Origin of the sequence: Acidocella aminolytica 101 = DSM 11237, from assembly GCF_900129125.1 — a bacterium.
GTDB classification, from domain to species: Bacteria; Pseudomonadota; Alphaproteobacteria; order Acetobacterales; family Acetobacteraceae; genus Acidocella; species Acidocella aminolytica.
This window is the reverse complement of sequence record NZ_FQVJ01000015.1, coordinates 1-84,959: the sequence shown is the minus strand read 5'-3', so window position 1 is coordinate 84,959 and position 84,959 is coordinate 1. Positions and strand designations below refer to the sequence as shown.

Sequence of the window (84,959 nt, the reverse complement as noted above, 5' to 3'; positions counted from 1 at the left end):
CGCCGTCCGTTCCGGCGTCGCCTCCTGTGAGGAAAAACCGCAAAACCGCCGGAATGACGCGCGATCATCCAAGGCTTCCGACAGTTTCACATCCGAGAGATCATACCAAACCGCCAGCAACATCGCCTTAAACAAGGCCAGAGGCGGCCAGGCTGCTTCACCTTTCGACGCGCCGTAAATGTCATCCAGTATGGCTTCAAGTGGTGCCCAATCAATCAAGCCCGAGAGCTGGTCCAGGGACGATCTACCACACCCGCTATCAGGAAAATGCAATGCTTCCTGTCCAATCCGGCGACGCGGCATCTCAACCTCCAATTCGTCACCATAAAGAATCAGATAAATCCGAGCCGTTGCAACCCTACCCGCGCACAGGTCTCATAATCATCGCCTCATACGATCACAGTTAGGGAGAATGACGCGGCGAGGAATCCACGCCTCTTGTTTTGAGTTTGAAATATCCAACTCAAGAAAAGGCAGAATTCAATCCACCACTCACCGCAACAAATCCGCCAGCGCCAACGCGACCACCTTCGTCGCCCGATGTAAATCCGCCAGCGGCAAGCGTTCATCCGCGCGGTGGGCATTAGCCTCCTCAATGCTGCGCGGCCCGGCGCCATACAGCACAATCGGCACACCGGCGGCGGCGTAATGCCGCGCATCAGTATAAAGCGGCACACCCATGGTGCCGATTTGTTCGCCAAAAATCTCCGTCCCGCGCCGGGTCAGCGCCTCGGCGAGCCTTTCCGCCCCCGCCAAGGGTGTCAACGGCAAGGCCAGCAGCACGCACTTCATCTCCACCTCGGCCCCAGGCGTCAGTTGCACTGCCTGAGCAATCAACCCGCGCAGTTCCGCCTCCACCGTCTCGGGGTTTTCGTCCGGGGTAATGCGCCGATCCAGCCGCAGCGTCACCTTATCCGGCACCACATTGGTGTTAATCCCGCCAGAAATCAGCCCTACCGTCAGCCCTGGCGCGCCAATGCCCGGAATCTTGGAAACCTGCTCTTGCAACCGGCCCCGTTCCGCATAGAGCGCATTCAGCACACATGTCGCGGCCTGCAACGCATCAATACCCGTCTCCGGCTTCGCGGCATGGGCGGACCGGCCCAGCACCGTAACCTCCAGATGCAAACAGCCATTATGCGCCATCACCACATTATATGAAAACCCGGCGGCGATGGCGTAATTCGGCTTTGTCAGCCCTTCTGAAAGCAGCCAGCCTGGCCCAATCTCTCCGCCCGTTTCCTCATCGTAAGTGATGTGCAGTTCCACCGTCCCCGCCAAGGGCAAGCCGCTTTCCTTCAGCGCCTTCAACGCAAACGCGTAAGAGCAAATATCGGATTTCGACACCGCCACCCCGCGTCCATACATCCAGCCCTCCCGGATCTCCGCGCCGTAAGGGTCGGCACTCCACCCCTCACCGGGCGGCACCACATCGCCATGGGCATTCAGCGCGATGGTCGGACCAGGGCCAAAACCATGACGCACAATGAGGTTGGTGCAGCTCATCATACCATGCGCCGCCACCAAGGCATTCGGCACCTTATGCCGTTCCACGTGGAACCCCAGCCCTTCCAGCAGCTCCGCCGTCAACTTAGCATGGGCGGCACAATGTCCTGGTGGATTGTCGGAGGGCTGGCGCACCAGCCGGGCCAGAAACTCCTCCCGCGTTGCCTCATGGGTGTCGATCAAATCAATCAACGTCATCAGTTGCGCCCCTGTGCTATCAGCGCCAGTATGCGAGTGTGACCAGCTTTCGCCAATATCCCGGAGCTTGGCTTGATTACTGCAGCTGACCCTTTTCTGAGCTTATTCGAACATTCCCCCTGGGTTGTGGAGCGTGCCTTCTCCGCCGCACCCTTTGCCGACAAAGCCGCGCTGCACGCCGCTCTGATGCAGGTCGTGGAAGACGCCACTCCCGCCGAGCAGCTTGCCCTGATTCGCGCCCACCCAGAGCTCGGCGCCCGGGAGGTGCCGTTGACTGAAGCCTCCCAGGCGGAACAGCAAGGGGCCGGATTACGCGCCCTCACCCCGGAGGAATTCGCCCGCTTCACCGCGCTGAACACCGCCTACCGGGAAAAATTCGGCTTTCCCTTCATCGTTTGCGTACGGCTGCAACCGGGCAAGGCGGCGATATTGGACCAATTCGCCAAACGGTTGGACAACGACGCTGATATGGAACAAGCTCAGGCCCTCCGCGAAATCGGCAGCATTACCTGGCTGCGTTTACAGGACATAAACCCATGAAAGGCCTCACCACCCACGTTCTGGACATTGTGAACGGCACCGGCGCCAAAGGCATGCAAGTGGATGTTCATGCCCCCGGCAATAAAAACTATTCCGTCACGCTCGATGCAACCGGCCGCGCCACCTTGCTGGAGGATCTGGAAGCCGGTGCCTATGAGCTGCGCTTCCACGCCGCCAGCTACCGCCGCGCGGCGGAATTTTACGATATCATCCCCATCCGCATCCTGGTTCACGAACCAGAGCGTCACTACCACGTCCCTTTAATCCTGAGCGCCTATGGCTACTCCACCTATCGAGGCGGCTAACACACCCGCGTTCCCGCGTGACCTCACCGGCTATGCCGGGCATCCGCCACACGTCTCCTGGCCCGGCGGCGCCCGGCTCGCGCTCAGCTTCGTGCTGAATTACGAGGAAGGCGCAGAAAACTCCGTCCTGCATGGCGATGAAGGAGCGGAGACTTTCCTCTCTGAAATCGTCAACGCCCCGCAAGTTAGCGGTATGCGCCATCACAGCATGGAAAGCCTGTACGATTACGGCAGCCGCGCCGGGTTCTGGCGGGTCCGTAAGTTGTTTGAGGAGCACGGCCTGCCGCTCACCGTCTATGGCGTGGCCATGGCCATGCAGCGCAATCCGGCGGGTGTGGAGGCAATGCTGAAATCCGGCTGGGAGATTGCCAGCCACGGCTATCGCTGGATCAATTACCAATATGTGCCGGAGGAGGTGGAACGCGAGCACATGCAGCGCGCCATCGAGATCATCACCTCCCTAACCGGCCATCGCCCGCTCGGCTGGTACACCGGCCGCACCAGCCCCAACACCGCCCGGCTGGTGGTGGAGGAAGGCGGGTTTGTGTACGATGCTGATTCCTACGCCGACGACCTGCCTTATTACGACACCACCTGGGGCAAACCGCAGCTCATTTTACCCTACACGCTCGACACCAACGACATGCGCTTTGCCGCCGTGCAAGGCTTTAATACCGGCGCGCATTTTGTCTCCTATGTAAAAGACGCCATCGACGCCTTGCGGCGGGAAGGTGAAACCTGCCCCAAAATGCTCTCCATCGGCCTGCATTGCCGCATCATCGGTCGCCCGGCGCGCATCGGCGCGTTACGCACAATCCTGGATTACGTCGCGGGCCTGCCGGATGTGTGGGTCGCCAAACGTATCGACATCGCCCGCACCTGGATGCAGCAGGTTCCCCCGCCGGAAGCATAATTTACCTTTCCGATTTGACATAAATCTTGGCAGCCCCCCGCCGCACGGGTTAGCTGCCCCCATGAGTGAACGGATTGACCCGCGTTTGATGCGCGAAGGACGGCGCGCCAGAGGTGCGCTTTATGGCAGCATCGCATTGGGGCTTATCTCCGCCTGGGTGGTTATTGGCCAGTCAGTGCTGCTGGCGAAGCTGGTGACCACCATCTCCTTCCACCACATCAACTTGCAACCACTTATGCCTTGGGTTGCCGGGCTGGCTGGGCTGTTTCTGGTCCGCGCCCTGCTGACCTACGGCGCGGAGGTGCTGGCCAGCCGCGCCTGCCTGGCCATTAAAACCGGGCTGCGCGCCGCGATGCTGGAAAAGCTTTTCGCCCGTGGCCCAGCCGGGGAGGCCGCCAGCGCCGAAGCCGCCACCACCATGCTGGACGGTGTGGAAACACTGGACCCTTATTTCGCCCGCTACCTGCCGCAAATGTATCTCTGCGTAGCGGTGCCACTGGCCATTTTGGCGCTGGTTTTTCCGCTGGACTGGATCAGCGGGCTCGTCCTGCTCGTCGCCGGGCCTTTGATTCCGTTGTTCATGGTGTTTGTCGGCTACCGGGCGGAGGCGATCAATCAGCGCCAATGGGAAAAACTGCTCCAGCTCGGCACGCATTTTCTGGATGTGCTGCAAGGTCTCACTACGCTGAAGCTGTTTGGCCGAGCGCGGGATGAAATCGCCATCATCGCCCGCATCTCCGATGATTACCGGCGCACCACCATGGAGGGGCTGCGTATCGCCTTCCTCACCAGCGCGGTGCTGGAATTCTTTGCCTCACTGGCCATTGCGCTGGTGGCGGTGATGTTCGGCGCACGGCTGATTCACGGGCATTTCAATTTTTATCCGGCGTTTCTGGTGCTGCTGCTGGCGCCGGAATTCTTTGTGCCACTGCGCGGGCTTTCTGTACATTATCACGCCCGCATGAGCGCCATTGCAAGCGCTAAGCAAATTTTTGAAATCCTAGACGCGCCCGTTCCCCAGCACGGCACCTCCCCGCTGGCGCCCGCGGAGCAGTTCGACCTTCTTTGCGAGAATCTCAGTTTTTCCTACGCCGGGCATAATGTGATCGAAAATTTCAGCGCGCATTTCCCGGCAGGCAAAACCACCGTCATTGTCGGCACCAGCGGGGCAGGTAAAACCACACTCTCCCGCCTGCTGCTGGGCTTTCTGCACCCTACCGTCGGGCGCATTCTGGTGAACGGGCAGAACCTCGCGGATGTCGCACCGGAAAGCTGGTGGCGTGCGCTGGCCTGGGTGCCACAAATGCCGCGCTTGTTCCATGGCAGCATTGGCGACAATCTGGCGCTAGGCCAGCCACAAGCCGACTATGCCGCCCTGCGCGGCGCCGCCGCGCGGGCGCACGCTTATAACTTCATCAAATCCATGCCCGGCAAATTCGGCGCGCAAGTGGGGGAAGGCGGCGCTAACCTGTCCGGCGGGGAGATCCAACGCCTCGCCCTCGCCCGCGCCTATCTGCGTGAGGCCAAATTGCTGATCCTGGACGAAGCCACCGCCAGCCTAGACGCCACCACAGAAGCCGCCATTCTCGACGCCATGGCGATGATGAAAACCGGCTGCACCGCCATCATCATCGCCCATCGCCTCGCGGTGGCGGAGCGCGCGGACCAGATTCTGGTGATGGAAGAGGGCCGGCTGGTGCAGTCCGGCACGCATGAGCACCTAATGTCCGAACCTGGCCCCTATCGCACCATGGTCACCACTCAGCGGGAGGCAGCTTATGTCTGACATCTGGCGTCTTGTCCGCCTGCTCTCCCCTCGGCGCGGCTGGATGCTCGCCGGGTTGGGGATGGCCACCGTCACGTTGCTGGCCAATTTCGGGCTGCTTGCGCTCTCCGGCTGGTTTCTGGCCGCCACGGCACTCACCGGACTGGCGGGAATCGCGGCGCAAAATACCTTTAACTTCTTCACCCCCTCGGCCATGGTTCGGTTTTTCGCCACGCTGCGGGTGCTGTCGCGTTATACGGAGCGGCTGGTCACGCATGAGGCCACATTCCGGCTGCTGGCGGACCTGCGGGTCTGGTTCTACACACGGCTGGAACCGCTGGCCCCCGCCGCCTTGCAGACCCAACGCGCGGCGGACCTGCTGAACCGCATCGTCGCGGATATCGATACGCTGAATCTGTTCTACCTACGCGTCTTCGTGCCGGTGCTCACCGCAATCGCCGCCGGGCTGCTTATGGCGGCGTTCTTTGCGTTCTTCTCCTGGCCCGCGGCCCTGGCGCTGATTCTGGGGCTGGCCCTCAACGGCATGCTGGCCCCGGTGCTCACCAACCGGTTGGGCGCCAAACCGGGGGTGGAGATCACCCGGCTCACCGCCGCCCTGCGCACAGAATATGTCGAAGCCCTGCAAGGCATGGGCGAGCTGCTGGTGTTCGGCGCCGCCCCCGCCATGCAGGCCCGCGCGGCGGTGCTGAATGAGGAGCTGGCCACCGCCCAGGCGCAAATGGGCCGCGTGGCTGGGCTGGGCTTGGCGCTTTCCGGCCTTGCCGCCAATGCCACACTGCTGGCGGTGCTAGTGTTCGGGGCCAGGCGGTTTGAGGCGGGCGGGATCGGCGCCGCCCAGGTGCCCATGCTGGTGCTAGGCGCCATGGCAGCGTTTGAGGCCACGGCCCCCTTGCCCGGCGCCCTGCAATATCTTGGGCAAATCAAAGAGGCCGCGCGGCGCATCTTTGCCCTGGCCGATCAGCCGCCGCCCATCGCCCCCCAGGAAGCCGCCGCCCCAAAGCCGGCAGGGTACGGGCTAAGCCTGGACAACATCACGCTGCGCTACGCGCCGGACTCCCCCGCCGTGCTGAACGGGCTCTGCCTCACCGTGCCGGAAGGCCAGCATATCGGCATTGTCGGCGCCACCGGGGCGGGCAAATCCACGCTCATCAACCTGCTTTTGCGGTTTCATGAATTCCAGGGCGGCGTCGCGCGCTTTGGCGGACAGGATCTGCGCGCCTTTGGCAGCGCGGACATGGCCCGACACATCACCGTGATCTCCCAGCGCAGCTATCTGTTTCACACCACCATCCGGGACAATCTGCTGCTCGCCAACGGCGCGGCGGACGAGGCAGCCCTCTGGCACGCGCTGGATGTTGCGCAGCTCTCAGACTTCGTCCGGTCTCTGCCGCGCGGGCTGGACTGCTTGGTGGGCGAAGCCGGGTCGCGGCTCTCCGGCGGGCAGGCGCGGCGCATCGCCTTGGCTCGCGCGGTGCTCAAACCCGCCCCCTGGCTGATTCTGGACGAGCCGACTGAAGGGCTGGACACAGAGACCGAACGCGCCTTCCTGGCCGACCTCGCCCCTATCCTGAAAGGCCGGACGGTGTTCTACATCACCCACCGCCCCGCCGGGCTGAAGCTGATGGACGAGGTTTACACATTACGCGACGGCCAAGCCTTTAAAGCCGCGTAAACCTGCTCCTTTTTGATACGCTCGCGCATGGTGCCCTTTGCCGCCATGCACAAACAACCGCCCAGATATCCGCCGATACTTAAGCTTTACCCAAGGGGTGGCGGCGAAATTTGATAAAGATCAAGCCAATGCCAACCATTAGCACCTATAGGCAGAGTGCTTAGGTAATAGAGGTTTCCACAAATCTGGAGAGAGCGGTCATGCCGTTAATCGATCCGAGCGTCGTCGACCTGTCGCGTTTACAATTCGCGTTGACGGCCCTCTACCACTTCCTGTTCGTGCCGTTGACACTCGGCATGACCTTTCTGCTGGCGGCGATGGAGACGGTTTACGTCATCACCGGCAAGCAAATTTACAAAGACATGACCCAGTTCTGGGGCAAACTCTTTGCAATCAACTTCGCCATTGGCGTGGCCACGGGCCTCACCATGGAGTTCGAGTTCGGTACCAACTGGTCCATGTACTCGCATTTCGTGGGCGACGTGTTCGGCACCCCGTTGGCCATTGAAGGGCTGATGGCCTTCTTCATGGAGTCCACCTTCATCGGTCTGATGTTCTTCGGCTGGGATCGTCTCTCCAAGCCGGGCCATCTGGCGGTGACATATCTGACCGCCCTGGGGTCCAATCTCTCGGCTCTATGGATTCTGATCGCCAACGGTTTCATGCAGAACCCGCAGGGTGCATCCTTCAACCCCGACACGATGCGCATGGAGTTCAACTCCTTCCTGAAACTGGTGTTCAGTCAGGATGCGCAGGCAAAGTTCGTGCACACCTCCATCGCGGGGTTTGTCACCGGTGCTCTGTTCGTGATGGGTATTTCCGCGTTCTACATCCTGCGCAAGCAACATCGTGAATTCGCCGCGCGGTCCTTCCGTATGGCGGCTTTGTTCGGTGTCATCTCCTCTCTGGCGGTGGTCACGCTGGGCGACGCGCTGGGGCGGCTGGATTATCTGGTGCAGCCCACCAAGATCGCGGCCATCGAAGGGCTGTGGCAGGATAGCGCCGCGGGTGGTTCCGCTGCGTCAGCCCCCTGGCTGCTCTTTGCCCTGCCGGATCAGGCCACCCAGAGCAACCGCGCTGAAATCGGCATTCCCTATGTGCTGGGCCCGCTTGTTGCGCACTCCTTCAACACCAACATCCCCGGCCTGATCACGCTTGAAAAAGAAGCCGGTCCGCGGATTGAGAAAGGCATTACGGCGCTGACCGCGCTGAAGGCTTATGGTCAAGACCATGACGCCAGCGCCCTCTCTACCTTCAAGGCGAATGAGAAGGATATGGGCTATGGCTTCCTGGCGCAGCGTTACGCGCCCGACCAGGACCTGAATCTGATCACCCCGGCCAACCAGAGTGAAGTGATCGCCAAAGCGGAGAAGGACACCATCCCCAACGTGTTCGTCACCTTCTGGTCGTTCCGCATCATGATGTTCCTGGGCTTCTACTTCGTGGCGCTCTTCGCCTTCGCTGCCTATTTCAGCCTGAAGAACCAGCTTGAGCGGAACCGTTGGCTGCTGAAGCTGAGCATGTGGTCCATCCCGCTGCCGATTTTGGCGTGCGAGTTCGGCTGGATCACCGCCGAGGCCGGCCGTCAACCCTGGTCCGTGTTCGGCTATCTGCCGACCTTCCAGGCGGCGTCCAGCCATGGCCTCGGGTACATGGTGTTCTCGCTCATCGGCTTCGCACTGCTCTACAGCGCCTTCATCGCCGCCGAGCTGTATCTGATGTTCAAGTTCGCCCGCCTGGGTCCGCAACCGCACCACAAGGAAGCGCCCGAGGCCGCTGCCACGGCGCCGATGTTCGCCGCCCCGGCCGAATAATTAGGAGCGATGTGATATGGAACTTTATGTTGTTCTGAAAGTCGTCTGGGCGCTGCTGCTGGGGGTTCTTCTCTCCGGCCTCGCCGTCATGGTCGGCATGGATATGGGTGTGGGCACCTTGCTGCGATTTGTCGGCAAGACCGATCTTGAACGCCGCACGGCGTTGAACATCATCGGCCCGCATTGGGATGGCAACCAAGTGTGGTTCATCCTGGGCGGCGGCGCCATCTTCGCCGCCTTCCCCACCCTGTATGCCACGTCGTTCTCGGTGTTCTATGTGGTCATGATCCTGCTGCTGTTCAGCATGATCATGCGCCCCGTGGCATTCGAGTACCGCTCCAAGGTCAATGCCGGCAAATGGCGCGGCGTATGGGATTGGGCTTTCCTGATCTCCGGTGCCGTCCCGATGATCGTGTATGGCGCCGCCTTCGGCAACGTGATGCAGGGTGTCGGCTTCCATTACGGCTGGGACGGGCAATATTACCAGGATGAATCCTTCATCTGGTATCTGCTCAACCCCTTCGCGCTGATGTGCGGCGTGATGTCCCTGGCGCTCTCCGTCCAGCAGGGTGGGACCATGCTGATGCTGCGCGGTGAAGAGCCGATCTTCAGCCGGGCCCGCAAGGCGGCCATCGGCGGCGGCCTCGTTGGCGGCCTGCTGTTCATCGCTGGCGGGTTCTGGATCGCCCATCTCAACGGCTATGCCTTCACCACGCCCGTCACCCCCGGCGCGCCCGCCACCCCGCTGGAAGGCCCCGCCGTGGTGCAAATGACCGGCGCTTGGCTACACAACTATGCCGCTTATCCCATCCTGTGGGTGCTGCCCCTACTGGGTCTGGTTGGCATGTTTGGCGCAGCGCTGCTAAACTTGGCCCGCAAGCCCGTCATCGCTTGGTGGCTGGGCGCCATCGGCTGGATCGGCGCGATCTTCACGACAGGGGCGAGCATGTTCCCCTTCCTGATGCCCTCCACCACCAACCCGAGCCAGAGCCTGACGGTGTGGAACGCCTCCGGCAGCGAATATAATCTCGGCTGGATGCTGTTCTTCGCCCTGGTCTTTACCCCCATCATCATCTGCTACACCTCCTGGTGTTTCTATGTGATGCGCGGCAAGGTGAAGGCCGAACACGTGGCCCATGACGAGCATAGCTATTAAGGAGCAACGCAATGGGTAAGCTTTTCACCTTTGTCGGCCTTGGCATGGTGCTCGTCCTGGCGCTGGTGCTGGCCGTTGTCGCCGGGGATTACGGCCCCTGGTACTTCGCCTGGATGGTGGGCACGGTCATGATCGTGCTGATCGCCGGCTGCGGGGCTGTGCTGTTCGACAGCCAGCATGAAAAAGGAAAAGGAGAGATCTGATGCCTCACGATCTTGAAAGCATTATTATCTTTATCCCTTTTGTTTATCTGGGACTCTGCTACATAGCCTACTTATATACCCGGAAGAAGTTCCCCTAAACCCTCACGGAACCTAACGGGTTGCAAGCCGCGCCGGAGATTTCCACCCTCCGGCGCGGTTTTTCTTTTAAAAGTACACTAACGGAACAAAAATTCAGGGGGAGCCTTGCATAAAGGCACCCCCTTTTAAAACAGCTAGAGATTTTAAGCGCTTTTTACACGTTGAAGCGGAACAGCATCACATCGCCATCCTTCACGATGTATTCCTTGCCTTCCACACGCAGCTTGCCGGTTTCACGCGCCCCGGCCTCGCCCTTATTCGCGATATAATCGTCATAGCCGATGGTTTCCGCCGCGATGAATCCGCGCTCGAAATCACCATGAATCACACCCGCCGCGCCCGGCGCCTTGGTACCTTTCACAATCGTCCAGGCCCGCGTTTCCTTCGGCCCTACAGTGAAATAGGTGATCAGCCCCAGCAGCCCGTACCCGGCGCGGATAATGCGGTCCAGCCCGGAATCCTCCAGCCCCAAATCCGCCAGGAACCCGGCGCGGTCTTCTTCCGGCAGCTGGCTCACCTCCGCCTCAATGGCGGCGGAGATAATCACATACGCCGCCCCCTGGGTAGCGGCCATCTCGGCCACGCGAGCAGATTGCGCGTTGCCCGTGGCGGCGGCGGCTTCTTCCACGTTGCACACATACAGCACCGGCTTGGAGGTAAGCAGGTTCAAGCGCTTCACCGCCTCCTCCTCACCTTTGGGGATCGCCGCGCGCACCGGTTTACCGTCTTCCAGCGCCTTGATCAGCGGCTCAATCAGCTCCAGCTCGGCGGCGGCCTGCTTGTCGTTGCTCTTGGCTTTTTTCTGCAGGAGCGGCACGCGCTTGGTCAGGCTTTCCAAATCCGCCAGCATCAGCTCGGTTTCCACCGTCTCCGCATCGCGGATCGGGTCCACCGAGCCTTCCACATGGGTCACGTCGTCATCCTCGAAGCAGCGCAGCACATGCACAATGGCATCCACTTCGCGGATATTGGCGAGAAATTGGTTGCCCAGCCCCTCTCCCTTGGAGGCACCGCGCACCAGCCCGGCAATGTCCACAAACTCCAGGCTAGTCGGCACAAGCTTCTGGCTCTTGCCGATCTCGGCCAGCGCCTGCATCCGCTTATCCGGCACCGCCACCCGGCCGGTATTCGGCTCGATGGTGCAGAACGGATAATTCGCCGCCTGCGCCGCCACCGTGGCGGTGAGCGCGTTGAACAGAGTGGATTTGCCGACATTCGGAAGCCCCACAATCCCGCAATTAAACCCCATTATTTCTGCTCCCCGCTCACCCGCGCGACGCGGGTCATGAAATCTTCCGGCTTGCCATCGGCCAGCAAGGCGGCGCTGTCCGCCACCGCGTCCAGCAACGGCTCCAGCCAGTCCTTGTCCGCTTTGGAAAAATCCCCCAGCACATGGCCGGTTACCCGCGCCTTGTCACCAGGATGGCCAATCCCCAGCCGCACCCGCCAGTAATCCGGCGTGGAAAGATGCCGGTCCGTGCTGCGCAGCCCATTATGGCCGGCATTGCCGCGACCTTTTTTCACGCGGACCTTGCCCGGCGCCAGATCAAGCTCGTCATGGAATAAAGTGATGTCCGCTGGCGCGATCTTGTAAAAAAACGCGGCTTCCCGCACCGCCTCGCCGGACAAATTCATATAGGTCATCGGTTTCAACAACAGAATTTTCTGTGTCCCGATGCGCCCCTCGGCGGTCAAGCCTTTAAAGCGGACCTTCCAAGGGGAAAAACCATGGCGGGCGGCAATCGCTTCCACAGCCATGAAGCCAATATTATGACGCTGCCGCGCCATGCCCGGTTCCGGGTTTCCAAGTCCAACCCAAAGCAGCATGGCGCGGCGCGATCAGTCGTTACTTCTTCTTGCCACCCTTGGCCGGCGCCGCCGCGGCGGCGGCGGCGGCCTCAGCGGCAACCTGCTCGGCGGAGACCAGCGGCGGGGCAATGGTCGCGATCACGAAGTCGCGGCCCGTGATCACCGGCTTGCAGTTCTCGCTGCCCTTCAGGTCGTGCCAGCGCACGTTGTCGTTAATGTCGAGCGTGTTGAGGTCAATCTCGAACTTCTCGGGGATGTGGTCAGCATCCACGATCACCTCAACCTTGTGGCGCACAACATTCAGCACGCCGCCGCGCTTCAGGCCCGGGGAGGTGCCCTCGTTCAGGAAGTGCACGGCCACCGCAACCTTCACCGGCTCACCGGCGACCAGGCGCTGGAAGTCCACGTGCTCCGGCTGGTCGGTAACGGGGTGAAAAGACACGTCGCGCATCAGCGCACGGGTCTTGGTGCCAGCCACGTCAATCTCATAGAGACGCGAGCGCCAACCGCCGCGCTTCAGCTCCTTCATCACGGTACGCGGGTCCAACGCGATCAGCGCGGGCTCCTGACGGGCACCATAAATCACGGCGGGCACTTTGCCCTCACGCCTCGTCGCCCGCGCCACCCCCTTGCCGGCACGCGAACGAGCAGAGGCCTCAATCAATTCAAATTCGGCCATTTTTAGCTCCATACAAACAACAAAAGCCGGCCTCCAGGGGTGCCGGCGGGCGGGGTTTATCCGGTTTTTTGCCCTCTTTCAACCAAGGCGTCCCGGCGCTAGGCTGCTATGCATGAAAATCGCCCTTTACCAAGGCCCTGGCTGCCTGAATGATGTCCAAGCTGGCTTCGCTCACCTGCACGCACAAGCCCACAAGGCCAAGGCGCACGGGGCGGATCTGCTGATCCTGCCGGAGATGTATCTCTCGGGCTATAATATCGGCGCCGCCGCCGCATTTGCCCAGGCCCTTCCACCATCCGACTTGGCCCCGGCACAAGAAACCGCGAAGGCGCTGAACATCGCTCTGGTGTTCGGCTACCCGGAGCGTGTGGGGGACAATGTCTCCAACGCTGCGGTACTGATCGGCCCGGATGGGGAAATTTTGCTGAATTACCGCAAAACCCACCTGTTCGGAGACCTTGACCGGCAGATGTTCAAACACACCGGCACGGATTTCCCGGTGGTGAGCTTTAATGGCGTCAAAATCGGGCTGCTGATCTGCTACGATATCGAATTCCCTGAACCCGCCCGGTGCTTGGCCCTGGCCGGGGCGGATATAATCCTGATCCCCACCGCGCAGATGGCACCTTACGAGCAGGTGGCGCGCCACGTTATCCCCACCCGGGCTTATGAAAACCAGGTTTATATCGCCTATGCCAACCATTCCGGCGCGGAGAACGGGCTGGGTTATATCGGGCTGTCCAGCATTTGCGGCCCCGACGGCGCGGTGCTGGCCTTGGCGGGCACGGGGGAGGAGATGCTCTTCGCGGACACCGACCCCGCCCACCATGAGGCCGTGCGCCAAGCTGATCCGTTCTTTAAAGACCGTCGCCCGGAACTTTACCGCCCGCTCTCCGCATAATGGCCATCTTTCTGCTTGTCCCCGGCGCCTGGCATGGCGCCTGGTGCTGGGAAAGCGTGACGACACGCCTTGAAAAAGCCGGCCACAGCGTGCTGACGCCGGACCTAGATGATGTGCCGCCCGGCGCCAATCCCTTGCCGCTCTGGGCACGGCAGATTGCCACGCTGGCACACGCGGCCCCGGAACCGGTCATACTCGTTGGCCATAGCCGGGGTGGGCTCGTGATTTCAGAGGCTGCCGCGTTGGCCCCGCAAGCAATCCGCCAGTTGGTCTATCTCACCGCTTTTTTGCTTCCAGCCGGGCAGAATATGCAAAGCACCTTCACCCGGCCCGAGGCCGGGGGCGAGCCGGATTATCTCCGCCCCGCGCGCGGGCGATGCCTGACTGTCGCTGCGGAGGCAACCATGTCCCGCTTCTACCCCCTGGCCGACCCGGAGACAGCAAAACAGGCCGCCGCGCGGCTGCACCCGGAGCCTCTGGGAACCTTTTCCGCCGCCGCAACCGTTACACCAGCGCAGCTAGGCCGCGTGCCCCGGGCCTACATTGAATGCACGCAGGACCGCGTGGTGCCGCTTGCCCTGCAACGGGTCATGCAAACCGCCCTGCCCTGCGCGCCGGTTCTGAGCCTGCCCGCGGACCATTCGCCGTTTTTCTCAATGCCGGAAAAACTGGCGGAAACGCTGGCGGCTTTAGCCCCCGCGCCCGCTACCGCCGCTCCCACACCGTCTCCTCATTCTCCTGCCAGGCGGCCCGGTGCAGCAGGGGAGTGTCGTCGGTAAAGGCCGGTTTGCCAATGCACAGATAAGCCGAGAACTCCCAGCGTTCCGGCACCTTGAACAGCCGCTCCATCACACGGGGCATCAAAATTGAAACTGCCCCTACACCCAGATTCTCCGCCCGCGCCGCCAGCCAGAGCGCGAAGATCGCCATAGCGGTGGATTGCTGCAAGGTCAGGTCCATGGTGGCGCGGCCCAGCCTGTGCCCGGCCTCGGGGTCTGTATCGGTAAACACCGCGAGTTGCACAGGGGCCGCATCCAGCCCGGCCAGCTTCAGCTTGGCATACGCCTCGGCCTGGGGCCCCGCATAATGCGCGGCGGCGTCCTGGTTGCAGCGCTCAAACTCCGCGCGCACCGCGCCGCGCAAGTCCGTGCTTTCCACCCGCAACACCCGCCAGGGCCGGGCATTACCGACAGAAGGTGCGTGGTCCATCGCCAAACGCAGCCGCTCCAGCACCGTTTCGGGTACCGGGTCAGTCAGGAAATGCCGTACATCCCGCCGCCAGAGCATAATCTCGGCCAGGGTCGCGGCCTGTCGCGGGCCAAACTCCATTATTGCCCCGCCATGGCGGCACCCAGCCGCGACCATTCGGCCGCCGTGCCGGGCATCCCTAGCCGGATCCATGTGCCGGAATAGGGAAAGATACGCGACCAGATATGATGCGCCGCCAGCTTCGCCTGCGCGGCGGCGGCATCCGGCGCGTCATAGAGCCGGAACAGGCAGGTGCCGCCAACAACGCTCCAGCCCGCCTGGGCGGCCAGCTCATCCATGCGGGCAATCTCGGCCATCAGCCGGGCCGTGCTGGCCTTGGCCCATTGCGTATCCGCCAGCGCCGCGGCGCCAATCTCCAGCGCCGGGCCGCAAACTGGCCAGGGGCCCGCAAGCTGGGACAAAGCGGTGATATCCGCCTCGCTTCCCAGCGCGAAGCCAAGGCGCATCCCCGCCAGACCATAAAACTTGCCGAAGGAGCGCAGCACCACCAGACCAGCCCGCCCAGCTGCCGGCGTCAAGGAGAGGTCCGGGTACGGGTCACCAAAACTCTCATCCACCACCAACCGCCCGACCTGGGGCAGCAGCGCCAGAAGCGATTGCGGGTCGTGATAACGCCCATCCGGGTTATTCGGATTCACGATAACCGCGAGGTCCGCTCCAGCCGTGTCCGCCGCCGTGGCGGCTTCCTCCACCTGCCAGCCTAGAGCGCGCAGGGCGGCGGCGTGTTCGTTATAAGTCGGGGACATGATCCGTGCCTTACCCGGCTTGGAAAGCAGCGGGATAAGCTGGATGGCCGCCTGCGCTCCCGCCAGAGGCAGCACCGCGCCCTGGGTGTTGTAGGAGGCGCGCGCGGTTGCGATGAGCCGGGCAGTGGCGCTGGCGGTGGGCAAGGCCGTCCAGGCATCCGGGGAAATGTCCGGCACCTTGTAAGGCTGGCGGTTGATGCCGGTGGACAGGTCAACCCAGCCCGCCCGGGTGCCGCCATATTGGGCTACCGCCCAGTCCAGATTTCCACCATGGTCGCGTTTCATTTCAAGCCCCACAATAAGCTGGTTAGCCCCAGAAGCGCGGCCGACAGAATCAGCATCCGCCGGTAAAGGGCTAGCCCCGCATGAATATCCTCCGCCCCTGGGTCGCGGCCGGCGGCGTTGATCCAGGGTTCGTTGGCTACCTCGTTGCCGTAAATGCGCGGGCCGGACAAGCGCAGGCCAAGCGCCCCTGCCATGGCCGCCTCGGGCCAGCCGCCATTGGGGGAGCGGTGGCGCCGAGCATCGCGCCAAGCGGTTTGCAGAGCCGCTTTCTTGCGGTCCGTCGCCAAGGCGAACAGCAAGGCAGTGAGGCGCGCGGGAATGAGATTGGCGAGGTCATCAATCCGGGCGGCGGCCCAGCCGAAGGCGCGGTAGCGGGGTGAGCGGTGGCCGAGCATGGAATCCAGCGTGTTGATGGCCTTGTAGGCGGCGATCCCCGGCAGGCCAAACAACGCGCCCCAGAAAAGCGGGGCGATGATGCCGTCTGAGGCGTTTTCAGCCAGACTTTCCAACGCGGCGCGGGCGATGCCCGATGCGTCCAGCAGGGCCGGGTCACGCCCGACGATTTTGGCGACCTCCCGCCGCGCCGCGGACAGATCGCCCTTGAGGAGCGGCTTGCCCACCGCCGCCACATGGCTGTGCAAGCTGCGCGCGGCGATGAGCGGCCAGGCCAGGAGGGCAGTGAGCACCGGCCAGGCCATGCTCTGCAGCACGGCGGCGGCGGCGGTGCAAAGCGCGATCACCAGCAGCCCCGCGACAAACCCCTTGAGGCGCCGGGCAAGGGGGCGGCCGTGGTTCCAGCGTTGGTCAAGCTTTGAGATCAGCGCCCCGCACCAGGTGACCGGATGGCCGATGCCTCGGTAAAACGCATCAGGCCAGCCAATAAGCGCGTCCAGCGCCAAGGCCAGCAACATGGCGACGGGATGCGGGCTCATGGCGCGGCCAGAGCAAGGTTGGTGAAGCCGATGGACCATTGCCCTCCCGGCAACAGCGTGACCCGCGTGGCGGAGAGCGGGGCGATTTCAAAGCCTAGGGCGGAGGCAGGTACGCCCAGCGCCAGCCCGAGCGCAGCGCGGATCACCCCCGCGTGAGTGATGAGAATGGCCGGGCCGTGAGTGGCGATCTCTTGCAGGGCCGGGGCCGCGCGGGCCGTGAGGGCAAGGAAGCTTTCGCCCCCCGGCGGGCAATGCGCGGCCAAAGCGACGCGGCTGAGGGGGCCTAGATCCGGCAAGCTTTCAGCCTGCTGCCCCTCCCACGCGCCGAAATCCTGCTCGCGCAGGCGTGGGTCGGCATCGGCCGGGCGGGTGGGGAACAAAGCCTGGGCGGTCTGGCGGCAGCGTTGCAAGGGGCTGGTGAGCAGCCGGGCCGGGCCTGGGCAGAACAATGCAAGGCGCTGGCGGGCCGCTGCCAACTGTTCGGGCGCCAACGGCTCAGCTGGGACATCCAGCCGCCCGGCAAGGCGCCCCTGGGCGGCGGATGACGCGTGGCGGATGAGCAGGAGGCAGGACATGCTGTGGCGTGAAGCAGGCGGCAGCGGGCTTTTCAAGCCCGCCGAATGATGTTTGGTATCAGCCCGGCATGATGATTCTCGTCACAGGCGGCGCGCGCTCCGGCAAAAGTGCGTATGCTGAAAGCCGGGCTTTGGCGCTGCCGGGCACGCCTTGCTATATCGCCACCGCCGAAGCGGGGGATGAAGAAATGACAGCGCGAATCGCCGCGCACCGGGCCCGGCGCGGGCCACCCTGGCGGGAGATTGAAGCGCCGCTGGATCTGGCGGGCGCGCTGGCGGCCAGCGATGGCGAAGGCCCCCGGCTGGTGGACTGCCTGACGCTATGGCTCTCAAACCTGATGTTCGCGGAACAGGACCTGGACGCAGCGGCGGCCCGCCTGGGCGAGGCGGTGCGGGGCCAGCAATCGCCGGTGATTTTCGTGACCAATGAGGTCGGCATGGGCATTGTGCCGGAAAACAGGCTGGCGCGGCGGTTCCGGGATGCGGCGGGGCGACTGAACCAGTGCGTTGCGCAGGTGGCGGATGAGGTGCAGCTGGTTGTTTCCGGCTATCCGCTGCGGGTGAAGTGATTTTTGAAGGACTGGACTGAAGATGGATGTTTCCCTTTTTCCGGCGGTGTCTTTTGCCGAATTGCGGGGGCGGCTGGCTGCGCTGCCCGGCTTTGACGCAATGGCGGCGACCGCCGCGCGGGGACGGCAGGAACAATTGACCAAGCCGCCAGGCTCGCTCGGGCGGTTGGAGGACGTGGCGGTGTTCATGGCCGGGTGGCGCGGCACTGCGCGGCCGGAGATCAACACGGCGCAGGCGCTGGTGTTCGCGGGGAATCATGGCGTGTGCGCGCAAGGTGTGAACCCGTATCCGCAAGAGGTCACCGTGCAAATGGTGGCGAATTTTGAGGCGGGGGGCGCGGCAGTGAACCAGCTGTGCCGGGCGAGCGGGGCAGCGCTTTCCGTGCTGGCGCTGGCGCTGGACCGCCCGACGGGGGACTTCACTCAAGGCCCGGCGATGAGCGAGGCCGAGGTGTTGGCAGCAATGGTCCAGGGCGCTGACGCCGTGGACAAGAACGCGGATATTCTGCTGCTGGGCGAGATGGGCATTGGCAATTCCACCGTGGCGGCGGCGCTGGCGACGGCCCTGTTTGGCGGCAACGCAACGGATTGGGCCGGACCCGGCACGGGCGCGGACAAAGACGGGATGAGCCGGAAGATTCAAGCGATTGAGGCCGGGGTGGCGCTGCACCAAGCGGTGCGCGGCGACGGGCTGGCGGTGCTGGCAGCCTTTGGCGGGCGCGAGCAGGCGGCGATTTGCGGGGCAATTCTGGCGGCGCGGGCCAACCGGATTCCGGTGCTGCTGGACGGGTTTATCTGCACCGCCGCCGCCGCCGTGCTGGAGACGCTGGGCGGTGACGCGCTGGCGCATTGCCTGGCCGGGCATGTGAGCGCAGAGCCAGGGCACCGGCGCCTGCTGGAAAGGCTGGAGAAAACGCCGCTACTGGCGCTGGAGATGCGGCTGGGCGAAGGCAGCGGCGCCGCCGTGGCGCTGGGCGTGGTGCGCGCGGCGCTGGCGGCGCATAATGGCATGTCCACCTTTACCGAGGCGGGTGTTTCAGGCGCATGAGCCTGCGCCGCCGCGTGGATGAGATGCGGCTCGCTTTTATGCTGCTGAGCCGCTTGCCGATAGGGCGGATGGAGACTGCGCCGCCTCTGGGCGCCTGCGTCTGGGCTTACCCCGTGGCGGGGGCGGTGATGGGCGCGCTGGCGGGGCTGGCGTTCCAACTGGCGGCCTGGGCCGAGCTGCCGCCGCTGGTGGCGGGGCTGGCGGCCATGGGCGCCAGTATGTTGCTGACCGGGGCTATGCATGAAGACGGCCTGGCGGACATGGCTGACGGATTTGGCGGCGGGCAAGGCAAGGCGCGCAAGCTAGAGATTATGCGCGACAGCCGGATTGGCAGCTATGGCGTGGTGGTGCTGGTGCTGGTGCTGGGCGCGCGGGCTGCGTGCCTGGCCGCCCTGCCCGCGCCCGGCATGGTGCTGCGGCTGGCAGTTGTGGGGGCGGTGAGCCGGGCCTTTTTGCCCGTGCTGATGCTAGCCTTGCCACCGGCCAGGGTGGATGGGCTGGGCCAGGCAGCGGGTGTGCACGTCCGGGCCGGGCCCGTGACAATGGGGGTGGTTTTGGCCGGATTGATGGCGATGGGGCTGGGGCATAGCAGGCTGCTGGCCATAATGGCCGGGGTGACGCTGGCGGTTGGCTGGTTGGCCAAACGGCAGATTGGCGGGTTTACCGGCGATGTTCTGGGCGGTGCGCAAAGTCTGTGTGAAGTGGCGGGGCTTTGCGTTCTGGCCGCGCATGGTCCTTCCAGGCTGATTTAAACTCCTGCCTGGGATAGAAAGTTTTTCAACGTCGCGAGAGCATTGAGGATGGAGCCGGTATGATACGGGCGCGGTTAGCCCAACACGTTCCGCAAGGCTCCAAGACGGGAAAGGGTGCGGATGGTACGGCTTTGGTTCGAGACGGCCAGCCCCATGACCAGGGCTTCCAGGGCGATCAGCGTGGTGCCGTGCAAGGCGATACGCTCCGTGCGGCCGCGCCGGGCGGCAATGATGGCGTTGGAGGTGCGGGCCAGCTTGCTGTTGGGGGAGTCCGTGACCAACACTATGGGCACCCCGGCAATCGCGGCCTCTGAGGCGACGAGCAGCACTTCTTTATAAGGCTTGCCGTAAGAGAGAATCAGCAGGCGATCTTGCTCGGACAGATCCAGCAGTTCATCCGCCAGCCCTAGCCCACCCTGGCCGATGACTTTGGCGGGCTGGCCGTGGCGGCCCATTAATAAACGAAGATACTCCGCCAGCGGGCGGGAGGGACCAGCCGCATAAATGACAATGCGTCCCGCCCCTTGCAGTAGCGCGACAGCTTTGTGAATCTGCTCACGCGCGCGCGGTTCCTGCATTGTGGCCAGGGATTCCACGTGCGTATCGATCACGACATCCGCGGCGGTGGAGCCCTTGCCGCCAATATCGTCCAGGGTCTGGCGCATGTGATGCAAGGGCGCGGAGGATTTGCCTATGCCCGAGGCGATGGATTGCCGCAAATCTGCCAGGCCCTGAAAACCAAGCGCCTGAACGGTGCGGATGACCGTGGCATCAGACGTACCAATCATGGCCGCGAGCTCCGCGGCGGAATGGGCCAGCAACGCCACGCGGTTGCGGTTGAGGTAATGCGCGACCCGCAGCATGGTGGGCGGCATACCGGCCTCCTGGGCGAGCAGTTGTGCCGCCAAACGGTCTTCTGGGACCGGAGTGTCTTTGCTGGGAGCGGCGGATTTGCCGGTCTTCTTTGGGGATTTCATGAAATCGTCAATTCTGTAGTGCTTGCGGGCGCTCTCTTGTTTAGGTAGCAGTTGCTACAAAATGTTATACACTTTTCCGTTTCCTTACAACAATAGAGGCGCCACCATTAAGTGCATGAAGTTTCGGCGGCAACGCTGGCAACTGGCTGCAGCGCCGGGGATGATAGTTCATGCTGCTTGATGTTTCGGGTCTGACGGGGTTGCCGGGCGGACCGTACCATTTCACCCTCGCGGCGGGTGAATGTGTTGTGATTTCAGGCGCATCCGGGATCGGGAAAAGTCTGCTGCTGCGGATGGTCGCGGATCTTGATGAAAACCACGGCGATGTTTCACTACACGGCGTCTCACGCGCGTCCATGCCCGCGCCGCATTGGCGCCGGCAGGTGATTTATAATCCGGCGGAACCGGGTTGGTGGGCGGAACAAGTCCGCCCGCATATGCGCCCGGCCGAGGCCGCCTTAGCGCTACTGCCGCGACTTGGCCTGCAGGAAAAACTGCTGGATGCACCAGTGAGTCAGCTTTCCACCGGGGAACGGCAGCGCATGGCGCTAATTCGCGCCGTGATCCGCGAGCCCCGGGTTTTGTTGCTGGATGAGCCCTCCTCCGCGCTGGATGAGGCTTCGACTCTACGCATGGAAGCGCTGCTGGCGCAGTTGACCACGACCGGAATGGGGCTGGTAGTGGTCACGCATAACGAAGCGCAGGCGCGACGGATTGCGCATCGGCGGTATGTGATGACATCCGGCTGTCTGGCGGAGATCATCGTATGAATCCTGTGAATTTGTCGCCCGCCAGCCTTGGTATTACCTCGTCGCTGATTTTACTCTGCGCGGCTTTGTCTTTGATATTGTCGCTCCAGGTGCACCGGGCGCTGCTGATCGCGGCGGTGCGGATGGTGGTGCAGCTTTTGCTGGTTGGCTTTGTGCTGCGGCTAATTTTTGAAAGCTCAAATGTCTGGCTGACACTACTGGCGGCCGCCGCCATGGCCGCCGCCGCCAGCTATGAGGTGGGGGCTCGGCAGGAATATCGCTTGCCGCGCGCATGGCAACTATTGACGGCAGGCAGTGCGATTGTGCCTTCCACGCTAATTGTCACCGTGCTGGCTTTGACAACCGCGCTGCGGCCATCGCCCTGGTACGATGCGCGTGAGGCCCTGCCTTTGGCCGGCATTCTGCTGGGTAATGTAATGAATGCGGTGAGCCTATCGCTGAATAGTTTTTTCGGCATGGTGCGGCGGGAGCGTGCTTCCATCGAGGCGCGGCTGGCGCTGGGTGAAGGCCGGTATGTCGCGTTACAGGGGGCGGCGGTGCGGTCTATCCGCATGGCTTTGATCCCGACAATTAATGTAATGAGCGCGGCAGGGATTATCACGCTGCCCGGTATCATGACCGGCCAGTTGCTCGCGGGCATGGACCCGATCGCCGCCGCAAAATATCAGATTCTGCTGATGTTTTTGATTGTTGGCGGGAATTGCCTGGGAGCTTTCGCGGCGGTGTACGTTGCGATTTTCCGCCTCACGGACAAGCGTGAAAGGCTTCGCGCAGACCGGCTGGAAAGCCGTGCCAAATAAAATTTTCCGCGCCGTGAATGTCGCGGTTCTGTCATAAAATAATCACGAAGTAGTAAAACAGACCGGAAAAGTTTTTTGGTAGTACCCGCTACACAAATCAACAGGAAGGTACTTACCATGTCTGGTCTCTGGGGATTCCGCGCGCGAACAGCGCTGCGCGGCATGTGTTCCATGCGCAGTCTGTATGTCGGGCTCGCCGGATTCATGATTGCACCGGCCGCGTTGGCGCAAAGCGCCAGCACGCCGGTCAATCTTGATCTTGGTTCGGTTCTGGCCACGGGCACCAATAATCCCACCAATCTGATCAACACACCTGGTACGGCACCGTATGAGGCACCCTCCACGACGCCACTGCATTCAGGCCAGCCGACCTCGGTTGTGTCGAAGCATACGGTCGATAACCTGCTCACCGGTACGTCCAGCTACGCGGATGCCGCGCGCCTGACGCCGTCTGTCAGCAACATCAACCCGAACGGCCCGGGCCTTTCGGAAACGACGGGCCCCACTATCCGTGGTTTCCAGGATGGCCAGTACAACGTCACCTTCGATGGTATTCCCTTTGGTGACTCTAACGACTTTACACACCACTCCACCTCCTTCTTCGCCAGCTCCATGATCGGGCAGACTATTGTTGACCGTGGTCCGGGCCAGGCGGAAACGGTGGGCGATGCGACTTTCGGCGGCACAATCTCCCTGCGGACGATCAACCCCTCGCCGCAGCGCAAGCTGACCATCAACAGCTCCTATGGCAGCTATAACACTTCGGACAACAGCATCCGTGTAGATACCGGCGCGATCCCGGCTCTGAACGGTGCATCCGGCGTGTTCATGGTGGAGCACATGCAGAGCGACGGCGCGTTGACAAATGCAACCCAGCAGCGCACGAACTTTTTTGGCAAGGTGGTGATTCCGCTGAGCACCAGCACCACGCTGACCTTGATGTCCGACTATAACCAGCTTTATCAGAACCAGCCGATGGGCGCGACGCTTTCGCAAATGTCAGCGCTGGGCTGGAACTATGCTTACAGCAGCGACCCGAATTCACAGGCTTACTGGCGCTATAATAATGACCATATCACCACCGATATGGAATATGCCGATCTGCAATCTGCTCTTGGCGACGGCTTCCTGTATGACGGCAAGATCTACACCTACGGCTATTATCACCATGGCATGAATGGTGACGACCCGAACGACACCACCGCCGATGGCGTGACGCAGGCCGTGGCCTCCGGCGCGGTCCCGAATGAGGTGGTGCTAACGCCGGGCGGTACGGCAGTGCCGGGTATTCCAGGCCAGACGATGATGATGGATTACCGCTCCGTCGGCACCATTCAGCGTTTGCAAAAAGATTTCAACTGGGGTGACCTGAAGACAGGGTTCTGGTTCGACCATCAGGTGAACACCCGCCAGCAGGCTGAAGTTTCGCTCACCAACGGCAATGTTCCGAATTATGACCCGCTGGATGCGAATGGCGGCCAAGTCACCCCGACCAATAATAACGGCGCCATCGACCGTCTGCAGTATAACCAGCTGTACACCTTCCAGCCTTACGGCCAGGTAGATTGGCATGTGACCCGCAAGCTGACGTTGTCCGGCGGCTTGAAGTGGGCTTATTTCCGCCGCGCCATGGATGCGCCAGTGAACCAGAAGACCGAGACGGCTACTGGGTACACCAAAAACTACCAGAAGCTGCTGCCGTCCTTCGACGCCAAATACGCGTTCACGCCGAATCTCTCCGCATATTTCCAGGCGGCTGAAGGGTTCCTGGCGCCGAACCTCAATACTTTCTACACCACCGCGCTGAACAGCGAGAGCGTGCAGCCGGAAAGCACGATCAACTTCCAGACCGGCTTTGCCTACCAGACCCGTCATTGGTCCGTTGGCGGTGACATCTACAATATTCACTTCCAGAACTATATCGACCACAAAAAGGTTACTGTTAATAATACAAAAGAGACCATCTATTATAATAACGGGGGCGTGATTTATCGCGGTATTGAGGGTGAACTGGCTTATACGTTCAATAACGGCGTGACGCTGTTCGGGAATGCTGGCTACAACCAAGCCTTCCAGACCTCTACCAACATCAAGATCACCAACGCGCCGCAAGGCACCGCCAATCTGGGTGCGATTTACAATCATAACGGCATCTACGCCGCGGTTCTCGATCAGTGGACCGGCGGGCAGTATAGCGGCAATAATGGCGTGAACATCGCAAACGGGCAGAAAGAAGGTAGCGCGGCTTCCGGTACCTCGCCCGGCGGTTGGTACGACCCGTATAATGTTGTGAACATCACGCTGGCTTACACCTTCAACCATGACAATCCCAACAAGGAGCCGATCAAGGTTAAGCTGAACCTGAACAACGTGACCAACCAGAAGCAGATCATCTTTGATAACGGCACCAATAATGCTGGCGACTTGCTTTACTACCGCCTGACCGGCTTCGCGGCATTTGCATCAGTGAGCGTGCCTATCGGATTTGGTTCCTGACATTTGCATGACCTGGAAGGACCGCCGTGCGGGCGGACCTTCCTTTGTTTTTGACTCGAATTTGTCACACTTCATCGCACGGACTTTGGTGTAACGCGGCGCAAACGAGGAGTATGTAACGTGTCCGTCAAATATATCGTCTACCTAGCCAATTATTCCGATGGCATTCTTTATGTCATGGCTGTTTTGTTGCTCCTCGCTCTGGCTGTCATCATCGATCGTTTCTGGACCCTGCGCCGCACGATTCTGCGCGGGCACTCCATCATCCAGGCGACATCTGAAATGGCCACGCTGCGCCAGGGTGAATTCATCGCTTTGGCCAAGCTGGCGAAAAACCTGCCCGAGGCCGGGCTGCTAGATACCGCCATGCGGCATCAGGGCATGGTAAATTCAGAAACCATGGCCAACCGCCTCGAAGAAACCGTAATGCTGATTGCGCCCGCCCTGGACCGCCGCCTTTGGCTGCTGGACACAGTAATTACGCTGGCGCCGCTGATGGGGCTGTTTGGTACCATTATCGGCATGTTCCACGCGTTCAGCATTTTGGCGACTCCGGGCCATGCGCCGTCTGAAGTGACGGGCGGCGTGGCGGATGCGCTAGTGGCCACGGCGTTTGGTTTGTTCATTGCCATGCTGGGCCTGGCTGGGTTCAACGCGCTATCCAATCAGGTGCGTCTGATTGTGCATCAGTTGGAATCGCTGAAGACCATGATCGTCAACCGTACCGATGGCGCTCCCGTGGTGCCCGCCACGAAGACCGGCGCCGCGCCGGTTTCCGCCAAGCTCGCCACCGCCTGAGCCCGACAGATCATGCGTTATTTTGAACGCCGCAAGGCGCGCATCGAAATCATTCCGATGATCGACGTGATGCTGTTTTTGCTTGTGTTTTTCATTATCCTCACGATGCGGATGATCCCCGACGCGGGGGTGACCATGCAGCTTCCCAACGCGTCTCAGGCGGCGCAACTGCCGCACCCAAAATTTCTGGTCAACGTGCTGCCTGATGGCACCATCAAAGTGAAGGGTAAGGTGATGACGCCGGATGCGCTGACGTCTCTGTTTGCCAATGACGGCGCGCCGGACAAGACCGATGTAACCATCGCCGCTGACAAGGCCACCGCGTTTCAACATTTCATGACCGTGATCGACGCGGCGAAGAAGGCCGGTGTGACCAATATCGGCATTGCTGCGCAACCCAGCGCGGCCAGCCAGTAACGGACAGATGCGATGAGCCTCGCCGGAAGCTGGGACAACCCAGCGCAAAATAAAAGCCGTTTCATGCTGGCCGTTGGCGCTAGTCTCGTGCTGGAACTGGTGGCCATCGGGATGCTGCTGCCCGCCTTCCAGCACGAAAAGCCCCCGGCGTTGAAACAATCCGTGGTGAAAATCTCGATCCAGGCCGCCCCTCAGGCACCCAAACCGCCGCCGCCCGCACCAAAGCCGCCACCGCCGCAGCCGGTCACACCGCCACCACCGCCTACGCCGGTGCCGCCACCGCCGCCAAAGCCCGTGCCCGCTCCGTCTTTGCCAAAGCCACCACCGCCGCCGGTGCCGCGCCGGCCGGTCGAGCATGTGGTGCACCATGTTGTGCCGCCCCGGCCCGCACCGCCGCCGCACAAACCGGCACCTCCGCAGCCGCTAACCCCCCCAGCGCCGGCGCTGCCGCCCGCCCCCTCTCTGGGGCAGGTGGATAAATTCCGGCTGGAAATGCGGAATGCGGTACAGGGCGTCGCCAACCAAGTTTACCCCGCCGCCGCACAAATGGCACATGAGGCGGGCACACCGGAAGTGACGTTTGTATACCTCAACGGCCAAGTCACGGATATCAAGCTGGCGCGCTCCAGCGGGTACCCGATGCTGGACCATGCCGCCATGCGGGCGGCACGCATCGCCCATTATCCGCCGCCGCCGCCTGGCTTCGCGGGGCGGCGTTATGAGGTCACCGTGGCGGTGGTGTTCGAAATGGCCGCCCCAAGCATCGACGCCGACTGATCGCCGGGCATAACCCAGGAACAGGAAGAGCATTCAATATGCGTAAGCTTATCGCGGGTATTTTTGCGGCGATTATCGTGGTGGTGGGGGCCATGCTGCTTTGGCCAAGCGCTGCCCCTGGCCTAGTGCTTTATACCGGGCTGGATTACGGCCCCGCCGTGGCTGCCGCCTTTACCAAAAAAACCGGCGTCAAGGTGAATGTGGTCCGGCTTTCAACCGGCAGCCTGCTGGCGCGGATTGTGGCACAGGGGCAGCATCCTGACTGGGATCTGGCCTGGTTTGACGGCGCAACCGCCGCTGCCTCACTGGATCAGGCGCATCTGCTGGAGCACGGCCTGCCGGCCCCGGCGAAACTAACCAAGCTGGGTGAAAGCTTGGTCAGCCCGGACGGGTCTTATATTCCCACCGGGTTGACGCTGGCGGGGGTGTTCATCTCCGACCCGTCACGGCTGGCCAACCCGCCCACGACGTGGAGCGACCTGCTCACACCTGCATATAAGGGGCAGGTGGGTATGAACGACCCCTCAATCTCCGGTCCCACCTACCCGATGCTGGCCGGGATGCTCGACAATGCGGGCGGCTGGCCGCAGGGGCAAAGCTATGTTCTGGGGCTGAAGGCCAACGGGCTGCATATGTTCGCCAAAAACGACGCCACGCTGGCGGCGCTGAAATCCCAGGCCATCAGCCTGGCCATCGTACAGTCCTCAGCGGCTGTGTTCTATGCGGCGCATCATCCGGGCTATCATGTTACCATCCCCAGCCCGGCTTATACCCTGCCGAACGTGATGGTAGAGGCCGCCGGGCTGTCCGCCCGTCGCAAGCAGGAGGCCGCGCGCTTCATGGCCTTTGCCATGCAGCCGGACATTCAGGCCCTGCGCCAAGCCAAGGGCGATGCGGATGGCTATTACTGGCCGATCACTGAAGGCGCCCCGGCCCCGCTGCCCGGTCTGCCGGACCTTGCCACGCTGAACACCATGAAGTTGAACCCGGTTAGCTGGGGAAAGCTAGAGGACCGAATCAATGGCTGGTTTGCAAAGGTGATGAGCGGCGAATGAAAGCGCCGCGAGCCGCGTTGCTGCTGCTTCTGGCGCTACTGCTGGTTTATCCGCTGGCCCGGCTGCTGGTACTGCCGCTGACGGGGGGCGCAGGTGGCAGTTTGGCGACGGGCTGGCGGCCCTGGCTGGATTCCACCGGTTTCGCGCTGGCAACAGGACTGATTGCCGCCCCGCTGGGGGCATGGCTGGCGCAGGTGCTGGAAACCAGATCAGGCGTCGCCGTGCGGGCGCTGGGGCTGGGGCTATGGCTGTTGTTCTTCATGCCCGGCTATGTGCTCACCACCGGCTGGCTGGTGGTGCTCAGCCATCCAGTGTTGCGTAACGGGGTGTTCGGCCATCTGTTTTTGGGCCCGGCGGGGCTGCTGTTTTTGTATTTCCTGAAGGCCCTGCCCTTTTCCGTGTTCGTGGCGCGGGCCACTTTTGCTGGGGCCAGCGCCACGTTGCACGAGGCCGCCATGGTGCTGCGCCTGCCGATGTGGCGGCGGATGGGGTTGAACCTGCGTCTGGCCATGCCCGCCATGGCAGCGGCCTTTACCATCGCCGCGATCGAGACGATGCAGGAATTCGGGATTCCCGCGACGCTCGGCGTGACCGGCAAAATCCCTGTTCTGACCTACAGCATCTACCAACGCCTCAACACGACCCCGACGGATTTCGCGGGCGCGGCGCAGCTTTGCTGGTGGTTGATCGCCAGTGCCGCGCTGCTAGCGGTGGTACAGATTTACGTGCAGCGGCGTTATCAGGCGGTGCTGGTGCATGGCAAAGCACGCCGGGCGCCGCGAACGCGTCCGGTTGGCGCGGTGCGGCAGGTGCTCAGCCTGGGGGCGTGTCTGCTTTGGGTAGTGGGGCTAGCGGCACCGTTGCTGGCATTGGCCAGCGTGGCGGTAAGCGGCAATCTCGGCGTCATCGACCTGTCCGCCATTCCGCGTTCCTTGGGGTATGGCGTGCTGGCCGCGACCATCACATTGGTGATCGCGGTTGCGGTGCTGAAGCTGCAGCGCGGCCAGCATCCGCTTTTCAGCGGCATTATTCATGCAGGGCTCACCGCCAATATGGCCGTGCCAGGGCTGGTGCTGGGCGCTGGCTACGTGGTGGCCTTCAACAATAACATCCTGCCGCTTTACGGCACGGTGCTGCTGCTATTGCTCGCGTATGCGGCGGGAACCCTGCCGATGGCCATACGGCTGCTCGGCGGGGCGATGGCGCAGCTAGACAGCAAGCTGGACGAGGCGGCACGGATTTTCGGCCTGCCCTTGCAGACACGGCTGATCGATATCGAGGCCGCCTTGCTAATCCGTCCCGCGCTGCATGGCTGGCTGCTGGTGGTGGGAACGGTGATGTTCGAACTGCCGGTCTCGGAGCTGCTCTATGTGCCGGGCCAAGTGCCTCTGGGCGTGGCGATTGTGTCTGCTGACATGACTGCGCGCTATAACGAGGCGGCGCTACTGGCGCTCTTGTCCATGGGGGTGCTGGCGCTTCTGGCGGCGGGGTTAAATCTGGCCTTGTATCTGAGCCATGCACCGCGCCTTACCGGTCAGGAGGCCGCATGACGTTTTGCCTTGACATTAAAGGCGCCGGGCGGTGCCTGGGCGGGCGCGAAATCCTGCGCGGGATTGATCTGACACTGCCCGAGGGTGAGTTTCTGGTGCTGGCCGGGGAATCTGGCTCCGGCAAGACCACGCTGCTGCGGCTGATTGCGGGGCTAGACCGAGCGGATGCCGGGCGGATCAGCCTCAACGGCGCGCTGGTGGATGATGCGGGCCGGGTGTTTCTGCCCGCTGAACAGCGCGGGCTGGGCATGGTATTTCAAGATTTCGCGCTCTGGCCGCATTTGAGTTGCCTCGAGAACGTAACCCTGGCGCTGCCCCCCGGCACGCCAAAACGTAACGAGGCCGCGATGGCGTTGCTGACCCGGCTGCGGGTAGAAGGGGTGGCCAACCGCCGCCCGGCCCAACTTTCTGGCGGGCAGCAGCAGCGCGTGGGCATTGCCCGTGCCTTGGCCTGCCGCCCCAGGCTGTTATTGCTGGACGAGCCGTTTTCCAGCCTGGACCTGGAAAGCCGCGAGCTGCTGCGCGAAGAATTGCGCGAGAGCGTGCGCGAGGCCGGGATTTCCGCCGTGCTGGTCAGCCATGACCCTGAAGATTGCTGGAAACTGGCGGATCAGGTAGCGGTGCTGGAACATGGGGTGATCCGGCAGCAAGGCACGCCCATGTCTTTGTGGCAGAGGCCGTCTTCGCCATATATTGCCCGCTTCACCGGCGCATTGGGGGGCATCCGCGTGCCGGTAGTCTCGCACGGCGAGGCCGCCGCCGTGGAGATTGGCGGGCATTTCCTCAGCCCGCCCGGCGCGGCGCCGCGCGGGGAGATGGCACGGCTGTTCTGGCGGGGCGATGCCATACGCCCAACACCGACCGGGCAAGGAGGCATTGCGGCGGAAGCAGTGAAAGTCTCTTTCGAGGCTGGACGGTTTCACATACGCTGGCAGCTAGCCGGGCAGGAGCTGCATCTGAGCGGCTATAGCGACCGCCCGGTGCAGCCCGGGCCACATAACATCACCGTCGATCCGCAAGGGTTGTTCTGGTTCGACGTCAAAGGGGGGTGCAGCCGTGACTGGGATACTGATAGCAACGTTTCTCACCGCTGCGGTGGAATGGGTCGAGGCTTACACCATCATTCTGGCGGTGGCGCTTTCCATCGGCTGGGGAAAGGCTTTGCAGGCCGCCGGCGCGGCGGTCGTGGTTCTGGCCACCCTCACGGCGGGGGCAAGTTTTCTGCTGACCCGCATTCATGACTTGGTTATTCTGCAATTCATCATCGGGGTATTTCTGACGCTGTTTGGCGTGCGCTGGCTGGGCAAGGCTGTGGCACGCGGCGCGGGGCTGAAAAAGCTGCACGACGAGACAGCGGAGTTTGCCGCCCTGCAGGCCCGCGCGGATATTCACGACGTCCGTGCCGCATGGCTCATCGCCTTTAACGGCATGTTGCTGGAAGGGTTGGAGGTCTGGCTGATTGTGGTGACTCTGGGGGTGCAAACCGGGCATCTCACCAGTGCCGCCGGAGCGGCCTTAGCCGCGCTGGCCGTGGTGGCCGGGGCGGGTTTCTCGCTGCGCCGCCCGCTTTCGAAAGTGCCTGAGAACAGCATTAAATTCACGGTCAGCGCGGCGCTGTTGAGCTTTGGCACTTACTGGATTCTGGAGGCGCTAGGTTATCATTGGCCGTTGGGCGATGCCGCGCTGCTGGCGTTGTTCGGCCTTTACGTGATGGGCGGGCTGGGACTTATTCGGCTCTACAACCCCAGACAAGCCGCCATGAAGGTGATCTGATGCAAGGCTTCTTCAAGACCTTATTCGGGGACAAGCGGACGCTGGCCGTGGCGGGCCTATCTATCCTGGTAACACTGGGGGTGCTGCACTCGCCCGCCGCCTCAATGGCCGGGCTGGCGTTGCCGCTGTGCCTCGTGGCCGGCGCAGCTTATCTCGCCAAACATTAGCCGGACGGCTCAGGCCGCGGGCAATGTGAGCCGCACCGTTAGTCCGGCCTTGCCCTCGGCCAAGCTGAGGCGCCCGCCGTGCAGCGCCACGATGGCCTGCGCCAAAGGCAGCCCCAGACCGTGGCCAGGGCGCTGGCGGGCGGTGTCGAGCCGGACGAAGCGTTGCAGAATCCGGCCTTGCGCCCCGTTGGGAAGGCCACACCCGTCATCTTCAATGCAAAGCTCCACCCATCCGCTTTTCATCCCGGCATGAAGCGCGGCGTTGGCAGCCCCCTTGGCGTGCAAGGTGATATTGTCGAGCAGATTGACGAACAGCTGGGCCAGCAGCTCACGGTCGCCATGCACATTCAGCGCCGGAGCGATATTGGCCTGGAAAGTGATACCATGCTCGGCCAGCACCGGCTCGTAACTTTCCGCCAGCAAGGTCAGCAGGGCTGAGAGATCAACCAGGGTAAAATGCGCCCGCCGCGCACCGGATTCGACCTCCGCCAGACGCAGCATCGCCGCGAAAATCCCCAGCGCTTGGTCGAGCTGGGCGACGGCCTCGTCACACACCGCCGCCAGGGCCGGGTCCGTGAAGCGGGCGCGAGAGAGTTCCAGATGTTCGCGCAGCCGCGCCAAGGGTGAACGCAGATCGTGGCTGATATCGTTGGTGACCTGCCGGAGATTCTCCATCAGCTCCTGAAGCCGCTGGAGCATCTGGTTCATCTCCGCAGCCAGACGATCGAATTCATCATGCGAGCTTCTGAGAGGGATGCGGCGGGAAAGATCACCTTCCATAATGTCATGCAGCGTGGTGGCGAACTGGTCCACTCGCCTGAGCGTGCCGCGCGCCGCCAGCAGGCTGATCAGCAGCCCAAGCGCCAGAATGGTGCCGAACACCGCCAGGAATGACTGGGCAATGAGGCTTTTCAGGGTCAGCAGGGCGCTGGCATCGGCAGCGATGAACAGGCGCTCCCCATTCGAGAAGCGCAAGGCAGTACCGCGAATGGCCAGAACATGGGGCGGCAGGGGCAGGCCCGGCTGGCGGTTGAGCGTTTTGGGGCCGCTCCAGCGGCTGGCCACGGCGGAGGAAAGATGGAAATTCCCCGCCTGCCAGCGCCCATTCGGCGCCAGGGCAGCGTAAAACAGCCCACTGCCCTCGGCCAGTGTGGCCTGCACGTTCCAGGCAATGCCTTTATGGTTGCGGTGAATATCGCCCAGAATATCCGTCTGCGCGGCGGTCACGCGTTCATCGATCTGGTCGCGCCAGCCTACCTCAACGGCATGATGCACAATGCCGAATACCAGCAGCGCTCCAGCCAGGGAGACCAGAACGCCCAACAGCGTGAGGCGGAAACCGGAGATACGCCAGAGCGATCGGGCCGCGCCTTCAAACCACATCCAGCTTGTACCCGGCGCCGCGATAAGTGTGGATCAGCGGTGCGGCGAACCCCTGGTCAATCTTGGCGCGCAGGCGGCTGATCTGGGCCTCCACGATGCTGGTTTGCGGAGTGAAGTGAAAGCCCCAGACATCCTCCAGCAGCATCGTCTTGGTCACCACCTGGCCGCGATGCCGCAGCAAATATTCGAGCACCTCATATTCGCGGGGTTTCAGTTCGATTTTTTGCCCCGCGCGCCAGACGGTGCGGGTGGTGCGGTCCAACTCCAGGTCCCCCACGCGCAGCTTAACCTGCGGCGGCGGCACGCGCGCCCGGCGGGTCAGGGCAGACAACCGGGCGGATAGCTCGGCAAGGGCGTAGGGTTTAACCATATAATCATCACCCCCGGCGCGCAGCCCGTCCAGCCTGTCATCCAGACCGCCCAGCGCGGTGAGAAACAAAGCCGGGGTATGCACGCCAGCCCCTCGCAGGGTCCGCAACACGCCCAACCCGTCCAGCCCGGGGAGCATACGGTCGATAATCAGCACGTCGAAATTACCCGCCGCGGCAGCCAGAAGCCCGGCCCGGCCATCCACCGCCACCTCAACCTCATGCCCCTCCGGCGCCAGACCGGCGCGCAGATTGGCGGCGGCCTTGGGATCATCCTCGATCAACAGAACCCTCATGCGCGCAGCCTGACCTGTCCTACCGCGCGCGTCAAAAGCCGAAGATTAAATTCCTGCAAAGTCTGAGTCACGGGCTGGGCAAACCAGCCACCGTAAAGCCTGGGCCATGAGGCGTGTTTTTCTTGCACTAACAAGCTCCCTGCTGACCGGTATGCTAGCGGGGTGTGCCGGGTATCATCCGGCCCCGCTGCCTGAAGCGCCGGACCTGCGGGGCAGTCTGGCGGCGTTGAACCGCACGCTGCCGGACGGCAAGGCGTTGAACGTAGCCGCACCTCTCAGCCTGCAAGACGTCGCCGCGCTGGCGGTGCTCAACAACCCGGATCTGGCCGCCGCACGGGCGCAGCACCAGCTTGGCGAGGCGGATTTGCTGGCGGCGGGGAGACCGCCGGACCCGTCAATCTCCGGCGGGTTCGCGGCACTGCTGAGCGGCCCAGGGGCGATGCCCGCCTTAACTGGCGGCTTCACCCAGGACCTTGGCGCGCTGATCACCGGCCCGGCCGACCGCGCCGCCGCGCGCGCCGGGCTGAAGCAGATCGATGAAGGGATTCTCTGGCAGGAATGGCAGGTGGCTGCGAAGGCGGAGCAGCTGGCCATCAACATCAGGGCAGCGCAGGCCACACTGGCCAGCCTGCGGCGGGATGAAACACTGCTGGGTGGGGTGAGTGAATCCGTCCAGCAGCAGATCGCGGCGCACAATCTCACGAGCAATGAAGGCGTGACTGCGTTGAGTGCCCTGGCCAGCGTGCAGAGCGCGGCCGCCAGCATCGCCCAGACCGCACAGCAGGAGGCGGACGCGCTGGACGCGCTGCTGGGCCTGCGTCCGCACACGCCGGTGCCGCTTGCCACGCCGCATCTGGCGCCGCCCGCGCCAAAGGCCGTGCAAGCCGCGCTGGCCAGCCTGCCCACGCGGCGACCGGACCTGCTGGCCTTGCGCTTTGGCTATGAACAAGCGGACGCCAAGCTGCGCGCCGCGATTCTGGCGCAGTTCCTGCCTATCAGCATCGGCGGTTCGGGTGGACGGGATACGTCGGATGTCTGGTCCTTCGGGCCGCAATTCAGCCTGACCCTGCCGCTATTCAACCGCAACCGCCGGGCCATTAAAGCAGCCGATGCCACGCGTGGCGCGCTGCGTGCGCAATATCAGGCCGCGTTGGACAATGCCGAGGGCGCAGCTGCCGCCCTGCCCCGCCAGATTACGTTGCTGCAAAGCGCGTCTCAGGCCGCCCAAGAGCAGGCGGCGCAAGCGCGTGCCATGGCACGCGGCGCGGCGCGAGCTTATGGCGCGGGGCAGCTTTCCGGCCCGGCCTATGCCAATCTCGCGGCCCTAGCGGGGGAGCGGCAACGCAATGCCATCACCCTGCATGCGCAACTGCAAAATGCTGAACTTTCTCTGGCCACGCTGCTGGGCTTCGGCCTGCCGCAAGATGGCGTTTTGGAGCATCCCGCATCATGAAACCGATCTTCCCTATCGGGGGCGTTATCGTTATCGCCGGGCTGGGCGTCTGGCTGTGGCTACGCCCTCCCCCGGCCTTCAGCACCCAGCCTGCGCCATCCGCAACGGTGAGCGTGGTGAGCGCCACGCGCCAGACGGTACCCCGGCAGGTTGAAGGGGCGGGCAGCATCGTCGCAGGAGCGGCCACGCGGGCGGTCAGCCTGAACGCCGCCGCGATTTTAACTGGTTATGACGTCACGCCCGGCACGGCGGTCCAGGCCGGGCAGGCGTTGGCGACGCTGGCGCCGGCCCCCATGGCCGTCGCCGCGCTACAAAAGGCCGAGTCAGCCGTGGCGGCGGGTCAGGCGGCACGGCACCATGTGGCGACGCTGCTGCCCGCACATCTCGCCACCGCCGCGGACCTTGCCGCCGCCACCCAAACCCTGCGGGACGCCCAGGCCGCCCTGGCCGCCTTGCGGGCCACCGGCGCGGGCCAAGCTGAAACCGTGCGCGCCCCAGTGGCCGGGCTGGTAACGAGCCTGAGCGCCGCGCCGGGCGGCAGCCTGCCCGCTGGCACGGTGCTGCTGAAACTGGCCCCCGCCAGTGCATTGCGGGCGCAAATCGGGCTCACGCAAAGCCAGGCCGCCTATGTGAACATCGGCAACACCGCTACCCTGACATTGCTGAATGGCGGCGGCACGGTGGCGGCGCGGGTGGTGAGCGTGGCGGGGGCGCTCAACCCGCAAACCGGGCTGATTGATGTGATGCTGCAACCGCTGGCGCCGGTCACGCTCGGCGCGCCGGTAGCGGTGGATATTCATGCCGGCACGCTGACGGGGTTTCCCGTGCCCAACAGCGCCGTGCTGAGCGATGACTCAGGCCCTTATATTTACCAGCTCGACCAGAAAAACATCGCGCACCGCGTGGATGTGAAGGTGCTGCAACAGGGCGACAAAACCAGCGTGCTGGCGGGTAAGCTGAACCCGGCCTGGACGGTTGCGGCGCAGGGGACCTATCAACTGACGGACGGTATGCGCGCCACCTTACAGGGGGCCGGCTCGTGAATTTCGCCGCGTGGCTTGACCGTCATCGCCGCTCGATCCTGGTTCTAGCCACCGCCCTGGCGCTGGCGGGGTTGAGTGCGGCACTCTCCTTGCCGATCGGGCTGTATCCGGACGCCTCCTTCCCGCGCGTGCGGGTGACGATCGACGCGGGGAGCCAGTCCGCCGACCAGATGGTGCTGGAGGTCACGCAGCCCGTGGAACAGGCGGTGCGCGCCGTGCCGGGGGTGGTGAATGTGAAATCCGTCACTTCGCGCGGGTCGGCGATGCTCACCGTCGATTTCGCCTGGGGCACCAACATGACCACCGCCACGCTGGGGGTGAACGCGGCGCTGGCGCAGCTTGTGTCGCGCCTGCCGCCGGGGGTGAGCTTCACTGCCTTGCGGATGCAGCCCAACGTGTTCCCCTTCATGGCCTATGCGCTGACCTCTCACAGCGTAAGCCTCGTGAAGATGCGCAACCTGGCGCAATACCGGCTGGTGCCGCTGCTCTCCGGCGTGCCGGGCATTGCCCATGCGCAGGTGCAGGGCGGCGATACCGGGGAGGTTGAAGTCTCGGCCGACCCGCGCCGCTTGGCAGCCTACCACCTCACTTTGACTGATCTGGTGAACGCGATTTCCGGCGCGGCCAGCCTGCAATCCGTTGGGCGGGTGGAAGACCACGACCTACTTTATTTGCTACTGGCCAATAACACGGTGCATGACGTGCGGGATGTGAAGAACATCGTGCTGCGTGCGGGGCCGGGTTATGTGCTGCGGTTGGGGGATGTGGCCAAGGTGCGGCTGGGCGTGGTGCCGCAATTCTTGGATGTGGATGCCAACGGCAAACAGGCGGTGACGCTGCTGCTGTACCAACAACAGGGCTCGGACATGGTCTCCACCGCCCACGCCGTTGAAAAAGCGCTGGCGGGCTTTCAGTCGCAAATTCCGCCCGGCGTCACTTTAAGCAAATGGTATGACCAGAGCACGCTGGTGCTGGCCGCCGCGGGCTCGGTGCGAGATGCGATCCTCATCGGGGTCGTGCTGGCAGCAATTGTGCTGTTTCTGTTCCTGCGGAACTGGCGGATTACGCTTCTGGCCATCACCATCGTGCCCGCCGCGCTGGCGGCCTCGGTGCTGGTGCTGTCGATGTTCGGGCTCAGCTTCAACATCATGACGCTGGGCGGGCTCGCGGCCTCGGTCGGGCTGGTGATCGATGATGTGATCGTGATGATCGAGTTTATCGCGCATCGCAGCGCCACTGGCTGGCGCGAGCCGGGGCGGCTTTGGGTGCTGCGCTCAGGAGGGGCGTTTTTCCGCCCGCTGGCCGGCTCCTCCGCCGCCACGCTGATCGTATTCGTGCCGCTGGCGTTTCTGTCCGGGGTGAGCGGGGCGTTTTTCAAGGCGCTCTCAATTACCGTGGCTTCCACGCTTATCGCCTCCTGGGTGCTGACTGCGCTGGTGGTACCGCTGCTGGCCGCGACGCTGGTGAATTTCGAGCGTTGGACCGACCCTGGCGAAAAAGGCAAAGGCTGGCTGGGCCAGATGCACGGCCGCCTACTGGCAGGTTTTTTCCGCCGCCCGGCCTTGCTGACGCTGCCGGTGCTGGCCTTGCTGGTGGCCGGGCTTGTTTCTTACCGCAATGTGCAAACCGGCTTTCTGCCCTCGCTGGATGAAGGCGGGTTTGTGATGGATTACCTGACCGCCCCCGGCACCTCACTTACCGAAACCGTGCGGGAGATGCGCGAGATCGAGGCGATTTTGCGTAAAGACCCGGCGGTGGCGAACTTTTCCATGCGCGCCGGGGCGGGGTTTGGCGGGGACCTAGCTGAATCCAACAAAGGCGATTTCGTGATTCGGCTGATCCCGCTCAGCCAACGCCCCTCAGTGGATGTGGTGATGAACCGCATCGCGGATGAAGTCATCGCCAAGGTGCCGGGCGTGGCGATCGACCCGCATCAGCTGATGAGCGACGAGCTAGGCGACATGACCGGCACGCCACAGCCGATCGACATTAAACTCTCCGCCGATACCCCCGCCGTGCTGCCCGCCACCGCGCGGCGCGTGGCCGCGGCCATCGCAAAAATCAAAGGGGTTGATTCCATCGATGACGGCGTGGTGCCCGCGGGCGATGCCATCGAGATCCATGTGGACCAGACCCGCGCCGCCGCACTGGGGCTGGACCCGGCGAAAGTGACCGCGATGCTGAAAACCGCCATGGATGGCACGGTGGCTGCCACGTTTGAAGGCACCAACCAACTCACCGGCATCCGCGTGCGGCTGGACGGCGCGGCGCGGATGAACAGCGCGGCCCTGAAGCAACTCCCCCTCTCAACCCCCTCTGGCGCGCTGGTGCCGCTTTCCAGCATCGCCAGCTTCACCACGATCTCCGGCCAGCCGGAAATCACCCGCGAGAATTTGCAGCAGGTGGTGGATGTCACGGCACGGCTGAACGGGCGTGGGCTGGGCGCGGGAATCGCGGATGTAAAGCGTGTGCTGGCGCAAAAAGGCGTGCTGGCGCCGGGTGTCACCTACAAGCTGGGCGGGCTTTATAAACAGCAGCAGATCGCCTTTGCCGGGTTGATCCGCGTGTTTGTGGCGGCGTTGCTGGCGGAGTTTATTCTGCTGCTGTTGCTGTATGAGCGGTTTCTCTGGGTGGCGGCGATTATCTGCACTTCGCTGCTTTCCACCACCGCCGTGTTCACGGGGCTGTATGTCACCGGCGTGCCGCTCAACATCACCGCGATGATGGGCATGGTGATGATTGTGGGTATTGCCACGGAGATGGCAATTTTCTTTGTCTCCGAGGCACAGCAGCTTCTGGAAACACGCCCCGCCCGCGAAGCCTTTGCCCAAGCGGCCGCCAACCGGCTGCGGCCGATCGCCATGACCACGCTGGCCGCGATTCTCACACTGATGCCGCTGGCACTGGATCTGGGTCAGGGGGCGGGTATGCAGCAGCCGCTGGCCATCGCCATTATCGCCGGGCTGCTGGTTCAATTTCCGCTGGTGCTGCTGGCGCTGCCAGTGCTGCTGCTGCGTTTCAGCAAGGCGGACAAATAATCCCCTTTCCACATACCACCACAAGGAAGTTCAGATGCGACGTTTTTGGCATGCCGGTCTTTCGGCCTTGTTCCTCTCTGCCGCCGCCATTCCCACGGCGCGGGCGGCCGCCCCGCTTTATGAGCTGGTGCAAAGCCTGCCCCTGGGCGGCGGCGCGCAATGGGATTACATGCATTTCCACGCCGCAACCGGGCAGCTTTTCATTGCCCATGGCAAATCCCTCACTGTGGTTGATACCGCCACGGACAAGTTGCAAGGCAACGTGACCGGGCTGGACGGCACACACGGCATTGCCTTCGACCCAGCAACCGGGCTGGGCTTCACGGACAGTTCCGGCACGCGCACCTTATCGGTCTTTGACCCCGCCACGCTCAAGGTTAAGAAAACCCTGCCCGCCCTGGAGGATACAGACGGCATGGTGTTCGACCCCGCCAGCCAGCGCCTGTTTGTCGCGGCGGGGGATTCAAAAGCGGTGCTAGTGGTCACCCCCTCCACCGGCGCAGAAAAAACAATCAAACTGCTCGGCAAGCCGGAATATCTCGCGGTGAATGAAGCGGGACGGCTGTTTGTGGCGCTCAATAGCACCAATGAAATGGCGGAGATCAACACGCCGTCCGACACGGTGATGGCAAACTGGCCGCTACCCGGCTGCGTGGCGCCCACCGGCATGGCGATAGACCCCGCCGCCGGGCGCGTGTTCACCAGCTGTCAGAACGGCAAATTGGCGGTGGTGAACGCAAAAACCGGGCAGGAGGTCGCGCTGCTGCCAATCGGCAAGGGGTCGGACAGTGCGGCGTTTGACGCCAAACGACATTTGATCTTCAGCGCCAACCGCACGGGAACACTCTCCGTGATCAAAGAGGTCAGCCCCACCCATTATGTCGCCCTGCCCCCGGTTAAAACCCGGCTAGGCGCGCGGACGATGGCTGTGGATGAGGCAACCGGAGATATATTTCTGGTAACCGGCACGCCGGAGGGGGCGGGTGTTGTGAAACATCCCGGCTTCGCCCCGCGCTACCAGTTTAAGCCGGGCAGCCTGACGCTGCTGGTTTACCGGCCCGTCGATTAGTCCGGCAGGCGGGTGGAGCGCCAGAACTGGCCCGGCGTGACGCCCGTTTGTGCGCGGAAGCGCTCGGTAAAGTGGCTCTGACTGCTGAAACCGCACAAAGACGCGGTTTCAGCCAGGGACCGGCCCGCTGCCAAAGCCTCCTTGGCCTTGCCGATCCTGCGGCGCAGCACATAGGCGTGCGGGCTCTCACCGGTGGAACGCTTAAAAGCCCGAGCAAAATGATATGGGCTAAGATTCGCGCAGGTCGCCAGATCCCCGATTGATAGGGGCTGGTCCAGATGCGCCTCCACAAAACCCTGCAAGCGCCGCAGCACGGCGGCGGGCAAGCCGCCACGCGCCTGCAAGGCCCTGGGCCCGTGCTCGGTCATGCGGCTGACCAGATACGCCAGCAGAGTTTGGGCGCCATGGCTCACCGCCACACGCTCCGCCGGTTCATCCCAGTTTAACGGTAGCATGATCTGGCGCATCACCGTCTCCAGAGTCGGGTCCTGGAAGTAAGGAACTTCCCGCAACGTGACATGGGCGGGATCCGCGCCAGTTGTCTCCACCACTGCGCGCTGAAAAGCGGCTTTGGAGACATAGAGATGCAGCATCTGCACGGGGCCGCTGACCTCCCATTCAGAGGTCAGCCCCTCCGGCATCAGGCACAGGCTGCCCGCCCCGAAGCTGGTCATATAGCCATCACCCAGCCTGCGGCGGAAAGAAACCCCTCCGGACACATAAAGGCTCAGCGTATGGTGGCTTGGGGTTTCGTACCGGGAGATGGCGGCCTCGTCCCGGTCCCACAATGCCCCGGCCAGCCCATGTCCAAACGAGGCTGAGGCGCGCAGCGGCACCGCGGCATTGGCGAGATGGTCATGAACAGTCAGGCCGGTCAGGTTCTTCATGGTCAGCAATTCCACCCGGAACTGTGACCCAGAGCCGCCGTCGCGGCAAGCAGGGGCCGTGGAATATAGCAAGTTTCTGTCAAAACTCACCAGACCGGCGAAAGACGCCCCCTGCCGGCAGGTTTATGCGCTGCAATGGTTCATTCTTGGATGTTGGTCTGATGCAGGCAGTTTTATTTACGGTTGTCGCCCTGGCCTGGGGCTTCACCTGGTATGCGATCCATCTTCAGTTGGGCACGACGCCGGACATTGTCTCGATCTTCTGGCGCTTCGTCACGGCAGCCGGGCTACTTTGGCTGGGGCTCGCGGTCACCAAGCGAATAAAGCCCACCCCCTTGTGCTTGCAGCCATGGTTCGCCGCTTTGGGACTGACCTTATTCTCCGGCAATTTTCTATGCCTGTACGCGGCCGAACATAACGTGCCGAGCGGCTTGGTGGCGGTGGTGTTCAGCATGGCCAGCGTATTCAATGCGTTTAACCAGTGGTGGTTCCGGGGCATCCGGCCGTCGCTGCGAGTACTGCTGGGTGCGGCAACGGGGTGCCTGGGAGTTGTTTGCCTGTTCGGCAGCCAGATTTCCGCAGTGCCCCAAGGACATTTTGTGCAAGGCGTGCTTCTGGCCCTAGCCGGGACGTATTTATTCTCAATCGGCAATCTAGTGGCTGGCAAGGCCACGTCCCACGGCGTGACGCTGCCCAACGCCATTGCCCGCGGGATGGGTTGGGGCACCGGCCTGCTGGCGGTTGTCATTCTGGTGCAAGGACATGGGTTTTTACCGCATATCTCCCGGCCATATCTGGGCGGGCTGGCTTATCTGGCCATAATCGGCTCGGTGGTCGGGTTCATGGCGTATCTGTCCCTCGTCGCGCGGGTGGGGGCCGCAAAGGCAGCCTATGTCACGGTGGTGTCGCCGGTGGTGGCACTGACAGTGTCCTCTCTGCTGGAAGGCTATGTCTGGACGCTCGTTTCCTTGACCGGAATTATATTAGTCCTGGCCGGAAATGTGGTGATTTTCACTCCTTCCTGGAAAAGCCGTTTGCTGCCCTCGCTGAATATCGTCGCATCACCGGACTAAGCGGGTAAAAGCCGCAAGAGCCGAGGCTGGTTTTTCATCACAAAACATCGTCTGATGAAAGACCTGTGAGCCCCCCGCGGGAGATTGCCGGATGCGAGCCAACCATGTGCTGAAACCTCTTGACTATAGTCTCGCGGCACTCATTCTATTTGGCCTCTGCAACACATTCCAGCTTGTTTTTCATGGTTTGACCGTTGATTTCGACGTTTCCAGCATTCCCTTATTTTGGCGGGACATTCACCATGATGGCTGGGGTTTTTTGACCACCGTCCGTTCACCACCCGACAATTTTCAATTTTCTCTAGCCCCGCACTATTTCTTTCTATTCTGGATATTTGACGTCAAACCAACCATCGTGATTCTCTCCGGCTGGGCGATTTTCATAAGCGGCGCCATGGGCTTCCTGGGCTTTCCCATCCCCCACGGCATCTCCACGGTTTATGGATTATTCGCTGCCTTATCTATCATTTTTTTACTGCGCGGCGGCCATGCGGCCTGGTCGTTCCTTGCTGATCTGCTGCTGATTGCCGCATGCGTCAGCGACCCACGGGCTGACTCCGCGTTTCTTGTGCCGCTACTGTCCGCGTCATTTCTTATGATGTTACTCGCCTCCGGCAAATATTTGCCGCTTCTGCGTCTGTCTATGTCCGCATTATTTATCTTCGCCTATCTGAAAACACATGGATTCGGATTACTCACGAATCAGGTTCCTCCCCCCGTCAGCCTTAACTGCTGGCCACCATCAAAGCCAACAGCGCCTTTTTGCCATATGCGATTACTGCTTATTTCCGCGTCATTGGCAAGCTACCGAACGAGCGTTTAACAGGTTTCATCACAACGCTTTTCATACTGGTCTGGCTGTTTTCATCCGTTTTAACCTCGCACCGAACTCGCAAGCTTGGTTTGGTGGAAATTTTCTGCACGGTCTTTATTTCTGTCGCTGCGTATGTTGTCTTGTGGAATGCGTCTGGCTCTCTCTGGTCGGCGCTTTATTTTAATGCCATCTTTCTATTTGCCCCTGCTTATATTCTCATCAGCTTTCGGAACGTCCCTGTCTTGAACAGCCTGCCGGTCCGGGCTTTTGGCCTGCTGTTCGGCATGGCCTTTGCGCTCAACTCTATTGTACAAACCATGCCTTTCTGGCGTTCAGGCGGAATCAACGACCAACAGGCGCTCGGCATTTCCAAGTTTCTGCTGGCACCTCAGCTTCATTACGGATATGCTGGCTATTTTGAGGCGCTGGCCAACACAGTCTCCTGGATCAGCAAAGGCGATGTAATTATCCGCCCGATTTCTTTTATTGCGCCCTCCTACCGAGCAGAACCTTCTCCAGGGCTTAATGTTTCACAATTATGGTCCAAGCCTTCCGATCAGACCAACAAACGCAACACTTTTATAATCGTTAGCCAAAGCGCTCAATACCCTCATGTGCAAGATTGTGTTCGTGGTGCCGAAACACAATTTGGCCGTCCTGCCCAAACCCTGACTTTTTCAGCTGGGCCCGCCTATACGGTTTTGGTCTGGAACCACCCGCTATTGCCTCAACTGACGAAATAATGACCCACCATCTGCATACCCGCGGCGCGCGGCTGGCAAGGCGCTGGTACCGCCGGAAAATAACCACCGCAATATATGAAACTTGCCGTATCTCGTCGGCACAGTCTGTTCATGAAATTTGTTTAACCTGAAACTGCCCCCAAGGCGCCTATAAAAAGTGGTTTCCCTCTAACATCGGGGAAATGCGAATCATCCTGAGGAGGTACGCAGACATGGAAGTTACCAAAGGATTTGCTGGCTCTCGCATGAAGGAACGGCTTTTCGTCATGTGGCAGGAAGCAGGCGGAGACCCTGGCACCGCCTATAAGCTTTGGCACAAAGTCCGCCCGCTGGTGCTCAATGAAGCACAGCTGGAAGCAGACCACGACACCACGCGTGACGCCGCCCCACAAAAGACCAAGCGATAAACAAGTTTTGAGGACGAGGCCGAAAGGCCTCGCCCCGCTTTCTTCATCCCCCCACCGGCCTGAGGCTGGTCAATTGACTTGCCTCAAATCAATCTCCCCAAAAATATTGTTGAATGGGCTTGCATAAAACATTGATAACATTGTTTTATCGAATCATTCCCCGCAGGTGACATCGCCACCCGCAAGGTTGAAAGGTGGTGCCTTGGCAAAACACGCATTGAATGCAGGCCGGACATGACGCCTTCAGACCCACACCGCAAAGCTGAACGTGTCAATATGCTCGTTCTCATCGCGCTCACTCTGGGCGGGGCATTGATTTGCGCGTTGCTGGCTTTGCCCTTTTCCGGCGCGCTCACCTGGGCCTTTACCCTCGCGGTGCTGTTTTCACCACTGCAATCCCGGCTTGAAAAATATCTGCGCTCCTCAAATCTCGCCGCCGCCGTCACGGTTCTCGCCGCCATCATCATCGTCGCCGCGCCTTCAGCGCTGGTGGTGAACCGGCTGCTGCACGGCGCGGTATCGGGCGCGGCCTATATTCAGTCGGAGCTGTCAGGCGGCAAGCTGCAACTGCCGTCCTTTCTGGCCAAGCTGGAACAACAAGTCGATGTTTCCGGCCTGTTCAACCAACTTGTCACCACTTTGAGTAATACCGGCGCCTCATTTCTGCGCGGCTCGCTCCGGCAGGCTATCGAGATTATTCTAACCTTCTACATCCTGTTCTACTTCCTGCGCGACCGGAAAGCCGCCAGCCAAGCCGCCCGCGGCCTGTTGCCACTGAACGAGGCGGAAACAAACCAACTATTCGAGCGCATCACCGGCACCATCTACGCGATCGTCTATGGCACCATCATGGTCGCCATCCTCCAGGGCGTCCTGGCGGGGCTCATGTTTTGGGCGCTTGGGCTGTCAGCGCCGCTGTTCTGGGGTGTGGTGATGAGCCTGCTGGCCATCGTGCCCGTGCTGGGTACCTTCGTCATCTGGATCCCCGAGGCCGCCTATCTCGCCTGGGAAGGGCACGAGGTCAAAGCCGTGATCCTAGCCTTATGGGGCGCGCTGGTGGTCGGCGAGATCGACAATGTCGTGCGTCCCATCCTGGTCGGCAACCGGCTCAAGCTGCATACCGTACCGGTCTTTATCGCGATCATTGGTGGGGTGCTGCTGTTTGGCACACCGGGCTTCATCCTTGGTCCCATGGCGGTCACGATCACGCTCTTTCTGCTCTCCATCGCCCGGCGGCGCACGCTGGGACCAACTCCATGACGCTCGCTGTTCTGGGCATCTGGCTGGCGTTCGCGGCGTGCCTCGCGCTGGTGGGAGTGGCCGGGCCGGTACTCTCCCGCAATGGGGACGTGCTCGCGGTCAAGCTGAACCTCTCCGGCAGTTGGGTGGGGCTGATTCTCGTGGCCTCCATCACCTCCCTACCGGAGCTCACCACCGGCATCAGCGCCGTCAGCTTCGCCAACGCACCGGATACAGCGGTGGGTGACATATTCGGCAGTTGCGTGTTCAACCTCGCCATCCTCATAGTGCTGGACTTCATGCTGCGGGAGGAAAGCGTTTACCGCCGCGTCCGGCAGGGCCACATCCTGTCCGCGGCGTTCGGCATCATGCTCATCGGCCTGGCCGCTCTCAGCTTGGTGTTACACGGCCAGGGGATGGGTTTTTCAGCTTTCGGCATCGGCGGCTACACGCCGATCATGTTCTTGCTTTACGCCCTCGGCGTGCGGGCGGTATTCACTTATGAAAAAGCCAATCAGGAGCAGCGGGTCGAAACCGTTGAAAGCCTCTACTCGGATATTTCCCTGGCCCAGGCCATCCGCTCATACGCCATCGCCGGCGCGCTGATTGTCGCCACTGGCACCGCCCTGCCCTTTGTAGCCGTGAAGCTGGCCGCCCTCATGGGCTGGCAGCAAACCTTTGTCGGCACGCTGTTTGTGGCCGCCGTCACCTCTCTGCCGGAACTAATCGTCAGCGCCGTCGCGGTCAGAATCGGCGCGGTGGACATGGCCATCGCCAATCTCCTCGGCAGCAATATGTTCAACATACTGATCCTCGGGATCGACGATCTGTTTTACCGCCAAGGGCCGATTTTATCCCACGTCTCCCCTATCCATATCATCTCGGCGCTGTCCTGCATGGTCATGTCGGGGCTGGTGATCGCGGGCCTGCTTTACCGGCCACAAGGCCGGCTGTTCCGTACCGTCGGCTGGATCAGTTTTGGATTATTCACCATGTATCTGCTCAACAGCTATGTCCTCTACCTCCATGGCGCACGCTAAACCGCCCGCCCCTCAGGCGACGGCGTGGTACACCCTGCCGCCTGAGGAAGCGCTGACCGCGCTGCAAAGCGACCCCGCGGAAGGGCTAAGCCCCGAAACCGCCGCCGCCCGCGCCCGCCAATATGGGCTGAATGAGATTTTGGAGGGCAAATCCCGAAGCCGCCTGTCCATACTGGTCGCCCAGTTTGGCGATTTCATGATCATGCTTCTCATCGGCGCCGCCATACTCTCAGGCATCATTGGCAATATTGAAGACACAGCCGTAATCCTGGCCATCGTCATCCTCAACGCAGTTGTCGGCTTCCTGCAAGAGGTCCGGGCCGCCAACGCCGTCGCCGCGCTGCGCCGCATGACAGCACCCACCGCCACGGTTCTGCGCGGCGGCCACCCCCAAACCTTGCCCGCGACAGCGCTGGTGCCGGGGGATCTGGTTCTGCTAGAGGCCGGCAACGCCGTCCCCGCCGACCTGCGGCTTCTGGAGATTGCCGGGCTTCAAATGGGCGAAGCCGCCCTCACCGGAGAATCAACCCCGGTCTTGAAGCAAATACCCGCCTCACCCCCCGGCACCTTACTGCCGGAGCGTCTCTGCATGGCGTATAAAGGCACGCTGGTCCTCAGCGGCCGGGGGCGCGGGGTGGTCACCGCCACCGGCATGGAAACCGAGCTCGGCAAAATCGCCGCGATGCTGGAAGGTGCACCCCCCGGCCGCACGCCGCTGCAACTGCGTCTGGCGCAGTTTGGCCGCCAGATCGCCACCGCGGCGCTGGTTATCTGCGCCCTAATCTTCATCACCGGCCTGCTGCGCGGCGAAGCTCCCTTGCTGATGCTGCTCACCGCCCTCAGCCTCGCCGTTGCCGCGATCCCTGAGGCTCTGCCCGGCGTGGTCACGGTGCTTCTGGCGCTGGGCGCCTCACAGATGGCCCAGGCCAAAGCCCTTGTCCGCCGCCTGCCCGCCGTGGAAACACTGGGCTCCGTCACCACCATCTGCTCGGACAAAACCGGCACCCTGACCCTGAATGACATGCAGTTGATCGAGGTCTGGACGCCCAGCGGCCCCCTCACCGCCACAGCGCTGCATCAGGACACCCACGCAACGTCCGAGTTGCTCCGCGCCATTCTGCTGTGCAACGATTCCACCCTGGACGAAACCGGTACCCTGCTGGGCGACCCCACGGAAACCGCCTTATGGCACGCCGCCACCGCCGCCGGGTTCGACGTACCCGCTGAACGCGCCCATTGGCCCCGGGTGTCTGAACGCCAGTTCGATTCAGAACGGCGACGCATGACCACGCTGCACCAGAAAGACGGGCGGCTGGTCAGCTACACCAAAGGCGCGCCGGAGGCCGTGGTTCCGCTTTGCACCACGATCCCGGGTGCCCAGCCCGCCGACGCCAACGTCATCATGCAGCAAGCCGCCGCCATGGCGGCCAACGGGCTGCGCGTGCTCGCCATCGCCCGCAAACCCCACGCCACCCCCTCTCCCTCCCCGGCCGCCCTGGAAACTGAACTCGAATTTCTCGGCCTCGCCGGGCTACTGGACCCGCCCCGTCCGGAAGCCGCCATCGCGGTTGCCACCTGCCGTCAGGCGGGCATACGCCCCGTGATGATCACCGGCGACCATCCCGCCACCGCCCGCGCCATCGCCCGCGCGCTGGGCATCCCCGATGACGGCATCAACGGCGCGGCCGTCCTGACCGGGCACGATCTGCAAACGATGGATGACAACGCCCTGCGCCGCCATGTAGCGCGGACCAACATCTATGCCCGTGTCGATCCCGCGCAGAAAATCCGCATCGTCACCGCCCTGCAGTCCAATGGGGAGATCGTCGCCATGACTGGCGACGGCGTGAACGACGCCCCTGCCCTCGCCCGCGCCGATATCGGCGTGGCTATGGGCAAAGGCGGCACGGATGTCGCCCGGGAAGCAGCAAGTCTTGTGCTGCTGGACGATAATTTCGCCACCATCGTCGCGGCGGTGCGCGAGGGGCGGCGGATTTACGACAATATCCGTAAATTCGTCCGCTTTGTGGTGGCTTGCAACTCCGCCGAAATCTGGGCGATCTTTCTCGCTCCGTTCTTCAGCCTGCCTATGCCGCTTCTTCCCATTCAGATCCTCTGGATCAATCTGGTCACAGACGGCCTGCCTGGCCTCGCCCTTGCGGCGGAACCAGCGGAAGCGGACATCATGTCCCGCCCGCCACGCCCCCCGCGTGAAGGGCTGTTCGCCGGCGGCATGGGGTTTGAAGTCATCTGGACCGGACTGATCATGGCCGCCATCACGTTGCTCACCCAGGCCGCCGCCATCCGCGCGCAGGATACGCACTGGCAAACAATGGTGTTCACCGTGCTCACCCTGGTGCAGATGTGGCAGGTCATGGCCATCCGCTCCTCGCATATTTCCTTGTTCCAGCAAGGTCTTTTGTCGAACAAAAAGCTGCTCGGCGCGGTGCTGCTCACATTTTTTCTGCAGCTGGCGGTCATCTACACGCCCGGCCTCAACCAAGTCTTCAACGCGCAGCCCCTCACCCTGGCTGAGCTGGCGCTCGCCATCGGCGCCTCCAGCCTGATCTTCATACTGCTGGAAACCGTGAAATGGGTCCGCAGACGCCAAGCGGGCCATCCCCCGCTCGGCTGATCACACGGCGTTAATCCAGCACTTCCGCCGGGCCGAAGAACTCATAGCGCAGCCGCTCCTCCGGCAGCCCCAGCGCTGTGAGGGATTTCTTGATCGCCGCCATAAACGGTTTCGGCCCCAGGAAATACACATCGCAATCCAACCCCTCCGGCAGATAGCGTTGCAGATGCCCGATCTCTGGGCGTCCCCGCACGTCACTGTCGCCTTGCTCATACACCGTCACGCCGCGGAAACGCGGATACCGCGCGGCCCAGCCTTCCAACGTCTCCTTAAACGCCTGCACGTTTTTGTTGCGGGCATAATGCAGAAAGGTCACATCCCTCTTGCCATCGGCGAGGGCCGCTTCCGCCATGGCCAGGGTCGGGGTCACGCCAACCCCGCCGCTAATCAGCACCAGCGGGCTGTCCCCGTCCCGCAGCACAAAATCTCCGGCGGGCGGAAACACCTCCAGAACATCGCCCTCCCGAACCTGGTCGTGCAGGAAACCAGACGCCAAGCCATGCGGCTCGCGCTTCACGCTAATCCGGTAGCTGCGCCCATTGGCGGCGGCGGAGAGCGAATAATTGCGCCGCACCTCCTGCCCGTCAATCATCAGCTGCACGCCCAAATACTGCCCAGGCGTGAAATCCAGCACAGGCTTGCCATCCACTGGCTCCAGGTAAAACGACGCGATCTCCGCACTTTCCGCCACTTTGCGAGCAACGCGGAACGCCCGCCCCCCACGCCAACCGCCCGGCGCGGCGGCAAGCTGGTCGTAAATCCCCGCCTCGGCGCCAATCAGCTGATCAGCCAATTGCTGATACGCCGCCCCCCAAGCGTCGATCACCGCATCCGTCGCAATTTCCGCCCCCAGCACCTCGCGGATCGCCCGCAGCAGGCAGGCGCCAACAATCGGGTAATGCTCCGGCTGAACCTGCAACGCCACATGCTTGTTGATAATCTGCGCCGCCAGCGGCCCCAACGCCTGCAATTTATCGATATTGTTCGCGTACATCAACACGCTATTGGCCAAAGCGCGAGGCTGGGCGCCGCTGGCCTGATGCGCCTGATTAAACAGCGGCCGCACCTGCGGGTATTCACCCAGCATCACCTTGTAAAAATGCGTCGTCAGCGCCTCGCCGCCTGTTTCCAGCAATGGCACGGTGGCTTTAATGATCGCGGTCTGCTCAGGCGTCAGCATGACAGAATTATCCTTTTAAAATTTTCAGGAACGGGAAACAGCAACATCCCGGAGCGGCAATGGAAACAGCATCATCCGCAAACTGCAGGCGATCAGCCGCGCCTTGGCCACCACCGCCGATGCGGCTGGCGGCGGCAGGCAGACCTGGGCGCTGCTTTCCCACAGGCCCAGCCAGCGTTCGAACATGGCTGGATCAATCTCCGCCCGGTGGCGCATATGGGCCGGCACGGGCTGCCCCTTATACCGCCCCGACCCCAACATCACCGAGGACCAGAACGCCGAGAGCTTACGCAAATGCGCGGGCCAATCGGCAATCGCCATGTTGAACACCGGCCCCAGCACGGGGTCCACACGCACCTGTGCGTAAAACCGCTCAACCAGCGCGGTCAGATTTGGCTCGTCGAGACCTTCAACGATTTCCATGACAAACGACCCAATAAGATGCATTATGTATACATCTTATTGAAGACCCAAAAAACATGCAAGTGGAATGCATCTTTATGGACCCACCATGCGCCTGACCCAGTTTTCAGACTATGCGGTCAGGGTTGTGCTATATCTGGCCACCCACGCGGACCGCCTCTGCTCGATCCATGAAATCGCCCAGGCTTACGGCATCTCCCAAAACCATCTGATGAAGGTGGTGAGCGACCTCGCCGGGGCTGAGTACATACACAGCCTGCGCGGGCGCGGCGGTGGCATCCGTCTGGCCCGCCCTGCTGCAGAGATCAATATCGGCCAGCTTCTGCGCCATACCGAGGGGCAGATCGACTTGGTCGGCTGCGGCTCCTGCATCCTGGCCCCCGCCTGCGGCATGACCTGCGCCCTGCGAGAAGCCGTCGGGCAATTTTTCCTGGCGCTGGACCGTTACAGCTTGGCCGACATTATCGCCAAGGGCCGCCCCGCGCAGCTTCGCCAGATCCTGACCGTGCAATAATCAAACCGCCCCGGTCCATCGCAGGATGTAAATATCCATGATCCATCCATGCACCGCCCGCGCCGCTTTGCGCGCCTGGATAATCTCAGGCCCAGCCTCCGCCAGCGTCCCGGAAAGGATAATCTGCGCCGCCATGCCCAAATAAGCCCCCCACCAAATCTCCACCCCCTTCGGCGCCAGGGTTTGAAACGCGCAGCCGCCATCCAGCATCACCACCAGCGTCTCCACCCCTTGCGGCCAGCCGCCCTCACGCAACCGCCGCCCCGTGGTCACCAGAAACGGCGCACCGATCTCGTTCAGCACCATCCCATGCGCTGCTGTAAGCGCCTGGATGGAGGTAATCCCTGGCACCACCCGCACCTTCAGCCCTAACCGCGCCGCAATCCGCAAAGTGCTGTCGTAAAGAGAGGGATCCCCCCACACCAGCAGCGCCGCCTCACCGCCTTGCGGCAAGGTGCTGTCAAGCACCTGTTTCCAGCAGGCGGCAATGGCGTCGTGCCACGCCTCCACCCCGGCACGGTAATCCAGGTTAGCGGCATCACGCACCGGCAGATCGAACGCCACCAGCCTGGCTGTGTCATCACCCAGAACATCCGCGCAGATGCTCTGGCGCAGCGCCGCCAGATCCGCCTTGTCCGCCCCCTTGCGGGGAATCAGAATTACATCCGCCGCGCGCATGGCCTTTACCGCCTCCAGCGTCAGATGCTCAGGATTCCCCGTTCCAATGCCAATCAGGCAAAGCCGCGCCGTCACGCTGTTACCGCCGAGATCAAATGAAAAAAACTCCCGGACACCCGCCCGCGCCGCGATCCCGTTTCCGCCACCAGCTTGCTGTTCGCATCCATCACCTCCGCCAAGGGCGCATCCGGCTGCTCCAAAATCGAGGCGTAATGAAACTCATGCCCCGCCAACATGGCCCCCGCCGCATAGCCCGGCAACGGCGCGTTCAGCGTGGCCCGCCGATACCCCAGATGCATCCGGCGTTTCGCAAAAGATGTACACAACCCCAGCAGCCCCGCCATTTCATGGCTGATGCCATCCGCATCCACCAGCGCTTCGCCCAGAGCCATATAGCCGCCACACTCCCCATGCACCGGCTTTATCGTTGCAAATTCCCGAAGCCCCGCCAGAAACTTTCGCGCCCCCGCCAGTTGACCGGCATAAAGCTCCGGGTAGCCGCCGGGCAACCAGCACACATCCGCATCCCGCGCGGGGGCTTCATCCGCCAACGGCGAAAACGGCAAAATCTCCGCCCCCGCCGCGCGCCACCCCGCCAGCAAATGCGGATACAGAAAGGAAAACGCCGCATCCCGCGCCAACGCAACGCGCTGCCCTGGCGGCGTGGCCCGCAGCGCCTCGGCCCCCAGCTCGCGCCCCGCCGCCACCGCGCGCAGCCCCTCAATGTCGCAATATTGACTGACCAGATCCGCCGCACTCTCCAGCAACGCCTCCAGCCTCGGCAATTCCGCCGCCTGCACCAACCCCAAATGCCGCCCCGGCACGGTCACGTTTTCCTGCCTGGGCAACGCGCCGAACACACGCAGCCCGGCTTCACGCAGCCCCACCCGCAACAGCGCCTCGTGCCGGGCGCTCGCCACGCGGTTCAGGATCACCCCGGCAATCTCCACACCTGGGCGGAACGTCGCCATCCCCGCCGCCACCGCGCCCGCGCTCTGCGCCTGGCCGCGCGCATCCAGCACCAGCAGCACCGGCCAGCCCATCAGCGCCGCGATATCCGCCGACGCCCCGCTGCCCGCAGCACCCTTGTCCGCCACACCGTCGAACAGCCCCATGGAGCCTTCCGCCAGCGCTAAATTCCCCGCGCCAAGCCCCACCAGCGCCGCCATCTCGGCCTGCCCCATCGCCCAACTATCCAGATTAAAGCAATCCCGCCGCGCCGCCGCCCCAAGAAAAGCCGGGTCGATATAATCCGGCCCGGATTTAAACGGCCGCACCGCCACGCCCTGCCGGGCCCAAGCCCGCGCCAGCCCCAGCGTGACCGTCGTTTTCCCCGCGCCCGACGCCGGGGCCGCCACCAAAAGCCCCTTCATGCGGGGAAATGCGGATGAGGACCGGTGGGCCGGTAACGCCGATCATAATCCGCCGCATAAAGCCGTGAATGCTCAAACACCTCCGCGCCCAGCACCCGCCCCACCAGAATCAGCGCCGTGCGGTCAATCTCCGGCGCCATCATCGCCTCGATGCTCGCCAGCGTGCCGCGCACAATCCGCTCATCCGGCCAGGAGGCCCGCCAGACTACCGCCACCGGGCAATCCGCCCCGTAAAACGGCGTGAGCTCCGCCACCACATCCACGAGGCGGTGAATGGAAAGATGCAACGCCAACGTCGTCCCCGTCGCCGCGAAGGCCGCCAAGCGCTCCCCCTCCGGCATGGGCGAGGCCCGCCCGCCCAGCCGTGTCAGCACCAAGGACTGCGCCAAGCCGGGCAACGTCAGCTCCGCCCCCAACCCCGCCGCTGCCGCCGCAAAGGACGGCACCCCCGGCGTCACATCATACGCAATCCCCAGCATCCGCAGCCGCCGCAACTGCTCCCCCATCGCGGACCATACGGAAAGGTCTCCCGAATGCAGCCGCGCCACGTCCAGCCCTTGCGTGTCCGCCGCCTGAATCTCAGCGATAATCTCATCCAGAGACAACGGTGCCGTATTCACAACCCTTGCCCCCGCCGGGCAATGCGCCAGCACGCCCTCCGGCACCAGCGAGCCCGCATACAGGCACACCGGCGACGCCGAGATCAGATCCCGTCCGCGCAGCGTCAGCAAATCCGCCGCCCCCGGCCCCGCGCCGATGAAATGCACCGTCATGCCCCGCTCCTTTCCGCAATCGCCACCATGGCCAACCTGTCGGGCGAGGCCGCGCGCGCCCCCACCAGTCTGGCCCCCGGCCCCGCCGCGCACAAAGCCGCAGCCTCGGCCAAACTCCCCGTCCTGTACCGCGCCCACGCCCGGGCGGAGTGCGTCAGCGTCTCCATCCCCGCCAGCCGTTCCGCCGGCACCGGGATAATCTCCACCCCCAACACCTCCGCCAGCGCGCGCAAAGCCGGGTCCGCCGCCTTGTCCGCCACCGTGGCCAGGGCATTCACTTCCGCGCCCGCCAAAGCGTCGCGCAGTGACTCCAACCTCGCCCCGGTGCGAAACCCGAGCCCGGCCACCCTCACAACACCACACTCCATTGCAAAACCGGCCGCGCGGGCATCCAACCACGCATCCGCCCCAATGGCGCCGCCCCAGCCATCTCCACCCGCAGCAGCGCCCCGCCTTTCGCCGCCGCCCAGTTGGTGAACAGTGCCTCGCTCTCCAGCGTCACCCCATTCGCCACCAGCCGCGTGCCTGCGGGCGCCAGGGCCCAAAGCCGCTCCAGCAGCGCCGCATTTGCCCCGCCGCCAATAAAAATCGCATCCGGCATGGCCAGCGCGTCCAGTCCCTCGGGTGCGCTGGCCTGCAGAACATGCAGCCGCTCCTCCACCCCAAACGCCTCGGCATTGCTTTGCGCCCGAGCCGCCCGAGCCGCATCCGCCTCAACTCCGCTCGCCCGGCCCGTGCCGCTCGCCAGCAGCCATTCAACGGAAACCGACCCCGCCCCAAGCCCAATATCCCAGAGGTGCTCCCCCGGTCTTGGCCCCAACGCCGAAATGGTCAGCGCCCGCACTGCCCGCTTGGTGATCTGCCCATCATGCACGAACAGCTCATCTGGCAGCCCTGGCGCGCGTGGCAGGCCCAAGCCACCCGCCACCTCCACTGCCACGGCCACCGGCGCACGCCCCGGCTCTAAGGCGGCAATCTCCGCCACACTGCCCGCGAGCACACGCTCCCGCGCGCCACCCAGCGCCTCCAGCACCCAAAGCCGCGAGGCGCCAAACCCCATTGCCTCCAACCAAGCCGCGAATGCCGCCACGCTCTCCGCCCCACGCAACAGGCAGATCAATCGTGCGCCGTGGGTCAGATGCCGTCGGGCCCGGGCAAAAGGCGCGGCATGAAGGCCCAGACACACCACCTGCTCCAACCGCCACCCCAACCGCGCCGCCGCCAGAGAAAAACTAGACGGCGCCGGCAACGCCCACCACTCCCCTGAGTCCAGCTTCGCCGCCAGCACGCTTCCTGCCCCAAACCAGAACGGATCTCCCGAGCACAACGCCACCACCCGTGAGGACTTGCACGCCAAAAGCGGCGCCACCGAAAACGGCACCGGCCAATGCCGCCCCCGCGCCCCGGCCTGTGCCAAAACCAAATGCCGCGACCCACCAAACACAAACTCGGCCGCCGCCAGCGCCGCCTTCGCCTCGGCTGAAAGCCCCGCTAGCCCGTCCTCGCCAATGCCGATCACCGTCAGCCACGGGGTCATCCCCTTGCTCCCCACGCTACCACCGCGCCAAAACGCCAGCCATGCACCCAATCACCCCTCGCGTGCTGCTGCTCGGCGGCACCACAGAAGCCAGCCGCATGGCCCGCGCCCTGGCGGCAGCGGGCATCGACGCCATCTTCTCCTATGCTGGCCGCACGGAAACCCCGGTGGCGCAGCCTTTGCCCACCCGTATCGGCGGTTTTGGCGGCGCGGATGGCCTGGCCTCCTATCTGCGCGCGCACGCCATCACCCATCTCATCGACGCCACACACCCCTTCGCCGCGCGGATCAGCCGCAACGCCCTCACCGCCTGCGCCACCACCTCCACGCCCCTTATCGCACTCGAACGCCCGGCCTGGGTGCCCGATTCCACATGGCGCACCTTCGCCAGCCTGGACCACGCCGCCGCCGCCCTGCCGGAAGCGCCAACACGCATCTTCCTCGCCATCGGCAAGCAAAACCTCACCGCCTTTGCCCTGCACCCGGCGCATTTTTATCTGCTCCGCCTGGTTGACGCCCCCGGCACACGCTTGCCCTTCCCCAACGCGGCTTATGTGCTGGCGCGTGGCCCCTTCACGCTGGAAAACGACCTCACGCTCCTGCGCCACCACAGCATCAGCCTCGTTATCGCCAAAAACGCGGGCGGCGCGGGAGCCCGCGCCAAGCTGGACGCGGCCCGCCAGCTCGGTCTGCCTGTTTACCTCATCAACCGCCCCGCCTTGCCCGCACGGCCCACCGCTGCCACGCCAGAGGCGGTTTTGCACTGGCTGCATCACGGCACCGCGCGCGGCGTATAAACAAACCGCCCCGCTCTCCTGGTCTGGCTATTCCCCACCAGCACAATCGTCCGCATATCAGCCATATCTGGTGTAGCCTCGGCCAGCGTCACGGTGATTATCCGCTCATCCTCCGTGCTCACCGCGCGCGCGAAAATCACCAGCCGCCCCGGGTTGCATTCCTCCCGCAGCACCTCCAGCGCCCGCCCGAATCCCTCCGGCCGTGCCCTGGAGCGCGGATTATAAAACGCCATCGCAAAATCCCCCCGCGCGGCGCAGCGCAGCCGGGTCTCGATCACCGCCCAAGGCTTCAGATTATCGGAGAGATTGATCGCACAGAAATCATGCCCCAGCGGCGCCCCGGCCTTGGCGGCGGCGGCCAGCATCGCGGTAATCCCCGGCAGCACCCTCACCTCCAGCGCCGCCCAGCCAGCGTCTTCCTCCAGCACCTCAAACACCGCCGCCGCCATGGCGAACACGCCCGGATCACCCGAAGACACAATCACCGCCCGCCGCCCTTGCGCCGCCAAACGCAGACCATGCCGCGCCCGGTCCAGCTCCTCCCGGTTATCCGAGCCATGCAGGCACAACCCCGCCCACGCCGCCACCCGCGCCACATAAGGCGCATAGCCCAGCACATCCGTCGCTTGCGCCAGCGCCGCGCTCACCTCGGGCGTGATCAGCGCTTCATCTCCCGGCCCCAGCCCGGCAATGGCCAGCCAGCCGCTCATTCCCGCCCGGCCCCGCCATGCGCCATCACCACCGCGAAATAAGGGCAATCGCCCTCCGCCATCTCCGACACATGCACGATGCGCTGTTGCCGCGTGGTGCCGTGCGCCACCAGCACCGCCGCCTCCAGCCGCCCGGCCGCCACCAAAGCGCGTTTAATCTTTGGCAGGTTGCGTCCGGTTTTCATCACCACAAAGGCATCACTCTCGCGCATCCGCCGCGCCAGCTCATCTTGCGGTAACGTGCCCGGCAGAATGGTGAGAATATCTCGCCCCCAGGTAATCGGCCGCCCCGTCGCGGTCCAGCAGCCGGACATACCGGTTATCCCCGGCACAATCTCCATCTCCACCCGACCGCGCAGCCGCACATGCAAATGCATGAAGGAGCCATAGAAAAACGGGTCCCCCTCGCACAGCACCACCACCTCCTCGGTCGCGGCCAGCTTTTCCAGCCGCGTTGCCCAGTCATCGTAAAACCCGTTTAGAACACTGATATACGCTGCACTGTCGGCGGACAGCTCCGTGGTCACGGGGTATTCCATCGCATATTCCACGCACCCTGGCGCGAGCATCCCCTCCACAATCCGCCGCGCCTGCCCCTGCCGCCCGGCCTTGCGGAAATAAGCCACATGCCCCGCCCCTTGCACCGCACGGGCGGCGCGCAGACTCATCAGGTCCGGGTCACCTGGCCCCAGCCCGGCACAGATAATCCGCCCCATGCTCATTCCGCCGCACACGCGATGGCATTCACCGCCGCCACCGTCACCGCCGAGCCCCCCAGACGCCCCTGCACGCTCACAGCCGGGCAAGGCGGCGCCTGCATCAACGCGGCCTTGGACTCCGCCGCGCCCACAAACCCGACCGGGCAGCCAATAATCGCCGCCGGGCGCGGGCAATCCAGGTCCTCCAGCATGTTCAGCAGATGAAACAAAGCCGTCGGCGCATTGCCAATTGCCACCACCGCCCCGGCCAGATGCGGCCGCCACAGCTCCAGCGCCGCCGCGCTGCGCGTGGTGCCAAGCTGCCGGGCCAGGTCCGGCACGCTGCCTTCATGCAACGTGCAGATAATCCGGTTATTCGCGGGCAAACGCGGACGGGTGATGCCTTCGCTCACCATCCGCGCATCACACAGAACCGGCGCGCCCGCCACCAGCGCGGCGCGGGCCCGCCCGACCATGCCGGGCGTGAACCGCACCTGCGCTTCCAGCCCCACCAGCCCCAGCGCATGGATCATCCGGACTACCACGCCTTCTTCCTCCGGCGTGAAGCGCGCCAGATCCGCCTCCGCCCGGATGGTCGCGAAGGACTGGCAATAGATGGCCGCGCCATCGGTCTCGTAACTATGTGGCATTATTCGCTTCCAAAAATCAGCACCGGGCAACTGCACAGCGCTGCCGGGTCAAGGCCCGCGCGGCCATCATTGAAGGTGAACCCGCTTTCTCCGGCAATCAGCGTGAACTCAGCAGGCGCGGGATGCGCACAGCCCTTCCCGCACCCAGACACATGCAGCCGCGCCCCCGCCGGCAGATACCCCGCCAACGCCGCAGCCAAATGCCGCGTGGGGGCAAAGGCTTGGGCGCAATGGGGCGCGCCCGTACAGGCATAAACCCGCCACATCGGGTCGTCCGGGTTCAGAATCACCCCCGGCATCTCCGGAAGCGTGTCCACACCCGGCAGAAACACCGCCCGCCAAGGCGTCAGCCTGATCTCCTGCGCTACCGCCGCCAGCGCGGCCAAGCACTCTGCTTCCATCTCCCCGAAGGCGAACCCAACCAGCATCCCGCCTTCACAACGCCCCGGCACAGCTGGCGCCGCCGCTTCGGCTGGCACCGTATCCGCCTCGGGCGGCACATGTCCGGCGGCCAGATGTCGCCGCATCCGCCCCCGCCGGCCTGGCGCGCCATCACTTTCCAGAAACCACCGCGCCAGACGCAACAATGCCGGAACCGCCTCCGTCACCACCTCCCCCGCTGCCGCGCCATCCGCCCGCACCAGCAAGCGCCCCGCCGCATCGCGCTCCAGCCGGATATCGGCGGACACATCCCCCAGCACCGGCCGCGCCCCGCTATCCACAGCAAATCCAAACTTCTCCGGCAAAGGCGGCAGATTCGGCAACGCCGCCGCCAGCGCCTGGGCCAGCGCCAACGTGCCATCCCCTCTCCGCCAGAAGGGCGTGACGACAATATTCCGCGCCTGCTCCCGCCCAGCATCCGCATCCAGCAGCCCCAACGCGTGCAGTCCGTCCAGCAGCGCCTCATGCTGTGCCAGCGCCACGCCGCGCATCTGCAAATTCGCCCGGGTGGTAAGGCTGAACCGCCCCAGCCCCTGCACCCGCGCCAACGCCGCCAGCCCCTGCGCCTGCGCGGAGGAAAGCCGCCCCTCCGGCGGGCGGATACGCAATATCAGCCCATCCTCCGCCATCATCGGCCGCCACGCGCCAGGGCACCAGCCTTTCACATTCATGGCGTCGCCAAAGCCGCAACAATGGCGTTATTGCGCGTCTCCCATAGCCCCGCCGCGCGCAGCCGCGTGAACACATCCCGCATCCGCGCCAGCGCCGCCGGGTTTTCCGCCTCCAGAAACGCCGCCACCTCGTCCCGCCCCAGCGTCGCCTCAAAATACAGGTCGAATAAATGCCCCGGCACCGCCTGCGCCAGATTCGCGAAGGCCGCCATATGATCTAGCGTCGCCGCCAACTCCGCCCCGCCCCTGAAGCCATGGCGCATCATGCCCGCCACCCAGGCCGGATTCGCCGCCCTGGCTCGCACCACCCGGCCAATCTCCTCATTCAGCAGCCGGGCCAGCGGCGCGTCCGGCCGCGTGGCATCCAGATGGTAAAGCGGCGGCGCCTTTACCCCCAGGGCCTCCAGCGCCGCGACAATCCCGCCCTCATGCGCCGCATAATCCGCCGCCAGCAGCAAATCCGTCTCCGGCAGGTCCTGCACATGCACAAACCCATCCGTGCCCCGCAACCGCTCCCGCAGCGCCCCGGATGTTTCACGTGGAACGCCATCAACACCCACAGCCCATGCCGCCCCCGCCAGCCAGGCCCGCGCCGCCTCGGCCCTGGCTTCATCGGTAAAAATCACCGGCGCATCTCCCATCGCCAGCCCGTACTGCCCCGGACGCGGTCCAAACACGCGCGGCCCGCGCGCGGCATAGGGGTTCTCCCCCGGCATCTCCTCGCGTGCAGCCAACGCCTCAGCCCCGGCCGCGAACAGCTGCGCGAGATGCGCAAACACATCCCGGAACAACCCGGAAATCCGCAGCGTCACATCAATACGCGGGCGGCCCAGCAAGACGGGCGGCAAAATCTCAAAGCCTGAAACGCGGGCGCTGCTCTCCTCCCAACACGGCACCAACCCGGCCAGATGCAGCGCCATGGCAAACTCCTCGCCCGCATTGCGCATGGTGGCCGAGCCCCAGAGGTTCACCAACAAACTGCGCGGCCACTCACCATTCTCCTGCAGATGCCGCCGCAGCAGCTCCTCCGCCAGCTTCACGCCCTGCGCATGGGCCGCGCGGGTAGGAATCGCGCGCGGGTCCACCGCAAACATATTCCGCCCGGTCGGCAGCACATCCGCCCGTCCCCGCGCCGGAGAGCCGGACGGTCCCGGCACCACCCGCCGTCCCTCCAGCGCCGCCAGCAGCCCAGCGCGTTCCTCCGCCCCGCAGACACCGCCGCCAAACACATGCAGCCCGTCCCCAAACCGACTTTCTTTCAAATCGCACACAAACCGGTCAATCCGCGTGATCGCTTCCGCCAGCCCAGCATCCGCCGCCAGCTGCAAATCCCGCTCTACCCCCCGGGCCTGCGCCTCCGAGCGGATATCGCTAATCAGCCGCTCCCGCCGTTTCGGGTCCAGCCCTTCGGCGGTGGCATATTCATCCAGCAGCGCCTCCAGCCTTTGCAGATGCTCCGGCATCGCGGCGGGTGCCAGAGGCGGCGGCAGATGCCCAACCGTTACCGCCCCAAGCCGCCGCTTTGCCTGGGCCGCCTCGCCCGGGTCATTCACGATAAACGGGTAGATTACCGGCACATCGCCAATCAACGCCTCCGGCCAGCAATCGCCAGACAGCGCCACGCTTTTCCCCGGCAGCCATTCCAGCGTGCCATGCGCGCCCAGATGAATCAGCCCATCCACCCCCTGCGCCCGCAGCCACAGATAAAACGCCACATAGCCATGGCACGGCACAGCGGCGAGATCGTGATATTGCGCCTCACGCTCTTGCTGCGCCCCGCGTTCAGGCTGCACGGCGATCAGAATATGTCCAGACCAGACCAGCGGAAATCGGAACTCATCCGCGGGTTCGCCCCACGCCTCATACAGCTCAGTCCGCAATGTCGCGGGCAAGCCGCGCAACGCCGCCTGATACGCAGCCCCCGACCAAACCACCTCCCCGGCCTTGAACCACCAGGGCAGATGCTCAAGCCGCGCCGCGCCATACCCTGCCTCTTGCAAAAATCCCAGAATTTCACTGGCGGATTGCAAAGCATCCAACCCGACCGCATGGGCCATCTGGTCCGCCCGGCCCGGATAGCTGGAAAGCACCATTGCCATCCGCCGCGCCGCTGTGGGCGTCTCAGCCAGCTTCACCCAGGCGGCAATCTTCCCCGCCACCGCCTCCACCCGCTCTGGTTCAGCGCAGTGCACATGCCGGGCAAATTGCAAATCCTCGTCACGCTCACAGGCTGATTTAAAGCTCACCACGCCCAGAAACACCCGCCCGTCAATCTCCGGCAGCGCCACATGCATCGCCAGATCCGCTGGCGACAAGCCCCGTTCCGAGGCCGCCCACGCATCCCGCAGCGCGGTGGAAAATGCGACCTGAAACACCGGCACGCCCGGCCCATCCAACGGCGTTGCCCCGTTATCCCCGGCGGCGGAAAAAGCGGTGGCGTTCACAATCGCCACGGGCGGATGCGCCACCAGATGCGCCGCCACAAACCGCGCTGCCGCCCGCGCCTTCAGCGAGGGTAAAAATACCCCATACGCCTCAAACCCCCGGCGCCGCAGCGCCGTTATCAACGCCTCCACCGGCGCCACATCCGCCGCCACGAGATAAGAGCGGTAAAACACCACCGGCACACGCCGTCCCCCTTGTGGCGCCTTTTCTAAAATTCCGGCGCCCGGCTGGTAAAACCCAAAATCTGGCAGCGGCGCGGGGGCAAAATCCTGCGTGCCGCCCTGCCCAATCTCGTGTGCCAGCAGCGACAGCGCAGCCAGTGCCGCCTCCGGCCCGCCTTGGTCACATAACCGCCCCAACGCCTGCCGCCGCGCGGGCGCGAGGGTGGAATACCCCTCCAAAACCGTATCCGCCCGCCCATCGCCAGGCAGCACCGCCAGCTTCAGCCCGTGCCGGTCCGCCAGATCTCGCAAGGCACCCAGCCCATAGGCCCAGTAGCCTTCCCCGCCGATCAAACGCACCAGCACGGCCTTCGCCCCGCTTAGCGTTTTCTCAAAATACACATCCACCGAAACCGGGTGCCGCAGCAGCGCCAAATTCGCCAGCCGCAGGCTGGGCAGGACAATCCCCCGTGCCTTCGCCCCCTGCCAGGCAGCTGCAAACGCCCCCAAATCACCGTCCGAGAAAGACAGCACTACAATCTCCGCCGGGTCCTGGCAAAGATCATGCGGTGTCTCCGCCTCCTCCAGCCCATGTCTTTCCCGGAAGACGATATGCATTCTACCCGCCCAGCGCCGCCCGGATTATCTTGGCGTTCAGGTCATGCCGCTCAGCAATCACTACCAAGCGCGAGGCACGCGGTTCAGCCCCCCACGGCTTGTCGAACTGGCTGCGCACCCGCGCACCCACCGCCTGCACCAGCAGCCGCATCGACTTGCCAGTAATGGCCACATGCCCCTTCACCCGTAAAATCCGCTGCTCCCGCCCCAGATATTCAATCGCCGCTAGCAATGGCACGGCGCTCTCCTGCTCCGGCAGATCCACCACGATGGTCGCAAAATCATCATGCTCATGCGCCGCCTGCCCATCATGGTGGGAGGGCCGCGCATCCACATCATCCTCCGCCGCCGCGTCCAGCCCCAGCAGAACACGCGCCCCGATCGCCCCCTCCGTCACAGGGAGCATCGGCACTCGCCGGGGCAGCATCTTGGCCACCACCTCCCGCGCCTTGGCCAGCTTTTCTTCCCCGGCGAGATCCGCCTTGGAGAGCAAAATCAGATCCGCGCAAGCCATCTGGTCCCTAAAAACTTCAGAGAGCGGCGTGTCATGCTCATTGCCATTACGCCCTTGCTCAGGCGCGAACAGGCCTGAGGATACCGTCTCCGCATCCGCCATCGCCACCACGCCATCCACCGTCACGCGCGAGCGGATGGCCGGCCAGTCAAACGCCTTCAACAGCGGCTTCGGCAAAGCCAGACCGGAGGTCTCGATCAGAATATGATCCGGCTTTTTCTCTAGGCCCAGTAGCGTCTCCATGGTCGGAATAAACTCATCCGCCACCGTGCAGCAGATGCAGCCATTCGCCAATTCCACAATCGCGTCTTCCGGGCAATTCTCATCCGCACAACCGCGTAAGATCTCGCCATCCACGCCCATCGTGCCAAATTCATTCACCAGCACCGCCAGCCTTTTACCTCCGGAATGGGCCAGCAAATGCCGGATCAACGTCGTCTTTCCCGCCCCCAGAAACCCAGTGACGATGGTAACGGGAATTTTGGCAAGATCAGTCATGTCGCCTCCAAAGCTGGCAAACGGGCAATCACGTTTTTACGGAAAAGGGCAGGGCGCTCCCGCCAGGGCACAATGCCATCCTGTGTTCCGGCATACGCGGCGGCACCATCCAGAATCACGGCGGCATCCGCCTCGCTCACCGGCCCGTAAATATACGACCAGCGCCCCGGCCCAGAGAGCGCAATGCTCGCTCCGTGCTTGCAGGCGGAAAGGCATTCCACGGGCCGCACCGTCACACCCGCCGGCACATTCAAGGCCGCCAGCGCCGCATGCACCCGCGCCCCGGCACAGGGCTCGCCCTCCACCAGCGGCAAACCGGCCCGGCAAGTGATGCAGACATGCAAAATCGCGCCCATTCAAACCCCTCGCATCCATATGCGGAGCGGGCGCGCAAAACGGGGAACACGCGTTAACCGCGCGCAAAAAACCCGCAGCGGCACACCCCGTCCGCTCGTTCAAAACCCTTTGCGCTGGCAGGTCTCCCGGCTTGCGGATAGGGGCGATGAAGCCCTGCGGCGCCCGCCTTCCCGGCTTATCGCCAGTGGCATTGGGCAACCTCTCCGGTCACGGTCGCGGGGGCGGCTGCGATTCAGGGCGGGGCCCCTATCGCATTCCCTTTTGGCCTGACATAAGCCAGGCACCAGCACGGTCCCCCGCACAAGGCCGCATGTGCGGGGCAGAGTCAAGGAGAGCCGCCATGACCATTTCCCCTGATGACGTCGCCCGCCACGCCACCAAAATGGCCCGCATCAAGGCCGCGCGGGACAAAATCATGGCGGGCAAAACCGGGGAAAAAGGACTCGTCATCGTCCATACTGGGCCGGGCAAGGGCAAATCCTCCGCCGGATTTGGCATGATTCTGCGCTGCATCGCACACGAGATGCCCTGCGCCGTGGTACAGTTCATCAAGGGCGCGTGGGACACGGGCGAGCGCCGCCTGCTCACCTCGCATTTTCCCCATCTCTGCCAGTTTCATGCCATGGGTGAGGGCTTCACCTGGGAAACCCAGGACAAAGCCCGAGACATCGCTGCCGCCCAGGCCGGATGGGAAAAAGCCAAGGCCCTGATCCGTGACACGCGCAACCGCATGGTGCTGCTGGACGAAATCAACATCGCACTGCGCTATAACTACCTGGATATAAACGCGGTAACGGACTTTCTCCTCACCGACAAACCACCTTTGACCCATGTGGTCCTCACCGGCCGCAACGCGCCGTCGGCCTTACTGGAAGCCGCCGACCTCATCACCGAAATGGGCTCAACAAAGCATCCCTTCCGGGACGGCATCAAAGCCCAGCCCGGCGTGGAGTTCTGATGCGCGCGTTAATGCTGCAAGGCACGGGCTCAAATGTCGGCAAATCTCTGCTGGTGGCGGGGCTATGCCGCGCGGCGTTGCGGCGCGGGCTGAAGGTAGCGCCGTTCAAACCGCAAAACATGTCCAACAACGCCGCTGTCACGGCTGATGGCGGGGAGATCGGCCGCGCCCAGGCCTTGCAGGCCCTGGCCTGCGGCCTGCCGCCGGTCACGGACATGAACCCCGTGCTGCTGAAGCCTGAAAGCGAGTCCGGCTCCCAAATTATCGTCCAGGGTCACCGCGTGGCCACACTGAAAGCTCGTGACTACGCCGCGTATAAACCCAAACTCCTGGCCCCGGTACTGGAGAGTTTCCACCGCCTCAGCACCGCGTATGACCTCGTCATCATCGAAGGCGCGGGCAGCCCGGCCGAGGTCAATCTCCGCGCGGGTGACATCGCCAATATGGGCTTTGCCCAAGCAGCCAATGTGCCCGTGGTGCTGGTGGGGGATATCGACCGGGGTGGCGTCATCGCCCAGCTCATCGGCACCCAGGCCGTGCTGACGCCGGATGATGCCGCCTTGGTGCAAGGCTTCATCATCAACAAATTCCGCGGCGACCCGCGTCTGTTTGATGACGGTTACAGCTTCATCCAGTCCCGCACGGGATGGCGCGGTTTTGGCGTGCTGCCCTACTTCCCCGCCGCCACCCGCCTGCCGGGTGAAGACGCACAAGACCTCCGCCGCCCCCGCCCTGTCTCCATCGCGCCGGGCGCCGTGAAAATCGCCTGCCTCGCCCTTTCCCGCATCGCCAATTTCGACGATCTCGATCCCCTGCGAGCCGAGCCCGGTGTGGATCTCACTCTGGTCGAGCCCGGCCACCCCATCCCTGGGGATACCGCCTTGGTGATCATCCCCGGCAGCAAATCCACACGCGGCGACCTCGCCTTTCTGCGCGCCCAGGGGTGGGACATTGACTTGCTGGCCCATCACCGGCGCGGCGGGCGCATTTTGGGAATTTGCGGCGGCTATCAGATGCTGGGGCAGGACATCGCGGACCCGGACGGTCTGGAAGGCCCGCCCGGCACCACAAAAGGGCTCGGGCTGCTGAACATCACCACCCGCATGGCACACCAAAAACAGCTCGGGCTGGTGCAGGCCATCCACTCCGAAAGCGGGCTGCGGGTCTCGGGCTACGAAATCCATCTCGGCCAGAGCCAAGGGCCGGACAAATCCCGCCCCTTCGCCATGGTCGGCCCCCGGCCAGACGGCGCGCAATCACAAGACGGCCTCGTCATGGGTAGCTATCTCCACGGCCTGTTCCATGAAGACGCCTTCCGCGCTGCCTTCCTGGCCACACTGGGCGTCCCCATGTCATCCCGCCCCCACGCCAAAGGGATAAATACCGTATTGGATAGCTTGGCCGCGCATCTTGAAACGCATCTCAAGCTGGACTCGTTATTAACCCTGAGCGCCTGAACCCCCTTGATTATATCAGGGACTTTGCCAAATCCAGGCAGAACTGCTTATCCGCCACACACCCGCCTTTCAGCCAATTCTGGCGGGTGAGCCTTAAAATTTCCCCCAGCTTTTTACCGGGAGGCACCCCCAAAGCCGTCAAATCCCGCCCTTGCAGCGGAAAAACCGGGCGCTCCGTCGCCGCCAGCCGGTCCCGTAACCTGGCCCAGCCCGCATCCTCTCCACCTTGCAGCCACACCCGGCCCAGCAAAATCTCCAGCGTCTCCGCCGCCAAGGCCCGGCGCAGCGTGGCCTCATCATCCCCAGGTCGCAACGCCAACGTCCCGCGCCAGCCAGCCAGAAGCGCCGCCTCAGCCCCACTTAACCGCAGCCGCGTGGCCAAATCCTCATCCGTCAGCGCCGCCACGCGCAATAGCGGCTCACATGGCGCCCGGCGCGCCAGCAATGCCGCCAGCCGCTCCGGCTTCGCGCCGGGCAACACCACCTCCAGTACACCTGTCTCATGCATCAAAGTCACGGCGGCCAGCGGGGCAGGGGGGGTTAATATCTTTTTCACCTCGCTCCACACGCGCTCGGCTGAAAGCTGCCGTAGCCCCGCGCGCCCCGCCTGAATCGCCGCCACCGCCGCCGCATCCGGCGCGCCTTGCCCATAACGCGCGAAAAACCGGAAAAACCGCAAAATACGGAGATAATCCTCCTCAATCCGCTGCCGCGCATCGCCCACAAACCGCACAATCCCGGCCTGCAAATCCGCCCGCCCGCCAAAATAATCGAAAATTTCGCCGCCGCGCGTGCAGTTCATCGCATTGATCGTGAAATCCCGCCGCGCTGCGTCCTCCCGCCAGTCATCGGTAAAGGCCACCACCGCGTGCCGCCCATCCGTCTGCACGTCCCGGCGCAAGGTTGTCACCTCAAACCCTTGCCCTTCGGCCACAATAGTCACCGTACCATGGGCAATGCCGGTAGGCACCGCCTTCAACCCCGCCGCCCGCGCCCGCGCCATCACGGTTTCAGGCGCCAAGGGCGAGGCAAAATCCACATCCGCTACCTCCCGCCCGGCCAGCATGTCGCGCACCGCGCCGCCCACCATCCTGGCTTCCGGCACCGCCGCCCACACCGCATCCAGTCCCGGCAAACAGATCACACACCCCCCCGCAACCGCAGCGCCAGCCGCCGCAAAATCTCCGCCGTCGCGCCCCAGATCACATAATCCTGGTGCGGCCACACCCAGAACGCCCGTTCCCCGCCGCGCCACACCCCCTTGCGCCGCACCGGAAATTCCGGGTTCAACAAATCTGAGAAGGGCAGTGGGAACAACGCTTCCACCTCATTTTCTTCCGGCGCCAGCCTCACCCCTTCGGGCAGCAACGCCACCACCGGCGTAATATGAAACCCCGTGCCGGTAATATGGTCCCGTAACCGCCCTAAAATCGCCACAGGCGCCGGGTCCAGCCCAATCTCCTCGCGCGCTTCGCGCAAGGCCGCCGCCTCGGGTGAGGAGTCAAATTTTTCGATTTTCCCGCCCGGGAACGAGATCTGCCCGGCATGAGTCGGCATTCTGGCGCTGCGCCGGGTCAGCCATACGCCCTTTCCGGGCTCCATCCCCACCAGAACCGCCGCCTGCCGCAACCGTCCCGGCGCCAGACTTTCATGCGCCAAACCGGCGGGAAACGCTGCCCGCAACGCCGCCTCTTTCACGCCGCACCGCTCTGGGCGTCAGTCCGCATCCTTGCAGCAATTCGGCATATCGCCGAGCGGGAAGAAAATCCCCTCGCTCCACACCCCCAGCACCTTGCGCCCGCGCACAATTCCAGGTTCGGCCAGCGCCACCAGTTCATAATATGTAGCGCGGCTAATCCGCGCCTCAATCGGAAATCTGCCTTTTCCATCACGAACATGAAGATAAGGCGTAGGCTCGCAACTCAGCAAATCATGAGCCACACGGATCCGATGCGCCGGCCCGGCCGTGATGCACTGGTCCACATTGGTGCGGAAACACAGAACCTGGTCCTTCCCGCCGCCGCTCCATTCCAGTTCCACGGCCAGAAACGGTACATCCTCCACCTCAATCCGCCCGCGCTCCACCGGCGTTTCCAGAATATATTTCCCATCCTCATCGCGCGTCAGCACGGTTGAAAACAAGCAGACCATCGGCTTACGGCTGATCGGGCTGCCTTTATAAAGCCACGTCCCATCCCGGCGGATTAAAAACGGCAAATCTCCACAGTCGGCCACGGAACGCGCCGGCATTGAATCGGCCGAATTCCGAAACTGCCTTCCGTTCCCCATCTGGTTCAATTTGCCCAAACTCCTTACGCTACTGTTGACATATAGGCAGGCGCCTGAAGCGTTGAAATAGGGCCGGGAACGGAAATATAACACCCCCTATCCCTGCAAAAACCGACAAATGAAAATGTTACCGCTAACTCAAACATTTGGCATTTTTCCGGCAAACTCGTTAAACCCCGCGCATGGACTATGACGTCATCATCATCGGCGGTGGCCACGCGGGCACGGAAGCCGCCGCCGCCGCCGCCCGTTACGGAGCGCACACCCTCCTGGTCACGCAAAACGCAGCTCGGCTAGGGGAGATGTCGTGCAACCCCGCCATTGGCGGCATTGGCAAGGGCCACCTCGTCCGTGAGATCGACGCGCTGGACGGGCTGATGGCCAAAGCCACTGATGCAGCCTGCATCCATTTCAAACTGCTCAACCGCGCCAAGGGCCCCGCCGTGCGCGGCCCGCGTGCCCAGGCGGACCGCAAGCTCTACCGCAACGCCATCCAGATACTGCTCGCCGCGCAGGCGAATCTCACGATTTTAGAGGACGAAGCCGCCGGGCTGGAAACCGCCAATGGCCGCCTCACCGGCGTTAAACTCGCCTCCGGCAAAACTCTCTCCTGCGCCGCCGCCGTGCTCACCACCGGTACGTTCCTCAACGGCGTCCTGCATTTCGGCACCGAGATGCAGCCCGGCGGCCGGGTGGAGGATGCACCCTCCTGCACCCTGGCGGCGGATCTACACCGCCTCAACCTACCGCTGGGCCGCCTGAAAACCGGTACCCCCGCGCGTCTGGCCAAATCCAGCATCGACTGGGACAATCTGCCGGAAGACAAAGGCGAAAACCCGCCGGAGCCATTCTCCGCACTCACATCCCAAATCACCAACCCGCAAATCTCCTGCCGCATCACCTCCACCACCGAGGAAACCCACGCGGTCATCCGGGGAAACATAAATAAATCGGCCGTTTACGGCGGAAATATTGCCGGGCGCGGCCCGCGCTACTGCCCCTCCATCGAGGATAAGGTTGTCCGCTTCTCAGAAAAACCCGGCCACCAGATCTTCCTGGAACCCGAAGGGCTGGATGATGACACCATCTACCCCAACGGCATCTCCACCTCCTTGCCGCTGGACGTGCAAGTGGCCCTCATCCATACTATCCCGGGCCTGGAATACGCGAAAATTTTGCGCCCCGGCTACGCGGTGGAATATGATTATGTGGACCCACGCGCCCTCGACCATTCCTTAAACCTAAAGGCCCTCCCTGGGCTTTTCCTTGCTGGGCAGATCAATGGTACCACCGGATACGAAGAAGCTGGCGCCCAAGGTCTCATGGCGGGGTTGAACGCCGCGCGCAGGGCAGGGGGCGCGGCACCGGTCCATCTCTCCCGCTCGGACGCTTATATCGGCGTTCTCATCGACGATCTGGTGACCCAGGGTGTGACCGAACCCTACCGCATGTTCACTTCCCGCGCCGAATATCGCCTGCTGCTGCGCGCCGACAATGCCGAGCTCCGCCTGACCCAAAAAGGGCTGGATTGGGGCTGCGTCGGCTCTGCGCGCGCGCAAGCCTTTGCCGCGCTGAAAGCCGAAATCGCATCTTTCAACAACAAGCCGGAAGGCGAGGGCAGGGCGGCCCAAATTCTGCGCGCCGACCTGCTCTATGCCGGCTATATCGCCCGCCAGAATTCCGAAATCCGCGCCCGGGAAAAGGACGAAGCTGTCAAAATCCCCGCCGATTTCAATTATGCCGATGTTGGCGGCCTGTCCTCTGAGCTGCGTGAAAAGCTCGAACGCACCCGCCCGCAAAACCTCGCCGCCGCCGGGCGGATTGAGGCCATGACCCCCGCCGCCCTCGGCGCCATTTTCGGCGCCCTCAGAAAGGCCAGCCGCGCCGCATGAACGAAGAAAAACTCCGTGATTTCGCGGCGCTCGTTTTAAAATGGTCGCCGAAAATCAACCTCGTCTCCAAGGCGGACCTCAACCATATCTGGCAGCGTCATGTGCAGGATTCCCTGCGCCTACTACCTTATATTCCCAAGGATACCCCCGGCGCCATCGACCTTGGCTCCGGTGCGGGCTTCCCGGGGTTAATTCTGTGCATCGCCACCGGCATCCCGTTTGAGCTGATTGAATCAGACGCTCGCAAAGCCGCGTTCCTGATGGAAGCTGCGCGCCAGACCGGCGCCCCCGCGAAAATTCATAATTGCCGCATCGAATCCGCCCCCGTTCAACCCGCCCCGCTCATCACCGCCAGGGCCTTGGCGCCTTTGGAAAAATTACTGGGCCTCGCAGCCCCCTTGCTCACCCCTGAGGGTTTTTGCCTGTTTCCGAAGGGAAAAGGTGTGGATACCGAATTGACGCTCGCCTCCTCGCTCTGGCACATGGACGCCGAACGCCTGTCCGCCCCTGCGTGGGGTGAAAGCTGCATCCTGAAAGTGAGCCAGATCCGATATGCCGGAGCCGCATAAAAAACCGCGCGTTATCGCCGTTGCCAACCAGAAGGGCGGGGTTGGCAAAACCACCACCGCCATCAACCTCGCCGCGGCACTCGCGATTGGAGGCATTAAGGTCCTGCTGATTGATATCGATCCGCAAGGCAATGCCTCCACCGGGCTTGGCATTGAGCACGAAGCCCGAAATGGCGGCTCTTATTCCTTGCTGGCGGGAGAAACCAAGCTGGCGGAAGCCATTTTGCGGACTGAAGTGGAAAATCTTTCCATCATTCCCGCCGTAGCGGATCTCATCGGCGCGGATATTGAGTTCGGCCAGCAGGACCGCCGGGAATTTCTGCTCCGCGACGCGTTGAACCAGGGCTGTGACGCCGATATCGTGCTGATCGACTGCCCACCCGGCTTGGCTCTGCTGACCCTCAACGCACTGGTGGCGGCGGATGCCATTCTGGTTCCCTTACAGGCTGAGTTTTTCGCCCTGGAAGGTATTTCCCAGCTCATGCGCTCGGTCGATATGGTCAAACGCAATTTGAATCCAAAGCTGACCATTGAAGGCATTGTCCTGACCATGACGGACAAGCGCAACAACCTCTCCGAACAAGTGAGCAACGAAGTCCGCACATATTTCAGAGATAAAGTGTTCGAAACCGCCATCCCCCGCAACATCCGTATCACCGAGGCCCCTAGCCACGGGATTCCAGTCCTGCTTTATGATTTCCGCTCAACCGGGGCACAGGCTTACCTTGCCCTGGCAGCTGAGTTTTTGCGCCGTGCGCGCGCACGAAAGGAAATGGCATGAGCGGAAAGGAACCGCGTAAACCCCTGGGCCGGGGATTGGCCGCTTTGTTAGGCGAGGCCGCAACCCCAACCAGCGTCACCGCTTTTGGCGTTCAGCATCTGGCGGTTGATCTGCTTGAACCTAGCCCTTTCCAGCCCCGGCAGGAGATGGAGGAATCCGCGTTGCAGGAGCTAGCGGACTCAATCTCTCAACGCGGCATTCTGCAACCGCTGCTGGTCCGACCCAAACCGGGCGTTGTCGGGCATTATCAGATTATCGCGGGTGAACGACGCTGGCGTGCCTCTCAACGCGCGCAGGTGCATGAAGTGCCCGTGCTGGTGCGCGACCTCAGCGACGCAGACGCCATGGCCGCCGGTCTAGTTGAAAACCTCCAGCGCGAAAACCTGAACGCGGTGGAAGAGGCCGAAGGCTATAAGCGGCTGATTGAGGAATTTAAACTCAGCCACGACAAGCTGGGCGAAGCGGTTGGCAAATCCCGCAGTCACATCACTAATGTCATGCGGCTTCTGCAACTCCCTACGCTTGTGCAAACCATGCTGAAAGAAGGGCAGATTACCACCGGCCACGCCAAGGCGCTGCTGGCCCACCCCGAGCCCTTGAAGGTCGCGCGGGAAGTTGTGGCTAAGGAACTGTCCGTCCGACAGACAGAGGCTCTGGCCAAAACGCTCGGTCGGTCCATTGTCCAGGAAAATGCCACTCGCAAACCGCGTGAGCACAAGACCGAAGACAGCGAAATCGCTACTTTGGCGAAAAGCCTGTCCGAGCGGCTCGGCGTGAAAGTTGATATCAAATTTAACGGTAAGGGCGGCAGTCTGACGCTGAACTACGCCGACCTCGACCAACTCGATTCCTTGCTGGCGCTTCTGAACAAATAACTCATCCTCCCTGATGTTCCACGTGGAACATCAGGCGTCTCGCTTCCGATATCCCTGTCAGATGTTCCACGTGGAACATATCTGATTCCGAAATTACCAGATTAACGCAATCTTATCCGGTTTTGGTCATAGTCCAGACCTCATGCGTCCAGCGGGCGCAAACTGTTTTGGATGAGGGCCGCCAATGCAAATTCTCCGCCGGTTATCTATTACTTGGCAATTTACCTTGCTGTTTTTATTCGCGCTGGGCCTTATGGCCACGGGTACAATTGCCTCTGTCACGCAATCCTACAAGCTGGAGATCCACGCCAAGCAAGGACAAATTCTTGCGATTGATAATACAGCACGGTCAATCGCAGACCACTATGTGGAAGAAGCCCAAAACGGTACTCTGACCACACAAGCCGCGCAAAAAGCGGCACTCACCGCGATCAGCGCAATCCGCTATCAAGGTAAAAACTATATTTTTGTGTATAACAAAGACGGCGTAGTGCTGGCGCACCCCAACAAAGCCATGATCGGCACCAACCAGCTGAACGTGCCGGATGCGAAGGGCAAAATCTTCCTGCCCGCTATGCTGGATGCCGCCGAGGCCGGAAAGACCTTTTTTCAGCATTACGAATTTCCGCGTGTGCCCGGCGGTCCACCGCAGCCTAAAATGAGCAGCATGGTCGCGGTGCCTCAATGGGGGTGGATTATCGGCACCGGCGTTTACGTAGACGATGTCTATGCAGACATGAATCATGAAATTCTGACACTGGCTTTGTTTTTTGTCCCGCTGCTAGCACTTTATCTCTTGGCTGTGTTTGCCTCCCGTCGGCATATTTCCTCAATGCTTCAGGGCCTCAGCAAAGCAATGCGTCACCTTGCTGATGGCCGTCTGGATACGAAAATTCCCTATAGCGACCGCACGGATGAAATTGGCACAATGGCGGAAACGTTGACCCGGTTCCGTGAAAATGCCGCACAGAAAGCGCAGCTGGAAACAGAAGCCGTCGCCAGCCGCCGTGCCCAAGAGGCTGAAGCACAGCAGCGCATGGCTGATGCCAAACGTCTCGCGGAGGAGCAGGGTGAAATGGTTGCGGCCCTTGCCACCGGCCTGAACCGGCTGGCGAATGGAGATCTCGCTTCCCGGTTGGATCAAAGCTTCCCCACCGCTTATGAAAAATTGCGCGTGGATTTTAACGACGCGCTCGAAAAACTTCAGGAGACCATGTACGCAATCGGTCAGAATGCATCCGGTGTGCGGGGCGGAGCGTCCGAAATGATGCAGGCGGCGGACGATCTCGCCAAGCGAACGGAACGCCAGGCAGCGGCGCTTGAGGAAACCTCCGCCGCATTGGCCAGCGTGACGGATACGGTGAAACAAACCGCCAGCAATGCCGGGAATGTTCTGAAAGTTGTCAATGAAACGCACGGCGCCGCCGCCCATTCCGGCACAGTGATGCGCGAAGCAGTGAGCGCGATGAGCGAGATTGAGACATCCTCCCAGCAGATCGGCAATATTATCGGCGTGATTGACGAAATCGCCTTCCAGACGAATCTTCTGGCCCTGAATGCAGGGGTGGAAGCCGCGCGAGCTGGCGATGCCGGGCGCGGATTTGCCGTGGTAGCTACCGAAGTGCGTGCCCTGGCTCAGCGCTCGGCCGAAGCCGCGAAGGAGATTAAATCCCTGATCTCCACCTCCGGAGCGCAGGTTCAAGCTGGCGTGCGATTGGTGGGCGAGACCGGTGAGGCGCTGGAGAGAATCGTCGAACAGGTGGGGAATTTGAACAAAATGGTGAAGGAGATATCCGAATCCGCCACCGTTCAGGCCAATGGCCTCGCGGAGGTGAACACCGCCATGGGCCAGATGGACCAGATGACCCAGCAAAACGCCGCCATGGTTGAAGAAGCCACTGCAGCTAGCCATGCGCTGTCTTCTGAAGCCGAAACGTTGGAAGGGCTGATTTCGCGCTTTCGCATCGAGACACAGTCGCGCGCGGCGGCGGCGCCCAAACCACGCCGGGCGGTTGAAACCGTGGCCGCACCAGCGCCTTCACCCAACTTCGCGGGCAGTTTCAAGAAAATCTCCGGCCGGGATGATGATTGGGACGAGTTTTAAGATAACCCGCTAATCTCTGGCTCTGGCGGCGCTACGTGCGCGTGTCGCCAGAGCCAGCATCGTTTGCCGGCAATAATCCTGCTCCGGGATATGGGTGGTTTTGCAGGCGGCTTCCGCCGTTAAAGCCACCGCCAAAGCCTGATCCAGCGCTTTTAACGGCCAGAGGCGCAGCATTTTCTGCACAATCGTTTGACGTTTGAAAAAGACCGGCGGGCGCATGCCACTCATCGCCTCTTGCGCGGAAGCGCCCTCCGCCATGGCCCCGGCGGCCAGCCGCAGGCGCGCCAACTCAGATAAAAGCACACGAATCAGCCCGACCGGGGAAGCACCTTCCTCATAAGCGAGGGACAAAGCCTTATCCGTCGCGGCCAGATCGCCGATTAGGGCCGCGTCGATGGCGTCTCCAACCGAGGTATCACCGCCATCGGCCAAGATGGAGGAAACATCTTCCAGCGAAAGCGTTTGTGTATCCCCCGCATACAGCACCAGTACATCTAGCGCCTGACGCAACGGGCCTTCCTCGCCTGAGAGATTTTGCGCGGCCCAGGCGGCGGCCTCGCGGTCGATTGTAACACCTTGGGCGCGCAGGCGGGCGGTGATGATTTGCGGCAGCTTGCCTTGGTCTATGGCGTAGCAGGCAATACTGGCGATGCCGGGGGCTTTTTCCGCTAGGCTGCGAAGTTTGGAACGGGAAGTGAGTTCACCGGCTTCCAGAATCACCAGCGCATCCGGCGGGGATTTGAGCAAGGCATCCAGGGCTTTCGCCAAAGGCTCATGTGCGTCGCGCACCCGGACCACGCGCTGCCCGCCAACCAGGGAGGCGGCGGTTGCCTCCGCCAGCAAGGCATCCGGGGAGGGGTTGGAGAGTTCCGCGAACCGGAACGGGTCGCTCAACGCGCCTTCCACCGTACGGGCCAAGGCCAAGCCGCGTTCAGCCACCAGCCCGGCATCTGGCCCATGCAGCAGAACCAGAGGGGCGGAGGGTGCCTTTAAAAACGCGTCAGTCCGGCCCGCATCCAGCTTCATGATTCAGGGTGGGCACGGAACCAGGCGGCTAGCTGGGTGGTAATCTGCGCTGAAATCTCGTTGGCCAACTGCTGATTCACCGTTTCTGTTTCCAGATTCGCGGCAAAATATTGCTGGTCGATGATGTTCAGCGCATCCATGGCCGTGGCATTGCCGGAAATCAGCGTTTTGGACGGGTGGCCAATGGGCGAAAGCGACCAGGCCGCGTGGGCGTTAAAACGGGTGCGGCTGGTGGAGCTGTCCGCCTGCACGCCTTCGCCGGTTTGCATGATGCTGTAGCTGACGGAGAGGGTATAATGCTCCGTCACCGGCTGGCCCTGGGTGTGAAGCTGCTGTTGCAGCGTCTCGCGTAGAATTTGTCCGGTGCGTTCAGGGATATTCTGCACATAGACAGATTCCAGTCCGGCGCTGGCGGCCTGCCCCCTCGCCCCGCCATAAAGCGGCGCAAAACCGCAGCCGCTCAGGGCAAATAAGGCACAAAGGGCTAAGGATTTACGGTTTAACGACAAAATTCACGATCCTGCCAGGTACATAGATCTGCTTCACAATGGTCTGCGTACCTATTGTGCCTGCCACGGCCTCCTTGGCAAGCGGGATTGCGATATCCTGCCCCGCGTCGGCCGGAACCAGGATGGTGCCGCGCAGCTTGCCGTTAACCTGAACGGCGACGGTGAGTTCATCCACCACCAGCAACGCTGGGTCAGCTTTGGGCCAGGGCTGCAAAGCGGCCAGGCCGGTGCCAGGGCGTAACTTGGCGAATAGATGCTCGGCCAGATGCGGGATCATCGGCGCGGCGAGGCGCACGAGGATTTCCATCGCCTCAAACCGGGCGGCCTGCGTGTCCGGGCTTTCAGACGGGGTGGCCACGGCGTTCAGCAGCTCATAAAGCCGAGCCACGGCAAGGTTAAAGGCGAAGCTTTCCATCGCATTCGTCACCGCCTCAATGGAGCGGTGGGCGAGCTGGCGGAGTTTTTTAGCTTCGGGACCGTAAGTTTCCACGAGCGAGGGGCCGGATTTGGCGATATCTTCCCCCACGCGGGCGAGGCGTTGCAGGAAGCGGAAAGAGCCTTGCACGCCGTTTTCCGTCCATTCCACATCGCGCTCGGGCGGGTTGTCCGACAGCACGAACCAACGGGCCGTGTCCGCGCCGAATCGGTTGACGATGGCACCGGGGTCCACCGTATTGCGTTTGGATTTGGACATTTTCTCAACGCGACCCACCGTAACCGGGGCGCCAGTGGCTTTCAGCACCGCGCCGTCCGACGTGCGGGTGATTTCCTCCGGGTAAAGCCAGTTGCCCGCTTCATCCTTATAAGATTCATGCGTGACCATGCCCTGGGTGAACAGGCCCGCAAAGGGCTCGTCCACCGCCACATGGCCGGTTTTGTGCATGGCGCGGGTGAAGAAGCGGGCATAGAGCAGATGCAAAATCGCGTGCTCGATACCGCCGACATATTGGTCCACCGGCAACCAGTAATTGGCGGCATCCAGCTTCGTGGGGGTTTCGGCATGGGGCGCGGTGAAGCGGGCGAAATACCAGGAGCTATCGATAAAGGTATCGAAGGTGTCTGTCTCGCGCGTCGCGGGTTGGCCGCAGGCGGGGCAGCTGACGTGACGCCAGGTGGGGTGATGGTCCAGCGGGTTGCCAGGTTTATCGAATGTCACGTCCGCGGGGAGCGTGACTGGAAGTTGGTCTGCGGACACGGGTTGCGGGCCGCAGGCTTCGCAATGGATCACCGGGATAGGGCAGCCCCAATAACGCTGGCGGGAAATCCCCCAATCACGCAGGCGCCAATTTTGCACTGCCTTACCGACGCCGCGCTTTTCCAGCTCCTCAATGGCGCGGGGCTTGGCGTCCTTGGTGGGCAGGCCGTTCAGGAAACCGGAATTGATGATAAAGCCTTCGCCATCCAACGCTTTATTGCCGATTTCCGGGGCGGTGTCTTTTTCCGGAGAGACCACAACCGGGACGGGCAGGCTGTATTTGCGGGCGAAATCCAGGTCGCGCTGATCACCGCAGGGGCAGCCGAAAATGGCGCCAGTGCCGTATTCCATTAACACGAAATTGGCGATCCAGACCGGGTGGGATTTGCCGGTGAAGGGATTGATGACCTCCAGACCAGTATTGAACCCGCGCTTTTCGGCGGCTTCAATCGCGGCTTCGGACGTACCCTGGCTGGCGCATTCGGCGATGAAGACGGCGGCGTCCGGGTTGGTTTCTGCCACTTGCTTCGCCAACGGGTGCTCCGCCGCAATGGCCAGGAAGGACATGCCAAACAACGTGTCCGGGCGGGTGGTGTAGACGGTGACTTGTTCTTCGCTGTTGGCCAGCTTGAAACTCACTTCCGCGCCCTGGGAATGGCCGATCCAGTTTTCCTGCATCAGCTTCACGCGTTCGGGCCAGCGGTCCAGGCTGTTCAGCCCGTCCAGCAGATCCTCGGCGAAACCCGTGATTTTCAGGAACCATTGGGAGAGTTTTTTCTTCTCCACCAGCGCGCCGGAGCGCCAGCCGCGCCCATCGATCACTTGCTCGTTGGCGAGGACGGTCATGTCCACCGGGTCCCAGTTTACCGAGGCGTCGCGGCGCTCCACCAGCCCAGCTTTCCAAAAATCCAGAAAGAGTTTCTGCTGCTGGCCGTAATATTCGGGGTCGCAGGTGGCGAATTCGCGGGACCAATCCAACGAGAAGCCCATGCGCTGCAGCTCGGCGCGCATATTGGCGATATTCTTATAGGTCCAATCTGCGGGGTTGGCCTTGTTTTCCCGGGCGGCGTTTTCAGCCGGAAGGCCGAATGCGTCCCAGCCCATGGGGTGCAAGACCGAGAAACCCTGAGCCCGCTTATAGCGCGCCACCACGTCCCCCAGCGTGTAATTGCGAACATGGCCCATGTGGATTTTCCCCGACGGGTAGGGGAACATCTCCAGCACATAATATTTGGGCTGACTGCCAGCGGGCACATCCTCGACCTTGAAACAGGCTTGTGCATTCCACTCAGCCTGCCAGTGCGGCTCGGCAGTGGAAAAATCATAACGCGTGGGTTCAGTTTCTGACATGGTGGCGCCTGTTTATCGCTGGGCCAGGGCAGCGCAAAGGGCTGGAACCCAAGGATTAAAAGTTTTTGGTAAAGCTTTTTTTTAAACCGCTCCAAAAAACTGCTTTTTGGGAGAAAAACAGCGCAAAAAACTTTGGGCTTTTGAGGTGGTTAGAGGGTGCTGTTGATGAACCCGCCATCCAGAAGGATGTTCTGGCCGACAATATAGCCCGCGAACTGGGAACACAGGAACGCGCAGGCGGCGCCGAATTCCTCGGGCTGGCCAATGCGGTGCGTGGGGATGGTGAGGGCTCGGGCAGAGACAACATCTTCCATTTTGCGGCCGGACTTTTCAGCCTCAGCGCGGGAGAGGTTTTGCAGCCTGTCCGTGTCAAACGCGCCGGGGAGGAGGTTGTTGATGGTGACATTATGCCGCGCGACCTGACGGGACAGCCCCGCGACAAAGCCGGTGAGACCTGTGCGGGCAGTGTTGGAGAGGCCCAGATGCGGGATGGGGGCTTTGACCGAGCCGGAGGTAATGTTAACGATGCGGCCGAATTTACGGCCGATCATCGGGTCGATTACCGCCTTGATGAGCGCGATCGGGGTGAGGAGGTTCGCATTCAGGGCGTTTTGCCAATCCTGATCCGTAAAATCGCGGAAATCACCGGGCGGGGGGCCGCCGGCATTATTGACCAGAATATCGGGGCTGGGGCAGGCGGACAGAGCGGCGGCGCGGCCTTCTGGCGTGGTGATGTCGCCCGCGGCAATGGAGATTTTGGCGCCGGTGAGGGTACGCAGCTCACGAGCCGTGGCCTCCAACCTGTCCGCGTTGCGGCCGGTGATGGTGACATCCACGCCTTCTTGCGCCAGAGCCAAGGCACAAGCGCGGCCCAGCCCGGCACTCGCGGCGCAGACGAGGGCGGTACGGGATTTCAGGCCAAGATCCATAAACAGACACTCCGGTAAACGACGGCGCTTATATAGACCACCTTCCCGGACAGAAAACCCAGCCTACTTGGCGACCGGGTTTTGTTTGGCGTGCCAGTTATCCATGAGCTTGAGGACTGTAGCGGAGGTTTCCTCAATGGAGCGGCGGGTGACGTCGATGGTCGGCCAGCCACGCTCATTACAAAGGCGCCGCGCCCAGATGAGTTCTTTTTCCACAGCCTCATGATCCACATAGTCTGAACTGTCGGTCCGGCCGAACAACTCGTTGGAACCAATGAGTTTGAGGCGGTGGCGGCGGATGTCGATGAGGGATTTCGGGTCGATGGTGAGGCCGATGACCGGGCAGGGGGCGGTTTCCAGCTCTTTTGGCAAGGGAGTGTTGGGAACCAGGGGCACGTTCAAAGCCTTGATACCGCGATTGGCCAGATAAAAGCAGGTGGGGGTTTTGGAAGAGCGGGAGACGCCGACCAGAACCACGTCCGCATCGCCAATGCCGCGATTGGCCTGGCCATCATCGTGGGAAATGACGAAATGCATGGCGTCGATCCGGCGGAAATAATCGGCGTCCAACACATATTGGCGGCCGGGCTTGTGCTTAGCAGGGGCGCCGAACTGGGCCTGAAGCATTTCCAGCAGCGGGTCCAGCACATGCAGAAGCGGCACGCCGAGGCGGGCACAGGCGGCATCCAGCTCATGCCGCAGGGCGTCATCGACCAAAGAGCAGAGAACGGGGCCGGGGTCTGCTTCTATACCTTCCAAGACGCGATGCAACTGCAGGCGGGACCTGACCAGGGACCAGCGGTGGTAGGAGACGCGTTCCTCATCAAATTGGGCCACGGCGGCACGGGCCAAGGCGGTCAAAGTATCCCCAGTTGCGTCGGATATCAGGTGTATATCGAGCTTATCACTGTCCATAATCCGGTTCATAGCGTGGATAACTCCGGTTGGCGCGCCCCAATTTTGGGATCATGGGGATAAAGCGTAAAAAATCAGGTACGGGGGATGAATCTCAAGGCCAAACTGTGCAAGCTGTGGGTAACTATGGTGGACAAACAAAAAATAGAGCGTTTGCACTGGTTTTGCGCTGTGGATAAGTTTGTGGATTCGTGATCGTATTGGGTTAACCCCCGTTATCCACAGGGTATAATCACCCCAACCATACCTTTCAAAATGAAAGGATTAGGTTTAGGCGGTGGACATGAAATTCCGTGATGTTCTGGGAAAAAAGGAAGTTTGGCCGCCGCCGATCTGGCTGATGCGCCAAGCGGGACGTTATTTGCCGGAGTACCGGGCGACACGGGCAAAGGCTGGGGATTTTATCTCGCTCTGCCTGAACCCAGTGCTGGCTGAGGAAGTGACGCTCCAGCCGATACATAAATTTGGGTTTGATGCGGCGATTTTATTCTCGGACATTTTGATTTTGCCGATGGCGCTGGGGCAGGGACTCCGGTTTGCCGAAGGCGAGGGGCCGCGTATGCCGCCCTTAGAGGATATCGGCACGCTGAAGCCGGAGCAGGCCGCTGGAGTGTACGCGCCGGTGATGGAGACGGTGAGCCGGCTGAGGGGCTCCCTGCCTCAGGAAACCGCGCTGATTGGCTTTGCGGGGGGACCGGCAACGGTGGCCTGCTATATGCTGGATGGGCAAGGGGGCGGATTTCCACGGACCCGGCGGCTGGCTTATGAGCAGCCGGACTTCGTCCGGCAGGTTTTGAAGGTTCTGACCGAAGCGACGATTGAATATCTCTCAGCTCAGGTGAAAGCTGGGGCGGATTGTGTGATGCTGTTTGAGAGCTGGGCTGGGATTTTTCCGCCAGCGCAGTTCCGGGAGTTTGTGATCTCGCCAAACCGGCGGATTTGCGAGATCTTGAAGGAACGGCACAAGGGGCTGAAAATTATTGGTTTTCCGCGTCTGGCTGGGCTGATGCTGGGTGAATATGCCCGCGAGGCGGGTGTGGACGCGGTGGGGCTGGATAGCGTGACCGGTTTGCCTGAAGCGCGCGCCGCCTGCACTGCGGGGACGGTGTTTCAGGGGAATTTGGACCCGTTGCTGCTGAAACTGGGCGGGAGAGCCATGGATGAGGCTGTGAAGCGGATGCTGGACGAAGTGAGGGGGCATCCCCATATCCTCAATCTAGGTCATGGGATTACGCCGGATGTGCCGGAGGCCCATGTTGCGCGGTTGGTGGAACTGGTGAGGCAAAGCGGATGAGAACGGCTGTCGTCCTGTTCAATCTGGGCGGGCCGGACAGGCCGGAGGCGATTAAGCCGTTTCGGGTGAATTTGTTTTCCGACAAGGCGATCATCCGCGCGCCCTGGTTTATCAGGGTGTGGCTTTCGAGGCTGATCGCAGCGTCGTCCGCGAAGGCGGCGTATGAGAATTATCAGCTCATGGGTGGGAAATCCCCGTTGCTGGAGCTGACGGAAAAGCAGGGCCGGGCGCTGGAGGCGCAGCTAGGGGCGGAATACCGGTGTTTTATCGCTATGCGCTATTGGCACCCTTTTGCGCGGGAGACTGTGCAGGAGGTGAAGGCGTGGGCGCCGGACAGGGTGTTGTTGCTGCCGCTTTATCCGCAATTTTCCAGCACCACGACCGGGTCGTCACTGGCGGATTGGCGGGAAGCGGCGGCGTGGGTGGGGTTGATGGCGCCGGTGACGACGCTGTGCTGCTGGTATGATGACCCTGCTTACATTGCCGCCACGGCTGCCATGGTGCGGGAGGCGATTGAGGATGCGATGGCGCAGCAGCCGGGGCTGAGGCTGCGGGTGTTGTTCTCGGCCCATGGGTTGCCGGAGAGCATTGTGAGGGCGGGGGACCCGTATCAGGCCGAGGTGGAGGCCAGCTGTGAAGCTGTGATGGCGCATCTGGCCGATACCGGGGTGGAGGGGCAGGTTTGCTACCAGTCTCGGGCCACGCCGCAGAAATGGCTGGAGCCCAGCACCATTGACGCGATCACCCAGGCCGGCAAGGACAAGGTGGGCGTGGTGGTGGTACCGATTGCCTTTGTCTCGGACCATATCGAGACGCTGGTGGAACTGGATATTGAAAACCGCCATGTGGCGGAGGAAGCTGGTGTGCCGGTTTATGCGCGCGCGCGGGTTGCCAATGACGACCCGGATTTTATTCGCGCATTGGCTGGGATTGTGCGCCGCGCGGCTGAGCCCGGGCTGTGCCGGGGCGGGACGGCTTGTGGTGCCCATAAGGATTGCCCTTGGGAGAAGACGATTGCCCCCTGATCTCATTATTTTCGATTGTGACGGTGTGCTGATCGACAGCGAGACCGTGGCCTCACGCGTGGTGGCGGAGGAAATAACCGCGCAGGGCTGGACGATGGATGCCAAAGAGGCGATGCGTCAGTTTTTGGGCATGAATATTGGCGATATGCAGCCGAAAATCGAGACGCGGCTGGGGCGGCCTTTGGGGCCGGAGTGGCGTGCCGATATGGCGCAAAGGCTGATTAACGCGCTGGCCGAGGAATCCGTTTTGATTCCGGGCGCGGATGAGATGTTGAAACGTGTGACCGCACTGGGGTTTGAGTGGCGGATTGCCTCCAACTCCTCGGACGAGGAAATGGCGGTGAAGTTTGAGCGTACCGGGCTTTTGGAGATTACGCGTGGGAGGGCGATTTCCGCGGCCCGGGTGATTGCGCGCGGCGGCAGGGCTAAACCGGCGCCGGATGTGTTTCTGGAAGCTGCGGCGGATGCGAAGATTGTACCTGAACGCTGCATTGTTCTGGAGGACAGCCGACTTGGCATGCGCGGTGCCGTGGCAGCGGGGATGACCGGCTATGGGTTTGATCCGCATGGCGATGGGGCGGCGTTACTGGAGGAAGGAGCAAAAGCCGTGTTCCGCAATCTGGACGAAATATTCGGGGTCCTGGCATGACATTTCCGGTTCTTTTACCGTTTTTCAAATGGTTTCTGGCGCTGCATATCATGAGCTTCACCGCCTGGATGGCGGGAATGTTCTATCTGCCGCGGCTTTATGTGTATCATTGCCAGGCTAGCTTGGGGTCCGCTGAGTCTGAACGATTTAAAGTGATGGAACGGCGTTTGCTGAAGCAGATTATCAACCCAGCGATGATCAGCACGTTTATTTTTGGTTTATTGCTGGTATTTACGCCCGGAGCGGTGAATTGGAATGCCGCTTGGTGGTGGGTTAAAATTATCGCGCTGGTAGGGATGTTTGGGTTTCATGGCGCGTGCTCGCGCTGGCGCAGGGATTTTTTGAACGACGCGAATACGCGGCCTGAAAAATTCTACCGTGTGGCGAATGAAGTACCGACGATTTTGTTCATTATCATCGTTGTGGCGGTGGTTGTGAAACCTTGATTTCCTTCAGCTTGCCTTTGCTTTTGGCGTTTATTGCCGCGGCGGGGATTTTGACCCTGACGCCAGGCATGGACACGGCCATGGTATTGCGGGCTTGTGCGGCGGGTGGGAAACGCCCGGCTTTTTATACGGCCACCGGGATTGGGCTGGGCTGCATAATGTGGGGCGCAGCGGTTGGGAGTGTTGTTGAAAGCCTCTTCCCTGGCTTATGATGTAGTGAAATATATTGGCGCCGCTTATCTGTTTTGGATGGGCTTGAAATTACTTCTGAATTTAAAGCATGATTTTCCAATGGGGGGCGAGGTTAATGTTAGAAAGGCCGGGATTTTGGCCTTCCTGCGTGGCTTTCTGACGAATCTTCTGAATCCGAAAATCGGCGTGTTTTATGTAACGTTTCTACCACAATTTATTCCGACGCAGGCGAATGTGACGGTGGATTCGTTTGTGTTGGCGTTGATTCATGTGGGATTGACGATGTTGTGGTTCACGCTACTATAGTGATTCCCATTAACAACGTTACGCGCTAAACTCTGTCATCTTTAATGGGTGTCGGCGGATGAGCTACAGCGTTGATTTGCGTAAGCGTGTTGTTGATTACGTGCGCCAGGGTGGAGGGTGCACCGAGGCTGCGCGGATTTTTGACGTCAGCCGCATGACCATCCACCGCTGGCTTTGCAGAGAAGATTTGACGCCGAGACCTGCCAAGGAGCGCCGGCGTAAGCTCGATAAAGCGGCTCTGGCGGCGCATGTTCTCGAACATCCCGAGGCCCTTCTGAGGGAGCGGGCCGAGGCGTTTGGGGTGAGCATCAACGCGATCTGGGTGGCCCTGAAGA

At 62.5% G+C, this 84,959-nt stretch carries 85 protein-coding genes and 1 riboswitch; of the genes, 50 read left to right on the top strand and 35 right to left on the bottom strand.

The features are described 5' to 3' along the window. On the bottom strand, positions 1-303 hold a 303-nt coding region (locus BUB54_RS09960), incomplete at its 3' end, for a transposase (RefSeq protein ID WP_139284863.1). A 189-nt stretch (positions 304-492) separates the two neighbouring features. Further along, complete coding sequence (locus BUB54_RS09955; RefSeq protein WP_048878058.1) at positions 493-1,704, bottom strand: M20/M25/M40 family metallo-hydrolase; 1,212 nt, start codon at positions 1,702-1,704, stop codon at positions 493-495. Positions 1,705-1,776: 72 nt separating this feature from the next. Here BUB54_RS09955 and uraD point away from each other — a divergent pair, with 72 nt between their 5' ends. From uraD to BUB54_RS09915, 8 genes are all read left to right on the top strand, one after another. Then, a complete protein-coding gene (gene uraD / locus BUB54_RS09950; RefSeq protein WP_241869333.1) occupies positions 1,777-2,244 on the top strand; it encodes a 2-oxo-4-hydroxy-4-carboxy-5-ureidoimidazoline decarboxylase in 468 nt (155 codons plus the stop codon). Further along, the gene (locus BUB54_RS09945) at positions 2,241-2,549 is read left to right on the top strand and encodes a hydroxyisourate hydrolase (RefSeq protein WP_048878060.1); all 309 of its coding nucleotides are present in this window, start codon (positions 2,241-2,243) and stop codon (positions 2,547-2,549) included. Before uraD ends, BUB54_RS09945 begins: the two co-directional genes overlap by 4 nt. Continuing rightward, positions 2,521-3,462, top strand: coding sequence for an allantoinase PuuE (gene puuE, locus BUB54_RS09940; protein WP_048878061.1), 942 nt, complete (start codon positions 2,521-2,523; stop codon positions 3,460-3,462). The genes BUB54_RS09945 and puuE overlap by 29 nt, the downstream gene beginning before the upstream one ends. A gap of 61 nt (positions 3,463-3,523) precedes the next feature. Further along, on the top strand, positions 3,524-5,248 hold the full coding sequence (gene cydD, locus BUB54_RS09935) for a thiol reductant ABC exporter subunit CydD (protein WP_048878062.1): 1,725 nt from the start codon (positions 3,524-3,526) through the stop codon (positions 5,246-5,248). After that, positions 5,241-6,920 carry a thiol reductant ABC exporter subunit CydC gene (gene cydC / locus BUB54_RS09930; protein ID WP_175556497.1) on the top strand — a complete coding sequence of 560 codons (1,680 nt, stop codon included), beginning with the start codon at positions 5,241-5,243 and terminating at the stop codon, positions 6,918-6,920. The genes cydD and cydC overlap by 8 nt, the downstream gene beginning before the upstream one ends. Positions 6,921-7,120: 200 nt before the next feature. Continuing rightward, complete coding sequence (locus tag BUB54_RS09925; protein ID WP_048878063.1) at positions 7,121-8,734, top strand: cytochrome ubiquinol oxidase subunit I; 1,614 nt, start codon at positions 7,121-7,123, stop codon at positions 8,732-8,734. A 16-nt stretch (positions 8,735-8,750) separates the two neighbouring features. After that, positions 8,751-9,890, top strand: coding sequence for a cytochrome d ubiquinol oxidase subunit II (gene cydB / locus BUB54_RS09920; protein WP_048878064.1), 1,140 nt, complete (start codon positions 8,751-8,753; stop codon positions 9,888-9,890). Positions 9,891-9,901: 11 nt separating this feature from the next. Next, entirely contained in the window at positions 9,902-10,093 is a 192-nt protein-coding gene (locus BUB54_RS09915) for a hypothetical protein (RefSeq protein ID WP_048878065.1), read from the top strand. Positions 10,094-10,346: 253 nt separating this feature from the next. Here the strand turns inward: BUB54_RS09915 and ychF are convergent, their stop codons facing one another. From ychF to BUB54_RS09900, 3 genes are read right to left on the bottom strand one after another with little or no spacing between them, the layout of a single operon-like run. Beyond that, a complete protein-coding gene (gene ychF, locus BUB54_RS09910; protein ID WP_048878066.1) occupies positions 10,347-11,441 on the bottom strand; it encodes a redox-regulated ATPase YchF in 1,095 nt (364 codons plus the stop codon). Beyond that, entirely contained in the window at positions 11,441-12,019 is a 579-nt protein-coding gene (gene pth / locus BUB54_RS09905) for an aminoacyl-tRNA hydrolase (protein ID WP_048878067.1), read from the bottom strand. The genes ychF and pth overlap by 1 nt, the downstream gene beginning before the upstream one ends. A 19-nt stretch (positions 12,020-12,038) precedes the next feature. Beyond that, positions 12,039-12,680: a 50S ribosomal protein L25/general stress protein Ctc gene (locus tag BUB54_RS09900; RefSeq protein WP_048878129.1), complete on the bottom strand. Its 642-nt coding sequence runs from the start codon at positions 12,678-12,680 to the stop codon at positions 12,039-12,041. A gap of 112 nt (positions 12,681-12,792) precedes the next feature. Between BUB54_RS09900 and BUB54_RS09895 the strand changes: the two genes are divergently transcribed. Together BUB54_RS09895 and BUB54_RS09890 are read left to right on the top strand one after the other, a co-directional pair. Beyond that, entirely contained in the window at positions 12,793-13,581 is a 789-nt protein-coding gene (locus tag BUB54_RS09895) for a carbon-nitrogen hydrolase family protein (RefSeq protein WP_048878068.1), read from the top strand. Further along, on the top strand, positions 13,581-14,360 hold the full coding sequence (locus BUB54_RS09890; RefSeq protein ID WP_048878069.1) for an alpha/beta fold hydrolase: 780 nt from the start codon (positions 13,581-13,583) through the stop codon (positions 14,358-14,360). Before BUB54_RS09895 ends, BUB54_RS09890 begins: the two co-directional genes overlap by 1 nt. On the opposite strand, the gene bluB is transcribed toward BUB54_RS09890, so the two are convergent. Genes bluB through BUB54_RS09870 form a run of 4 tightly spaced genes read right to left on the bottom strand, consistent with a single transcriptional unit; the run spans position 14,287 to position 17,388 of the window. Next, positions 14,287-14,910 carry a 5,6-dimethylbenzimidazole synthase gene (gene bluB / locus BUB54_RS21455; protein WP_048878070.1) on the bottom strand — a complete coding sequence of 208 codons (624 nt, stop codon included), beginning with the start codon at positions 14,908-14,910 and terminating at the stop codon, positions 14,287-14,289. The two genes, BUB54_RS09890 and bluB, sit on opposite strands and share 74 nt — an antisense overlap. Further along, positions 14,910-15,881, bottom strand: a complete 972-nt coding sequence (gene cobD / locus BUB54_RS21450; protein WP_048878071.1) for a threonine-phosphate decarboxylase CobD — start codon at positions 15,879-15,881, stop codon at positions 14,910-14,912. The genes bluB and cobD overlap by 1 nt, the downstream gene beginning before the upstream one ends. After that, positions 15,878-16,813 carry an adenosylcobinamide-phosphate synthase CbiB gene (cbiB, locus tag BUB54_RS09875; protein WP_048878072.1) on the bottom strand — a complete coding sequence of 312 codons (936 nt, stop codon included), beginning with the start codon at positions 16,811-16,813 and terminating at the stop codon, positions 15,878-15,880. The genes cobD and cbiB overlap by 4 nt, the downstream gene beginning before the upstream one ends. Further along, entirely contained in the window at positions 16,810-17,388 is a 579-nt protein-coding gene (locus BUB54_RS09870) for a histidine phosphatase family protein (protein WP_048878073.1), read from the bottom strand. Before BUB54_RS09870 ends, cbiB begins: the two co-directional genes overlap by 4 nt. An 8-nt stretch (positions 17,389-17,396) precedes the next feature. Here BUB54_RS09870 and cobU point away from each other — a divergent pair, with 8 nt between their 5' ends. The 3 genes from cobU to BUB54_RS09855 are packed head-to-tail and all read left to right on the top strand — an operon-like array spanning position 17,397 to position 19,757. Next, positions 17,397-17,957 (top strand): bifunctional adenosylcobinamide kinase/adenosylcobinamide-phosphate guanylyltransferase, encoded by a 561-nt coding sequence (cobU, locus tag BUB54_RS09865; protein ID WP_342351562.1) that lies wholly within the window; start codon positions 17,397-17,399, stop codon positions 17,955-17,957. Between the two features lie 22 nt (positions 17,958-17,979). Further along, on the top strand, positions 17,980-19,005 hold the full coding sequence (gene cobT, locus BUB54_RS09860) for a nicotinate-nucleotide--dimethylbenzimidazole phosphoribosyltransferase (RefSeq protein WP_048878074.1): 1,026 nt from the start codon (positions 17,980-17,982) through the stop codon (positions 19,003-19,005). After that, complete coding sequence (locus tag BUB54_RS09855; protein WP_048878075.1) at positions 19,002-19,757, top strand: adenosylcobinamide-GDP ribazoletransferase; 756 nt, start codon at positions 19,002-19,004, stop codon at positions 19,755-19,757. The genes cobT and BUB54_RS09855 overlap by 4 nt, the downstream gene beginning before the upstream one ends. Before the next feature lie 74 nt (positions 19,758-19,831). On the opposite strand, the gene BUB54_RS09850 is transcribed toward BUB54_RS09855, so the two are convergent. After that, positions 19,832-20,734, bottom strand: a complete 903-nt coding sequence (locus BUB54_RS09850) for a MurR/RpiR family transcriptional regulator (RefSeq protein WP_048878076.1) — start codon at positions 20,732-20,734, stop codon at positions 19,832-19,834. 170 nt (positions 20,735-20,904) lie between these two features. Between BUB54_RS09850 and BUB54_RS09845 the strand changes: the two genes are divergently transcribed. The 11 genes from BUB54_RS09845 (at position 20,905) to BUB54_RS20760 (ending at position 31,337) form a co-directional block, all read left to right on the top strand. Next, the gene (locus BUB54_RS09845) at positions 20,905-21,504 is read left to right on the top strand and encodes an ABC transporter ATP-binding protein (protein WP_048878077.1); all 600 of its coding nucleotides are present in this window, start codon (positions 20,905-20,907) and stop codon (positions 21,502-21,504) included. Beyond that, positions 21,501-22,304 (top strand): ABC transporter permease, encoded by an 804-nt coding sequence (locus tag BUB54_RS09840; protein ID WP_048878078.1) that lies wholly within the window; start codon positions 21,501-21,503, stop codon positions 22,302-22,304. The genes BUB54_RS09845 and BUB54_RS09840 overlap by 4 nt, the downstream gene beginning before the upstream one ends. 117 nt (positions 22,305-22,421) lie before the next feature. Continuing rightward, a complete protein-coding gene (locus BUB54_RS09835) occupies positions 22,422-24,800 on the top strand; it encodes a TonB-dependent receptor (RefSeq protein ID WP_048878079.1) in 2,379 nt (792 codons plus the stop codon). Positions 24,801-24,920: 120 nt separating this feature from the next. Further along, positions 24,921-25,598, top strand: coding sequence for a MotA/TolQ/ExbB proton channel family protein (locus BUB54_RS09830; RefSeq protein WP_048878080.1), 678 nt, complete (start codon positions 24,921-24,923; stop codon positions 25,596-25,598). 12 nt (positions 25,599-25,610) lie between these two features. Continuing rightward, entirely contained in the window at positions 25,611-26,015 is a 405-nt protein-coding gene (locus tag BUB54_RS09825) for an ExbD/TolR family protein (RefSeq protein WP_048878081.1), read from the top strand. A 12-nt stretch (positions 26,016-26,027) separates the two neighbouring features. Then, the gene (locus BUB54_RS09820; RefSeq protein ID WP_048878082.1) at positions 26,028-26,792 is read left to right on the top strand and encodes an energy transducer TonB; all 765 of its coding nucleotides are present in this window, start codon (positions 26,028-26,030) and stop codon (positions 26,790-26,792) included. A 38-nt stretch (positions 26,793-26,830) separates the two neighbouring features. Next, positions 26,831-27,847 carry an ABC transporter substrate-binding protein gene (locus BUB54_RS09815; protein WP_048878083.1) on the top strand — a complete coding sequence of 339 codons (1,017 nt, stop codon included), beginning with the start codon at positions 26,831-26,833 and terminating at the stop codon, positions 27,845-27,847. After that, positions 27,844-29,397 (top strand): ABC transporter permease, encoded by a 1,554-nt coding sequence (locus BUB54_RS09810; protein WP_048878084.1) that lies wholly within the window; start codon positions 27,844-27,846, stop codon positions 29,395-29,397. The genes BUB54_RS09815 and BUB54_RS09810 overlap by 4 nt, the downstream gene beginning before the upstream one ends. Next, the gene (locus BUB54_RS21135; RefSeq protein ID WP_073211523.1) at positions 29,394-30,638 is read left to right on the top strand and encodes an ABC transporter ATP-binding protein; all 1,245 of its coding nucleotides are present in this window, start codon (positions 29,394-29,396) and stop codon (positions 30,636-30,638) included. The genes BUB54_RS09810 and BUB54_RS21135 overlap by 4 nt, the downstream gene beginning before the upstream one ends. Next, positions 30,520-31,170: a hypothetical protein gene (locus tag BUB54_RS09800; RefSeq protein ID WP_241869339.1), complete on the top strand. Its 651-nt coding sequence runs from the start codon at positions 30,520-30,522 to the stop codon at positions 31,168-31,170. Before BUB54_RS21135 ends, BUB54_RS09800 begins: the two co-directional genes overlap by 119 nt. After that, positions 31,170-31,337, top strand: coding sequence for a hypothetical protein (locus BUB54_RS20760; RefSeq protein WP_158320083.1), 168 nt, complete (start codon positions 31,170-31,172; stop codon positions 31,335-31,337). Before BUB54_RS09800 ends, BUB54_RS20760 begins: the two co-directional genes overlap by 1 nt. 9 nt (positions 31,338-31,346) lie before the next feature. Here BUB54_RS20760 and BUB54_RS09795 read toward each other — a convergent pair whose 3' ends face one another. Together BUB54_RS09795 and BUB54_RS09790 are read right to left on the bottom strand one after the other, a co-directional pair. Then, positions 31,347-32,720, bottom strand: coding sequence for a sensor histidine kinase (locus BUB54_RS09795; protein WP_048878086.1), 1,374 nt, complete (start codon positions 32,718-32,720; stop codon positions 31,347-31,349). Continuing rightward, positions 32,710-33,384 (bottom strand): response regulator transcription factor, encoded by a 675-nt coding sequence (locus BUB54_RS09790; protein WP_048878087.1) that lies wholly within the window; start codon positions 33,382-33,384, stop codon positions 32,710-32,712. Before BUB54_RS09790 ends, BUB54_RS09795 begins: the two co-directional genes overlap by 11 nt. Positions 33,385-33,490: 106 nt before the next feature. Between BUB54_RS09790 and BUB54_RS09785 the strand changes: the two genes are divergently transcribed. From BUB54_RS09785 to BUB54_RS09770, 4 genes are read left to right on the top strand one after another with little or no spacing between them, the layout of a single operon-like run. Further along, positions 33,491-34,837: a TolC family protein gene (locus tag BUB54_RS09785; protein WP_048878088.1), complete on the top strand. Its 1,347-nt coding sequence runs from the start codon at positions 33,491-33,493 to the stop codon at positions 34,835-34,837. Beyond that, positions 34,834-35,880: an efflux RND transporter periplasmic adaptor subunit gene (locus BUB54_RS09780; RefSeq protein WP_048878089.1), complete on the top strand. Its 1,047-nt coding sequence runs from the start codon at positions 34,834-34,836 to the stop codon at positions 35,878-35,880. Before BUB54_RS09785 ends, BUB54_RS09780 begins: the two co-directional genes overlap by 4 nt. After that, the gene (locus BUB54_RS09775; RefSeq protein WP_048878090.1) at positions 35,877-38,918 is read left to right on the top strand and encodes an efflux RND transporter permease subunit; all 3,042 of its coding nucleotides are present in this window, start codon (positions 35,877-35,879) and stop codon (positions 38,916-38,918) included. Before BUB54_RS09780 ends, BUB54_RS09775 begins: the two co-directional genes overlap by 4 nt. 34 nt (positions 38,919-38,952) lie before the next feature. Further along, complete coding sequence (locus BUB54_RS09770; RefSeq protein WP_048878091.1) at positions 38,953-39,987, top strand: YncE family protein; 1,035 nt, start codon at positions 38,953-38,955, stop codon at positions 39,985-39,987. Here the strand turns inward: BUB54_RS09770 and BUB54_RS09765 are convergent. Beyond that, a complete protein-coding gene (locus BUB54_RS09765) occupies positions 39,984-40,889 on the bottom strand; it encodes a helix-turn-helix domain-containing protein (protein ID WP_244890764.1) in 906 nt (301 codons plus the stop codon). The two genes, BUB54_RS09770 and BUB54_RS09765, sit on opposite strands and share 4 nt — an antisense overlap. Before the next feature lie 146 nt (positions 40,890-41,035). Here BUB54_RS09765 and BUB54_RS09760 point away from each other — a divergent pair, with 146 nt between their 5' ends. The 7 genes from BUB54_RS09760 (at position 41,036) to BUB54_RS09730 (ending at position 48,825) form a co-directional block, all read left to right on the top strand. After that, complete coding sequence (locus BUB54_RS09760) at positions 41,036-41,947, top strand: DMT family transporter (RefSeq protein ID WP_048878132.1); 912 nt, start codon at positions 41,036-41,038, stop codon at positions 41,945-41,947. 91 nt (positions 41,948-42,038) lie between these two features. Beyond that, a complete protein-coding gene (locus BUB54_RS09755) occupies positions 42,039-42,770 on the top strand; it encodes a hypothetical protein (protein WP_048878093.1) in 732 nt (243 codons plus the stop codon). Then, positions 42,710-43,504 (top strand): hypothetical protein, encoded by a 795-nt coding sequence (locus BUB54_RS09750; RefSeq protein ID WP_139284862.1) that lies wholly within the window; start codon positions 42,710-42,712, stop codon positions 43,502-43,504. The genes BUB54_RS09755 and BUB54_RS09750 overlap by 61 nt, the downstream gene beginning before the upstream one ends. A gap of 212 nt (positions 43,505-43,716) precedes the next feature. Continuing rightward, positions 43,717-43,911 carry a hypothetical protein gene (locus BUB54_RS09745; RefSeq protein ID WP_048878095.1) on the top strand — a complete coding sequence of 65 codons (195 nt, stop codon included), beginning with the start codon at positions 43,717-43,719 and terminating at the stop codon, positions 43,909-43,911. A gap of 234 nt (positions 43,912-44,145) precedes the next feature. Next, positions 44,146-45,171, top strand: a complete 1,026-nt coding sequence (locus BUB54_RS09740) for an AI-2E family transporter (RefSeq protein ID WP_048878096.1) — start codon at positions 44,146-44,148, stop codon at positions 45,169-45,171. Then, positions 45,168-46,190 (top strand): sodium:calcium antiporter, encoded by a 1,023-nt coding sequence (locus tag BUB54_RS09735; protein ID WP_048878097.1) that lies wholly within the window; start codon positions 45,168-45,170, stop codon positions 46,188-46,190. The genes BUB54_RS09740 and BUB54_RS09735 overlap by 4 nt, the downstream gene beginning before the upstream one ends. Further along, positions 46,162-48,825, top strand: a complete 2,664-nt coding sequence (locus tag BUB54_RS09730) for a cation-translocating P-type ATPase (RefSeq protein ID WP_048878098.1) — start codon at positions 46,162-46,164, stop codon at positions 48,823-48,825. Before BUB54_RS09735 ends, BUB54_RS09730 begins: the two co-directional genes overlap by 29 nt. Positions 48,826-48,835: 10 nt before the next feature. On the opposite strand, the gene hmpA is transcribed toward BUB54_RS09730, so the two are convergent. Both hmpA and BUB54_RS09720 read right to left on the bottom strand, forming a co-directional pair. After that, entirely contained in the window at positions 48,836-50,005 is a 1,170-nt protein-coding gene (gene hmpA, locus BUB54_RS09725; RefSeq protein ID WP_048878099.1) for an NO-inducible flavohemoprotein, read from the bottom strand. 24 nt (positions 50,006-50,029) lie between these two features. Further along, positions 50,030-50,428 (bottom strand): group III truncated hemoglobin, encoded by a 399-nt coding sequence (locus BUB54_RS09720; RefSeq protein WP_048878133.1) that lies wholly within the window; start codon positions 50,426-50,428, stop codon positions 50,030-50,032. 67 nt (positions 50,429-50,495) lie between these two features. Here BUB54_RS09720 and BUB54_RS09715 point away from each other — a divergent pair, with 67 nt between their 5' ends. Then, complete coding sequence (locus tag BUB54_RS09715) at positions 50,496-50,942, top strand: RrF2 family transcriptional regulator (protein WP_306309126.1); 447 nt, start codon at positions 50,496-50,498, stop codon at positions 50,940-50,942. On the opposite strand, the gene cobF is transcribed toward BUB54_RS09715, so the two are convergent. The 5 genes from cobF to BUB54_RS09690 are packed head-to-tail and all read right to left on the bottom strand — an operon-like array spanning position 50,943 to position 55,303. Beyond that, positions 50,943-51,695 (bottom strand): precorrin-6A synthase (deacetylating), encoded by a 753-nt coding sequence (gene cobF, locus BUB54_RS09710; protein WP_048878100.1) that lies wholly within the window; start codon positions 51,693-51,695, stop codon positions 50,943-50,945. Continuing rightward, on the bottom strand, positions 51,692-52,993 hold the full coding sequence (locus BUB54_RS09705) for a cobyrinate a,c-diamide synthase (protein ID WP_048878101.1): 1,302 nt from the start codon (positions 52,991-52,993) through the stop codon (positions 51,692-51,694). The genes cobF and BUB54_RS09705 overlap by 4 nt, the downstream gene beginning before the upstream one ends. Further along, entirely contained in the window at positions 52,990-53,766 is a 777-nt protein-coding gene (gene cobM / locus BUB54_RS09700) for a precorrin-4 C(11)-methyltransferase (protein ID WP_048878102.1), read from the bottom strand. Before cobM ends, BUB54_RS09705 begins: the two co-directional genes overlap by 4 nt. Next, entirely contained in the window at positions 53,763-54,119 is a 357-nt protein-coding gene (locus BUB54_RS09695) for a cobalamin biosynthesis protein (RefSeq protein WP_048878103.1), read from the bottom strand. Before BUB54_RS09695 ends, cobM begins: the two co-directional genes overlap by 4 nt. After that, complete coding sequence (locus BUB54_RS09690) at positions 54,116-55,303, bottom strand: bifunctional cobalt-precorrin-7 (C(5))-methyltransferase/cobalt-precorrin-6B (C(15))-methyltransferase (RefSeq protein ID WP_048878104.1); 1,188 nt, start codon at positions 55,301-55,303, stop codon at positions 54,116-54,118. Before BUB54_RS09690 ends, BUB54_RS09695 begins: the two co-directional genes overlap by 4 nt. Before the next feature lie 41 nt (positions 55,304-55,344). Between BUB54_RS09690 and BUB54_RS09685 the strand changes: the two genes are divergently transcribed. Continuing rightward, positions 55,345-56,100: a cobalt-precorrin-6A reductase gene (locus BUB54_RS09685; protein ID WP_048878105.1), complete on the top strand. Its 756-nt coding sequence runs from the start codon at positions 55,345-55,347 to the stop codon at positions 56,098-56,100. On the opposite strand, the gene cobJ is transcribed toward BUB54_RS09685, so the two are convergent. From cobJ to BUB54_RS09650, 7 genes are read right to left on the bottom strand one after another with little or no spacing between them, the layout of a single operon-like run. Continuing rightward, positions 56,076-56,810: a precorrin-3B C(17)-methyltransferase gene (gene cobJ / locus BUB54_RS09680; RefSeq protein ID WP_048878106.1), complete on the bottom strand. Its 735-nt coding sequence runs from the start codon at positions 56,808-56,810 to the stop codon at positions 56,076-56,078. The genes BUB54_RS09685 and cobJ overlap by 25 nt on opposite strands. Next, positions 56,807-57,532, bottom strand: coding sequence for a precorrin-2 C(20)-methyltransferase (locus BUB54_RS09675; protein WP_199444674.1), 726 nt, complete (start codon positions 57,530-57,532; stop codon positions 56,807-56,809). The genes cobJ and BUB54_RS09675 overlap by 4 nt, the downstream gene beginning before the upstream one ends. Further along, complete coding sequence (locus BUB54_RS09670; protein WP_048878108.1) at positions 57,529-58,158, bottom strand: precorrin-8X methylmutase; 630 nt, start codon at positions 58,156-58,158, stop codon at positions 57,529-57,531. The genes BUB54_RS09675 and BUB54_RS09670 overlap by 4 nt, the downstream gene beginning before the upstream one ends. Continuing rightward, positions 58,158-59,270, bottom strand: a complete 1,113-nt coding sequence (cobG, locus tag BUB54_RS09665) for a precorrin-3B synthase (RefSeq protein WP_048878109.1) — start codon at positions 59,268-59,270, stop codon at positions 58,158-58,160. Before cobG ends, BUB54_RS09670 begins: the two co-directional genes overlap by 1 nt. Further along, a complete protein-coding gene (gene cobN / locus BUB54_RS09660) occupies positions 59,267-62,494 on the bottom strand; it encodes a cobaltochelatase subunit CobN (RefSeq protein ID WP_048878110.1) in 3,228 nt (1,075 codons plus the stop codon). Before cobN ends, cobG begins: the two co-directional genes overlap by 4 nt. A gap of 1 nt (position 62,495) precedes the next feature. After that, positions 62,496-63,506, bottom strand: coding sequence for a cobalamin biosynthesis protein CobW (cobW, locus tag BUB54_RS09655; RefSeq protein WP_048878111.1), 1,011 nt, complete (start codon positions 63,504-63,506; stop codon positions 62,496-62,498). Next, positions 63,503-63,862, bottom strand: a complete 360-nt coding sequence (locus BUB54_RS09650; protein WP_048878112.1) for a DUF1636 family protein — start codon at positions 63,860-63,862, stop codon at positions 63,503-63,505. Before BUB54_RS09650 ends, cobW begins: the two co-directional genes overlap by 4 nt. Positions 63,863-63,961: 99 nt before the next feature. Beyond that, positions 63,962-64,166, bottom strand: a riboswitch (cobalamin riboswitch). A 37-nt stretch (positions 64,167-64,203) separates the two neighbouring features. On the opposite strand from BUB54_RS09650, the gene cobO reads away from it, so the two are divergent. Continuing rightward, on the top strand, positions 64,204-64,821 hold the full coding sequence (gene cobO, locus BUB54_RS09645; RefSeq protein ID WP_048878113.1) for a cob(I)yrinic acid a,c-diamide adenosyltransferase: 618 nt from the start codon (positions 64,204-64,206) through the stop codon (positions 64,819-64,821). Beyond that, the gene (locus tag BUB54_RS09640) at positions 64,821-66,278 is read left to right on the top strand and encodes a cobyric acid synthase (protein ID WP_048878114.1); all 1,458 of its coding nucleotides are present in this window, start codon (positions 64,821-64,823) and stop codon (positions 66,276-66,278) included. The genes cobO and BUB54_RS09640 overlap by 1 nt, the downstream gene beginning before the upstream one ends. Before the next feature lie 10 nt (positions 66,279-66,288). Here the strand turns inward: BUB54_RS09640 and BUB54_RS09635 are convergent, their stop codons facing one another. From BUB54_RS09635 to BUB54_RS09625, 3 genes are read right to left on the bottom strand one after another with little or no spacing between them, the layout of a single operon-like run. Next, on the bottom strand, positions 66,289-67,368 hold the full coding sequence (locus BUB54_RS09635) for a CCA tRNA nucleotidyltransferase (protein ID WP_048878135.1): 1,080 nt from the start codon (positions 67,366-67,368) through the stop codon (positions 66,289-66,291). Between the two features lie 50 nt (positions 67,369-67,418). After that, positions 67,419-67,976 (bottom strand): CoA pyrophosphatase, encoded by a 558-nt coding sequence (locus BUB54_RS09630; RefSeq protein ID WP_048878115.1) that lies wholly within the window; start codon positions 67,974-67,976, stop codon positions 67,419-67,421. Between the two features lie 18 nt (positions 67,977-67,994). Continuing rightward, positions 67,995-68,528 carry a DUF1285 domain-containing protein gene (locus BUB54_RS09625; RefSeq protein WP_241869337.1) on the bottom strand — a complete coding sequence of 178 codons (534 nt, stop codon included), beginning with the start codon at positions 68,526-68,528 and terminating at the stop codon, positions 67,995-67,997. A gap of 221 nt (positions 68,529-68,749) precedes the next feature. Between BUB54_RS09625 and mnmG the strand changes: the two genes are divergently transcribed. From mnmG to BUB54_RS09600, 5 genes are all read left to right on the top strand, one after another. Beyond that, a complete protein-coding gene (gene mnmG / locus BUB54_RS09620; protein ID WP_048878116.1) occupies positions 68,750-70,459 on the top strand; it encodes a tRNA uridine-5-carboxymethylaminomethyl(34) synthesis enzyme MnmG in 1,710 nt (569 codons plus the stop codon). Further along, complete coding sequence (gene rsmG / locus BUB54_RS09615) at positions 70,456-71,028, top strand: 16S rRNA (guanine(527)-N(7))-methyltransferase RsmG (RefSeq protein ID WP_048878117.1); 573 nt, start codon at positions 70,456-70,458, stop codon at positions 71,026-71,028. The genes mnmG and rsmG overlap by 4 nt, the downstream gene beginning before the upstream one ends. Continuing rightward, entirely contained in the window at positions 71,012-71,809 is a 798-nt protein-coding gene (locus tag BUB54_RS09610) for a ParA family protein (RefSeq protein ID WP_048878118.1), read from the top strand. Before rsmG ends, BUB54_RS09610 begins: the two co-directional genes overlap by 17 nt. Continuing rightward, complete coding sequence (locus tag BUB54_RS09605; RefSeq protein WP_048878119.1) at positions 71,806-72,684, top strand: ParB/RepB/Spo0J family partition protein; 879 nt, start codon at positions 71,806-71,808, stop codon at positions 72,682-72,684. Before BUB54_RS09610 ends, BUB54_RS09605 begins: the two co-directional genes overlap by 4 nt. 184 nt (positions 72,685-72,868) lie before the next feature. Next, positions 72,869-74,788 carry a methyl-accepting chemotaxis protein gene (locus tag BUB54_RS09600; protein WP_048878120.1) on the top strand — a complete coding sequence of 640 codons (1,920 nt, stop codon included), beginning with the start codon at positions 72,869-72,871 and terminating at the stop codon, positions 74,786-74,788. A gap of 9 nt (positions 74,789-74,797) precedes the next feature. Here the strand turns inward: BUB54_RS09600 and holA are convergent, their stop codons facing one another. The 5 genes from holA to BUB54_RS09575 form a co-directional block, all read right to left on the bottom strand. Next, positions 74,798-75,814, bottom strand: coding sequence for a DNA polymerase III subunit delta (gene holA, locus BUB54_RS09595; RefSeq protein ID WP_048878121.1), 1,017 nt, complete (start codon positions 75,812-75,814; stop codon positions 74,798-74,800). Continuing rightward, the gene (gene lptE, locus BUB54_RS09590; protein ID WP_048878122.1) at positions 75,811-76,323 is read right to left on the bottom strand and encodes an LPS assembly lipoprotein LptE; all 513 of its coding nucleotides are present in this window, start codon (positions 76,321-76,323) and stop codon (positions 75,811-75,813) included. The genes holA and lptE overlap by 4 nt, the downstream gene beginning before the upstream one ends. Further along, the gene (gene leuS, locus BUB54_RS09585) at positions 76,307-78,868 is read right to left on the bottom strand and encodes a leucine--tRNA ligase (RefSeq protein ID WP_048878123.1); all 2,562 of its coding nucleotides are present in this window, start codon (positions 78,866-78,868) and stop codon (positions 76,307-76,309) included. Before leuS ends, lptE begins: the two co-directional genes overlap by 17 nt. 149 nt (positions 78,869-79,017) lie before the next feature. After that, positions 79,018-79,797, bottom strand: a complete 780-nt coding sequence (locus BUB54_RS09580; RefSeq protein WP_048878124.1) for an SDR family oxidoreductase — start codon at positions 79,795-79,797, stop codon at positions 79,018-79,020. A gap of 63 nt (positions 79,798-79,860) precedes the next feature. Then, positions 79,861-80,724, bottom strand: coding sequence for a pyruvate, water dikinase regulatory protein (locus BUB54_RS09575; RefSeq protein WP_241869338.1), 864 nt, complete (start codon positions 80,722-80,724; stop codon positions 79,861-79,863). Positions 80,725-80,995: 271 nt separating this feature from the next. Here BUB54_RS09575 and hemE point away from each other — a divergent pair, with 271 nt between their 5' ends. From hemE to BUB54_RS09545, 6 genes are all read left to right on the top strand, one after another. Further along, positions 80,996-82,006 (top strand): uroporphyrinogen decarboxylase, encoded by a 1,011-nt coding sequence (gene hemE, locus BUB54_RS09570; RefSeq protein ID WP_048878125.1) that lies wholly within the window; start codon positions 80,996-80,998, stop codon positions 82,004-82,006. Next, a complete protein-coding gene (gene hemH / locus BUB54_RS09565) occupies positions 82,003-83,031 on the top strand; it encodes a ferrochelatase (RefSeq protein ID WP_048878126.1) in 1,029 nt (342 codons plus the stop codon). The genes hemE and hemH overlap by 4 nt, the downstream gene beginning before the upstream one ends. After that, positions 83,021-83,680, top strand: a complete 660-nt coding sequence (locus tag BUB54_RS09560) for an HAD family hydrolase (RefSeq protein ID WP_048878127.1) — start codon at positions 83,021-83,023, stop codon at positions 83,678-83,680. The genes hemH and BUB54_RS09560 overlap by 11 nt, the downstream gene beginning before the upstream one ends. Continuing rightward, positions 83,677-84,126: a protoporphyrinogen oxidase HemJ gene (gene hemJ / locus BUB54_RS09555; protein ID WP_048878128.1), complete on the top strand. Its 450-nt coding sequence runs from the start codon at positions 83,677-83,679 to the stop codon at positions 84,124-84,126. The genes BUB54_RS09560 and hemJ overlap by 4 nt, the downstream gene beginning before the upstream one ends. 183 nt (positions 84,127-84,309) lie before the next feature. Beyond that, on the top strand, positions 84,310-84,624 hold the full coding sequence (locus BUB54_RS09550) for a LysE family translocator (RefSeq protein WP_175556496.1): 315 nt from the start codon (positions 84,310-84,312) through the stop codon (positions 84,622-84,624). Positions 84,625-84,682: 58 nt separating this feature from the next. Continuing rightward, positions 84,683-84,959 (top strand): IS630 transposase-related protein (locus BUB54_RS09545; protein ID WP_073211517.1); only part of this gene is annotated, 277 nt, incomplete at its 3' end.

Bases quoted from the DNA above. Each gene is read 5' to 3' on its own strand.
- BUB54_RS09640 (WP_048878114.1), top strand. From the start codon at position 64,821: ATGCGCGCGTTAATGCTGCAAGGCACGGGCTCAAATGTCGGCAAATCT.
- BUB54_RS09835 (WP_048878079.1), top strand. From the start codon at position 22,422: ATGTCTGGTCTCTGGGGATTCCGCGCGCGAACAGCGCTGCGCGGCATG.
- puuE (WP_048878061.1), top strand. From the start codon at position 2,521: ATGGCTACTCCACCTATCGAGGCGGCTAACACACCCGCGTTCCCGCGT.
- BUB54_RS09850 (WP_048878076.1), bottom strand. From the start codon at position 20,734: ATGAAATCCCCAAAGAAGACCGGCAAATCCGCCGCTCCCAGCAAAGAC.
- hemE (WP_048878125.1), top strand. From the start codon at position 80,996: ATGAAATTCCGTGATGTTCTGGGAAAAAAGGAAGTTTGGCCGCCGCCG.
- BUB54_RS09735 (WP_048878097.1), top strand. From the start codon at position 45,168: ATGACGCTCGCTGTTCTGGGCATCTGGCTGGCGTTCGCGGCGTGCCTC.
- BUB54_RS09895 (WP_048878068.1), top strand. From the start codon at position 12,793: ATGAAAATCGCCCTTTACCAAGGCCCTGGCTGCCTGAATGATGTCCAA.
- BUB54_RS09705 (WP_048878101.1), bottom strand. From the start codon at position 52,993: ATGAAGGGGCTTTTGGTGGCGGCCCCGGCGTCGGGCGCGGGGAAAACG.
- cobO (WP_048878113.1), top strand. From the start codon at position 64,204: ATGACCATTTCCCCTGATGACGTCGCCCGCCACGCCACCAAAATGGCC.
- BUB54_RS09690 (WP_048878104.1), bottom strand. From the start codon at position 55,303: ATGACCCCGTGGCTGACGGTGATCGGCATTGGCGAGGACGGGCTAGCG.
- BUB54_RS09790 (WP_048878087.1), bottom strand. From the start codon at position 33,384: ATGAGGGTTCTGTTGATCGAGGATGATCCCAAGGCCGCCGCCAATCTG.
- BUB54_RS09770 (WP_048878091.1), top strand. From the start codon at position 38,953: ATGCGACGTTTTTGGCATGCCGGTCTTTCGGCCTTGTTCCTCTCTGCC.
- cobM (WP_048878102.1), bottom strand. From the start codon at position 53,766: ATGACGGTGCATTTCATCGGCGCGGGGCCGGGGGCGGCGGATTTGCTG.
- pth (WP_048878067.1), bottom strand. From the start codon at position 12,019: ATGCTGCTTTGGGTTGGACTTGGAAACCCGGAACCGGGCATGGCGCGG.
- rsmG (WP_048878117.1), top strand. From the start codon at position 70,456: ATGAACGAAGAAAAACTCCGTGATTTCGCGGCGCTCGTTTTAAAATGG.
- BUB54_RS09890 (WP_048878069.1), top strand. From the start codon at position 13,581: ATGGCCATCTTTCTGCTTGTCCCCGGCGCCTGGCATGGCGCCTGGTGC.
- BUB54_RS21135 (WP_073211523.1), top strand. From the start codon at position 29,394: ATGACGTTTTGCCTTGACATTAAAGGCGCCGGGCGGTGCCTGGGCGGG.
- bluB (WP_048878070.1), bottom strand. From the start codon at position 14,910: ATGGAGTTTGGCCCGCGACAGGCCGCGACCCTGGCCGAGATTATGCTC.
- BUB54_RS09925 (WP_048878063.1), top strand. From the start codon at position 7,121: ATGCCGTTAATCGATCCGAGCGTCGTCGACCTGTCGCGTTTACAATTC.
- BUB54_RS09625 (WP_241869337.1), bottom strand. From the start codon at position 68,528: ATGCCGGCGCGTTCCGTGGCCGACTGTGGAGATTTGCCGTTTTTAATC.
- BUB54_RS09580 (WP_048878124.1), bottom strand. From the start codon at position 79,797: ATGGATCTTGGCCTGAAATCCCGTACCGCCCTCGTCTGCGCCGCGAGT.
- BUB54_RS09670 (WP_048878108.1), bottom strand. From the start codon at position 58,158: ATGCCACATAGTTACGAGACCGATGGCGCGGCCATCTATTGCCAGTCC.
- BUB54_RS09840 (WP_048878078.1), top strand. From the start codon at position 21,501: ATGAATCCTGTGAATTTGTCGCCCGCCAGCCTTGGTATTACCTCGTCG.
- BUB54_RS09635 (WP_048878135.1), bottom strand. From the start codon at position 67,368: ATGGTGGGCGGCGCGGTGCGCGACATGCTGGCCGGGCGGGAGGTAGCG.
- BUB54_RS09760 (WP_048878132.1), top strand. From the start codon at position 41,036: ATGCAGGCAGTTTTATTTACGGTTGTCGCCCTGGCCTGGGGCTTCACC.
- BUB54_RS09720 (WP_048878133.1), bottom strand. From the start codon at position 50,428: ATGGAAATCGTTGAAGGTCTCGACGAGCCAAATCTGACCGCGCTGGTT.
- BUB54_RS09650 (WP_048878112.1), bottom strand. From the start codon at position 63,862: ATGGGCGCGATTTTGCATGTCTGCATCACTTGCCGGGCCGGTTTGCCG.
- BUB54_RS09945 (WP_048878060.1), top strand. From the start codon at position 2,241: ATGAAAGGCCTCACCACCCACGTTCTGGACATTGTGAACGGCACCGGC.
- BUB54_RS20760 (WP_158320083.1), top strand. From the start codon at position 31,170: ATGCAAGGCTTCTTCAAGACCTTATTCGGGGACAAGCGGACGCTGGCC.
- BUB54_RS09575 (WP_241869338.1), bottom strand. From the start codon at position 80,724: ATGAACCGGATTATGGACAGTGATAAGCTCGATATACACCTGATATCC.
- BUB54_RS09815 (WP_048878083.1), top strand. From the start codon at position 26,831: ATGCGTAAGCTTATCGCGGGTATTTTTGCGGCGATTATCGTGGTGGTG.
- BUB54_RS09780 (WP_048878089.1), top strand. From the start codon at position 34,834: ATGAAACCGATCTTCCCTATCGGGGGCGTTATCGTTATCGCCGGGCTG.
- BUB54_RS09740 (WP_048878096.1), top strand. From the start codon at position 44,146: ATGACGCCTTCAGACCCACACCGCAAAGCTGAACGTGTCAATATGCTC.
- BUB54_RS09755 (WP_048878093.1), top strand. From the start codon at position 42,039: ATGCGAGCCAACCATGTGCTGAAACCTCTTGACTATAGTCTCGCGGCA.
- BUB54_RS09845 (WP_048878077.1), top strand. From the start codon at position 20,905: ATGCTGCTTGATGTTTCGGGTCTGACGGGGTTGCCGGGCGGACCGTAC.
- cobN (WP_048878110.1), bottom strand. From the start codon at position 62,494: ATGCATATCGTCTTCCGGGAAAGACATGGGCTGGAGGAGGCGGAGACA.
- cobD (WP_048878071.1), bottom strand. From the start codon at position 15,881: ATGAAACGCGACCATGGTGGAAATCTGGACTGGGCGGTAGCCCAATAT.
- BUB54_RS09675 (WP_199444674.1), bottom strand. From the start codon at position 57,532: ATGAGCATGGGGCGGATTATCTGTGCCGGGCTGGGGCCAGGTGACCCG.
- BUB54_RS09715 (WP_306309126.1), top strand. From the start codon at position 50,496: ATGCATCTTTATGGACCCACCATGCGCCTGACCCAGTTTTCAGACTAT.
- BUB54_RS09785 (WP_048878088.1), top strand. From the start codon at position 33,491: ATGAGGCGTGTTTTTCTTGCACTAACAAGCTCCCTGCTGACCGGTATG.
- hemH (WP_048878126.1), top strand. From the start codon at position 82,003: ATGAGAACGGCTGTCGTCCTGTTCAATCTGGGCGGGCCGGACAGGCCG.
- BUB54_RS09870 (WP_048878073.1), bottom strand. From the start codon at position 17,388: ATGTCCTGCCTCCTGCTCATCCGCCACGCGTCATCCGCCGCCCAGGGG.
- cydB (WP_048878064.1), top strand. From the start codon at position 8,751: ATGGAACTTTATGTTGTTCTGAAAGTCGTCTGGGCGCTGCTGCTGGGG.
- BUB54_RS09685 (WP_048878105.1), top strand. From the start codon at position 55,345: ATGCACCCAATCACCCCTCGCGTGCTGCTGCTCGGCGGCACCACAGAA.
- cobG (WP_048878109.1), bottom strand. From the start codon at position 59,270: ATGAATGTGAAAGGCTGGTGCCCTGGCGCGTGGCGGCCGATGATGGCG.
- holA (WP_048878121.1), bottom strand. From the start codon at position 75,814: ATGAAGCTGGATGCGGGCCGGACTGACGCGTTTTTAAAGGCACCCTCC.
- BUB54_RS09855 (WP_048878075.1), top strand. From the start codon at position 19,002: ATGAGCCTGCGCCGCCGCGTGGATGAGATGCGGCTCGCTTTTATGCTG.
- BUB54_RS09745 (WP_048878095.1), top strand. From the start codon at position 43,717: ATGGAAGTTACCAAAGGATTTGCTGGCTCTCGCATGAAGGAACGGCTT.
- BUB54_RS09610 (WP_048878118.1), top strand. From the start codon at position 71,012: ATGCCGGAGCCGCATAAAAAACCGCGCGTTATCGCCGTTGCCAACCAG.
- cydD (WP_048878062.1), top strand. From the start codon at position 3,524: ATGAGTGAACGGATTGACCCGCGTTTGATGCGCGAAGGACGGCGCGCC.
- hmpA (WP_048878099.1), bottom strand. From the start codon at position 50,005: ATGCTGACGCCTGAGCAGACCGCGATCATTAAAGCCACCGTGCCATTG.
- leuS (WP_048878123.1), bottom strand. From the start codon at position 78,868: ATGTCAGAAACTGAACCCACGCGTTATGATTTTTCCACTGCCGAGCCG.
- cobW (WP_048878111.1), bottom strand. From the start codon at position 63,506: ATGACTGATCTTGCCAAAATTCCCGTTACCATCGTCACTGGGTTTCTG.
- cydC (WP_175556497.1), top strand. From the start codon at position 5,241: ATGTCTGACATCTGGCGTCTTGTCCGCCTGCTCTCCCCTCGGCGCGGC.
- BUB54_RS09820 (WP_048878082.1), top strand. From the start codon at position 26,028: ATGAGCCTCGCCGGAAGCTGGGACAACCCAGCGCAAAATAAAAGCCGT.
- BUB54_RS09900 (WP_048878129.1), bottom strand. From the start codon at position 12,680: ATGGCCGAATTTGAATTGATTGAGGCCTCTGCTCGTTCGCGTGCCGGC.
- cobT (WP_048878074.1), top strand. From the start codon at position 17,980: ATGGATGTTTCCCTTTTTCCGGCGGTGTCTTTTGCCGAATTGCGGGGG.
- cbiB (WP_048878072.1), bottom strand. From the start codon at position 16,813: ATGAGCCCGCATCCCGTCGCCATGTTGCTGGCCTTGGCGCTGGACGCG.
- BUB54_RS09605 (WP_048878119.1), top strand. From the start codon at position 71,806: ATGAGCGGAAAGGAACCGCGTAAACCCCTGGGCCGGGGATTGGCCGCT.
- cobJ (WP_048878106.1), bottom strand. From the start codon at position 56,810: ATGAGCGGCTGGCTGGCCATTGCCGGGCTGGGGCCGGGAGATGAAGCG.
- BUB54_RS09955 (WP_048878058.1), bottom strand. From the start codon at position 1,704: ATGACGTTGATTGATTTGATCGACACCCATGAGGCAACGCGGGAGGAG.
- BUB54_RS09730 (WP_048878098.1), top strand. From the start codon at position 46,162: ATGTCCTCTACCTCCATGGCGCACGCTAAACCGCCCGCCCCTCAGGCG.
- ychF (WP_048878066.1), bottom strand. From the start codon at position 11,441: ATGGGGTTTAATTGCGGGATTGTGGGGCTTCCGAATGTCGGCAAATCC.
- BUB54_RS09600 (WP_048878120.1), top strand. From the start codon at position 72,869: ATGCAAATTCTCCGCCGGTTATCTATTACTTGGCAATTTACCTTGCTG.
- BUB54_RS09915 (WP_048878065.1), top strand. From the start codon at position 9,902: ATGGGTAAGCTTTTCACCTTTGTCGGCCTTGGCATGGTGCTCGTCCTG.
- mnmG (WP_048878116.1), top strand. From the start codon at position 68,750: ATGGACTATGACGTCATCATCATCGGCGGTGGCCACGCGGGCACGGAA.
- BUB54_RS09795 (WP_048878086.1), bottom strand. From the start codon at position 32,720: ATGTGGTTTGAAGGCGCGGCCCGATCGCTCTGGCGTATCTCCGGTTTC.
- BUB54_RS09825 (WP_048878081.1), top strand. From the start codon at position 25,611: ATGCGTTATTTTGAACGCCGCAAGGCGCGCATCGAAATCATTCCGATG.
- hemJ (WP_048878128.1), top strand. From the start codon at position 83,677: ATGACATTTCCGGTTCTTTTACCGTTTTTCAAATGGTTTCTGGCGCTG.
- BUB54_RS09810 (WP_048878084.1), top strand. From the start codon at position 27,844: ATGAAAGCGCCGCGAGCCGCGTTGCTGCTGCTTCTGGCGCTACTGCTG.